Annotated in this window: 105 protein-coding genes and 1 pseudogene (1 of these 106 cut by a window edge); 54 read left to right on the forward strand and 52 right to left on the reverse strand. The window is 67.5% G+C overall.

What is annotated here, in order from left to right; translation table 11 throughout:
* Together HPC46_RS15750 and HPC46_RS15755 are read right to left on the reverse strand one after the other, a co-directional pair.
* On the reverse strand, positions 1-260 hold a 260-nt coding region (locus tag HPC46_RS15750; RefSeq protein ID WP_179471437.1), incomplete at its 3' end, for an MspA family porin.
* Between the two features lie 194 nt (positions 261-454).
* Positions 455-2014: a PucR family transcriptional regulator gene (locus HPC46_RS15755; RefSeq protein WP_179471439.1), complete on the reverse strand. Its 1560-nt coding sequence runs from the start codon at positions 2012-2014 to the stop codon at positions 455-457.
* Between the two features lie 84 nt (positions 2015-2098).
* Here HPC46_RS15755 and pruA point away from each other — a divergent pair, with 84 nt between their 5' ends.
* From pruA to HPC46_RS15770, 3 genes are read left to right on the forward strand one after another with little or no spacing between them, the layout of a single operon-like run.
* A complete protein-coding gene (pruA, locus tag HPC46_RS15760; protein ID WP_179471441.1) occupies positions 2099-3730 on the forward strand; it encodes an L-glutamate gamma-semialdehyde dehydrogenase in 1632 nt (543 codons plus the stop codon).
* Positions 3730-4689: a proline dehydrogenase family protein gene (locus HPC46_RS15765; RefSeq protein WP_179471443.1), complete on the forward strand. Its 960-nt coding sequence runs from the start codon at positions 3730-3732 to the stop codon at positions 4687-4689. Before pruA ends, HPC46_RS15765 begins: the two co-directional genes overlap by 1 nt.
* A gap of 51 nt (positions 4690-4740) precedes the next feature.
* Positions 4741-5451 carry a sulfite exporter TauE/SafE family protein gene (locus tag HPC46_RS15770; protein ID WP_179471445.1) on the forward strand — a complete coding sequence of 237 codons (711 nt, stop codon included), beginning with the start codon at positions 4741-4743 and terminating at the stop codon, positions 5449-5451.
* Here the strand turns inward: HPC46_RS15770 and HPC46_RS15775 are convergent.
* Positions 5423-6727, reverse strand: coding sequence for an acyltransferase family protein (locus HPC46_RS15775; protein ID WP_179471447.1), 1305 nt, complete (start codon positions 6725-6727; stop codon positions 5423-5425). The two genes, HPC46_RS15770 and HPC46_RS15775, sit on opposite strands and share 29 nt — an antisense overlap.
* Positions 6728-6836: 109 nt before the next feature.
* On the opposite strand from HPC46_RS15775, the gene HPC46_RS15780 reads away from it, so the two are divergent.
* Both HPC46_RS15780 and HPC46_RS15785 read left to right on the forward strand, forming a co-directional pair.
* Positions 6837-7946 (forward strand): glycosyltransferase family 4 protein, encoded by a 1110-nt coding sequence (locus HPC46_RS15780; protein WP_179471449.1) that lies wholly within the window; start codon positions 6837-6839, stop codon positions 7944-7946.
* The gene (locus tag HPC46_RS15785; protein ID WP_179471451.1) at positions 7946-9448 is read left to right on the forward strand and encodes a glycosyl hydrolase family 28-related protein; all 1503 of its coding nucleotides are present in this window, start codon (positions 7946-7948) and stop codon (positions 9446-9448) included. Before HPC46_RS15780 ends, HPC46_RS15785 begins: the two co-directional genes overlap by 1 nt.
* Before the next feature lie 5 nt (positions 9449-9453).
* Here the strand turns inward: HPC46_RS15785 and HPC46_RS15790 are convergent, their stop codons facing one another.
* The 4 genes from HPC46_RS15790 to HPC46_RS15805 form a co-directional block, all read right to left on the reverse strand.
* Positions 9454-10794, reverse strand: a complete 1341-nt coding sequence (locus HPC46_RS15790) for a hypothetical protein (protein WP_233716450.1) — start codon at positions 10792-10794, stop codon at positions 9454-9456.
* The gene (locus HPC46_RS15795; protein WP_179471453.1) at positions 10791-11945 is read right to left on the reverse strand and encodes a hypothetical protein; all 1155 of its coding nucleotides are present in this window, start codon (positions 11943-11945) and stop codon (positions 10791-10793) included. The genes HPC46_RS15790 and HPC46_RS15795 overlap by 4 nt, the downstream gene beginning before the upstream one ends.
* Positions 11946-11952: 7 nt before the next feature.
* Positions 11953-13101: a glycosyltransferase gene (locus tag HPC46_RS15800; protein ID WP_179471455.1), complete on the reverse strand. Its 1149-nt coding sequence runs from the start codon at positions 13099-13101 to the stop codon at positions 11953-11955.
* Positions 13102-13436: 335 nt separating this feature from the next.
* Complete coding sequence (locus HPC46_RS15805; RefSeq protein ID WP_179471457.1) at positions 13437-14408, reverse strand: hypothetical protein; 972 nt, start codon at positions 14406-14408, stop codon at positions 13437-13439.
* 327 nt (positions 14409-14735) lie between these two features.
* Between HPC46_RS15805 and HPC46_RS15810 the strand changes: the two genes are divergently transcribed.
* Positions 14736-16688, forward strand: a complete 1953-nt coding sequence (locus tag HPC46_RS15810) for a hypothetical protein (protein ID WP_233716451.1) — start codon at positions 14736-14738, stop codon at positions 16686-16688.
* Here the strand turns inward: HPC46_RS15810 and HPC46_RS15815 are convergent.
* Together HPC46_RS15815 and HPC46_RS15820 are read right to left on the reverse strand one after the other, a co-directional pair.
* The gene (locus HPC46_RS15815) at positions 16660-17163 is read right to left on the reverse strand and encodes an Rv2253 family sensor-like surface protein (protein ID WP_005147013.1); all 504 of its coding nucleotides are present in this window, start codon (positions 17161-17163) and stop codon (positions 16660-16662) included. The two genes, HPC46_RS15810 and HPC46_RS15815, sit on opposite strands and share 29 nt — an antisense overlap.
* 97 nt (positions 17164-17260) lie before the next feature.
* Positions 17261-17806: an NUDIX domain-containing protein gene (locus HPC46_RS15820; protein ID WP_179471459.1), complete on the reverse strand. Its 546-nt coding sequence runs from the start codon at positions 17804-17806 to the stop codon at positions 17261-17263.
* A 31-nt stretch (positions 17807-17837) separates the two neighbouring features.
* On the opposite strand from HPC46_RS15820, the gene HPC46_RS15825 reads away from it, so the two are divergent.
* Positions 17838-19238, forward strand: coding sequence for an acyl-CoA synthetase (locus tag HPC46_RS15825; RefSeq protein ID WP_179471460.1), 1401 nt, complete (start codon positions 17838-17840; stop codon positions 19236-19238).
* Positions 19235-19582, forward strand: coding sequence for a VOC family protein (locus HPC46_RS15830; RefSeq protein ID WP_179471462.1), 348 nt, complete (start codon positions 19235-19237; stop codon positions 19580-19582). Before HPC46_RS15825 ends, HPC46_RS15830 begins: the two co-directional genes overlap by 4 nt.
* 19 nt (positions 19583-19601) lie before the next feature.
* Here the strand turns inward: HPC46_RS15830 and dapD are convergent, their stop codons facing one another.
* The gene (dapD, locus tag HPC46_RS15835) at positions 19602-20546 is read right to left on the reverse strand and encodes a 2,3,4,5-tetrahydropyridine-2,6-dicarboxylate N-succinyltransferase (protein WP_179471464.1); all 945 of its coding nucleotides are present in this window, start codon (positions 20544-20546) and stop codon (positions 19602-19604) included.
* A 47-nt stretch (positions 20547-20593) separates the two neighbouring features.
* On the opposite strand from dapD, the gene dapE reads away from it, so the two are divergent.
* Positions 20594-21670: a succinyl-diaminopimelate desuccinylase gene (gene dapE, locus HPC46_RS15840; protein WP_179471466.1), complete on the forward strand. Its 1077-nt coding sequence runs from the start codon at positions 20594-20596 to the stop codon at positions 21668-21670.
* Here dapE and HPC46_RS15845 read toward each other — a convergent pair.
* Positions 21655-23742: an ATP-binding protein gene (locus HPC46_RS15845; RefSeq protein ID WP_179471468.1), complete on the reverse strand. Its 2088-nt coding sequence runs from the start codon at positions 23740-23742 to the stop codon at positions 21655-21657. The genes dapE and HPC46_RS15845 overlap by 16 nt on opposite strands.
* Before the next feature lie 72 nt (positions 23743-23814).
* On the opposite strand from HPC46_RS15845, the gene HPC46_RS15850 reads away from it, so the two are divergent.
* From HPC46_RS15850 to HPC46_RS15880, 7 genes are all read left to right on the forward strand, one after another.
* On the forward strand, positions 23815-24384 hold the full coding sequence (locus HPC46_RS15850) for a cytokinin riboside 5'-monophosphate phosphoribohydrolase (RefSeq protein WP_179471470.1): 570 nt from the start codon (positions 23815-23817) through the stop codon (positions 24382-24384).
* A gap of 57 nt (positions 24385-24441) precedes the next feature.
* Complete coding sequence (fadD6, locus tag HPC46_RS15855) at positions 24442-26241, forward strand: long-chain-acyl-CoA synthetase FadD6 (RefSeq protein ID WP_179471472.1); 1800 nt, start codon at positions 24442-24444, stop codon at positions 26239-26241.
* Between the two features lie 47 nt (positions 26242-26288).
* On the forward strand, positions 26289-27164 hold the full coding sequence (gene folP, locus HPC46_RS15860; protein WP_179471474.1) for a dihydropteroate synthase: 876 nt from the start codon (positions 26289-26291) through the stop codon (positions 27162-27164).
* Positions 27161-28096, forward strand: a complete 936-nt coding sequence (locus HPC46_RS15865) for a glucosyl-3-phosphoglycerate synthase (protein ID WP_179471476.1) — start codon at positions 27161-27163, stop codon at positions 28094-28096. The genes folP and HPC46_RS15865 overlap by 4 nt, the downstream gene beginning before the upstream one ends.
* 95 nt (positions 28097-28191) lie before the next feature.
* Positions 28192-28542 (forward strand): DivIVA domain-containing protein, encoded by a 351-nt coding sequence (locus tag HPC46_RS15870; RefSeq protein WP_005146983.1) that lies wholly within the window; start codon positions 28192-28194, stop codon positions 28540-28542.
* Positions 28539-29099, forward strand: coding sequence for a DNA-3-methyladenine glycosylase I (locus HPC46_RS15875; protein WP_179471478.1), 561 nt, complete (start codon positions 28539-28541; stop codon positions 29097-29099). Before HPC46_RS15870 ends, HPC46_RS15875 begins: the two co-directional genes overlap by 4 nt.
* 168 nt (positions 29100-29267) lie before the next feature.
* Positions 29268-29435, forward strand: a complete 168-nt coding sequence (locus HPC46_RS15880; protein ID WP_005059648.1) for a DUF3117 domain-containing protein — start codon at positions 29268-29270, stop codon at positions 29433-29435.
* Between the two features lie 56 nt (positions 29436-29491).
* Here the strand turns inward: HPC46_RS15880 and glgA are convergent, their stop codons facing one another.
* Complete coding sequence (glgA, locus tag HPC46_RS15885) at positions 29492-30655, reverse strand: glycogen synthase (protein WP_179471480.1); 1164 nt, start codon at positions 30653-30655, stop codon at positions 29492-29494.
* Positions 30656-30925: 270 nt separating this feature from the next.
* On the opposite strand from glgA, the gene glgC reads away from it, so the two are divergent.
* Positions 30926-32140 (forward strand): glucose-1-phosphate adenylyltransferase, encoded by a 1215-nt coding sequence (glgC, locus tag HPC46_RS15890; RefSeq protein ID WP_005146978.1) that lies wholly within the window; start codon positions 30926-30928, stop codon positions 32138-32140.
* On the opposite strand, the gene HPC46_RS15895 is transcribed toward glgC, so the two are convergent.
* The 7 genes from HPC46_RS15895 to HPC46_RS15925 all read right to left on the reverse strand — a co-directional run bounded on the left by HPC46_RS15895 (position 32137) and on the right by HPC46_RS15925 (position 38187).
* Entirely contained in the window at positions 32137-32733 is a 597-nt protein-coding gene (locus tag HPC46_RS15895) for a DUF4126 domain-containing protein (RefSeq protein WP_179471482.1), read from the reverse strand. The genes glgC and HPC46_RS15895 overlap by 4 nt on opposite strands.
* Positions 32734-32743: 10 nt before the next feature.
* Complete coding sequence (locus HPC46_RS15900) at positions 32744-33418, reverse strand: methyltransferase family protein (RefSeq protein ID WP_179471484.1); 675 nt, start codon at positions 33416-33418, stop codon at positions 32744-32746.
* Positions 33419-33428: 10 nt separating this feature from the next.
* Positions 33429-35024, reverse strand: coding sequence for an ABC transporter permease (locus tag HPC46_RS15905; RefSeq protein ID WP_179471486.1), 1596 nt, complete (start codon positions 35022-35024; stop codon positions 33429-33431).
* Entirely contained in the window at positions 35021-35944 is a 924-nt protein-coding gene (locus tag HPC46_RS15910) for an ABC transporter ATP-binding protein (RefSeq protein ID WP_179471488.1), read from the reverse strand. The genes HPC46_RS15905 and HPC46_RS15910 overlap by 4 nt, the downstream gene beginning before the upstream one ends.
* On the reverse strand, positions 35910-36587 hold the full coding sequence (locus HPC46_RS15915) for a TetR/AcrR family transcriptional regulator (RefSeq protein WP_179471490.1): 678 nt from the start codon (positions 36585-36587) through the stop codon (positions 35910-35912). Before HPC46_RS15915 ends, HPC46_RS15910 begins: the two co-directional genes overlap by 35 nt.
* Positions 36588-36658: 71 nt before the next feature.
* Positions 36659-37090 carry a hypothetical protein gene (locus tag HPC46_RS15920; protein ID WP_179471492.1) on the reverse strand — a complete coding sequence of 144 codons (432 nt, stop codon included), beginning with the start codon at positions 37088-37090 and terminating at the stop codon, positions 36659-36661.
* Positions 37091-37518: 428 nt separating this feature from the next.
* Positions 37519-38187, reverse strand: coding sequence for an O-methyltransferase (locus HPC46_RS15925; protein WP_179471494.1), 669 nt, complete (start codon positions 38185-38187; stop codon positions 37519-37521).
* Between the two features lie 208 nt (positions 38188-38395).
* Between HPC46_RS15925 and sigE the strand changes: the two genes are divergently transcribed.
* From sigE to tatB, 4 genes are all read left to right on the forward strand, one after another.
* On the forward strand, positions 38396-39169 hold the full coding sequence (sigE, locus tag HPC46_RS15930) for an RNA polymerase sigma factor SigE (RefSeq protein WP_407665510.1): 774 nt from the start codon (positions 38396-38398) through the stop codon (positions 39167-39169).
* A 115-nt stretch (positions 39170-39284) separates the two neighbouring features.
* Positions 39285-39689 carry an anti-sigma E factor RseA gene (gene rseA, locus HPC46_RS15935; protein WP_179471498.1) on the forward strand — a complete coding sequence of 135 codons (405 nt, stop codon included), beginning with the start codon at positions 39285-39287 and terminating at the stop codon, positions 39687-39689.
* Between the two features lie 79 nt (positions 39690-39768).
* Entirely contained in the window at positions 39769-41265 is a 1497-nt protein-coding gene (gene htrA / locus HPC46_RS15940; protein WP_179471500.1) for a serine protease HtrA, read from the forward strand.
* Between the two features lie 4 nt (positions 41266-41269).
* On the forward strand, positions 41270-41674 hold the full coding sequence (gene tatB, locus HPC46_RS15945) for a Sec-independent protein translocase protein TatB (protein WP_179471502.1): 405 nt from the start codon (positions 41270-41272) through the stop codon (positions 41672-41674).
* 60 nt (positions 41675-41734) lie between these two features.
* On the opposite strand, the gene HPC46_RS15950 is transcribed toward tatB, so the two are convergent.
* The 4 genes from HPC46_RS15950 to HPC46_RS15965 form a co-directional block, all read right to left on the reverse strand.
* Positions 41735-42907: an Mrp/NBP35 family ATP-binding protein gene (locus HPC46_RS15950; RefSeq protein WP_179471659.1), complete on the reverse strand. Its 1173-nt coding sequence runs from the start codon at positions 42905-42907 to the stop codon at positions 41735-41737.
* 22 nt (positions 42908-42929) lie between these two features.
* A complete protein-coding gene (locus HPC46_RS15955) occupies positions 42930-44159 on the reverse strand; it encodes a lytic transglycosylase domain-containing protein (RefSeq protein ID WP_179471504.1) in 1230 nt (409 codons plus the stop codon).
* Between the two features lie 91 nt (positions 44160-44250).
* Positions 44251-44805 (reverse strand): DUF1003 domain-containing protein, encoded by a 555-nt coding sequence (locus HPC46_RS15960; protein ID WP_179471506.1) that lies wholly within the window; start codon positions 44803-44805, stop codon positions 44251-44253.
* The gene (locus HPC46_RS15965; protein ID WP_179471508.1) at positions 44802-46109 is read right to left on the reverse strand and encodes a magnesium transporter MgtE N-terminal domain-containing protein; all 1308 of its coding nucleotides are present in this window, start codon (positions 46107-46109) and stop codon (positions 44802-44804) included. The genes HPC46_RS15960 and HPC46_RS15965 overlap by 4 nt, the downstream gene beginning before the upstream one ends.
* A gap of 24 nt (positions 46110-46133) precedes the next feature.
* Here HPC46_RS15965 and HPC46_RS15970 point away from each other — a divergent pair, with 24 nt between their 5' ends.
* Positions 46134-47102, forward strand: a complete 969-nt coding sequence (locus HPC46_RS15970; RefSeq protein WP_179471510.1) for an HpcH/HpaI aldolase/citrate lyase family protein — start codon at positions 46134-46136, stop codon at positions 47100-47102.
* Between the two features lie 3 nt (positions 47103-47105).
* Here the strand turns inward: HPC46_RS15970 and HPC46_RS15975 are convergent, their stop codons facing one another.
* Complete coding sequence (locus HPC46_RS15975; protein WP_179471512.1) at positions 47106-47603, reverse strand: DUF4190 domain-containing protein; 498 nt, start codon at positions 47601-47603, stop codon at positions 47106-47108.
* A gap of 4 nt (positions 47604-47607) precedes the next feature.
* Complete coding sequence (locus tag HPC46_RS15980) at positions 47608-48228, reverse strand: DUF4190 domain-containing protein (protein WP_179471514.1); 621 nt, start codon at positions 48226-48228, stop codon at positions 47608-47610.
* Between the two features lie 107 nt (positions 48229-48335).
* On the opposite strand from HPC46_RS15980, the gene HPC46_RS15985 reads away from it, so the two are divergent.
* From HPC46_RS15985 to HPC46_RS16010, 6 genes are all read left to right on the forward strand, one after another.
* Complete coding sequence (locus HPC46_RS15985; protein WP_005146930.1) at positions 48336-48854, forward strand: general stress protein; 519 nt, start codon at positions 48336-48338, stop codon at positions 48852-48854.
* A gap of 175 nt (positions 48855-49029) precedes the next feature.
* Positions 49030-50442 carry an ABC transporter substrate-binding protein gene (locus HPC46_RS15990; RefSeq protein WP_179471516.1) on the forward strand — a complete coding sequence of 471 codons (1413 nt, stop codon included), beginning with the start codon at positions 49030-49032 and terminating at the stop codon, positions 50440-50442.
* Positions 50439-51386, forward strand: a complete 948-nt coding sequence (locus tag HPC46_RS15995) for a carbohydrate ABC transporter permease (RefSeq protein ID WP_179471518.1) — start codon at positions 50439-50441, stop codon at positions 51384-51386. Before HPC46_RS15990 ends, HPC46_RS15995 begins: the two co-directional genes overlap by 4 nt.
* On the forward strand, positions 51386-52222 hold the full coding sequence (locus HPC46_RS16000; protein WP_005146923.1) for a carbohydrate ABC transporter permease: 837 nt from the start codon (positions 51386-51388) through the stop codon (positions 52220-52222). The genes HPC46_RS15995 and HPC46_RS16000 overlap by 1 nt, the downstream gene beginning before the upstream one ends.
* Positions 52223-52232: 10 nt before the next feature.
* The gene (locus HPC46_RS16005; protein WP_179471520.1) at positions 52233-53405 is read left to right on the forward strand and encodes an ABC transporter ATP-binding protein; all 1173 of its coding nucleotides are present in this window, start codon (positions 52233-52235) and stop codon (positions 53403-53405) included.
* On the forward strand, positions 53406-54002 hold the full coding sequence (locus HPC46_RS16010) for a suppressor of fused domain protein (protein ID WP_179471522.1): 597 nt from the start codon (positions 53406-53408) through the stop codon (positions 54000-54002).
* Between the two features lie 6 nt (positions 54003-54008).
* On the opposite strand, the gene HPC46_RS16015 is transcribed toward HPC46_RS16010, so the two are convergent.
* Positions 54009-55118, reverse strand: a complete 1110-nt coding sequence (locus HPC46_RS16015; protein ID WP_179471524.1) for a magnesium and cobalt transport protein CorA — start codon at positions 55116-55118, stop codon at positions 54009-54011.
* A gap of 137 nt (positions 55119-55255) precedes the next feature.
* Here HPC46_RS16015 and HPC46_RS16020 point away from each other — a divergent pair, with 137 nt between their 5' ends.
* Both HPC46_RS16020 and HPC46_RS16025 read left to right on the forward strand, forming a co-directional pair.
* Positions 55256-56425: an NAD(P)-dependent malic enzyme gene (locus HPC46_RS16020; protein WP_179471526.1), complete on the forward strand. Its 1170-nt coding sequence runs from the start codon at positions 55256-55258 to the stop codon at positions 56423-56425.
* 23 nt (positions 56426-56448) lie between these two features.
* Entirely contained in the window at positions 56449-57288 is an 840-nt protein-coding gene (locus tag HPC46_RS16025; RefSeq protein WP_179471661.1) for a glycine betaine ABC transporter substrate-binding protein, read from the forward strand.
* A 5-nt stretch (positions 57289-57293) separates the two neighbouring features.
* Here HPC46_RS16025 and HPC46_RS16030 read toward each other — a convergent pair whose 3' ends face one another.
* Positions 57294-58124: an SDR family NAD(P)-dependent oxidoreductase gene (locus HPC46_RS16030; protein WP_179471529.1), complete on the reverse strand. Its 831-nt coding sequence runs from the start codon at positions 58122-58124 to the stop codon at positions 57294-57296.
* A 101-nt stretch (positions 58125-58225) separates the two neighbouring features.
* Here HPC46_RS16030 and HPC46_RS16035 point away from each other — a divergent pair, with 101 nt between their 5' ends.
* Entirely contained in the window at positions 58226-58600 is a 375-nt protein-coding gene (locus tag HPC46_RS16035; RefSeq protein WP_179471531.1) for a DUF732 domain-containing protein, read from the forward strand.
* 69 nt (positions 58601-58669) lie between these two features.
* Here HPC46_RS16035 and HPC46_RS16040 read toward each other — a convergent pair whose 3' ends face one another.
* Positions 58670-62389: a multifunctional oxoglutarate decarboxylase/oxoglutarate dehydrogenase thiamine pyrophosphate-binding subunit/dihydrolipoyllysine-residue succinyltransferase subunit gene (locus tag HPC46_RS16040; RefSeq protein WP_179471533.1), complete on the reverse strand. Its 3720-nt coding sequence runs from the start codon at positions 62387-62389 to the stop codon at positions 58670-58672.
* A gap of 184 nt (positions 62390-62573) precedes the next feature.
* A complete protein-coding gene (locus HPC46_RS16045) occupies positions 62574-63314 on the reverse strand; it encodes a hypothetical protein (RefSeq protein ID WP_179471535.1) in 741 nt (246 codons plus the stop codon).
* Positions 63315-63453: 139 nt separating this feature from the next.
* Here HPC46_RS16045 and HPC46_RS16050 point away from each other — a divergent pair, with 139 nt between their 5' ends.
* Positions 63454-64710 (forward strand): multidrug effflux MFS transporter, encoded by a 1257-nt coding sequence (locus HPC46_RS16050; protein WP_179471536.1) that lies wholly within the window; start codon positions 63454-63456, stop codon positions 64708-64710.
* Here HPC46_RS16050 and HPC46_RS16055 read toward each other — a convergent pair.
* The gene (locus HPC46_RS16055) at positions 64707-65807 is read right to left on the reverse strand and encodes an Rv2629 family ribosome hibernation factor (RefSeq protein WP_179471538.1); all 1101 of its coding nucleotides are present in this window, start codon (positions 65805-65807) and stop codon (positions 64707-64709) included. The two genes, HPC46_RS16050 and HPC46_RS16055, sit on opposite strands and share 4 nt — an antisense overlap.
* Positions 65808-66074: 267 nt before the next feature.
* Here HPC46_RS16055 and HPC46_RS16060 point away from each other — a divergent pair, with 267 nt between their 5' ends.
* From HPC46_RS16060 to HPC46_RS16080, 5 genes and pseudogenes are all read left to right on the forward strand, one after another.
* Positions 66075-67964 carry an MFS transporter gene (locus tag HPC46_RS16060; protein WP_407665511.1) on the forward strand — a complete coding sequence of 630 codons (1890 nt, stop codon included), beginning with the start codon at positions 66075-66077 and terminating at the stop codon, positions 67962-67964.
* Between the two features lie 88 nt (positions 67965-68052).
* Positions 68053-68517 (forward strand): annotated as a pseudogene (locus tag HPC46_RS35955) (DUF4232 domain-containing protein); the annotation flags it as partial.
* Between the two features lie 425 nt (positions 68518-68942).
* Positions 68943-70250, forward strand: a complete 1308-nt coding sequence (locus tag HPC46_RS16070) for a hypothetical protein (protein WP_233716452.1) — start codon at positions 68943-68945, stop codon at positions 70248-70250.
* A 1-nt stretch (position 70251) separates the two neighbouring features.
* Complete coding sequence (locus tag HPC46_RS16075) at positions 70252-70911, forward strand: esterase (protein ID WP_179471542.1); 660 nt, start codon at positions 70252-70254, stop codon at positions 70909-70911.
* A gap of 78 nt (positions 70912-70989) precedes the next feature.
* Positions 70990-71820, forward strand: coding sequence for an SDR family oxidoreductase (locus HPC46_RS16080; protein ID WP_407665512.1), 831 nt, complete (start codon positions 70990-70992; stop codon positions 71818-71820).
* A gap of 9 nt (positions 71821-71829) precedes the next feature.
* Here HPC46_RS16080 and HPC46_RS16085 read toward each other — a convergent pair whose 3' ends face one another.
* Genes HPC46_RS16085 through HPC46_RS16110 form a run of 6 tightly spaced genes read right to left on the reverse strand, consistent with a single transcriptional unit; the run spans position 71830 to position 77260 of the window.
* Positions 71830-72381 carry a hypothetical protein gene (locus tag HPC46_RS16085; protein WP_179471544.1) on the reverse strand — a complete coding sequence of 184 codons (552 nt, stop codon included), beginning with the start codon at positions 72379-72381 and terminating at the stop codon, positions 71830-71832.
* Between the two features lie 38 nt (positions 72382-72419).
* Positions 72420-73346, reverse strand: a complete 927-nt coding sequence (locus tag HPC46_RS16090; protein WP_179471546.1) for an alpha/beta hydrolase — start codon at positions 73344-73346, stop codon at positions 72420-72422.
* 5 nt (positions 73347-73351) lie between these two features.
* The gene (locus HPC46_RS16095; RefSeq protein WP_179471548.1) at positions 73352-74827 is read right to left on the reverse strand and encodes a flavin-containing monooxygenase; all 1476 of its coding nucleotides are present in this window, start codon (positions 74825-74827) and stop codon (positions 73352-73354) included.
* A complete protein-coding gene (locus HPC46_RS16100) occupies positions 74809-75540 on the reverse strand; it encodes an SDR family NAD(P)-dependent oxidoreductase (RefSeq protein ID WP_179471550.1) in 732 nt (243 codons plus the stop codon). The genes HPC46_RS16095 and HPC46_RS16100 overlap by 19 nt, the downstream gene beginning before the upstream one ends.
* Positions 75537-76292, reverse strand: a complete 756-nt coding sequence (locus HPC46_RS16105) for an HpcH/HpaI aldolase family protein (RefSeq protein ID WP_179471552.1) — start codon at positions 76290-76292, stop codon at positions 75537-75539. The genes HPC46_RS16100 and HPC46_RS16105 overlap by 4 nt, the downstream gene beginning before the upstream one ends.
* Positions 76289-77260, reverse strand: coding sequence for a zinc-binding dehydrogenase (locus tag HPC46_RS16110; protein ID WP_179471554.1), 972 nt, complete (start codon positions 77258-77260; stop codon positions 76289-76291). The genes HPC46_RS16105 and HPC46_RS16110 overlap by 4 nt, the downstream gene beginning before the upstream one ends.
* Before the next feature lie 102 nt (positions 77261-77362).
* On the opposite strand from HPC46_RS16110, the gene HPC46_RS16115 reads away from it, so the two are divergent.
* Together HPC46_RS16115 and HPC46_RS16120 are read left to right on the forward strand one after the other, a co-directional pair.
* Entirely contained in the window at positions 77363-78211 is an 849-nt protein-coding gene (locus HPC46_RS16115) for an SMP-30/gluconolactonase/LRE family protein (RefSeq protein WP_179471556.1), read from the forward strand.
* 2 nt (positions 78212-78213) lie between these two features.
* Entirely contained in the window at positions 78214-79032 is an 819-nt protein-coding gene (locus tag HPC46_RS16120; protein WP_179471558.1) for a thioesterase family protein, read from the forward strand.
* 12 nt (positions 79033-79044) lie between these two features.
* Here the strand turns inward: HPC46_RS16120 and HPC46_RS16125 are convergent, their stop codons facing one another.
* The 3 genes from HPC46_RS16125 to HPC46_RS16135 are packed head-to-tail and all read right to left on the reverse strand — an operon-like array spanning position 79045 to position 84377.
* Entirely contained in the window at positions 79045-80397 is a 1353-nt protein-coding gene (locus HPC46_RS16125) for an FAD-binding oxidoreductase (protein WP_179471560.1), read from the reverse strand.
* Positions 80394-83774 (reverse strand): TM0106 family RecB-like putative nuclease, encoded by a 3381-nt coding sequence (locus HPC46_RS16130; protein ID WP_179471562.1) that lies wholly within the window; start codon positions 83772-83774, stop codon positions 80394-80396. Before HPC46_RS16130 ends, HPC46_RS16125 begins: the two co-directional genes overlap by 4 nt.
* A 30-nt stretch (positions 83775-83804) precedes the next feature.
* Positions 83805-84377 carry an LppP/LprE family lipoprotein gene (locus tag HPC46_RS16135; protein WP_179471564.1) on the reverse strand — a complete coding sequence of 191 codons (573 nt, stop codon included), beginning with the start codon at positions 84375-84377 and terminating at the stop codon, positions 83805-83807.
* Between the two features lie 71 nt (positions 84378-84448).
* Between HPC46_RS16135 and HPC46_RS16140 the strand changes: the two genes are divergently transcribed.
* Positions 84449-86143 carry a DEAD/DEAH box helicase gene (locus HPC46_RS16140; protein ID WP_179471566.1) on the forward strand — a complete coding sequence of 565 codons (1695 nt, stop codon included), beginning with the start codon at positions 84449-84451 and terminating at the stop codon, positions 86141-86143.
* Positions 86140-87279 (forward strand): acyltransferase family protein, encoded by a 1140-nt coding sequence (locus tag HPC46_RS16145; RefSeq protein WP_179471567.1) that lies wholly within the window; start codon positions 86140-86142, stop codon positions 87277-87279. The genes HPC46_RS16140 and HPC46_RS16145 overlap by 4 nt, the downstream gene beginning before the upstream one ends.
* A 35-nt stretch (positions 87280-87314) precedes the next feature.
* Here the strand turns inward: HPC46_RS16145 and HPC46_RS16150 are convergent, their stop codons facing one another.
* Together HPC46_RS16150 and HPC46_RS16155 are read right to left on the reverse strand one after the other, a co-directional pair.
* A complete protein-coding gene (locus HPC46_RS16150) occupies positions 87315-87932 on the reverse strand; it encodes a TetR/AcrR family transcriptional regulator (RefSeq protein ID WP_179471569.1) in 618 nt (205 codons plus the stop codon).
* The gene (locus tag HPC46_RS16155; protein WP_179471571.1) at positions 87932-89161 is read right to left on the reverse strand and encodes a cytochrome P450; all 1230 of its coding nucleotides are present in this window, start codon (positions 89159-89161) and stop codon (positions 87932-87934) included. The genes HPC46_RS16150 and HPC46_RS16155 overlap by 1 nt, the downstream gene beginning before the upstream one ends.
* Positions 89162-89351: 190 nt before the next feature.
* Between HPC46_RS16155 and HPC46_RS16160 the strand changes: the two genes are divergently transcribed.
* From HPC46_RS16160 to HPC46_RS16180, 5 genes are read left to right on the forward strand one after another with little or no spacing between them, the layout of a single operon-like run.
* Positions 89352-91142: an NAD(P)H-dependent oxidoreductase subunit E gene (locus HPC46_RS16160; protein WP_233716453.1), complete on the forward strand. Its 1791-nt coding sequence runs from the start codon at positions 89352-89354 to the stop codon at positions 91140-91142.
* Positions 91139-91852 carry a 2Fe-2S iron-sulfur cluster-binding protein gene (locus HPC46_RS16165; protein WP_179471573.1) on the forward strand — a complete coding sequence of 238 codons (714 nt, stop codon included), beginning with the start codon at positions 91139-91141 and terminating at the stop codon, positions 91850-91852. The genes HPC46_RS16160 and HPC46_RS16165 overlap by 4 nt, the downstream gene beginning before the upstream one ends.
* Positions 91849-92478, forward strand: coding sequence for an NADH-quinone oxidoreductase subunit B family protein (locus HPC46_RS16170; RefSeq protein ID WP_179471575.1), 630 nt, complete (start codon positions 91849-91851; stop codon positions 92476-92478). The genes HPC46_RS16165 and HPC46_RS16170 overlap by 4 nt, the downstream gene beginning before the upstream one ends.
* 14 nt (positions 92479-92492) lie before the next feature.
* Positions 92493-93947 (forward strand): Ni/Fe hydrogenase subunit alpha, encoded by a 1455-nt coding sequence (locus HPC46_RS16175; RefSeq protein ID WP_179471577.1) that lies wholly within the window; start codon positions 92493-92495, stop codon positions 93945-93947.
* Positions 93931-94407 carry a hydrogenase maturation protease gene (locus HPC46_RS16180; protein ID WP_179471579.1) on the forward strand — a complete coding sequence of 159 codons (477 nt, stop codon included), beginning with the start codon at positions 93931-93933 and terminating at the stop codon, positions 94405-94407. The genes HPC46_RS16175 and HPC46_RS16180 overlap by 17 nt, the downstream gene beginning before the upstream one ends.
* Here the strand turns inward: HPC46_RS16180 and HPC46_RS16185 are convergent.
* Positions 94385-95752, reverse strand: coding sequence for an FAD-binding oxidoreductase (locus tag HPC46_RS16185; protein ID WP_179471581.1), 1368 nt, complete (start codon positions 95750-95752; stop codon positions 94385-94387). The genes HPC46_RS16180 and HPC46_RS16185 overlap by 23 nt on opposite strands.
* A 9-nt stretch (positions 95753-95761) precedes the next feature.
* Positions 95762-97003, reverse strand: coding sequence for a multidrug efflux MFS transporter Tap (locus HPC46_RS16190; protein ID WP_179471583.1), 1242 nt, complete (start codon positions 97001-97003; stop codon positions 95762-95764).
* A gap of 22 nt (positions 97004-97025) precedes the next feature.
* Between HPC46_RS16190 and HPC46_RS16195 the strand changes: the two genes are divergently transcribed.
* Both HPC46_RS16195 and HPC46_RS16200 read left to right on the forward strand, forming a co-directional pair.
* A complete protein-coding gene (locus HPC46_RS16195; protein ID WP_179471585.1) occupies positions 97026-97847 on the forward strand; it encodes a uracil-DNA glycosylase in 822 nt (273 codons plus the stop codon).
* A 7-nt stretch (positions 97848-97854) separates the two neighbouring features.
* The gene (locus tag HPC46_RS16200) at positions 97855-98886 is read left to right on the forward strand and encodes an LLM class flavin-dependent oxidoreductase (protein ID WP_179471587.1); all 1032 of its coding nucleotides are present in this window, start codon (positions 97855-97857) and stop codon (positions 98884-98886) included.
* A 15-nt stretch (positions 98887-98901) separates the two neighbouring features.
* On the opposite strand, the gene HPC46_RS16205 is transcribed toward HPC46_RS16200, so the two are convergent.
* Both HPC46_RS16205 and HPC46_RS16210 read right to left on the reverse strand, forming a co-directional pair.
* Positions 98902-99339, reverse strand: coding sequence for a nitroreductase family deazaflavin-dependent oxidoreductase (locus HPC46_RS16205; protein WP_179471589.1), 438 nt, complete (start codon positions 99337-99339; stop codon positions 98902-98904).
* A gap of 9 nt (positions 99340-99348) precedes the next feature.
* Positions 99349-99780 carry an HIT family protein gene (locus HPC46_RS16210; RefSeq protein ID WP_179471591.1) on the reverse strand — a complete coding sequence of 144 codons (432 nt, stop codon included), beginning with the start codon at positions 99778-99780 and terminating at the stop codon, positions 99349-99351.
* Positions 99781-99816: 36 nt separating this feature from the next.
* Here HPC46_RS16210 and HPC46_RS16215 point away from each other — a divergent pair, with 36 nt between their 5' ends.
* Positions 99817-101208, forward strand: a complete 1392-nt coding sequence (locus HPC46_RS16215; RefSeq protein ID WP_179471593.1) for an amidase — start codon at positions 99817-99819, stop codon at positions 101206-101208.
* Here the strand turns inward: HPC46_RS16215 and HPC46_RS16220 are convergent.
* Complete coding sequence (locus HPC46_RS16220; protein WP_179471595.1) at positions 101205-104366, reverse strand: ATP-binding protein; 3162 nt, start codon at positions 104364-104366, stop codon at positions 101205-101207. The genes HPC46_RS16215 and HPC46_RS16220 overlap by 4 nt on opposite strands.
* 37 nt (positions 104367-104403) lie before the next feature.
* Positions 104404-104904: a DNA-deoxyinosine glycosylase gene (locus tag HPC46_RS16225; RefSeq protein ID WP_179471597.1), complete on the reverse strand. Its 501-nt coding sequence runs from the start codon at positions 104902-104904 to the stop codon at positions 104404-104406.
* A 26-nt stretch (positions 104905-104930) separates the two neighbouring features.
* On the opposite strand from HPC46_RS16225, the gene HPC46_RS16230 reads away from it, so the two are divergent.
* Positions 104931-106055 carry an adenylate/guanylate cyclase domain-containing protein gene (locus HPC46_RS16230; RefSeq protein ID WP_179471599.1) on the forward strand — a complete coding sequence of 375 codons (1125 nt, stop codon included), beginning with the start codon at positions 104931-104933 and terminating at the stop codon, positions 106053-106055.
* A 12-nt stretch (positions 106056-106067) separates the two neighbouring features.
* Here HPC46_RS16230 and HPC46_RS16235 read toward each other — a convergent pair whose 3' ends face one another.
* Positions 106068-106280 carry a hypothetical protein gene (locus HPC46_RS16235; RefSeq protein ID WP_179471601.1) on the reverse strand — a complete coding sequence of 71 codons (213 nt, stop codon included), beginning with the start codon at positions 106278-106280 and terminating at the stop codon, positions 106068-106070.
* A 92-nt stretch (positions 106281-106372) separates the two neighbouring features.
* Here HPC46_RS16235 and HPC46_RS16240 point away from each other — a divergent pair, with 92 nt between their 5' ends.
* Entirely contained in the window at positions 106373-106942 is a 570-nt protein-coding gene (locus tag HPC46_RS16240) for an ATP-binding transcription factor AbmR (RefSeq protein WP_179471603.1), read from the forward strand.
* Positions 106943-107080: 138 nt separating this feature from the next.
* On the opposite strand, the gene HPC46_RS16245 is transcribed toward HPC46_RS16240, so the two are convergent.
* From HPC46_RS16245 to HPC46_RS16255, 3 genes are all read right to left on the reverse strand, one after another.
* Complete coding sequence (locus HPC46_RS16245) at positions 107081-108253, reverse strand: hypothetical protein (RefSeq protein ID WP_179471605.1); 1173 nt, start codon at positions 108251-108253, stop codon at positions 107081-107083.
* Positions 108254-108364: 111 nt separating this feature from the next.
* Positions 108365-110257, reverse strand: coding sequence for an ABC transporter ATP-binding protein (locus HPC46_RS16250; RefSeq protein WP_179471671.1), 1893 nt, complete (start codon positions 110255-110257; stop codon positions 108365-108367).
* An 11-nt stretch (positions 110258-110268) separates the two neighbouring features.
* A complete protein-coding gene (locus HPC46_RS16255) occupies positions 110269-112023 on the reverse strand; it encodes an ABC transporter ATP-binding protein (RefSeq protein WP_179471607.1) in 1755 nt (584 codons plus the stop codon).
* Positions 112024-112188: 165 nt separating this feature from the next.
* On the opposite strand from HPC46_RS16255, the gene HPC46_RS16260 reads away from it, so the two are divergent.
* Together HPC46_RS16260 and HPC46_RS16265 are read left to right on the forward strand one after the other, a co-directional pair.
* Entirely contained in the window at positions 112189-112749 is a 561-nt protein-coding gene (locus tag HPC46_RS16260) for a DUF3558 domain-containing protein (RefSeq protein ID WP_179471609.1), read from the forward strand.
* Positions 112746-113294 (forward strand): DUF3558 domain-containing protein, encoded by a 549-nt coding sequence (locus tag HPC46_RS16265; protein WP_179471611.1) that lies wholly within the window; start codon positions 112746-112748, stop codon positions 113292-113294. The genes HPC46_RS16260 and HPC46_RS16265 overlap by 4 nt, the downstream gene beginning before the upstream one ends.
* Before the next feature lie 68 nt (positions 113295-113362).
* Here the strand turns inward: HPC46_RS16265 and HPC46_RS16270 are convergent, their stop codons facing one another.
* Positions 113363-113839 (reverse strand): SixA phosphatase family protein, encoded by a 477-nt coding sequence (locus tag HPC46_RS16270; protein WP_179471673.1) that lies wholly within the window; start codon positions 113837-113839, stop codon positions 113363-113365.
* A 146-nt stretch (positions 113840-113985) separates the two neighbouring features.
* On the opposite strand from HPC46_RS16270, the gene HPC46_RS16275 reads away from it, so the two are divergent.
* Positions 113986-114280, forward strand: the beginning of a protein-coding gene (locus HPC46_RS16275; protein WP_179471613.1) for a metallophosphoesterase family protein. 857 nt of this gene lie beyond the right edge of the window; the window shows 295 of its 1152 coding nt (coding positions 1-295); its start codon is at positions 113986-113988; the stop codon falls past the right edge of the window.

Genomic DNA, 114280 nt, shown 5'->3' on the forward strand with positions numbered 1-114280 from the left:
CCCGCGAACTCGTCAGCACCCGGGCCGACCACGCTGTAGACAGCCTTGCCGGAGTGGAACCACTCCCGGGTCAGCCGGTTGCGGTCCAGGGGGAACACGCCGTTGAGGAAGGTGTCCCACTGCTGAATCGTCATCGTGCGGCCACCGCCGTCAACCAGACTCAGTTCATTGTCCAAACCGGCGTGCGACGTGCCGGTCCCGACGAAGAGTGCGGCAAAGGCGGCGATCATCGCCACCAGCACTCGACCCAGATGTTTCATGCTGACCCCTTGGTGCTTGTGGTGCTTGGTTGGTCTTCGGCGATCGGCGGCCCCGATCACCGAGGGTGCGGTGCGTCGTGACGGACCTCACAGCCAGTCATGACAAAAGCCTCATCGGCAACAGATGCAACATTGTTACCAGGTTGGTCAGAAAATTTCTCGGCGAATGCGGCGCGGCTACTTGACGTCGTTGTTCAGGCGGTCGCGCGCAGGCTCAATGACAGTAATAGCCGGACGTCGGGATCGCTCAGCGAGGTGGAAAGTACCTGCTCAAGGCGCCGAACCCGGTATCGGACGGTATTGGGGTGTACATGTAGCACCGCCGCGGCCGCCGCGACATCACCGAAGCTGTCCAGGTACACCCGCAGGGTTTCGGCAAGAACGGGCTCGGTTTCGCGTAGCCGGCGCACCCGCGGATCGACCAGCCGGGCGTCGGCGGCCACCAGAGTCACGATCTCGTCGAGCAACACCGTCGTGCGGGCCTCGGCCAGCGTCGTCACCTGACCGAACACCGGATGGCGCGCCGCGCTGTCGAAGACCCGGTCGATGTCGCGGCGTGCGCCTGCGGCTTCGGCCAGCCCGGCGATCGGGGCCGCGATCACCGCGTGCAAATCCAGTCCGAGCTCGGTACGCAGCGCGCCGATCGTGCCGCGGATCCACGATACGGCCGCCGCGGTGCGCCCGGAGTCCGGCAACAGCACGTAGACCCGCGACCCGTTGGCCGCCACCTGGGCGTCGGGCCGGAAAGCGCTGGCGCTCAACGCCAGAACGTCAGCCATCCGGGGGTGGGGGTCATCGGCGACGAAACCGATCACGGCGGCGCGCCCGTCGAGGGGGACGTCGAGTTCGCGCGCCAGCGTGGGCAGGTCCGCCCCGTCGGCGTCGGCCAGCCCGAGCAGCTGCTGCACCGCCAGGAGATGTGCCGACGGCCGCGCCGCCAGCCGGGCCATGATCCGGGCGGCCAGCACTGCCGCGCCGCGCAGCACCTCATCGGCGTCGTCGGCCAGGGGCCGAGAACCCTGCTGGACCCAGATGGTGCCGGTGAAGCCGGGCGCGCCCTGTCGATGAATGCCGATGGCCAGCCGCGGGCGCAGTCCCAACTCAGGGCGCTCGTCGACCGCGACGACGTCGGGCCCGGCGCGAAGCCGGTCGAAGATTCCCCATTGGGCGATCCAGCGCAGGTGTTCGGGCGGACCGGCGCGGCCGAGGATCGACAGCCGCCGAAGTTCGTCGGCTTCGTCGTTGGACGCCGAATACGCCAGCACATGCGATTGCGCGTCTTCGATGCTGACCATGCCGCGAACGCGATCGGCGATCGACTGTGCCAAGGCGAACAGATCGGTGCCCGAATCGGTCACCGAGTCGGCGCTCCGGTGTTCGAAGACGTGGTTGACCAGGCGATACAACCGCTCCCACCGGGCATTGGGGTCGACCGCCACGACGGCCGTTCCCGCGGCGACGGCGCGGTCGACGACTGCGTCGGAGGGTTCCTTGGCGAAGATCGCCGCCGGCGGACCGTGCGACGCGATCTGCCGGTCCAGCCAGCGCAGGGTGTCGGCGTCGGAGATCCCCAGCAGGAAGAACACATCCGCCGAGCCGACGCTGACCGACAGGCCCAAGCGGACGTCGTCACCGTCGATCAGCGCGGCCGACCCCACCGGGCGGTCCAGCCCCCGCGGCGCTTCGACGAGGCGGACCAGCGTCGCATCCAGGGCCAACACCAGTTGTCCCAGCCCGACACCGGCCTCACGCATATTGTCGGATTCTACTAGCAATGAAGAAGAGTCTTGTCTGATCAGCCAACAGTTTGTGGCGCGCCGGGCGCGATCCTGGTCTGCATGGACGCCCGCACCGAAGTTCCCGTTCCCGCCAACGAGCCGGTTCACGATTTCGCACCTCACTCCGCCGAGCGGGCCCGCCTCGCCGCGGCCCTGCACGATCTGTCCAGCAACCCCATCGACCTGCCGCATGTCATCGGCGGCCGCCACCGCCTCGGTGACGGCGAGCGCATCGACGTGGTCCAGCCACACCGGCACAGCGCCCGTCTGGGCACCCTGTCCAACGCGACCACCGCCGACGCCATGGCCGCGGTGGACGCGGCGATGGCCGCCAAACGTGAGTGGGCCGCAACCCCGTTCGACGAGCGAGCCGCGGTGTTCCTGCGCGCCGCCGACCTGTTGGCCGGCCCGTGGCGGGAGAAGATCGCCGCCGCCACGATGCTGGGCCAGTCCAAGACCGCCTATCAGGCCGAGATCGACGCGCCCTGCGAACTGGTCGATTTCTGGCGCTTCAATGTGGCCTTTGCCCGCCAGATCCTGGCCCAGCAGCCGCTCAGCAGCCCCGGCGTGTGGAACCGCACCGACTACCGACCGCTGGACGGATTCGTCTATGCCGTCACACCGTTCAACTTCACCGCCATCGCAGGCAACCTGCCGACCGCGCCGGCGCTGATGGGCAACACCGTGGTGTGGAAGCCGTCGATCACCCAGACCTTCGCCGCCTACCTGACGATGCAGCTGCTCGAGGCGGCCGGACTGCCGCCGGGCGTGATCAACCTGGTCGCCGGGGACGGGTATGCGGTGTCCGACGTCGTGCTGGCCGACCGCCGGTTGTCCGGTATCCATTTCACCGGATCCACCGCCACCTTCCAGCACCTGTGGCGCGAAGTCGGCACCCGCATCGCCGACTACGACTCGTATCCGAGGCTGGTCGGCGAGACCGGCGGCAAGGACTTCGTCGTCGCACACACCTCGGCGGACCCCGATGTGTTGCGCACGGCCTTGATTCGCGGTGCATTCGACTATCAGGGCCAGAAATGTTCGGCCGCGTCGCGGGCGTTCATCCCGCGCTCGGTGTGGCAGGCGATGGGCGACGATTTCCTCGGCGCCACCCAAGCGCTGACCTACGGCGACGTCGCCGACCTGTCGAACTACGGCGGGGCCGTCATCGACGCTCGCGCGTTCGCCAAGAACTCCCGTGCATTGGAAAGGGCCAAGAGTGCGCCCGGTGTCACCATCGCCGTCGGCGGCGAATGTGACGACAGTGAAGGCTATTTCGTGCGGCCGACCGTCCTGCTGTCCGACGACCCGGGCGACGAAGCCTTCAGATGTGAGTACTTCGGCCCGATCCTGGCCGTGCACGTCTATCCCGACGACGAGTTCGACGAACTCCTCGACGTCGTGGACCACGGGTCGCCCTACGCGCTGACGGGCGCCGTCATCGCTACGGACCGCGACGCGGTGCGGACCGCTGCCGATCGCCTGCGATTCGCCGCGGGCAACTTCTATGTCAACGACAAGCCGACCGGGGCCGTCGTCGGGCAGCAGCCGTTCGGCGGGTCGCGGGCCTCGGGCACCAACGACAAGGCCGGCTCGCCGCTCAACCTGCTGCGCTGGACGTCGGCGCGATCGGTCAAGGAGACCTTCGTCCCGCCCACCGACCACATCTACCCGCATATGGAGGTGCAGTGATGAGCGTCTTCGCCTACGTGGCGCGACCGGCGATCCTGGCGGCCAGTCGCTCAGATCGCTTGCGCCGCAGTGCCGAACGCATGCCGGTCGCCCGCGACGTCGTCGGCAGGTTCGTGCCCGGTGAGACGAAGGACGACGCGCTGGACGCGGTCACCGCGTTGCGCGACTCGGGCCGCTTGGTCAGTATCGACTACCTCGGGGAGGACGTCACCGACGTCGACGCCGCCGAGGCGACCGGCAAGGCTTATCTGCAACTGCTCGACGCGCTCGGCGCCCGCTGCGAGTACCGCGAGGCGACGGTGCGCGCGCTGGAGGTGTCGCTGAAACTGTCCGCCCTGGGCCAGTCGCTGCCCAGAGACGGCGACAAGATCGCGTTTGAGAACGCCCATACCATCTGCGCGCGGGCACAGGAGGTCGGCGCCTGGGTGACGATCGACGCCGAGGATCACACGACCACCGACTCCACCCTGTCGATCGTGCGCGACCTGCGCATCGAATTTCCTTGGGTGGGAACGGTTCTGCAGGCCTATCTGAAGCGTACCGAGGCTGACTGCGCCGAGTTCGCGGCCTCCGGCGCCCGGATCCGGTTGTGCAAGGGTGCCTACGACGAACCGGCGTCGGTGGCCTACCGGCACGCAGATGAGGTCACCGAATCCTACCTGCGCTGCCTGCGCACACTGATGGCCGGCGACGGCTATCCGATGGTCGCCTCGCACGACCCGGTTGTGATCACCGCGGCGGGCGAGCTGGCTCGCGAATTCGACCGTGGCACCGATGGCTTCGAATACCAGATGCTCTACGGCATCCGGGACGGCGAGCAGCGCCGCCTGGCGGACGAGGGCAATCACATGCGGGTGTACGTCCCGTTCGGCACGCAGTGGTATGGCTACTTCGTCCGTCGACTTGCCGAACGCCCAGCCAACCTGATGTTCTTTCTGCGAGCACTGACCCATCGCTAGACAGGGACCCCGCTGAGCGCACTGCACGCTGTCACTCTGCTGATCGCCGGTGTGCTCGGCGGACTGACCGGCAGCATCGCGGGCCTGGCCTCGGTGGCCACCTATCCGGCACTGCTCGCCGTGGGGCTCCCGCCGGTGACCGCGAACGTCACCAACACGGTGGCGCTGGTGTTCAACGGCATCGGCTCGGCCTGGGGATCGCGACCCGAACTGGCCGGGCAGGGGCGCTTCATCACCCGCGCAGCCCCGGTGACCCTTGCCGGCGGCGCGCTCGGCGCGGTACTGCTGCTGACCACCCCGGCGGACGCCTTCGAGAAGGTGGTCCCGGTTCTGCTGGCGGTGGCGTCGGCGGCGATCGTCACGCCACGAGGCACACCACATCCGGGCCGACGTCGCAGGGCGGTACTGGTGGCCGAGATGGCCGCGATGTTCGGGATCGCGCTGTACGGAGGCTATTTCGGCGCGGCAGCCGGGGTACTGTTCCTGGCGCTGCTGCTCAACGCCGGTGCCGACAGCCTGGCGCACGCCAACGCCGCCAAGAACATCCTGCTCGGGCTGGCGAATACCGTGGCCGCGGTGCTGTTCGGCATTCTCGCGCCCGTGCACTGGCTCGCCGTCATCCCGCTGGGCGCGGGCTGCCTGATCGGATCGCGGCTGGGGCCCATTGTCGTGCGACACGCACCGGCCACCCCGTTGCGGATCCTCATCGGTGTGGCCGGTCTGGTGCTGGCCGTCAAGCTCGGTTTCGACGCCTACCGCTGACTGCGGGCGCCAACGCCACCAGCGCCACACCGACAGCGAAACCGATACTGGCCGCGACGGGGAAACGCCCGTCGGGCGCGAACCCGAGCGCGGCGAAAACCGACATCGTCACCGCGATCGCGAGAGTGCCTGCGAACAACAGCACTTCGCCCAGCCGCGGCGGGATCGGGACGGCGATCGTGGGCAGCGCCGCCGAGAAGAGCCTGCGCCCCCACCACAAGAACACCAGCTCGACGGCGGCCACCCCCGCCAGAATCGCCACCCAGCCGAGCCGGAACCACCACCAGGCCGCCGTGCCGAGCGTCGGTTGCGGCAGCAGCCCGGTCGGATACCCAGCCAGGGCCACGATGACGACCGGCACCATGTGCCAGAGGTAGAGTGCCATCACGTTGTCGTTGGCGATCGCCAGAATGCGTTGGGCACGAGCCGATTTCAGCAGGACATTGACAGCTGGGACGGCAGCCAGCGCGATCCCGGCCTCGGTGCAGCCGAGGGCCAGGAGTGCCAGATTGGGCGGCCCGGTGTTGTCCACGACCGCCCCCGGAACGCCGATCATGCTCACCGGATACGGCCCGACGGTGACCAGCAGCACCAACACGAAGGCCGAACAGGCGGCGAGCACGACCGGCACCCGCCCGCGCAACTTGCCGTCATGCCAAGCGATTCCGAGCTGATAGAGCAGTCCCCACACCAGCAGGTAATTCAGCCATCCCACGTAGTGCAGATGTGCGGCGATCGTGGCCACGTCGATCGCGGCGATCGCCACCGTCATCACCACCGGCACCCACAAACCCCAGCGGCGGTGCAGGGCCACCGCAACCGGCGTCAGCGCCACCACCAGGACGTAGATGCCCAGGAACCACAGGTGCATGGCCACCGCCCAGGCGCCGAAATCCAGCTCTGAGCCGGCGACCCCGACCCCGTGCAGCACCGCCACCACCACCAACGCGAACACGACATAGACCGCCGTCGGCCCGATCGGTCGAACCAGCCTGCGGCGCAGCCACTCCTGGCGGGATTGCGTGCCGCTGCGGTGTGCCCATGACACGGCGCTGGCGTAGCCCGCGACCACGAAGAACACCGGCACCACCTGGAAGATCCAGGTCAACCACTGGGTCCAGGGCAGGTCGACGAGCGGGTTGTCCCGCCAGAACGCACCGTCGGAAAAGGTCAGCGACGCCGCCATCCAGTGCCCGACCACGACGAACAGCAGGGCAACCACCCGATACAGATCCATCGCGTGGTTGCGCACCGTCGTCGTCGCCGTGTCGGTCATCGATCTCCATTGTGGCCGACCGTTGCCGGGTTGGTAGGACGGCACGGGCAATGTTTGCTTGTCGCGGCGGTAGCCTGGGTCGAGACATAGGCGAGGGAGCGGAGGAGATATGGCGGACTTGCTGTTCGACGTCCGCCACATCAATTCCAGCGGCATCGGCACCTATATCCGAATGCAGCTCCCGCATCTGGGCGAAATTCTGCCGCGTAACGGCCTGAAATTGGCGATCCTGGCCGACGTGGATTCCACGCCGCACGTTGCGGCGAACACCGAGGTGGTGGTGGCGCGACCCGCGAATGCACCCATGTATTCGCTGGATGAGCAGCGAGTTTGGGATACGGCACTGAAGCAATGCCGGCCGCGGGCGATCTGGCTGCCGCAATATCCCTACCCGTTTCCGCTGCTGAAGCCCGCGAACCGCGATATCGCCGCATTCGTCACGGTGCACGACACAATTCAGCTGCTGCCACCGGAAATCAGCGATCAGAATTGGGCCAAGCGGGCATATGCGCGCACCATGTTCACGATTGATGCCCACAGATGTCGCGCGATTTTCACGCCGTCCGAGGCGACCGCAGACGCGCTTCGCCAGGTAGCCCGCTGTGCGCCGATCGTTTCACCCATTCCGGTCGGCGATGACTGGTTCGCCGACGTCGATCCGGCCTTGTCGCCGGTTCAGGGGCGATACCTGCTCTATGTCGGCAACGTGAAGCGCCACAAGAACCTGCCGATGCTGTTGCAATCCTTCGCCGACGTCGCTGACTCGATCCCGCACAAGCTGGTGATCGCCGGGGGCGGGGAGTCGTTGCGAACGCTCGACGAGCGGGTCCAGCAGGTGGCCACCGGCCTGGGCGATCGCGTGGTCCTGGCCGGGCGGCTGGAGTTCCAGGCGCTGCGCGCGCTCGTCGCCGGTGCCGAGCTTTTGGTGATGCCGTCGCTGTGTGAGGGAGCGGGGCTGCCGCCGTTGGAGGCGATGGCTTCCCGCACCGCCGTGCTGGCATCCAGCATTCCTGCGGTGAGGGAAACGTGCGGGGACGGGGCCGATTATTTCGACCCCACCGACAGCGCCGGCCTCGCGGCGCTGCTGCGCAAGTATTGTGGCGACGACGCGGCCCGCGCCGATTTGGCAGCCAGGGGTTGGTCGTATGTCACCCGGCGACAGGCCGAAGCGCCGTTCACCGCGGCCGTGGACACGATCGTCGCGGAGTTGCGAACGTGATGGCAGGAGTGCCTCGGCGGCACCTCCTGTTGGGGTTGCCCGCGATGGGAGTGGTCGTGGCGTTCGGACGCCATGAGGTGCATCGCACGGTGGACGTCCGTCACCACGGCGCCACAGGCGACGGTGTCACCGACGATGCGGCCGCGATCCGGCGCGCCGTCGCTGCGCTGAGACCGAACAGCACGCTGTACTTTCCAACCGGCACATATCGATTCGCCGACCGGCGCAAGAATGCCGATGCCGCGATCGTGATCGCCGGGCTCAGGGGGATTACCGTCGAGTTCGCCGCCGGTGCCGAGCTGGTGATGGACAACCTCGACCCGGACTCCGGCACGGGCACCGGCCACGGCATCCTGGTTCACGGGCCGGCCTCGGACGTGAAGCTGCGCAACGTCACCATCCGCTGGTCGCAATCGGCCACCCGGTCGATGGGCGACGGCATCCGCATCGTGGGCGACCCGTTCTCGCTCGGGTGGAATCACGGACCGGTCAACCGGGTCACGTTGTCGGACTGCTTGATTCACGGTAGCCCGCAGGCTGGCGTGATCATGATCGGGGTATCCGATATCCGTATCGCCGGGCTGCAGACGGAAGAAACCCGGGCCGACGGCCTGCATTTCAATGCGTGCAGGCGAGCGCGGATCGACAACTACACCGCCATCGGCGCCGGCGACGACGGACTCGCACTGGTCACCTACTACGCGCCCGAGAAATCCATTGACCCTGCCGCGCAGACCTTTTCGTTCCCCCATCTGACCCGGTGGTCCAACGACGAATTCGTCATCACCAACGTCGCCATCAAGGGCGGCCGGGCCAACGGCGTTCGACTGGCCGGTGCCCGCGGGGTGACGCTCGCGGGCCTTGCGGTCGTCGGAGTCGACGCCGGCGCCGCGGTCATGATCGATTCGGCCGCGCCGGGTAACGACGTCGGATGGCATTACGTGGCGTCGCGCGGGGTCAAGGTGTCGGACCTGGCCATCGATTCCTGCGAAACCGGCATCCACGTGCTCGCCCGCCCGAGCGACACCCCCGATCCGCGGTTCACCGGGTTCGACGTCGCGATAGAGGGGGCGGCGGTCCGCGGCTGTGCCAACTGGTCGGTACGTGCGGAATCGCTGAGCGGCCAGCGTGCCACCGGATTCGACCTGCGGTCCTGCACTGTCGAGGCGTCGTCATCGATCGGCGGCAACGGTGGTGTGGGACTTGCCAATACCCGATACAGCCGGCTGAATGCGGTATCGATCCAGCACACCGATGCGGTGCTGGTGTTCGCGGCCACCGACGTCGGCGATCTCGCCGTCGATCGGCTGGCCGTCACGATCACCGCCGGCGACCCCCCTGACGAGCCGGGGCCGTGCACGGGCTTCGAGAACTGTGACGGGGTGGTCGACGATCTGCGGATCGCCTGGGACAGTGCGCCGGCCGCGTGGTCGCCGCTGCACCTGGCCGACGACGCGTCGGGCGTTGGGCAATCGGCTCGCTTGACGATCCGGACCGGTTAGGGCGCTTACGCTTTCGGCCTGTCGTGCCGCTTGGTCATGGCCACGGTCAGCACCGAGCAACCCACCGTCAGCAGCATCAAGAAGATGACGATCCCGTAGGTCAGGATCTGGATCCGCCAGATCTCGGAGAAGCAATACGAGATCACGCCCCCGGAGCCGGCGATCACCGGGCCGTACCGGATCAGCCGGGCGAATAGGAAGCCGGCGAACCCGTAGATGAGAAATGTGTAGAACCAGCCCCACATCCCGAAATCGGCGTAGGTGTCGGCGAATACCGAGTTGGTGAAGAAGTTCGGTTCGAAGTGCACCGCGTAGTGGTACTCGTTCGCGTCCTTCCAGCTGTTGTCCTTGGTGATCTTCTTGAACTGCAGGAAGGTCGGCTTGATCGCGTCCGACGAGGTGATCGGATCGCCCGGGTTCTGCCAATCGCTGTCCATGATCGCGGTGGACACACCCAGCGAAACCTGAGCGGGCACAGTCAGATAGGCACCCATCTGGTAGAGGTTCATGACCAGCGGATTGGTGACGCCGGCCTCGCGGTAGTAGTTGGCGTTGCGGAAGTAGTTCATGGCGGTCAGGAGTCCGACTCCGATGACAAGGATGCCGACGACGACGCCGATCCGCTTGGCCGCGTTACCTGCACCGCGTACCGGTACCGGACGACTGCGCGCCCAGATCGCCAGGTAGACGAACCCGGCCATCAGTAGTGACAGACGGGAGGAGATCATCGCGCTGGTGAGTAGCAGACCCACCGCGATCAGCATGTACAGGAACGGAATGACTTTCTGGCGCCACAGGTAGATGCCGATCGGCGCGGCCAGGATGGTGGCGAAGCGCAGGGTTTGTCCGCCGGCCGTCTGGGACATCGCATTCGAGACGTCGTTTCCGGATTGGCTGGCCAGCGACGCCACGATCGAAGCAGGCCCGCCCACTTGGTAGATGGTGTACAGGATGCCCAGTGCCGCGACCGCGGTGACCAAGACGAAGTAGCGACGCTCCATCTGCGGCGTTGCGAGGTCGAGCCAGCCGGCGGCTCGTGATCGCCCGCTCGCGGAGCCGAGCCGCCAGCCGAGCATCGAGATCGAAATGACGGCCGCCCACCACAGCAGAAGGAGCGTGACGCCACCCGGGGTGGCGCGGGCCGGGACGGCGAAGCCGAGCAGTTTGTCCCAAGACGCCGGTCCGGAATGGACGTGCCGCCAGCCCAGTGCGATCGTCCAACCCAGCAAGCCCGCGAGGAAGGGGGCAAGCGCGAAAAATGCCGGGTTGAACCACCATCGGCGTACGACGGCGGCATAGGCGTCCAATCCGCCTGCGGACGGAGCTGGCAATGTGGTGTCGATCATCGGGGCTGCGGCCGTCGAAGGCGGACCTGGTATTCGGGTGCACCGCGCACTGCGGCCCAGTGATAGACCACGGCTGTCGCCATCTCGGCGATGGCGAAGCCGAGGAAGATCGCGGTGTTCGACCGCCAGATGAGCACGGCCGCAAGCCCGATGATCAGGTAGATCACGGTGCTGGTCGCCCGGATCCAGAAGACCAGGGCCGTCTCACCCGCCTTGCGCAGCGCGGCGAACGGCACGGTCGACAGGAGCATAAAGCCCTTCCACACGCACGCCAGAAGCAGCGCCACCGCACCCACGTTGGCCCACGCCGACCCGAAAACCAACTGGCCGAGGCCCGAGAACGCGACCGCGAGGACGGCGGCCAGACCGGCTGAGAAGATGACAGCGACGATCGCCACCTCACCCTTGTGCCCGTGCGCCAGCAGGCGGTAGCGACCGTAAGCCAGGATCGGCTCCAGGGCGCCGGACATGGTCGAGATGACCCGAAATGCCACGGAGGCAGCAGGTCCCAGCAGAACCAGCACGATCGAGGTGATGGCCGGCTGAACCGCGCCGACCACAGCGGTTTCGCCGGTGACCCAGCTCGCCCGGCGGACATCGGACGGTAGCATCAGGCCCCGCAGCGCGGTGCGAGGCCAATACCGGATGAGGATGGCGGCCACCGCACCCGATGCCAGCACCCGCACACAATTGTCGTTGTGGATGTGGGCCAGGTAGAGAGCGGCCACGCTGGCCACGCCCAGCAGCCCCGCCGAGAGCGCCTCCGTCTGCCAGCGGCCGGTGACCACGCCGATGGACCGAGACATCAGCAGGCCCGTCATGATTCCGATCGCGCTGAACATCAGCACTGCGGAATTGGCGACGGGTGGTCCGATGATCAGCAAGGCGCCCGACACCAGAGTCAGCACCGCCGTCCAGTTGGGCAGGCACAGGTCGTGGTCTGCGTCGGGGGTGGCGAGCCGGCCTTCCACGATGAACGCGTTGAACAGTTGGGCCACATAGACTCCGACCGCCAGCGCCAGCGCGAGGAAGCCCTGGTTCTCGATCGGTGCCACCCGCGCATAGACCGCGATGAACATCGCGGGAAACACATTGAGGGCCAGACCCGCCATGACCTGGACGACGGCCTGGACGTGTTTGCGACTGACCATAGAGGTGTCAGCTTCCCCGATGGGCAGCCAGGGTCTGCTCGACCACCTCGCGCATCCTGCGCCGGAACTCGGCCCGCGAGAACTCCTCGGCATGCCGCCGGATGTGCGCCGAATCGAAGGAACCGCGATCGAATTCGGCAAGGGCTGTGGCGAACGCGCTGATGATCGACGCGTCGTCGTCACCGTCGACCAACACTCCGGTCTCACCATCGACGACGCTGTCGCAGACACCGCCGACGCCGAGTGCCACAACCGGCGTGCCGCAGGCCATCGCCTCGACGGGAACGATGCCGAAATCCTCTTCACCGGGAAGTAGGCACGCCAGGGCCCGCCTCTGCAGGCTACGCAGATCATCGTCGGATACTCGGCCCAAGAACGTGATCGGCGCGTTGCCCGCAAGTCGTTTGTAGTCGTCGATCTTCCGGCCCCCGCCGGCGACCACCAACTTCACCTTGGCGGCCTTCGCGGCTTCGATGGCGATGTCCGGGCGCTTGTACGGCACGAGCCGGCCGGCCAGCAGGAAGAAGTCGCCGACCGGCTCGCCGGGATCGGGGGTGTAGAACTCGGTGTCGACCGGGGGGTGCACGACCAACGCGTCGCGCGACCAGTGTTCGGCGACCCGTCGGGCGACCGCACTGCTATTGGCTACGATCGTGGTGAGTTTGCCGCACGACTGCAGTTCGTTCTTGATCGCCAGTCGCGACAGCACGTCCAGCGCGGCCTTGCCGGCGAACGAATCAGCTTCGGATTCGCGCATTTTCGCATCCCAGGCCCATCGGGCCGGGGAGTGCACGTAGGCGATCGTCGCTCGGCTGCCCGCAGCTTGGGCGGCCGCGATCGCGAATGCGTGATGGCTGATCACCACCGCGTCCGCCGACCCGAAGTCACGGTGGCGCAGCCATCCCGGCGCCAGCGGGAGCAGTGGTGCGTAGCTGCGGTGCGCCATCATGCCGTAGGCGGTCGTCAGCCAGCCGGTCTCGACCCGGGCGGAGAAGCTGGCGCGGGTACGCCGGTCCACGATCGGGATGTGTACTGGCGCGCTGGGCCATTCGTAGGCCAGCTGTTCGGTGACCAATTCGGATCCCGCGATCTCGGTGAGCCGTTCGTGCACGATCGCGACCTGCCGGGCAGCGGTCCGCTTGTCAGGCTCAGTCATGATGACCCCCGGCGTCGGCCACCTGACGTGGCTCGGCTGGCGAACCACGACGGCCACCATGGCTGGTAGGTCACCGCGGCGACGCGGCGGGCGCTACTGGAATCCGTTGCCGCGCAGACTGTCCGGACCTGCGCCATGGTGTCGGCTTCCAGCCGGGCCACCAGCACGATCGTCGTCGCCCGTTCGACAGCGGCCGGGATCAGCGCAGAACCCCCGACGACGCCGGCGTCGATGATCAGCGTCTGCCGGCCGTCCGTCTGGGCCGGGTCGGGGATGTCGGTCTGCCGGGGATCGAGGGAGACGACCTGTACCGAACCCTCTTCTGCGGCTGCGGTCTAAAGCAGTGACGACACGGCACCGGCACCAGAGGTGGGCGACGCGCCGATGACGAGGATGGTCTGCGTCGGCCCGGCCGAGAAGCACTGCGCGTACAGCGTTCGGGCCAGTCGGGCCTTCCGCTCTCGCACCGAAAGCCGCGGTGGCGGTTCGCGCAGTTCCACCACCGGAATCAGTACGGTGTCAACGATGTCGGTCAAATTCGTGACCGACCACAGCCTCGCGGATCGGCGGCGGCGGGCGATCAGGGCGAGCGGCAACGCAGAACCGCCGAGAAACGCGCCAATCGCCGCGCCCAGCAAGCCCGGATGTGCGCTGTTGGTGTCGGCCGTCGGCGGCTGCACGATCGGAACGATGCTCGATTGACCGGCCAGCAACACGACACTTTCCCGCAGCCGCTGGATCTGTTCGAGCCGCGGCGGGTCGTTGGCGCTGATCTGCTCCCACTGGGACAAGGTCGGAAGCAGAGTGCGCAGCTCTTGGTCGGCCCGCGCCGCCAACTGCTGGCTGTAGAGGTCGATGGCGGTCTGCACGGTACGGATCGCGGCTTCACTGCTCGATGCCGTGGTGCTGATGGTGATCACCGACGATCGCCCGTTCTGATCCACGGTCAGTTCAGCGGGGCGGGTCTTTCCGGTTTTTTCGCCCACCGCCTGGGCGAACGCGTCACCGGACAGGTACGCGACCTCGCCGGCGACATAGCGGTCGAGGTTGTCCTGGGTGTTCGGTGTGGTCTGGGCCGCGCCGCCGGCGATCGCGCTCAGATCGGCGGGTTGAACGATCCGGATGAGCGCTGTGGCAGTGGTCTTGAAGCTCAAGAATGTCAGCGCCAAGCCACCGACGATCGCTCCGATGACGATGCCGATGGCAGCCGCGGTGAGGAGCCGTGCAATCCACGAGCGGCGCTCGAGGGGTGACGGTGCGCTCGGTGCCGATGCCGCCGGGCGAGGGATGCTGGCGGGCACGGTCACGGTGCTTCGTCCTCAATTCGCAATGCGATCCATCCATGTCGTCCCGTAGACGCGCTTATCGAGCGCGATGGGGTTACCCATCGATCTTCTCGACTCGCACATTTGTACTTTTGATGACTCCCACTTTGCACCGCCGACGCCGATTCGCTGCGGAAATGTGCTCGAAAAGTTTGCATCGACGGCGAGTTCGGTCCTCGGATAACGCATCGGCGTGATCTTGCGGCGGTATCGTCCAACCCACGAATCGGTCGAAACGTCACGACGAAAGTGGAGTTGCGTGGAGCTGCGAGCCTGCCTCCGGCGAGGCTGCTGATGCGTCGGTGGTTGATGACACTTCTGGGAACGTGGCTGCTGGTCGCGCCGACGGGATCGGCGCTGCTTATCGAACCACCCTCCGCGCGTGCGGATCCCGACGTCACTGTCGTCGCGGCGGCAACCGATTTGACGCTTAGCTGGGCCCAGCTCGGATTGCCGAGGGGCGTCGATTTCCCGACCACCAACGTCAATCAGGACTTTGCTGTTCCACTTCCGACCGGATTTCGCCCCACCCGGTTACGCGGCCTCGTTCACGCTCCGGTGAACATTGCCGGGGGCTACCTCGAAATCGATGACGACCGAGGCACTTTTCTCGCCGCAGTGAATTTGCCGACCGCCCAAACGGCAGATCAAGTCGTGCTGCCCTTCGACGTCGATATCGCCGCCGCCCATGTCGGGGACGCGACCTTCGGTCTGTCGTTCACGGTGCGGCAGGTCAATCCCGAAACCCAGAACTGCGGCCCGCAGCAGACGCTGAACATCACCGACCTCGCGACCGTCTTCACCGGGGCGGAACCGGCGCCCACCTCGATCGCGACGTTCTTTCCCGCGGTTCTTCAGCGGGTCGTGCTGTACGCGCCGGCCGATGCCGATCGGTCCGAGCAGCAGGCGGTGCTGACCCTGGCGTCGACATTGGCCCGGGCTTACCGGCCTCAGACGATCGCGATCACCGTCGCCGAGCAGCCTCGGGGTGCCACGCCGCCGCCCGCCGGACCGATGGCCCGCGCAGTTCTGGTCGAACGCGGTACTGCCGCACTCGACATCGTCGGTGCTGGGACACCGGAAGCCTTTCTTCGGGTTTCGGGCCGCGACGACCAGTTGACGGCCCAGGTGTCGCTGCTGATCAACCAGGTTCAAGACCTGGCACAGACGCCCCAGGCTCGCGTCGACCAAGCCGGGTCGCGCAAGGCCGGCTCCACCGACAGCGCGACGTTCGGGCAGTTGCAGATGACCGGGAATGTCGACGTCCTGCGGACGGCCACCCTGACCGTCGGCGCCGATCGTGCTGCGCTCAGCGACGGCCGGATCGACAGCGTCCGGGTGCATCTGCTCGCCGACTACACGCCGGTGCCCAAGGAGGACAGCGCGACAGTGATGGTGCGGGCGGGCAATACCGTGGTGTTCAATTCGGCGCTCAATGACAGCGGGCGGTTGGACGCCACCTTCGATCTGCCCGGTCAAGCGCTCACCGAGCGGATCGTTCTGAACTTCGCGCTGACATACACCCCGCGGATGATCTGCTCGCCGATGATCGCGCCGATCACCTTCCAACTCGACCCGCGATCAACGGTGTCGCCGCATCGCGGTGGGCACGCAACGGGCGGATTTCGTTCGCTGCCTTCGGAATTCAGCCCCAACTTCCTGGTGGCGCTCGACGGGAGCGGCCCGGGTCAACTCGGCTATGCCACCCGGCTCGTCGTCGACATGGCCAGGACCACCAGCGCGGATCTGACGCCGCGAGTGGTCGACCTCAAATCGGCGGCCGAGTCGAAGGTCGGCGCACTGATCGTGGCCAACTCGACCACCCTCGAGCAGACGACGCTGAACCCGCCGATCACCGGTGATCAATCCTCGGTCAGTCTCGATCTGCCCACCGTGCTGCGGGCCGATGTCGGTTCGGGCCTCGGTTCTATCCAGGCCTTCGCCGACGCGCCGCGGGACCGGACCGTCGTCCTCGTCACGACCACCGCGAACTGGTCGCTTGTCGATCCGCTGTTCGGCTACATCGAGCAGCTACCCGACGGTTGGTCGCAACTGACCGGGGATGTGCTGGCCGCAGGGGCACAGGGGGTTCCAGCGGGGGTGTCGATACGCGATACCAGAGTCGCCACCGCGCCTGCCCAGAGCTCGTCGGCGCTGCCCGTCGGCACGGTGTTGGGGTTGCTCGGGGCCTTCGCACTCGGTATCGCGGTGGCGTGGTTGTGGCTGCGGCTGATCAGGCGGGGACCGCGGAGACCGGCATGACGACGCTGCCCCGGCAGGGACCGGACGAGATGTCGGTGTGCCAGGTGCCGCGCAGTGATCCGTCGGGCTGCGGCGTGTAGAAGGCCCACGAGGTGGCGGGACTCCACTGCTTCTGATAGCCGTCGCCCAGGAAGCAGTCCCACACCCAGTCGTAGGTGGTGGCCCACTCCGATCCGTTCCAGGTGTAGCGGGTCGGCTGCGGGATGGTCGGGTTACCGGGTGCTGGGCCGTCGACGACGGTGGCCACACACCTGCCGCCCGAGCACGCGGTCGCCAGGGTGAACACGGCGCCGAAGTCGTTTTCCTTCTGATGGGTCGCCGGACTGGTGCCCGCCTTCTGCGAGGCATAGGTCACCATCTGGTAGCGGCCGTTCCAGGCCAGCGGCTGACCGTGCGCCGAGGCGGGGGACAGCAGTCCCGCGGCGCAGATCGTCGCGGTGGCCAACAGCGTGGCACCCCAACTGTGGCGGCTCATGACTCCTCGAACGTCGTTGCGAGTAATCAGCGTAGCCGTCAGAAAACCTCATCTGTCACATCCGCCCCACGGCGTGCCGGTCACGATTCGGCCACCGTCACGACTCGAAACGCTCCCTGAGCAGCAACAGCCCGTACGCGGCGATCGACTGGGCGTCGGTGATCTCGCCGGAGCGGACCATGTCCTCGAACCGGCTGCGCTCGAACCATGCGAAGTGCATGTCCTGTTCCTCGTGCTCACGGTCGTGCTCGCCCTCGGTGATATCGGTGGCCAGGAAGACCGAGCCGCGCTGACTGCTCATCCCCGCAGCGATGTCGAGGCGGCCCAGCACCACGAACGAGCCCGCGGTCAGGCCGGTCTCCTCGCGCAGCTCGCGCACCGCGAGTTCGGCCGGTGCGACCGCGGCACGGTCCGGGGCGGTGCCCTGGGGGAATTCCCAGCGGCGTTCACCCAGCGGGTACCGGTACTGCTCGACCAACGCCAGCCGATCACCGTCGACGGCGATGATCAGCGCGTAGTCGGGTTTGTCGACGACTCCGTAGATGCCGGTGGAACCGTCCGGTCGCCGGACGACGTCCTCACGCACGGTCAGCCAGTTGTTGCGGTACACCTCGCGCGACGAGACCTGGGTGGTGGGCTTCACCAGGCCAGTATCTTCGTCTACCGTCGGCGACGTGCTGCTGGCCTCCCTGAATCCGGCCGCCGTCGCCGCCGGAGCCGATATCGGCGACGCCGTGCGCATCGACGGCGCTGTGCTGTCTCGTAGTGATCTCGTCGGCGCGGCCACCTCGGTGGCCGAGCGGGTGGGCGGCGCCGGCCGGGTGGCCGTCTTGGCGACCCCTACCGCGACGACGGTGCTTGCCGTGACCGGCTGCCTGATCGCCGGGGTGCCGTTCGTGCCGGTGCCCGCGGACGTCGGCGTCGCGGAACGGGCGCACATCCTCTCCGACTCCGGCGCCCAGGCCTGGCTCGGGGAGCTGCCCGCCGACCTCGGCGGCCTTGCGCACATTCCGGTCCGGTTGCACGCGCGGTCGTGGCACCGCTACGCCGAGCCGCCGCCGCAGAGTACGGCCATGGTCATGTACACCTCCGGCACCACCGGGCTGCCCAAGGGTGTGCTGATCAGTCGTGGCGCGATCGCCGCCGATATCGACGCCCTGGCCGAAGCCTGGCAGTGGAGTCCCGACGACACTCTGGTGCACGGCCTGCCGCTGTTCCACGTGCACGGGCTGATCCTCGGGCTGCTCGGCTCGCTGCGGGTGGGAAATCGCTTCGTGCACACCGGAAAACCGACTCCGGCAGGCTATGCCGCCGCCGGTGGCAGTTTGTATTTCGCGGTTCCGACGGTGTGGTCGCGGGTGGTGGCCGATACCGCCGCCGCGAGCGCGCTGTCCTCGGCGCGGCTGCTGGTGTCGGGCAGTGCGCCGCTGCCGGTTCCGGTTTTCGACCGGCTCGCCGAACTCACCGGTCACGCGCCCGTCGAGCGGTACGGCAGCACTGAGTCCCTGATCACCGTGAGCACCCGAGCCGACGGCGAACGCAGGCCGGGGTGGGTGGGCCTGCCGCTGACCGGGGTGCAGACCCGGCTGGTGCGCGAGGACGGTTCGGTCGCCGAGCATGACGGGGAAACCATTGGCAGCCTTCACGTCAAGGCGCCCACCCTGTTCGACGGCTACCTCAATCGGCCCGATGCCACGGCCGAGTCGTTCGATCCCGACGGCTGGTATCGCACCGGGGACGCCGCTGTAATCGACGGCGGCGGTATGCACCGCATCGTCGGGCGCGAGTCGGTGGACCTGATCAAATCCGGCGGCTTCCGGGTCGGGGCGGGTGAAGTGGAGACGGTGCTACTGGGCCATTCCGGGGTCGACGAGGTGGCCGTGGTCGGCCTGCCCGACCCCGACCTCGGGCAGCGCATCGTCGCGTTCGTGGTCGGTGACGCCAAACCCGACGAGCTGATCAACTATGTGGCCGAGCAACTTTCGATCCACAAACGGCCGCGGGAGGTGCGGATCGTCGACTCGCTGCCGCGTAACGCGATGGGCAAAGTCGTCAAAAAGGAGCTGATGAAATGACGCTGCGGTTCAGCGAGGTCTGCATCGACGCCCACGACATCCATGCGCTGTCCGCGTGGTGGTCGACGGTGCTGGGCTGGCCGGCCGAGCCGACCGACGACGGTGACGTCGCACTGCGCGCACCCGCCGGCGCCGGGCCGGACTGGCTGTTCCTGGAAGTGCCCGATGCCAAAACGGTGAAGAACCGCATTCACTTCGACTTCACTCCCGACGATCAGCAGGCCGAAATCGAGCGCGTGCTGGAGCTTGGGGCCCGCCACGTCGACATCGGTCAGGGGGAGCAGAGCTGGGTGGTGCTGGCCGACCCGGAAGGCAACGAGTTCTGCATCCTGGCCGGGGAATAGCGCGCTCGTCAAGGGCCGCCTAGTTGGCGTGCAGCGCCTCGTTGAGCGCGATGCCCTTACCGTCGCGGCCGACGACCTCCACCGCTCCGGTCACCGAATTGCGCCGGAACAGAAGGTTGTTCGCGCCAGAAAGGTCACGCGCCTTCACGGTCGTGCCGTCCGGGGTGGTGACCTTGGTACCTGCTGTCACGTACAGGCCGGCCTCGACGATGCAGTCGTCGCCCAGCGAAATGCCCAGTCCCGCATTCGCACCCAGCAGGCAGCGCTTGCCGACCGAGATCACCTGAGTGCCCCCACCGGAGAGCGTGCCCATGATCGAGGCGCCGCCGCCGACATCGGAGCCGTCGTCGACGACCACGCCCGCCGAAATCCGGCCCTCCACCATCGAGGCGCCCAGCGTTCCGGCGTTGAAGTTCACGAAGCCCTCGTGCATGACGGTGGTGCCCGGGGCCAGGTGCGCGCCGAGGCGGACCCGGTCGGCGTCGGCGATCCGCACCCCGGTCGGCATCACGTAGTCGACCATCCGCGGGAATTTGTCCACGCCGTACACCGTCACGTGGCCGCGGCGGCGCAGCCGAAGCCGGACTGCTTCGAAGCCCTCGATCTGGCACGGCCCGAAGTTGGTCCACACCACGTTGGTCAGCACCCCGAAGATGCCGTCGAGGTTGCACCCGTGCGGTTCGACCAGGCGGTGCGACAGCAGGTGCAGCCGCAGGTAGGCGTCGTAGGTGTCGGCCGGCTTGTCGTCCAGGTCGGCGATCACCGTGCGCACGACGATGGTCTCGACGCCCCGCGCCGCATCGGTGCCGGCCAAGGCGGCCAGATCCTCGGGTGCGTCGTCGGCCGAAAGCCGGGTGCTGCCCGACGGGCTGTAGGCACCCAGTTCGGGGTTGGGGAACCAGGTGTCCAGGACGGTGCCGTCCTCGGTGATGGTGGCCAGTCCGACGCCCGCAGCAGAAGTCACGGTGCTCCACGGTAATACATTGGTGCCGCCCGCTAGCCTGGGAAGTTGTGCCGGACACTTCACTAGACCTGAGCGCAGACCCGATCGCGCTGACTGCCGCGCTCGTCGACATTCCGAGTGTGTCGCGCGACGAGGCCAGGATCGCCGACGAGGTGGAAGCCGCGCTGCGGGCGCAGGCGAAAGGCTACGAGATCGTCCGCAACGGTCACGCGGTGCTGGCCCGCACGAACTTCGGCCTGCCGTCGCGCGTGGTGCTGGCCGGCCATCTGGACACCGTCCCGATCGCCGACAACGTACCGTCCCGGTTCGAGGGCGACCACCTGTTCGGCTGCGGCACATCGGACATGAAATCCGGTGACGCGGTGTTCCTGCACCTGGCCGCCACGATCGCCGAGCCGGCCCACGACATCACCCTGATCATGTACGACTGCGAGGAGATCGAAGCCTCGGCCAATGGCCTGAACCGCATCGAACGGGAGCTGCCGGACTGGTTGGCCGCTGACGTCGCGATCCTGGGTGAACCGTCCGGCGGCTACATCGAGGCGGGCTGCCAGGGCACCCTGCGGGTGGTCATCTCCGCCGCCGGCACTCGCGCGCACTCGGCGCGATCATGGTTGGGCGACAACGCTATTCACAAACTCGGTGCCGTGCTGGACCGGCTCGAAGCGTATGACGCCCGCATGGTCGACATCGACGGCTGCACGTACCGCGAAGGGCTGTCGGCGGTGAAGATCTCCGGCGGGGTGGCCGGCAACGTCATCCCCGACGCGGCCGAACTGACCGTCAACTTCCGGTTTGCCCCGGACCGCTCACCGGAGACCGCGCTGGCCCACGTGCGCGAGGTGTTCGACGGGCTCGACGTGCATCTGGAGCAGACCGACGCGGCCGCGGGCGCGCTGCCGGGGCTGCATCACCCCGCGGCGGCGGCGCTGGTGGCCGCTGCCGACGGGATGGTGCGTGCCAAATTCGGCTGGACCGACGTCGCCCGGTTCGCCGCGCTGGGCATCCCCGCCGTGAACTACGGGCCCGGCGACCCGAACCTGGCGCACACACGCGACGAACGGGTGGCACTCGCGCAGATCACCGCCGTCGCCGATACGCTGCGCCGCTACCTGACGGCCTGACGGGCCCTCTCCACTTCAGCGGCGGCGCGGGTATCGCCCAGCCGGACCGCCTCGTTCCATGCCCACAGCGCCACTCCCAGCTGGCCGCTGCGCTCGGCACCGCGAGCGGCCTCCCGCACGGCGTCGATCGACGCATCGGTGTCCTCCATCGCCGCCAGCTGCCAGGCCCGCGCCACCCCCAGCTCGGGGGCGAACAAGGCCGACTTGGTGCCGTGTTTGGACTCGGCGCGGCTGAGCGCCTTCGCCGACTCGGCGATCTCGCCCTGCTGGGCCAGCGCGCTCGCCAGGTACATCAGCGACAGCGGTCCCCACGAATAACCGGTTCGCTCCAGCGTCGCCGCCGCCGGGCCCAGCAGCCGCGCCGCACCCGCCGGATCGCCCTGTGCGATCAGCACCTGGGCCATCAACACCTCACCGATCGACCGGCCGGGCTGGGCCAGTTCGGCGAAATCGGTGAATTGCCTGGCGGTTTCGTGCGCCCTCTCCGGCTGCCCAGTCATCAGCAGCGTCGTCGTCTGCGCCAGGCCGACAGTGAACCGCAGCAGCCCGGGATGCTCGGCGCCCAGCGCTCGATCCACCAGCGCGCCGACCTGATCGAAGCGGCCCATCCGCGCCGAACACAGTGCCGCCGCGCTCGCCGCCCACGCCACCGCCATGTCCTCTGCCTCCGGGGCGGCCAGCACCTCGGCGGCGATCTGAACCGACCGCGCCAGGTTGCCGGCGTTCATGGCGAATGTCGCCGACAGTGCATCCAGCGTCAGGCGGTCGGCCGCCGTGCTGATCCGTTTGCGGGTGTTCTGCAGGAATGCCGTGGCGCGTTCGGGTTCCGAGAGCATCCAGAACTGGTTGGCCGCCCGTGGCAACGCCCACGCCATCAGCTGCGCCTCGGTCAGCGCCTCGGCATCCACGGCGCCCAACACCGAATCGGCTTCGCGGCCCCGGCCCTGCCAGGCCAGCGCGTAACTCAGCGCCAGCCGCGCATCGAACCGCTCGCAGCGCTGCAGTGCCGAATCGGCGAGCCGTTCGGCGACCCTCAGATCGCCCAGCCGCAGCGCCTGCTGGGCCGCGGCCACCACATCGTCGACGGGCTCGGGGGCGTCGCTGTCGGTGGCCAGCACCGCCCGGCCCAGCAGGTCGGCCAGGTCGCGGCACGGCCGGGTGTCCAGCTGTGTGACGACCTCGGTGCGTAGCCGGCGCACGTCGGCCGGATCGGCGGCCCTGGCCAGCCGCTCGATGAACAACGGATGACCCGCATAGACCATCGACCCGAAAAGAACTGCCGCCCCGGTGATTTGGGCCTGATCGACGGCGTCGCCACCGGCCAGTGCGGACAGGTCGACCTGTGACAGCGGCTCGTGCACCGCCAGATAGGTCAGCGCCGTACGCGCCGGGGACGGCAGCCCGGCGACGTACGCGTCGACGAGTGCCTCCAGGGAGGTTGCCGCCGAGCGGGTCTGCATCAGCATCCGCAGCTCAAGCGGGTTGCCGCCGCTGCGCTGGTAGGCGTCCTCGCGCGGCTCGTCCAGTGCGCTCAGCACGGCCCGGGTCTCGGCCTCGTCCAGCGGGCCGATCTCCAGGCGGGCCAGCAGCCCGTCGTCCCACAGTGCCGATACTGCCGAGGGCAGCGCGGCCACTGCCGACGGCAGGGCTCCCGACGACAGCGGTCCACCCGTCCGGACCGTCACGACCAGCCGGCCCGGCGCCTCGCGGGCCAACTGGTACACCAGTGTGGCCGAGAGCGGGTCGAGCAGATGGGCGTCGTCGACGACGATCAGGGTGCTGTCTGCTTGGGCCAGTAGGGAATCCAGCGCCGAGCGGATCAGTGCGGCCGGCTTGCCGACCTCGGTGACCTCCACCAGCGAGCCGAACGCCCCGAACGGCACGGCGGCCTGCGTCGCGGTGGCGATCACCCGCACCGGATTCTTCTCACCGAGCCGGTCGGCGATCTGCTCGGCCAGCGTCGTCTTACCGGTCCCGTCGGCACCCAGGATGGCCACGCCGCTGTGGGCCGCCAGCAGTTCGATCGCGCTGTCGAGGGACTGGCGAGGCGCGAGCGGCCACCGAATCGGCATAGCCGGACTTTATTTGCCGGCCGCGCACCGGCAGGGCAATAGCGCAGAATTCGGCTGCGTTAGGTTTGCCCAGTGCATCCGGGATCCGAGAACCGCGACGAGGAGTGGGCCGTCTGCGTGTATTGCGCGTCCGGCCCGCGCCACCCTGAGCTGCTCGACCTCGCGCGCCAGGTGGGCGAAGCGATCGCCGATCGCGGCTGGACGCTGGTGTCCGGCGGCGGCAACGTCTCGGCGATGGGTGCGGTGGCCGAAGGGGCTCGGTCCCACGGCGGGCGAACCGTCGGCGTCATCCCCAAAGCGCTGGTGCATCGCGAGCTGGCCGATGTCGAAGCCGACGAGCTGATCGTCACCGACACCATGCGGCAGCGCAAACAAGTCATGGAGGACCGCAGCGACGCCTTCATCGCACTGCCCGGCGGGATCGGCACGCTGGAGGAACTTTTCGAAACCTGGACCGCGGGGTACCTGGGTATGCATGCGAAGCCGGTGGTGCTGCTCGATCCCGCCGGCCACTATGACGGACTGCGCACCTGGCTGGACTCGCTGGTCGAGACTGGATATGTCGCGCGGGCCGCGCTGGATCGGTTGGTGGTCGTGGGCGATGTCGAATCGGCCATCGAGGTCTGTGCGGCCGGGCGGTAGCGGTTCGGGGCTAGGCTGACCGCGGGATGGGCGAGATAGGTGGAGGTAGGGCGCCGAATGACCAGTAGCGATTCCGACGAGTCAGGGGCACGGAAGTCGGTGGGGCTGCTCGACGTTGCGACGCGGCTGCCATCGGTGATCGCGGACGCTCCGGTGATCCTGCGCGGCGTGGTGACCGGATTCCTGGCGCTGCCGACGTCGAAGACCTCGATCGGCAAGGTGTTCGCCGACCGCGCCGCGCGCTACGGCGACCGCGTGTTCATCCGCTTCGGCGACGAGAAGCTCACCTACTCCGAAGCCAACGAGACGGCGAACAGGTTCGCGGCGGTGTTGGCCGACAAGGGAGTTCGCCGCGGTGACGTCGTCGGCATCATGATGCGGAACTCGCCCAACGCGGTCCTGATGATGCTGGCCGCCGTCAAGTGCGGCGCCGTCGCCGGCATGCTGAACTACCACCAGCGTTCAGATGTGTTGTCGCACAGCATCGGTCTGCTCAAAGCGACGGTGGTGATCGCCGAATCCGACCTGATCGACCCGATCAAGGAAAGCGGCGCCGAGATCGCGCAGTTGATGACGGTCGAAGAACTCGTCGAGCAGGCCGAGGGCAAGCCCACGGGCAATCCCGCGTCGGCCTCGGAAGTACGCGCCAAGGACACCGCCTTCTACATCTTCACCTCGGGCACCACGGGACATCCCAAGGCCAGCGTGATGACGCACCATCGGTGGCTGCGTGCGCTGGGAGCCTTTGGCGGCCTGGGTCTTCGACTCAAGGGCGATGACACGCTGTACTGCCCGCTGCCGCTCTACCACAACAACGCGCTGACGGTCGCGCTCTCGTCGGTGATCAATGCGGGCGGCACACTGGCACTGGGCAAGTCGTTCTCGGCGTCGCGGTTCTGGGACGAGGTCATCGATATGGAGGCCACCGCCTTCATCTACATCGGCGAGGTGTGCCGCTATCTGCTGAACCAGCCGGCCAAGGCCACCGACCGCGCCCACAAGATCCGCGTCATCGCCGGCAACGGCCTGCGCCCGGAAATCTGGGACGAGTTCACCAAGCGGTTCAATATCGGCCGGGTCGCCGAGTTCTACGCAGCCAGCGAGGGCAACGCCGCTTTCATCAACATCTTCAACATCCCCAAGAGCACCGGCATCAGCCCGACGCCGCTGGCCTACGTCGAGTACGACGCCGAGACCGGCGAGCCGGCCCGCGACGAGAACGGTCGGGTCCGCAAGGTGGCGCCGGGCGAGCCCGGCCTGCTGATCAGCCCGGTGAACAAGCTGTCGCCCTTCGACGGCTACACCGACTCCGAAGCCAGCGAAAAAAAGTTGGTCCGCAACGCCTTCAAGGACGGCGATGTCTGGTTCAACACCGGTGACGTGATGAACCCGCAGGGGATGGGTCATGCGGCCTTCGCCGACCGGCTCGGCGACACCTTCCGGTGGAAGGGCGAGAACGTCGCCACCACTCAGGTCGAGGGGGCGCTCGGTCAGGACAAGAGCGTCGAGGAGTCGACGGTGTTCGGCGTGGAGGTGCCCGACACCGGTGGGCGGGCCGGCATGGCGGCGATCAAGCTGCGCGACGGTGTCGAGTTCGACGGCAAGGCGCTGGCGCAGACCGTCTACGGCAACCTGCCCAGCTACGCCGTGCCGCTGTTCATCCGGATCGTCGAGTCGCTGGAGACCACGTCGACGTTCAAGAGCCGCAAGGTCGACCTGCGCAAGCAGGCCTACGGCGGAGACGGCGCGGAGATCGAGGACCCGCTGTACGTGCTGGCCGGCAAGGAAGAGGGCTACGTGCCGTTCTATCCGGAGTACCCGAAGGAAGTCGCCGCCGGCTCGCGCCCCAAGGGCTGAGCCCCCTACATTTCGTCGATCTCGGCGCCACCAGGCACCATGGAGGGGTGGAGTCGACGTTCTGCGGACGGCCGGTGGCCGGTGATCGCGCGCTGATCATGGCGATCGTCAACCGCACGCCCGACTCGTTCTACGACCGCGGCGCGACCTTCACCGACGAAGCAGCAAAGGACGCCGCGCACCGCGTCGTCGCCGAGGGCGCCGATGTCGTCGACGTCGGGGGAGTCAAGGCCGGCCCGGGGACCCTGGTCGACGCCGACGAAGAGATCGCCCGCGTGGTGCCTTTCATCGAATGGCTGCGTGCCGAATACCCCGACCAGCTGATCAGCGTCGACACCTGGCGGTCGGCGGTGGCCAAACAGGCCTGTGCGGTCGGAGCTGACCTGATCAACGACACCTGGGCCGGCGCCGACCCGGCATTACCCGAGGTCGCGGCCGAATTCGGGGCCGGGCTGGTGTGTTCGCACACCGGCGGCGCCCAGCCGCGGACCCGGCCCTTTCGCGTCAACTATGGGACCACTGTGACCGGTGTGGTCGACGACGTTATCGCCGAGGTGACTGCCGCCGCCGAACGAGCGGTCTCGCTCGGGGTCGCGAGAGACGCGATTCTGATCGATCCCACTCACGATTTCGGCAAAAACACTTATCACGGCCTTACTTTGTTGCGCCACGTAAAAGATCTTGTTAAGACCGGGTGGCCGGTCCTGATGGCACTCAGCAACAAAGATTTCGTCGGGGAGACTTTGGGTGTGGAGCTCACACAACGACTCGAGGGCACGCTGGCAGCGACCGCACTGGCCGCCGCCGACGGAGCCCGGATGTTCCGGGTGCACGAGGTGGGACCCACTCGGCGCGTACTGGAAATGGTCGCGTCGATCCGTGGGGAGCGTCCGCCGGCGCGGACGGTGAGGGGCCTGGCATGACCGAACTGGCCAATGACACACTTCCCGGCGATACCTGGCTGTCCGACCACAGCTGGAGCCGGCCGACCTGGACCGTCGCAGAACTCGTGGCCGCCAAGCGCGGCCGCACCATCTCCGTCGTCCTGCCTGCGCTCAACGAGGAGGAGACGGTCGGTTCGGTGGTGGACAGTGTCCGACCACTGTTGGGCAGCCTGGTCGACGAGCTGATCGTGCTGGACTCCGGCTCCACCGACGACACCGAGATCGAAGCCATCGCCGCCGGCGCCCGGGTGGTCACCCGCGAGCAGGCGGTGCCCGAGGTCGAGCCGCAGCCCGGTAAGGGTGAGGTGCTGTGGCGCTCACTGGCCGCCACCAGCGGTGACATCATCGTGTTCGTCGACTCCGACCTGATCGACCCCGATCCGATGTTCGTGCCGCGGCTGGTCGGCCCGTTGCTCACCGGCGAGGGGATCCACCTGGTCAAGGGCTTCTACCGGCGCCCGCTGAAGGTGGGCAAGGGCGAAGACGCCAATGGCGGTGGCCGGGTCACCGAGCTGGTCGCGCGCCCCCTGCTGGCCGCGCTGCGACCCGAACTCGGCTGTGTGCTGCAGCCGCTGGGCGGCGAATATGCCGGCACTCGCGAGCTGCTGACGTCGGTGCCGTTCGCGCCGGGCTACGGCGTGGAGATCGGTCTGTTGGTCGACACCTATGACCGGCTGGGGCTGGGGGCGATCGCCCAGGTCAACCTGGGTGTGCGCAGCCACCGCAATCGGCCGCTGATCGAGCTGGGGGCGATGAGCCGCCAGGTCATCGCCACGCTGCTGTCGCGCTGCGGCATCACCGACTCCGGTATCGGCCTGACCCAATTCCTGCCCGACGGCCTCGACGGGTATCTGCCGAAGACCACGTCGGTCTCGCTGGCCGACCGCCCGCCGATGAACACCCTGCGCTGATTGCGCCGGTTCCCCCGGGCAAACCGACATTTGGCAGCGCAAATTCGAGTGCAGACGTGCAAAACGTCGATCTCGGCGCGAAGTAGTCTCGTGGCGTGACCTTGATCCTGCTGTACCTGGCGGTACTGATCCTGATCGGCGTCGTCCTGTTCGGGGTGGCCAGCCTGATCTTCGGGCGCGGCGAGAACCTTCCCCCGCTGCCCCGTGCGACGACGGCGACGGTGCTGCCGGCCTCCGGGGTCACCGGCGCGGATGTCGAGGCCGTGAAGTTCACCCAGGTGCTGCGCGGCTACAAGACCAGCGAGGTGGATTGGGTGCTCGACCGCCTCGGCGCCGAGCTGGACCAGCTGCGCGGTGAGCTCGCCACGGTGCGCGCCGCCGCCGGGCTCGACGAGCCGGTGGCCACCCACCACGCTGCTCCCGGTTTCGACGAGGAGCCGGCGTGACCGACGACGACGGCCGGATCCGGTGCGGGTGGGCGCAGGGGCAGTCGGTGCTCTACCGCGACTACCACGACCAGGAATGGGGCCGGGTATTGCGCGGCCAGGTGCCGCTGTTCGAGCGGATGAGCCTCGAAGCGTTCCAGAGCGGCCTGTCCTGGCTGATCATCCTGCGCAAACGGGACAACTTCCGGAAGGCATTCGGTGGGTTCGACATCGAGAAGATCGCCCGGTACACCGAGCGCGATGTCGCCCGGCTGATGGCCGACGAGGGGATCGTGCGCAACCGCGCCAAGATCGAAGCCACCATCGCCAACGCCAGGGCGGTCGCGGACTTGGACGTCGACCTGTCCGATCTGCTGTGGTCCTACGCCCCGCCGCCGCGCCCGAGGCCCACAACGCTGGCTGACGTACCCGCGATCACCCCGGAGTCCCAGGCCATGGCCAAGGACCTCAAAAAGCGCGGCTTCAGGTTCGTCGGCCCCACCACGGCTTACGCGCTGATGCAGGCCACCGGGATGGTCGACGACCACCTCGCATCGTGCTGGGTTCCGGCCGCGTGAGCACAAATCGAGCGCCCTGATTTGGGTCTTTCACACCCATGCCCGCCAATAAGGAACAATAGAATCGAAAACAAGCAGTTCAGTTAAGTGCCGGACGCACCAGCCATGTAACCGGCATCCGATCGTGTCCGCGAATGCGGGCCGGCTCGAATCTGGAGGGAGCACTCGATGGCGGCGATGAAGCCCCGGACTGGTGACGGTCCGCTGGAAGCAACCAAGGAGGGGCGCGGCATCGTGATGCGGGTACCGCTGGAGGGCGGTGGACGGCTCGTCGTCGAGTTGACACCCGATGAGGCCGCCGCCCTGGGGGACGAACTCAAGAATGTCACCAGCTAACTGATCCACCCTGGAAACCCCGCGTGGGCGCGCGGGGTTTCGGTTTGCCTGTCGGTCTACGCCGACACTTTGCGGTAAATCTCCAGCGTCTGCTCGGCGATGTGTGCCCAGGAGAACTCGTCGATACAGCGTTGCCGTCCGGCGGCCCCGAAACGACGGGCCTTCTCCGGATCGCCCACCAGCGCGTTGACGGCTTCGGCCAGACCGGCCTCGAAGCCGGCCGGGTCGCTCGCCTCGTAGTGCACCAAAGTCCCCGTCGCGCCGTCGGCGACCACCTCGGGTATGCCCCCGACATCGGAGGCGACCACGGCCGTACCGCACGCCATCGCCTCCAGGTTCACGATCCCCAGCGGCTCGTACACCGATGGACAGATGAAAGCGGTTGCCGCTGAGAGGATTTCCCGGATCTTGCCGATCGGCAGGAATTCCTGAACCCAGAACACGCCGCTGCGCGCGCTCGCCAGCTCCTGTACGGCCGCGCTGACCTCGGCGGCGATCTCCGGGGTGTCCGGCGCGCCGGCGCACAGCACCAGCTGGATTTCCGGGTCGAAGCGATGCGCGGCCGCGATCAGGTGCGGCACACCTTTTTGCCGGGTGATCCGCCCGACGAACGCCACCATCGGCCGAGAGGGGTCGACTCCGAGCTCGGCGAGCACCGATTCGCCGCGCTCCGGGGGAGCCGGATACCAGACGCTGGTGTCGATTCCGTTCTTCACCACGTGAACGCGGTTGGGATCCAGCGCCGGATAAACCGACAGCACGTCCTCGCGCATACCCGAACTGACCGCGATCACCGCGTCGGCGGCTTCGATCGCGGTGCGCTCCACCCACAGCGACACCCGGTAGCCGCCGCCGAGCTGCTCGGCCTTCCACGGCCGCAGCGGTTCCAGGGAGTGCGCGGTCAGTATGTGTGGCACACCGTACAGCAGTGCGGCGAGGTGGCCGGCCATGCCGGTGTACCAGGTGTGGGAGTGCACCACCGTCGCCTCGGCGGCGGCGTTGGTCATCACCAGATCGGCCGACAGCGTCGACAGCGCCGGGTTGGCGCCCTTGAGCGCGGGGTCAGGTTGGTGGACGAACGCCCCCGCGCGCGGCGCCCCCATGCAGTGCACGTCGACGTCGCAGAGGCGGCGCAACTGTGCGACGAGTTCCGTCACGTGTACGCCTGCCCCGCCGTAAACCTCGGGTGGATATTCCCGAGTCATCATCGCCACCCGCATAGGCCCGACGGTAGTAGCACCGGCCCGGCGGCGCATCCTCTTCTCCCGTCGCTTCGCTCGCCCCGACTTCCTTCCCGTCGCTTCGCTCGCCCCGACTTCCTTCCCGTCGCTTCGCTCGCCCCGACCTCTTTCCCGTCGCTTCGCTCGCCCTGACCTTGTGGGTCAACGTCGCCCGCGCGCAACCGCCAAAGTCGTTGCTGCGGCGACACAGCGACCTGCAATAGTCGTGATGGCCTAGCCGTCTGTAGCCCGTGCCATTAGGTTTGCAGCATGAGGGAATTGCCACACGTGCTGGGAATTGTCCTGGCCGGCGGAGAGGGCAAGCGACTGTATCCGCTGACCGCGGACCGCGCGAAGCCCGCGGTTCCCTTCGGCGGTGCGTACCGGCTGATCGATTTCGTGCTGTCGAATCTGGTCAACGCGCGCTACTTGCGGATCTGTGTGCTCACGCAGTACAAGTCGCATTCCCTGGACCGGCACATCTCGCAGAACTGGCGATTGAGCGGTCTGGCCGGCGAATACATCACCCCCGTTCCCGCCCAGCAGCGCCTCGGGCCGCGCTGGTACACGGGTTCGGCCGACGCGATCTACCAGTCGCTGAACCTCATCTACGACGAGGATCCGGACTACATCGTGGTTTTCGGCGCCGACCACGTGTACCGGATGGACCCCGAGCAGATGGTCAAGTTCCACATCGAGAGCGGCGCCGGCGCGACGGTGGCCGGTATCCGGGTGCCCCGCGCCGAGGCGCACGCGTTCGGCTGTATCGACGCCGACGAGTCCGGCCGCATCCGCGAGTTCATCGAGAAGCCGGCCGATCCGCCGGGCACGCCGGACGACCCGGAGCAGACCTTCGTGTCGATGGGCAATTACATCTTCACCACCAAGGTGCTCATCGACGCCATCCGCGCCGACGCCGACGACGACAACTCCGATCACGACATGGGCGGCGACATCATCCCGCGTCTGGTTGGCGACGGCATGGCCGCGGTCTACGACTTCAGCAACAACGAGGTGCCCGGCGCCACCGAACGCGACCACGGCTACTGGCGCGACGTCGGAACGCTGGACGCGTTCTACGACGCACACATGGATCTGGTGTCCGTTCATCCGGTGTTCAACCTCTACAACAAGCGCTGGCCGATCCGCGGCGAGTCGGAGAACCTGGCGCCGGCCAAGTTCGTCAACGGCGGCTCCGCGCAAGAGTCGGTGGTTGGTGCCGGGAGCATCATCTCGGCGGCGTCGGTACGCAATTCGGTGTTGTCGAGCAATGTCGTGATCGAGGACGGCGCGATCGTCGAAGGCAGCGTGCTGATGCCCGGGGTGCGGGTAGGCCGCGGCGCGGTGGTCCGCCACGCGATCCTGGACAAGAACGTCGTCGTCGGCCCCGGCGAAATGGTCGGTGTCGATCTGGAGAAGGACCGCGAACGGTTTGCGCTGAGCTCCGGCGGCGTGGTGGCCGTCGGCAAGGGCGTCTGGATCTAACCGAGCCCCGAGGTCTGTGCCTTGCGGCGCCGTCGCCGTCGCCACAGCGCGACGGCCGCCCACACCAGCGCGATCAGGGCCAGCAGAACCAGCGCGGGAATCAGGATCGCGATGAACACCAGAGCGACACTGGCGATGTCCTCGAGCGTGCTCAGCACCGGTGCCGCGACGCCGGCGGTGGCCACATTGGCCGCGGGGCGCACCGTCGTCTTCGTCAGGTGGACGATCAACGCCGTGACGACACCGATCGCGATCGGCACCCACTGTCCGGTCCGGGCGAAATCACCGGGATCGGTGACGGCGGTGGTCTGGGCGGCAGTGCCCGAACCGAACACGATCCCACCGGCGGTCGGGCGGACGAAGGTCTGCACCACGTCGTTGACGGAATCGAGCGCCGGGACCTTGTCGGCGACGATCTCGACCGCCAGCAGTACCGCGACAATCGTGATCACCCAGCCGTTCTCCAGCCACGACCATCCGTGCGGCAGCGTGATCAGGTCGGTGAACCGGCTCAGCAGACCCATCGCCAGCAGCGGGATGTAGGCGTTGAGCCCGGCGGCGGTGGCCAAGCCGAAACCCGTCATCAGCTCCACGCGGGCCTCCTCACCAGATCAGCGGCACCAGGCGGTAGCGCACTTTCTGAGTGTATTGCTCGTAGCCGTCCAGTTCGGCGCGCAACAGCTTCTCTTCGTCGATGATCCGCACGACCATGAGCGCCAGACCGATGGGGACGAGCAGCAGTGACCAGTACGAGCCGAGTGCGAGTACGATCCCGATCATCAGGATCGTGTTTCCGAAGTACATCGGGTGGCGCACGATGCCGTACAGTCCGGTGCTGACCAGAGGTTGGCCATCCTCGACGGTGATATTGGCTGAGGCATAACGGTTTTGGAAGACTACCAGCATCGCCAGGCCCAACCCGGCGGCCACCATCACGTCGCCGACCACCGACAGCCAACCCGGAACATGCGACCAGCCGAATCGGTAGTCCAGCGCCGGCACCACGAGCATCGCCCCGAATACGACGAATGTTCCTGCGATCACGACTTTTTGGGTGGGGCGAGTCTCGGCCTTCACGCCGGCATGGGTGCGGCGCTCGATGGCTGCGGGGTCGACGCGGTTCAAGAACATGGTCGGCGCCAAGCTCATTGCGGTGAACACTGCCAGCAACGTCCAGCCCTGCCAGTAGTCGAGGGTGCCGGCGGGGACGAACAGAAGAAAGGCGAAGGCGACGATGCCGAGCACCGACGAGATCACGATTCGAAGCAGGAGGCTCATTCAGCACTCCTCACACGACATCGCGGCGCCGGTAGACAAACCCGGCAGTCAGCGTGACGGCGACGGCGATGACCACCATGACGGCAAGCGACACAACGGAAATCGACGATGGGGCGTGGATGCGTCCCACCGGCGAGGCATCGATGAGCCAGCGCGGCAACCGGAGCAGCGCGCCAAGGTACAGCGCGGCGACGACGAAGGTGACTGCCAGCCAGCCGATTCCGGGATGGCGCAGCGCGACACCAAGCGCGGCGATGCCGGCTACCACGGCCATCGCGGGCAGGAACGCCAGCGCGGCCAGGATCAGCCGCACGATCGCCTGCGGTTCTCCCAGCGTCAGACCCGCGCCGAGGCCGTTGCCCAGACTCGCGCACGCCAGCAGAATCGCCGCACCGGTCAGCGCTGCGCCGACCGCTGACAACAGCCACGTCCAGCGCGACACCGATCCCGCCAGCACGGCCTCAGCGATGCCGGACTCCTCGTCGCGGTACAGCCGCACCACCACGCTGACCACGTACGCCGTCGTCGCCGCCGCCAGGAACTGCGTCATCGTGGTGTAGACACCGTCGGTACCCTGCGCCGAAAGGACCCGCGCCAGCAGGGGGTTGTCGTCCGCCGCGTCAAGCAATGACTTCGTCATCGAGCCGAAGGCCGCGCCCGCGATCAGCAAGGAGACAGCCCAGCCCACCGTCATGCCTCGCTGGAGCACCAGCTGCAATCCGAACACCCCACCCACGGGCCGGGCTCGGCTGCGCTCGCCCGATGACGCCAGCACACCTTCGTCATACTGCCTGCGGCGCTCAAGCGCGAGCGTGGCAGTGACGAGCACGGCGGTCAGTGCGGCCAGCAGCCCGAGCGGCCACCAGCGCAGGTCCACGAACGGGCGCATCTGTTGTGCCCAGGCGATGGGGGAGAGCCAGCTCAGCGCGCTGCCGGAGTTGTCGATCACATCACCGGCCCCGCGCACCAGCGCGGCGGTGGCCAGAGCCGCCAGGGTCGCGCCGGTAGCGGTTCTGGACTGGCGCCACAGTTGTGCAGACAGTCCCGCGAGCACACCGAACACGGTGGCCACCGCGGTGATTCCCAGAACCATCGCCGCGGTGTCGGCTACGGCAAAGCCACTGGCTGCCATGGCGACGGTCATCGTCACCGTCAGCACGGAGTTCACCAGGGCGACAACGATCAGCGCGGCGACGGTATGGGCATGCCGGCCCACGATCGAGGACAGCATCAATTCGGCTGCGCCGCTTTCCTCTTCGGCACGGGTATGGCGGATGACGGTCAGGACCGCCAGGATCGAGGCCGCGACGATCAGCGTCAGGGTCAACTCGTTGGCCATCATGACCCCGAGGTCGGTCTCGTTGCCGCCGAACATCGGGCCGCCCAACATGATTCCAGCCGGTGTCTTGAGCAGATTGACCCGCGACTGACGCTGCGCTTCGTCGGGATAGGCGAGTTTGATCGCGTTGGGGGCGTACACCATCATCAGGGTCAGTGACGAGATCCAGACCGCCAGGCGAATCCGGTCGCGGCGCAACGCGAATCGGACGAGTGGGACGGTCCCGGTCAGCGTGGATGACGCGGGCGCGGCCGTGGTGGCGATCATGGTTGCGGCGTCCGGTATTCGCGCAGGAACAGGTCTTCGAGCGACGCCGGCGTGACCGTCAGGTCGATGATGCCCAGCTGGGTCAGGTGCACCATGGTGGGGTCCAGCGCATCGCGGCCGACGGTGAACCGGACCCACCCGTCGCGGATGCTCACATCGTGCAGGTGCGGCCATCGGCTCACCACCGTGGGGTCGCGATGGGTGCGCGCGGTCACGGTGGTCCGCATCAGGTGCTGCAACTGGGCCAGCGATCCGGACTGCACCGTGCGCCCAGCACGGATGATTGTGACTGTGTCGCAGACCTTTTCGACCTCGGCCAGGACGTGACTGGACAGCAGCACCGCGGCGCCGCGACGGGCTACCTCTTGCACGCATTGGACAAAGACGTTCTCCATCAGCGGATCGAGACCTGAGGTGGGCTCATCGAGGATGTAGATGTCGGCATCGGTGGCGAATGCGGCGACGAGCGCAACCTTCTGGCGGTTGCCCTTGGAGTAGGTGCGGGCCTTCTTGTGCGGATCCAGTTCGAACCGCTCGATCAGCCAGTCGCGGCGCCGCGGGTCGGCCCCGCCGCGCAGACCGCACAGAAAGTCGATGACCTGCCCGCCGGTGAGGTTGGGCCACAGCGTCACGTCACCCGGCACGTAGGCGATCCGCCGGTGCAACGTCACCGCGTCGTGCCACGGATCGCCGCCGAGCAGTCGCGCGTGCCCGCCATCGGCACGGAGCAGGCCCAGCAGGATGCGAATGGTGGTGGACTTGCCCGCGCCGTTGGGCCCGAGGAAGCCGGCGACCGAGCCGGGTCTGACGGTCAGGTCCATGCCGTCCAAGGCTCGGGTTCGGCCGAAAGTCTTTACCAGTCCCTGGATTTCGACGGCGGCGGTGTCAGTGCGCGCCGTCGGTGTCGGTGCCATCGCCATCTGGTCCTCCCTCGAGGTTGGTCACGATCTCGCCGTGGGCGGCGAAGCTGTCGAACATCGTCGAGTCGGTGAGCAGGCCCTCGGTGTACAGCTCGAGCGCCGGCAGCATCATCTCGTTGGCGTAGTCGTGCAGCACGGCCCGCAAGTCGGTCGGGTTGTCGTGCAGCTGCAGGTAGAGCAGGAATGCCCCGCCGCCGGCCATCCCGAGGTATCGGGCCCTGGCGGCCGGGTCGCGGCTCGGTCGCACCGTGCCGGCCCGCACGCCCTCGTCGAGGTAGCTCTCGACGTTCGCGAACATCGTGCGCCACAGGTTCTTGGCCAGCTCGCCACCGGACTGCATGCTGCGTACCAGGTAGGCCATCATCGGCGCGAACGACTCGATCTCGGCGGCGGCAGCCAGCCAGGTGGCCGGGTCGGTGGAGCGGATGGTCTCGGACTTTTCGCTGCGGACCTCTTCGGCGATGAAGTCGTCGCACGCCTTGCGCAGGCCGTCCTTAGAGCCGAAATGGTGAATGACCAGCCCGGGGCTGACCCCTGCGGCTTCGGCGATCACGCGCACCCCGACGGTGAAGCCGTGGGCGCCGAACTGCTCGATGGCCGCGTCGCGGATCCTCGCGGCTGTCGTCAGATCGGTTGAACGCATGTTTAGGATGCTAAACACTCGTTCAATCACACGTCAAGCATCGACCCCGGGTGAGCTCAACGGGAGTTCGGTCAGGCGGCCCAACGCAGGGCGGATGCCTCGACGGCGGGCGCGACAGCGGCGGTGTTCGTCCGGTTGAACATGATCTCGAACATCCGGGCCGCGGTCAGCGCGCCGTCGGAGTAACGCTGAGTGCGCTGGACGGACTCACCGTCGTCGCCGGTGACGGTCAGGTGGACCAGATGCGCGTCCGGCCCGGCGGACGGCGAGCCGGTTTCCGCGATGCGGACACTCAGGCCCGCCAGCGGAATTCTCGGAGCGTTCCGGTCGTAGCCGACGATCAGAAAACTCTCGGTGATGCGCAGCTCGCCCCAGCGTGCGACGACCCGCTCCCGACGGTCGCGTCGACTTTGCGAGAGGTCGAGACCCAGTGCGGCAATTCCGCAGAGGATGAAGGGCACGACCAATACCGTCACCATCACGAGGCTGAGTCGCGGATCCATGAGTCCCCCCTTCGATCTCGCTATGTAGCCGCCGCCGGCCAGTTTGAAACATCCACGCAATGTCATTGCCACACATCACCTTTGGGGTGGCGCCGACTGCGTATGCAGCGAGGTTATTGCATGTCAGCCGATATTGTTCGATAACTGCGATTCTTGATCCCGACGCCATCTCGGATTTAGATCTTGTTTATCCAGTGACGCGATAAACTTTCCCACGAGAAATTTGCTGGAATTCCATTAGTGGTGCACATGGCAAATTATTCGCTGCTGAGAAAATCATCTGACGGGCACCGGTGGAAGCCGAATTGGCGTGCGCGGTGCAGCGGATGAGTGTTCTCGAGTGCGCACCGACGGCGAGTATCAGCAAACTTGAACCCGAACTCGTCGGAAATCAGCCTTCCCGGGCGATGCCGACGTGGGGGCGTGACCTAGTAGTCGCGCGCCGCGACCAGAATCCCGTCACCGAGCGGAATCAGGACCGGGGTGAGCCGCTCGTCCTCGGCGATCAGCCGGGCCGCTTCTCGGACCGCCATCACCTCGGCGTCGTTGGCCGCCGGGTCCCCGGCGCGGCCACCCAGAGCCGACCGGTGCACGACGATCACGCCACCGGGGCGGAGCAGTCGCACCCCCTCGACCACGAATTCGGCCTGATCCGCGGGCGCGGCATCGAGGAACACCAGGTCATAGGATTCGTCGGCGAGCCGGGTCAGGACGTCCTGGGCCCGTCCGGCGATCAGGCGGGTCCGTGACGGCCCGATCCCGGCTTCGGTGAACGCCTGTTTGGCGGTGCGCTGATGCTCGGGCTCGATGTCGATGGTGGTCAGCACGCCGTCCTCGCGCATGCCCGACAACAGCCACAGCCCGCTCACGCCGGCGCCGGTGCCCACCTCGACGACCGCTTTGCCGCCCGACAAGCGCGCCAACACGCTGAGCAGCGCTCCGACCGCGGGCGTCACCGCTCCGGCGCCTGCGTCGACGGCCCGCTCCCGGGCGGCTGCGACGATGGCGTCTTCGGAGATCGAACCCTCGGCGTGGGCGAGGATCCGGTCGGCGCGACTGGGCTCCAGTTGGCCTGATTCGTCCTCGGTGGTGGCCATTCTCAGCAGCGTAGAGCCAACCGGATCGCCGTTTGGGAGGCGCGCCCGTCCGGCCGGCGGGTCCGGGGCGCGGATCGTCGCCCGTCAAGTTCGACGCGCCGGGCGAAAGGCGTCAGATCAGGGCACGAAATGATAACGAAAGCATTTCTTACTCAAACCTTAGTTAGCTCAAATCAGCTCCACACAGGTTTGGGGAACGGTAGCGGGCATGGAACAAGGGCCACGCTGGTCGCGGAATATGCCTGAACGCGCTCGTGTTGTGTCCCTTGATGCGATCGACGGCAGTCAGCGGTCTTCGCAGATCGACCAGGAGGATCCGACGACCACCACATTGATGGCTCCGACCCACATGTCGCACGCCGAGCAGTACGGCGAGATGGAATGGGTTGAACCGTCCGAGGAACTGCAGGGCACCGCGGTGTTCGACGCCACCGGCGACCGGACGGCCATGCCGTCCTGGGATGAGTTGGTGCGGCAGCATGCCGACCGGGTGTACCGGCTGGCCTATCGCCTGTCGGGCAACCAGCAGGACGCCGAGGACCTCACCCAGGAGACCTTCATCAGGGTGTTCCGCTCCGTGCAGAACTACCAGCCCGGCACGTTCGAGGGTTGGCTGCACCGCATCACCACGAACCTGTTCCTCGACATGGTCCGCCGCCGCGGTCGCATCCGCATGGAGGCCCTGCCCGAGGATTACGACCGGGTGCCTGCCGACGAGCCCAACCCCGAGCAGATCTACCACGACTCCCGACTTGGCGCCGACTTGCAGGCCGCGCTGGATTCGCTGGCTCCGGAATTCCGTGCGGCAGTGGTCCTGTGCGATATCGAAGGTCTGTCCTACGAGGAGATCGGCGCGACGCTCGGCGTCAAGCTGGGGACCGTGCGAAGCCGCATCCACCGTGGTCGGCAGGCTCTGCGTGATTACCTCGCGACACACTCCGGCCAGCGGGGCATGGCGGACTTCACCGCCGAATCGGCATAGCCCGTCCGTTCCGGGTTGCGGACAAAGTGGCTGTCTTGTCGTGTCGTCTGGCGCTGCGCGCGCTACATTCGACCTAGCGGCGCGAAAAATTGACGCGACCGAGAGGAGCGCAGTGATGGTCGACCGTGGACACATGTTCCGTCGAGCATTCTCTTGGCTTCCCTCCCAGTTCGCCTCCCAGAGCGACGCCCCCGTCGGCGCACCGCGCCAATTCGGCTCGACCGAGCACCTGTCCACCGAGGCCATCGCCGCCTATGTCGACGGCGAGCTGCGGATGAATGCCCACCTGCGCGCCGCGCATCACTTGTCGCTGTGCGCGGAGTGCGCCGCCGAGGTCGAGGGTCAGACCCAGGCCCGTACCGCGCTGCGTGATTCGCTGCCGATCAGCATGCCGAGCAGCCTGTTGGGGCTGTTGTCGCAGATCCCACAGTCGACGCCGGATGAACCGGTGGGGCCCGCCCCCGGACTCGCCGATCAGTTAGCTGACGGCTCAGACCGCGATCGGCGTAAGCGCCGGTAGGGTGGATGTGAAGTCGAGCAGCCTCGTGCTCGGTCCCATCGCGCGCGCTCGCGGCTGAGCGCTTGGATAGAGGTTGAACTTGAGCTCCAATCAGGACAACTCCGGCAGCAGCCCCCGCCTGGCTCCGCGGCCCGTTTCGCGGCCCGCGGTCGACCCGGCAGCCACCCGCACTTTCGGGCGCCCCAAGGGGGTCGATGGCTCGTTCGTCGCCGAGGAGCTGCGCCCGGCGAAGTTCCGCGGCGAAGTCGAATTCCAGCCCAAGGACCGTCCGCCGGACCCGGTGCTCGGTGAAGCGTTCGGCCGCCCGCCCGGCGCCGGTGAGTCGCTGCAGCGCCACCCCGCCGACGCCGGGGCGCTGGACGCCGGCAACGACGATTCGGACGAGCCCGACGATCCCTGGCGCGACCCGGCGGCCGCCGCAGGGCTGGGCACACCGGCGCTGCCGCAGGCCGCACCCGTCGTGGCAGCGGGCCCCACCGGAAAGCTCGGCGTCCGCGAGGTGCTCTTCGGCGGTCGGGTGTCCTACGTCTCGCTGGCGGTGCTGGGCATCGTCGCGCTGCTGATCGGTTTCGCCGGCGGCTGGGTGGGCCGCAAGACCGCCGAGGTCGTCGAAGCTTTCACCACATCCAAGGTGTCGCTGGCCACCAACAGCAGCGGCGAGGTGCCCCCCGGCCGGTTCGCCAAGGTCGCCGCGTCGGTGGCGGACTCGGTCGTCACGATCGAGGCGGTCAGTGACGACGAGGGTGCCCAGGGCTCCGGTGTCGTCGTCGACGGCCGCGGCTACATCGTCACCAACAACCACGTCATCTCCGACGCCGCGACCAACCCGAGCAAGTTCAAGATCTCGGTCGTGTTCAACGACGGCAAGGCGGTACCGGCCAACCTGGTCGGCCGCGACCCGAAGACCGACCTTGCCGTGCTCAAGGTGGACAACGTCGACAATCTGACGGTGGCCCGGTTCGGTGACTCCGACAAGGTCCACGTCGGCGACGAGGTGATCGCCGCCGGCGCCCCGCTGGGTCTGCGCAGCACCGTCACCCACGGCATCATCAGCGCGCTGCACCGGCCCGTCCCGCTGTCCGGCGAGGGTTCGGACACCGACACCGTCATCGACGCCATCCAGACCGACGCCTCGATCAACCACGGCAACTCCGGTGGCCCGCTGATCAACATGAACTCCGAAGTGATCGGCATCAACACCGCCGGAAAGTCGTTGTCCGACAGCGCAAGTGGTCTTGGCTTCGCAATCCCGGTGAACGAGGTCAAGCGGACCGTCGAGGCGCTGATCAAGGACGGTAAGGTCTCGCACCCCACGCTCGGCCTGTCGGCGCGCTCGGTCAGCAACGACCTCGCGCAGGGCGCCCAGGTGGCCAACGTGAAGGCAGGCAGTCCCGCCGAGAAGGCCGGCATCCTCGAGAACGACATCGTCGTCAAGGTCGGCAACCGCACGGTGGCCGACGCCGACGAGTTCGCGGTCGCGATACGCCAGCTCAAGATCGGCCAGGACGCCCCGATCGAGGTCATCCGTGACGGCCGCAAGGTCACGCTGACGGTGAACCCCGCGCCGGACAACTGACGCGATGTTCGCCAACGTCGGGTGGGGCGAAATGCTCCTGCTGGTCGTCGTCGGGCTGGTGATCCTCGGCCCGGAACGACTGCCGGGCGCGATCCGCTGGACATCCAACTCGCTGCGGCAGGCCCGGGACTACATCAGCGGCGCGACCAGCCAGCTCCGCGAGGATCTCGGGCCTGAGTTCGAGGACTTCCGCCAGCCGCTGTCCGAGCTGCAGAAGCTGCGGGGTATGACGCCGCGCGCGGCGTTGACCAAGCACCTGCTCGACGGTGACGACTCGTGGATCAAAGAAGCCTTCGAGACGCCCGACAAGCCGCATAGCGCCGGTGGTCCGCAGCCGGCACCGCCGAAGCCCGCACCCGAACCGCTGCCGCCCGGAACCCCGGCCCCGTTCGACGCCGACGCGACATAGTCTCAGCGATTTCGGCGCGTTTACGTTCGCTCAGCGGCGGTTTTCGCGCCGAAATCGCAATTACAGGTGCCTGGTCGTATCCAGGCCCAGCGACATCCCGGCCAGCCCGCGTCGCCGCGCGGCGAGCTTGTCGGCGATACCGCGTAATTCCTTGCCGGCTGCCGAGTCCGGCGCCGACAGCACCAGCGGCACTCCGGAATCACCGGCCGACACCAGGGCCGGATCCAGCGGAACCTGGCCCAGCAGCGGCACATCGGCGCCGACCGACCGGGTGAGACTGTCGGCGACCTGCCGGCCGCCACCTTCGCCGAAGATCTGCATCGTGGTGCCGTCCGGCATCAGCAGCCCGGACATGTTCTCCACCACGCCGACGATGCGCTGGCGGGTCTGCAGCGCGATCGCGCCCGCGCGTTCGGCCACCTCGGCCGCCGCCAGCTGCGGGGTCGTCACCACCAGGATCTCCGCGCCGGGGATCAGCTGAGCCACCGAGATCGCCACGTCGCCGGTGCCCGGCGGCAAATCCAGCAGCAGCACGTCCAGATCGCCCCAGTACACGTCGGCCAGGAACTGTTGCAGCGCGCGGTGCAGCATCGGACCGCGCCACACCACCGGGGCGTTGCCCTGGGTGAACTGGGCGATCGAGATGACCTTCACCTCATGGGCGACCGGCGGCAGGATCATCGACTCGACCTGGGTGGGGCGGTCGGTGGTGCCCATCATCCGCGGCACCGAGTGGCCGTAGATGTCGGCGTCGAGCAGGCCGACCGACAATCCGCGGGCGGCCAGCGCGGCGGCGAGGTTGACCGTCATGCTGGATTTGCCGACCCCGCCCTTACCGGAGGCGACCGCGTACACCCTGGTCAGCGAGCCGGGCTGGGCGAACGGGATCACCGGTTCGGCGGCGTCGCCGCGCAGCTGCTTGCGCAGTTCGGTGCGCTGCTCGTCGTTCATCACGTCCAGCGCGACCGTCACCGCGGCGGTGCCGGGGACATCGGCGACGGCCTGGGTGACCCGCTCACTGATCTCGGTCTTCTTCGGACACGCCGACGTCGTCAGGTAGATCTCGACGTGCACGGCGCCGTCGTCGCCGACAGCGATGCTCTTGACCATGTTGAGCTCGGTGATGGGCTTGCGCAGCTCAGGATCGATCACCTTGGCCAGCGCCGCGCGCACCTTGGACTGCAGCTCGGAGTTCTGTTCGGACATCAGCGCCGAGTCTAGGCGGACGCGCAGCGCGCTCCGACCACGAGGAGCTCTAGCCGACCGGTCCCGGCAGTGCGCCGTGCACAGCCGGCAGCGGGGCAGGGGCCGCCGCGGGGGCAATCAATTCCGGAGCAGGCTCGGGCGCCGGGGGTGGCGGCGGCATCGCCCACGGCGGCTGCCACGGGGGCGGCCAGGGTGCCGGAGCCTCGGGCGCGGCGTCGACCGCGACCGGCGGCGGCGCCTGAGTTCCGAGGCAGATCACCTGGCAGGGCAGCGCGGGCAGGGCGCTTGCCGGTCCGGGCAGCGGGCCCAGCGCCAGCGATCCGGCGGTCTCGGAGTTGCCGAGGTTGATCAGCGGAATCTGCGTGAGCGGATCGGTGGACGGCAGGCCGATCGCATTGAGCGGCAGGCCCGGGCCCAGGCCCTCCGGGTTCTCCAGGTGCGCATCGCCCATCGCCGGTACCGGTCCGACGATCGGCGGCAGATTCACCGGTTCGACGCCGGTGGCGTAGGCGGCGGCCCAGCCCAGCACGTTCTGGGCGTAAGCCATCGAGTTGTTGTAACGCAGGATCGAGGTCAACACCTGCGACTGGTTGCGCAGATTCAGACCACCGCTGCACAGATAGCGCGCTGCGGCCAGCGCCGCGTCGTACACGTTCTGCGGGTCGGCTTTGCCGTCACCATCGCCGTCGGCCGCGTAGCGCGACCAGGTGCCGGGCAGGAACTGCATCGGCCCCATCGCGCGGGCATAGACCGGCCGCCCGGCCTGGACGGTCTGCACGATGATCTCGTTGCCCGACAGGCTGCCGTCCAGCGTCGGGCCGTAGATCGGATTGATCGCGGTGCCGCGCGCGTCGGTGGCGCCACCGTTGGCGTGCCCGGACTCGATGCGCCCGATGCCGGCCAGCAGGTTCCAGCTCAGCCCGCAGCCTGGTGCGGTGGAAGCCATGGCCTGCTCGGCATTGCGGTAGGCGGCCAGCGCCACCGCGGGGATCCGCATGGATCCCGGGGAGCTCACCACGATGGCCGGCGGCGGGACCGATGGCGTCGCCGCGGCGAAGTGAAAGTTGCTCGGCTGCTTGGCAAGTGCGACGACGGTGACACCAGAGGTGTCGGTCTGCGGCGAGACGGCGGCCAGCGGCGTGACTTCGGTGCCGACGACCGGGGGATGGGGAAGGTCGGGGGCCGCGCCAACGGCGCCGGCGAGCACGACAGGCGTGAGTACAGCAATCCCGAACGCAGGTTTCCGCACCAACCCGGCGACGCGGTGTCCTATGCCCACTCGTCCGTCCTCAACAAGAAAAGCCTGCCCTTGTGAACCAAGTCACCATACATACCTTTGTGACCTCAGTGGTATCCAATGGTCACCTTTGTCACGGGCTCGCTTCCTCGACGATCGGGTCGGCGACCGCCCTGGCTTTCTTGGTCTTGTCCTTCTTGACCTTGGCTCCGGCGTCGGATTGCAGCGTCTCCAGCAACTCGCGGATCTCTTCGAGCTCGCGACGCAGGTAATCGCGGGTGGCCACCTCGCCCACCGCCAGCCGCAGTGACGCGAGCTCACGGGCCAGGAATTCGGTGTCGGCCTTCGTCTGCTCGGAGCGCCGGCGGTCTTCCTCGAGCGCGACCCGGTCCCGGTTCTCCTGGCGGTTCTGGGCCAGCAGGATCAGGGGCGCCGCGTAGGCGGCCTGGGTGGAGAACGCCAGGTTCAGCAGGATGAATGGGTAGGGGTCCCACTGCAAGCTCACCGCGAACAGGTTCAGCGCGATCCAGACGATGACGAGGATCGTCTGCCAGAGCAGATAGCGCCCGGTGCCCAGGAAGCGGGCGATCGACTCACTGAACCGGCCGACCGCCTCCGGGTCGAGGTTGAATACCGGCCCCCGCGACGTGCGCGGGGTGTCGAGCCGCTGGCGCGCAGAGTCGCTCATGTCGTCCCCTCTGCGCTGGTCACCTGGTGGGACAGGTGCGGATCCTCGAAGCTTTCCCGCCAGTCGTCGGGCAGCAGATGGTCGAGCACGTCATCGACGGACACCGCGCCCAGCAGGTGGCTCTGCTCGTCGACCACCGGACCGCAGACCAGGTTGTAGGCGGCGAAGTATCGCGTCACCCCGGCCAGCGAGGTCTCCGGCACCAGGCTGGGCAGGTCGGTGTCGACGATGCCGCTGACCAGGTTGGCGGGCGGTTCGCGCAGCAGCGCCTGCAGGTGCACGCAGCCCAGGTAGCGGCCGGTGGGGGTGGCGGTTGGCGGGCGCACCACGAACACCAGCGACGCCAACGCCGGCGTCAGATCGGGATCACGCACCCGGGCGAGCGCCTCGGCGACGGTGGTGTCGGGGGCGAGCACCACCGGATCGGAGGTCATCAGACCACCGGCGGTATCGGGCGAGTGGCTCAGCAGTCGCCGCACCGGCTCGGAGTCCTCGGGATCCATTCGGCGCAGCAGCACTTCAGCCTCGGTCGGATTCATTACTCCGAGCAGGTCGGCGGCGTCGTCGGGATCCATCGCCTCCAGCACGTCGGCGGCGCGTTCGGTGTCCAGCTGCAACAGCAGCACGGTCTGGTCGTCTTCGGGCAGCTCCTGCAGGATGTCGGCCAGCCGTTCGTCGTCGAGCGCCTGGATCACCTCGGTGCGGCGCTTGGCCGGCAGGTCGCGGATCGCGTCGGCCACCTCGATCGGGCGCTTGTCCTCGAACTGGTGCAGCAGCTGGGCCACCCCCTGGCCCGGCATCGCCAGCGCGGACGGGGTGAGCCCCTGCACATTGTCCCAATCCACCACCTGCACCGTCGATCGCCGGCCCAGCCGTCGGTGGCTGCGCACGGCGACGCGGGTGACCACCCAGTCGCGGGTGCGGATCTGCTCCATGCCCAGATCGACCACCACCACGTCGACGCCGGCCATCTGGGGAATCTCGGGATCGTCCACGCGGACCCGGCTGTCCAGTACCTGGCCGAGCACCAGGACCTCGCCGGGACGCTGCGCGAAGCGACGCAGCGACACGTTGCCGGTAGTGAGCGTCACCGCGTTGGGTTCGATGGCGGTGACCCGCAGGATGGGAACGAAAATCCTTCGGCGAGTGAGCAATTCGACCACCAGGCCGAGAACGCGCGGCTGCTGGCGCACGATACTCATACTGATCACGACGTCTCGCACCCGGCCGAGGGATTCACCGTCCGGTCCGAGCACGGCCAGCCCCGCCAGCCGCGCCGCGTACACCCTGTTCACCGACGCCATGACTCAAAGGGTAGGAGTGTAAGCGTGGAGAACGCTTATCGACCCCGTCGAACGTGCCTGTCGGTTCCCGGCAGCAATCCCAAGATGATCGAGAAGGCCAAGGCGCTGCCTGCCGACGAGGTGTTCCTCGACCTGGAGGACGCGGTCGCGCCAGATGCCAAGGCGCAGGCCCGCAAACAGGTCGGCGCGGCGCTGGCAAGCCCGGGCTGGGCCGGTCAGCTGCGCGGTGTGCGGGTCAACGACTGGACCACGCCGTGGACGCACGGCGATGTGATCGACGTGGTGTCGGAGGTCGCATCCGCGCGCGACGGCCATCTCGATGTCATCGTGTTGCCGAAGGTGACCGACGCCAGCCATGTCCACGCACTGGACCTGTTGCTCACCCAGCTCGAGCTGACGCACGGCCTGCCGGTCGGCCGGATCGGGATCGATGCCCAGATCGAGGATGCCAAGGGGCTCACCAACATCGACGCGATCGCGGCGGCTCCGCGGGTGCAGGCGCTGGTGCTCGGCCCGGCTGATCTGATGGCCAGCCTCAACATGCGCACCTTGGTGGTGGGCGAGCAGCCCGAGGGCTATGACGTCGGCGACGCGTATCACCACGTGCTGATGACGATCCTGGTCGCGGCGCGGGCCCACGGGATCGCGGCGATCGACGGACCGTATCTGAAGGTGCGCGATGTCGATGCGTTCCGGCGGGTGGCCGGTCGCGCCGCGGCACTGGGATACGACGGCAAGTGGGTGCTGCATCCCGATCAGATCGCCGCGGGCAATGAGATCTTCAGTCCTCGGCAGGCTGAATACGACCGTGCCGAGCTGATTCTCGAAGCGTACGAATGGCACACGTCCAAGGCAGGCGGTTCCCGCGGGGCGGTGATGCTCGACGACGAGATGCTCGATGAGGCGAGCCGCAAGATGGCGCTGGTGATCGCGGGCAAGGGCCGGGCGGCGGGGATGACGCGCGGAGGCGAGCGGTTCGTGCCGCCGGCCTAGTAGTCAGGGGTAGTAGTCGGGCGATGACGCGGTGCCGGCCGCGACGATGACGATGAACACGAAGTAGAGCAGGTAGAGGGCGACGACGACGCCGCCGATCGCGACACCGGCGACGCCGAGTCCGAAGCCGTCCTGGCCGGTGCGCTTGGTCTCCCGCATCGCGATGATCCCGAGGATGATCCCCGCGATCGACGGCAGCCCGCACAGCAGCAGGCCGGCCAGCGAGGTCACCAGCGCTGCGATGGCCTTGCCGTTGGTGCCCGGGGGTTTGGCCGGCCGGTACGGATCGTAAGGATCGGCGGGGTAGCCCGGGTAGCCGCCGTAGCCGGGCTGCGGGTATGGGTAGCCCGTCGGTGGCGGGTAAGCCGATGGCGCCGGATACGGCGGGTACGGCGTCGGGTATCCCGGCGGCGGTTGCTGCGGGTAGTTGGCCGGATAGTCGACCGGGGTGAACGGGTCGACGGGCGGCGGTGTGCCATCGGGCAGCGGGGGCTTGGTCATCGCGTCAGTTCCAGGCCATCGATCCGAACCAGATGAAGAAGCTGAGGACCAGTGATACGGCGCCCACCGCGATCCCGGCGATGGCCAGGCCGCGACCGCTTTGCGGGGATTGCTTGATCTGGTTGAGCGCAATGATGCCGAGCACGATCCCGATGATCGCGCCGATGCCGCACAACAGGCCGATGACCGAGGACACGAGCGACGCGATCGCGAACGTGTTCGTGCCCGTGGCCGGCGGGGGATAGCCGTACCCGACACCCGGGTAGGGCGCGGCGCCGTATTGCGGCGGCGGAGGTGGCGGGGGATATCCGCCGCCTTGCGGGGGCGGGTAATACGGCGGCGGCTCCGAATAGCCGGGCGCTCCGTAGCCACCGGGGGCCGGCGGCGGGTAACCCGGTTGCGGGGCGTAGCCCGGCGGCGGATAGCTGGGCTCGGGATAGGGCGGCGGGAAAACGCTGGGGGCCTCGTAGGCCGGCGGGGACGGCTCGTAACCGGACGGGGCGGCCTCGTAGCCGGACGGTGTCGGGTTTTTCTCGAGCGACGGGGCTTCGTAGGTCCCTTCGGAGGGCCCCTGATCGCCTGCGTTCTGCGGCTTTTCGCCGGAGTCGCCGCCGGAAGCTGTCATGCTGATCAACCTAGCGTATGTGCAGGTGGCGCGGGACTGGCTTGCCGTCGGGCAGGCTGGTGGCAGCCACGCGACAAATGGCGCGCACGACAGGAGAATGTGTAGTTATGACCAGTCCCTTCCAGAGCCAGAACCCGGGCGGCGCGTCCGCGTCAGCGTCGCGTCGCGGGCCCGTGGGCCTACCGACCCCTCCCAAGGGCTGGCCGATCGGTTCCTATCCCACCTACGCCGAGGCGCAAAAGGCCGTCGACTATCTGTCCGACGAGCAGTTTCCGGTGCAGCAGGTGACCATCGTCGGCGTCGATCTGATGCAGGTCGAGCGGGTCACCGGCCGGCTGTCCTGGCCCAAAGTGCTCGGGGGCGGCGTGATCACCGGCGCCTGGCTCGGCATCTTCATCGGCCTGGTGCTGGGCTTCTTCAGCCCCAACCCGTGGGCGTCGCTGATCACCGGCGTGATCGCAGGCGTGATCTTCGGACTGATCACGTCGGCCGTGCCGTACGCGATGGCCCGTGGGACAAGGGATTTCAGCTCGACCATGCAGTTGGTGGCGGGCCGGTACGACGTCTTGTGTGATCCGCAGAGCGCAGAAAAGGCGCGGGACATGCTGGCGCGCTTGACGATTTAGGCCCTCGTCGCGGCATTCAGCGGTCACGATTGGGCTGCATACGGCGTGGAAGTGTTGCACATCACGCCGCCGGAGTTCTACGGTTTGCCCGCGGGGTAATCCCCTGCCGTGATGCAGCGTGCCCCGAAACCCGGACCGTTGCGGCACGTGTCGAGAAGACGGGAGGCGGTTGCCGATGGCTGGCCCAGGCGCACGCACTCGACGGGTGGGCGCGGCCGCGGTAGCCGCTCTGACATGCGCATCTCTGGTCTCGTCCTGCGGCTCCGGTGAGAATGGCGTCGTCGTCAGTTTCTACACACCGGCCAGCGAGACTGCGACGTTCACCGCCGTCGCCAAACGATGCAACGACGAACTCGGCGGCCGATTTCGGATCGAACAGCGCAGCCTGCCCAAGGCCGCCGACGATCAACGGCTGCAGTTGGCGCGCAGGCTGACCGGAAACGACCGCACGCTCGACGTGATGGCACTGGACGTGGTGTGGACCGCCGAGTTCGCCGAAGCGGGCTGGGCGTTGCCGTTGTCCGACGATCCCGCCGGACGGGCCGAGGCGGACGCCAACGACAACACGCTGCCCGGACCGCTCGAGACCGCCAGGTGGCAGGACAAGCTTTACGCCGCACCGGTTACAACGAACACCCAATTACTCTGGTACCGAGCTGATTTGGTGGCGCCCCCGCCCGACACCTGGGACGGCATGGTGGCCGAGGCGACTCGGTTGCATGCCGAGGGCAAGCCCAGCTGGATCGCGGTGCAGGCGAAGCAGTACGAGGGCTTGGTGGTGTGGTTCAATACTTTGCTGGAAAGTGCTGGGGGACAGGTGCTTTCCGATGACGGCAAACGGGTCACGCTGACCGACACCGCAGAGCACCGGGCCGCAACCATCAAGGCGCTGCAGATCATCAAGGCGGTCGCCACCGCCCCGGGCGCCGATCCGTCGGTCACCCAGACCGACGAGGGCACCGCGCGGCTGGCGCTCGAACAGGGCAAGGCGGCGCTGGAGGTCAACTGGCCGTTCGTGTTCGCCTCGATGCTGGAGAACGCCGTCAAGGGCGGTGTGCCGTTCCTGCCGCTGGGCGAGAAGCCGGAACTGGCCGGAAGCATCAACGACGCCGGCACCTTCTCGCCGACCGATGACCAGTTCACCGTCGCCTTCGACGCCGCCAAGGAGGTGTTCGGGTTCGCTCCGTACCCGGGTGTGATCCCGGGTCAGCCCACCCGGGTGACGCTGGGCGGGCTGAATCTCGCGGTGGCCAAGACCACTCGTCATTCCGCCGAGGCGTTCGAGGCGGTGCGGTGCATCCGGAATCTGGAGAACCAGAAGTACACCTCGATCGAGGGCGGTCTGCCCGCGGTGCGCACGTCGCTGTATTCCGACCCGCTGTTCCAGAAGAAATACCCGCAGTACGCGATCATCCGCGATCAGCTGACCACCGCCGCGGTGCGCCCGGCGACACCGAACTATCAGGCGGTGTCGACACGAATCTCGGCCACGCTGGCCCCGATCACCCAGATCGATCCGGAGAAGACGGCCGATGAACTCACCGATCAGGTGCAGAAGGCGATCGACGGCAAGGGACTGATCCCATGACCGCCGCGACGCCCCGCACTCCGGCCAATGCTGCGGCCCCCAGCGCGGCCAATGCTGCGGCCCGCAGCGACGACCGCCGGTCGCAGCGCAAGCTGGCCTATCTGCTGATCACACCTGCGGTCGTGCTGATGCTCGCGGTGACCGCGTACCCGATCGTGTACGCGGTGTGGCTGAGCCTGCAGCGCTACAACCTCGCCAGCCCGGCCGACACCAAGTTCATCTGGTTCGAGAACTACCAGACGATCCTGACCGACAAGTACTGGTGGACGGCGTTCGTCGTCACCGCCGTCATCACGGTGATCTCGGTCGCGATCGAGTTCGTGCTGGGCATGGCACTCGCACTTGTCATGCACCGCACCATCTTCGGCAAGGGGTTGGTGCGCACGGCGATCCTGATCCCCTACGGCGTCGTCACGGTTGCGGCCTCCTACAGCTGGTACTACGCCTGGACGCCGGGCACCGGGTATCTCGCCAATCTGCTTCCCGACGGCAGTGCGCCACTGACGCAACAGATTCCGTCGCTGGCCATCATCATTCTGGCCGAGGTGTGGAAGACCACCCCATTCATGGCGTTGCTGCTACTGGCCGGGCTGGCGCTGGTGCCCGAGGATCTGCTCAAGGCCGCACAGGTGGACGGGGCCGGCCCGTGGACCCGGCTGATCAAGGTGACGCTGCCGTTGATCAAGCCGGCGATCCTGGTTGCGCTGGTGTTCCGCACGCTCGATGCGTTCCGCATCTTCGACAACATCTATGTGCTGACCGGCGGCGCCAACGACACCGCCTCGGTATCGATCCTGGGCTACGACAACCTGTTCAAGGCGTTCAACATCGGCCTCGGATCGGCGATCAGCGTGCTGGTGTTCTTGTCGGTGGCCGTCATCGCGTTCATCTACATCAAGCTGTTCGGTGCATCGGCGCCGGGCACTGACAACGAGGTGCGCTGATGTCTGAGCGGGTTGGCGCCCGGCGCGCGGCGAGCTGGATCGTCATCGACGCCGTCGTGGTGATCTATGCACTGTTCCCGGTGTTGTGGATCCTGAGTCTGTCCCTGAAGCCGACGTCAACCGTGAAGGACGGCAAGCTGATTCCGTCGCAGATCACCTTCGACAACTACAAGGGCATCTTCAGCGGCGACGCGTTCAGCTCCGCGCTGATCAACTCGATCGGCATCGGGCTGATCACCACCGTTATCGCGGTGGTCATCGGCGGGATGGCGGCCTATGCCGTGGCCCGGCTGGAGTTCAGGGGCAAGAAGGCGCTCATCGGTGCGGCGCTGCTGATCGCGATGTTCCCCCAGATATCGCTGGTGACACCGCTGTTCAACATCGAACGCCGGCTCGGATTGTTCGATACCTGGCCCGGATTGATCATTCCGTACATCACGTTCGCACTGCCGCTGGCGATCTACACGCTGTCGGCGTTCTTCCGGGAAATCCCCTGGGATTTGGAGAAGGCCGCCAAGATGGACGGCGCCACGCCGGCTCAGGCGTTTCGCCGGGTGATCGCGCCGCTGGCCGCGCCGGGCATCGTGACGGCTGCCATCCTGGTGTTCATCTTCGCCTGGAACGACCTGCTGCTGGCGCTGTCGCTGACCGCCACCGATGCCGCGATCACCGCGCCGGTGGCCATCGCGAACTTCACCGGCAGTTCACAATTCGAGGAGCCGACCGGCTCTATCGCCGCGGGCGCGATGGTCATCACGGTGCCGATCATCGTGTTCGTTCTCATCTTCCAACGACGGATCGTCGCCGGGCTGACCTCCGGCGCGGTGAAGGGGTAGTGAGGTTTCGATGGCCGAGATAGTCCTGGACCGAGTCACCAAGAGTTATCCGGACGGCGCAGTCGCCGTGAAGGACCTCAGCCTGACGATCGCCGACGGCGAGTTCGTCATCCTGGTCGGCCCGTCCGGCTGCGGCAAGTCGACCACGCTCAACATGATCGCCGGGCTGGAGGACATCAGCTCCGGGGAGTTGCGCATCGGCGGCAGCCGGGTCAACGAGAAGGCGCCCCGTGATCGCGACATCGCGATGGTCTTCCAGTCCTACGCGCTCTACCCGCACATGACTGTTCGGCAGAACATCGCGTTCCCGCTGACGCTGGCCAAGATGAACAAGGCGGAGATCGCCCAGAAGGTCGAGGAAACGGCGAAAGTCCTTGATCTGTCCGAACTCTTGGACCGCAAGCCCTCACAGTTGTCCGGCGGGCAGCGGCAGCGGGTGGCGATGGGCCGTGCGATCGTACGCCAGCCCAAGGCGTTCCTGATGGACGAGCCGTTGTCGAACTTGGATGCCAAGCTACGCGTTCAGATGCGCGGCGAGATCGCCCGATTGCAGAACCGGCTGGGCACCACCACCGTGTACGTCACGCACGATCAGACCGAGGCGATGACGCTCGGCGACCGGGTCGTGGTGTTACGTGCCGGCGAGGCACAGCAGATCGGCACTCCCGCAGAGCTTTACGAGCGGCCGGCGAACCTGTTCGTGGCCGGCTTCATCGGGTCACCGGCGATGAACTTCTTCCCGGCGACCCTGTCTGAGATGGGTTTGCGTCTGCCGTTCGGCGAGGTGACGCTGAGCCAGGAGGTCGCCGATGTGGTGGGCCGGCATCCCAAGCCCGCCAACGTCATCGTCGGCGTCCGGCCCGAACACTTCGAGGACGCCGCGCTGCTCGATGCCTATGAGCGCATCCGCGCGCTGACCTTCGAGGTCAAGGTCGATCTGGTCGAATCGCTGGGCGCCGACAAGTACGTGTACTTCGCGACCTCGGGCGACGGTGCGAAGTCGGCTCAGCTGGCCGAGCTGGCCGCGGACTCCGGCGCTGGTGAGAACGAGTTCGTGGCACGGCTTTCCGCGGAGTCCACGGCGACGCTCGGCCAGACCATCGAGCTGGCGTTCGACACCACCAAGGTGCAGATCTTCGACGCCGACACCGGCGTGAATCTCACGATCCCGCCGCCGGCCTAAGTGACCCAACCCACCGATCAGGTCCGCGCACACGTGCGCGGCCACTTCACCCGGTCAGGCATCGACGCCGAGCCGGACTCGGCCAGCGTCACGTTCCTGGGACTCGAACGCCTCGAGGTGTTGCGGTTCGGGCCGGACCGCAGCGGCGTGGCTCACTATGTGACGCTTGGGTGTTCACGGCATCCGATGACCGAGGCGGCGTCCGGTGTCGCCGACCCGCTGCGTGGCCCGAGGGCCGAGGTGGTGCTCACGCTGCGCGCCACCGTCCCCACTGCTGGGCTGGCCCGCAGTCTTGCCGTGGTGGCGGCGACACCGGCCGTCGAAGGCGTCGTGCTGGTCGCCGATGCGCTGATCGATCTGTCTGCGCCGTTGTGGGAGGGTGCCGCGTTCACCGCTGTGCTGCTCGGCGATTCGGCGATCGCCGACCTGCCTCTGGAACCGCCGCGGGACCCGGTGCACTTTTTGGCGGCGACACCCGTGACGCAGACCGAGGCGGCGTGGGTACGGCTCAAAGGTGCCCAGGCCATGCGGCAGGCCTGGCTCGACGACGGTGTCGACGTGCTGGACCCGAATCGCCGTGCGGCCCAGCCGGGTTGAGGCCGCTCAGAGCCAGTGGTTGCGGCGGAAGTTGAAATACAGGAACCCGCAAACCGACGCCATCAGTCCCAGCACGGCCGGGTAGCCGTACGTCCAGGACAGCTCCGGCATGTGCTCGAAGTTCATGCCGTAGATGCCCGCGATCATCGTCGGCACGGCCGCGATCGCCACCCACGCGGAGATCTTGCGCATGTCGAGGTTCTGCTGCAAGCCGACTTTCGCGAGCTCGGCCTGCACCAGGGAGCTGAGCAACTCGTCGTAGCTGTTGATCTGGTCACCGGCCTGGCTCTGCAAGCTGAGTACGTCGCGCATGTAGCGCAGCACTTCTTTCGTCATCAGGTCTTTGTGGTCGCTGGTGATCTTCTGCAGCGCGGCCGTCAAAGGGCCTACGGCGCGGCGCATTTCGACGACCTCGCGCTTGAGCATGTAGATCTGCGCAATGTCGGTCTTGAGGTCGGGGGAGAAGGCCTCTTCCTCAATGGTGTCGATATCGCATTCCATCAGGCGCGCGACATCAAGATAGCTATCCACGACGTGCTCGGCGATGGCGTGCATCACAGCGTACGGGCCCAGCGCGAGTTGGACGCGTTCCGCCTCCAGGTGATGACGTAGCCCCGCCAGGCCGGTGTGGTCCCCGTGCCGGACGGTGACCACGTAGTCGGCTCCGACGAACACCATGATCTCGCCGGTCTCGACGATCTGGCGGGCCTGCGCCACCGATTCGTGGGGTACGTACTTCACCGTCTTGACGATCAGGAACAGCGCGTCGTCGTAACGCTCCACCTTGGGCCGTTGATGGGCGTGCACGGCGTCCTCAACCGCGATCGGATGCAGATTGAAGGTGTGGGCCACCGATTCCATCTGATGCTCGTCGGGCTCGTGCAACCCCAGCCAGACGAAGGCCTTCTGCCCCTCGGCCTCGAGTTCGTGGACTTTGGCCAGCGCGGCGGCATGGGTGTACTTGCCCGGCAGTCGTTCCCCGTCGAGGTAGATCGCACAGTCGACCATCGCCCGGGCGACGGGCACATGAATACGTCTGGCGTCGACCTCAGTGGGGGAAGTAGCGGATCGGCCGGGACCGAGTAGCGACGGTGGCAAAGGACGGAACGACGGCATGGTGCGACCTCCCCTCACGCGGCGGGTGTGGCCCGGTGGGCCCGGGTGGAAATGCTACGCGCCGGTAGCTTTCCTGGCGTACTTCACTGCGGGGGAACCCCGCTCGGTGAGGTTTCGGGGGCGAGTACCCTGACGCCGTGTCCGAAACAGTGAGTACCCCCCGTGTCGTAATCGACGACGAAGAAATCTTCGCCGCTCACGTCGGCGGGAAGCTGTCCGTCGAGCTGAAGGCGCCGCTGGACACCCAGCGTGCCCTGTCGATCGCCTACACGCCGGGCGTAGCCCAGGTCAGCCGTGCGATCGCCGCTGATCACACCCTGGCCGCGCGCTACACCTGGGCCAATCGACTGGTCGCGGTGATCAGCGACGGCACCGCTGTTCTCGGGCTCGGCGATATCGGTCCCGCGGCGTCGCTGCCGGTGATGGAGGGCAAGTCCGCGCTGTTCAAGACGTTCGGTGGGCTGGACTCGATCCCGATCGTGCTGGACACCAAGGACCCCGACGAGATCGTCGAGACGATCATCCGACTGCGCCCGACGTTCGGCGCGGTCAACCTCGAGGACATCTCCGCGCCTCGTTGCTTCGAGATCGAGCGGCGCCTGATCGAGGCACTGGACTGCCCGGTGATGCACGACGACCAGCACGGCACCGCGATCGTCGTGCTCGCCGCGTTGTTGGGCGCCACCAAGGTCCTCGATCGTGACATGCACTCGCTGAAGGTGGTCATGTCCGGTGCCGGAGCCGCCGGGGTCGCGTGCACGAACATCCTGCTGGCGGCCGGTATCACCGACATCGTGGTGCTGGACAGCCAGGGCATCTTGCACACCGGCCGCGACGACATGAACTCGGTCAAGGCCGAGCTGGCCACCCGGACCAACCCCCGGGGGCTCACCGGTGGGATCGCCGAAGCGCTCAACGGCGCGGATGTGTTCATGGGGGTCTCGGCAGGGCTGGTGCCCGAGGAGTTGATCGCCACGATGACGCCGGGCGGCATCGTGTTCGCGATGTCCAACCCCGATCCCGAGATCCACCCGGATGCGGCACGCAAGCATGCCGCGATCGTGGCGACCGGCCGCAGCGACTTCCCCAACCAGATCAACAATGTTCTGGCGTTCCCGGGGGTGTTCCGCGGTGCACTCGACGCCGGCGCGCGGCGAATCACCGAGAAGATGAAAGTCGCAGCGGCAGAGGCGATTTTCTCCGTCGTGGGGGACGATCTGGCGGCCGATCACATCGTGCCGAGTCCGCTGGATCCCCGGGTCGGGCCTGCGGTGGCCGCGGCGGTGGCCGCGGCAGTCGAATCCTAGGGCGAAAGCTCGTGAGGCCGACGATGTTTCGCCGGCTGGTGCTGGGACTACTGGCTCTGGTGGTCGTGGCGTGCGGATCGCCCTCACCGGGTCCGTCGCTGGCGGTCGGTTCGACGGCCGACCCCGAGATGAAGCTGCTGGCCAACTTGTACGCTGCGGCGTTGCGCTCGTACGGCAGCGCCGCACATGTGGAGGTCGTCGACCACCCGCTGGTGGAGCTGGATTCCGGAACCGTCAGTGTGGTACCGGGATTCACTGGCAGTCTGCTGCAGACGTTCGCCCCCGGTACGGCGGTGCGGTCGGATTCGCAGGTGTACCGTGCGATGGTCGGCGTCCTGCCGGAAGGGGTTGCCGCCGGTGACTACACCACCTCGGCCGAGGACAAGCCGGCTCTTGTCGTCACGGATGCGACCGCTACGGCGTGGGGCAGCCGGGATCTGACCGCGCTGGTCAGTCACTGCGCCGGGCTCCGCGTCGGCGCCGTTGCACACGCCCGAGGGCTACCGACCACGGTGGGTAGTTGTATGTTGCCGCCAGTGCGCGAATTCCCGGACCAGAAAACGATGTTCGAGGCGTTGCGGGCCGGGGACATCACCGCCGGGTGGACAGGCACCGCAGACATCGGCATACCCGGCGAGCTCGTCGTACTCGCCGATCGCAAGCCCCCGCTGGTGATGGCGGAGAACATCGTGCCGCTCTATCGACGCAACGAACTAGACCAACAGCAAGCCCGCGCGATCAACGAACTCGCCGGCGTGCTGGACACGGGCTCCCTGGTTGACATGCGCCAACACGTCGCCGAGGGCCGGGATCCGCGATCGGTGGCCGAGGAGTGGCTGTCGGCACACCCGTTGGGCCGCTAGCGAATTCAGCGCATCGGTGGGGCGAGCTTGGGCAGCACAGTGGAGAACAGCTGCTGGTAGCCCGATCCGGTGATGCGCACGATCACGTCGAGAATCTTTGCGTCGGCGCCGACCAGCACCCGCGCCTTGTTCTTGCGGACGGCGTCGAGAATGATCTGGGCGGCGCGCTCCGGTGTGGTGCGGGCCAGCTTCTTGTCGAATGCCTTCGCCATCTCGGCCTGGTCGAGTCCTTCGGCCACGGTGGAATTGCGCGCGATGGCGGTCTTGATGCCGCCGGGGTGCACGGTGGTCACCTTGACCGGGTGCTTGGCCAGGATCATTTCCTGGCGCAGCGCCTCGGTGAACCCGCGCACGGCGAACTTGGCCGCGTTGTAGGCGGCCTGGCCGGGCACCGAGAAGATTCCGAACAAGCTGGAGACGTTGACGACATGGCCGTCGCCGGACTCGATGAGGTACGGCAGGAACACCTTGGTGCCGTTGACGACGCCCCAGAAGTCGACGTCCATGATCCGCTCGATGTCCTTGAACTGGGTGATCTCGACATCGCCGGAGTAGGCGATCCCGGCGTTGTTGTAGATCTGGTTGACCTTGCCGAAGTGCGCCTTGACTCCGTCGGCGTAGGCCTGGAATGCCTCCCGCTCGGTGACGTTGAGCCGGTCGGCCTTCACCTCGACGCCGATCGCCTTGAGGCGCTCCTCGGTCACCGCCAATCCCTCGGTGTCGATATCGCTGATGGCGAGCTTGGCGCCCGAGCGCCCCAGCTCGATCGCCAATGCCTGGCCGATGCCCGACCCGGCTCCGGTGACCACCGCTACCTTCCCGGCAAACCCCTGCATGAACGCTCCTCCGAGTTGTTCGACGCGTGTTTAATGGGACCTAGGGTATCGGGTTACCACCCGCGGGTAACAGGGGGATACCCGTCGGCGATGCTTACAGCATGACGTTTCGCCGGATTTCGGCCGCCGTAGCCGTTACCGGGATGTTCGCCGGCGCCATGGCGCTCGCGGCACCCGCCCAGGCCGACACCACCTCCGCCGATTTCCTGAATGCGCTGACCAGCGCCGGCATCACCGGGATCGACCCGGGACAGGCCGTGGAGCTGGGGCAGTCGATCTGCCCGCTGCTCGCCGATCGCAGCCAGAACACCGCCGACATCGCGTCCACCGTGGCCGACCGGCTGGGCCGTCCGTTGGGGCCGGCCACGATGTTCACCGGGCTGGCGGTCTCGTTCTTCTGCCCGCGCGCCGTGGCTGACCTGGCCAACGGACAGACGCCGATCCCGCTGCCCTTCCTGGACAACCTCGGCTTCTAGGCCCGAGCGTGGGCCCTATGCACGCGAAACCGCAACCTGGCGTGCAATAGGCCCCACAGTCGAGTAGTCCTACCCGAATGCCTCGTCGATGATCTCCTGCTGCTCGACGGCGTGCACCTTCGAGCTGCCCGACGACGGGGCCGACATCGCGCGGCGCGAGATCCGCTTGATCCCGGTCAGCTTCTCCGGCAACAACTCCGGCAAGGTCAGCCCGAACGTCGGCCAGGCGCCCTGGTTGGCCGGCTCCTCCTGCACCCAGAAGAACTCCTTGGCGTTCGGGTAGGTGTCGAGGGTGTTGCTCAGGCGGCGCTTGGGCAACGGGGCCAGCTGCTCGATCCGCACGATCGCCACGTCGTCGCGCTTGTCCTTCTCTTTGCGCGCAACCAGTTCGTAGTAGATCTTGCCGCTGGTCAACAGGATTCGCGTCACCGTGTTGCGATCGCCGTCGCCGTCGGTATAGGTCGGCTCCTCCATGATCGACCGGAACTTCTGCTCGGTGAAGTCCCGAACGTCGCTGACGGCAGCCTTGTTACGCAGCATCGACTTCGGCGTGAACACGATCAGCGGGCGGTGCACCCCGTCCAGTCCGTGCCGGCGCAGCAGGTGGAAATAGTTCGCCGGGGTCGACGGCAACGCGATCGTCATCGAGCCCTCGGCCCACAGCTGCAGGAACCGCTCGATGCGGCCCGAGGTGTGGTCGGGCCCTTGGCCTTCGTGGCCGTGGGGGAGCAGCAGCACCACATCGGAGAGCTGGCCCCACTTGGCCTCACCGGAGCTGATGAACTCGTCGATGATCGACTGCGCTCCGTTGACGAAGTCGCCGAACTGCGCCTCCCACAACACAAGGGCGTCCTGGTTGCCCACCGAATAGCCGTATTCGAAGCCCACCGCCGCGTACTCCGACAGCGCCGAGTCGTACACCATCAGCTTGCCGCCGGTCGGCGTGCCGTCGGGGTTGACGGTCAACAGGTCCAGCGGGGTGAACTCCGCGCCCGTCTTGCGGTCGATGATCACCGCGTGGCGCTGGGTGAACGTGCCGCGACGGGTGTCCTGCCCGGAGAACCGGATCAGCTTGCCCTCGGCCAAAAACGTTCCGAGCGCCAGCAATTCGGCGAACGCCCAGTCGACCTTGCCCTCGTAGGCCATCTCGCGGCGCTTCTCCAGCACCGGCTTGACGCGCGGATGCACGTTGAAGCCGTCCGGGAACGCCAGGTGCGCATCACCGATGCGGGCCAGCAGCGACTTGTCCACCGCGGTGGTCATCCCGCGCGGGATCATCTGGTCTTCCTCGACCGACTCGCTGGGCTCGATATCGTGCTTCTCCAGCTCGCGAACCTCGTTGAACACCCGCTCCAGCTGGCCCTGGTAGTCGCGCAGCGCGTCCTCGGCCTCCTTCATCGAGATGTCGCCGCGGCCGATCAGGCTCTCGGTGTAGGTCTTGCGCACACCGCGCTTGGTGTCGATGACGTCGTACATGTACGGCTGGGTCATCGACGGGTCGTCGCCCTCGTTGTGCCCGCGACGGCGGTAGCACAACATGTCGATGATGACGTCCTTCTTGAACTTCTGCCGGAAGTCCACCGCCAGCCGGGCCACCCAGACGCAGGCCTCCGGGTCGTCACCGTTGACGTGGAAGATGGGTGCCCCCACCATCTTTGCGACGTCGGTGCAGTACTCCGAGCTGCGCGAGTCCTGCGGCGAGGTGGTGAAGCCGATCTGATTGTTGACGATGATGTGGATCGTGCCGCCCGTGCGGTAGCCACGCAGCAGCGCCAGGTTCAGCGTCTCGGCCACGACGCCCTGGCCGGCGAAGGCCGCATCGCCGTGCAGCATCAGCGGCATGACCGTGAAACCGTCGTCACCGGTGCCCTTGTCGAGCAGGTCCTGCTTGGCCCGAACGATGCCTTCCATCACCGGGTCGACGGCCTCGAGGTGTGACGGGTTGGCCGTCAGTGAGACCTCGATGTCGTTGTCGCCGAACATCTGGATGTAGTTGCCGGATGCGCCCAGGTGGTACTTCACGTCACCGGAGCCGTGCGCCTGCGACGGGTTCAGGTTGCCCTCGAACTCGCTGAAGATCTGCGAGTAGGGCTTGCCGACGATGTTGGCCAGCACATTGAGCCGACCGCGGTGCGGCATGCCGATCACGACCTCGTCGAGCGCATGCTCGGCGGCCTGGTCGATCGCGGCGTCCATCATCGGGATGACCGTCTCGGCACCTTCCAGTGAAAAGCGCTTCTGGCCAACGTATTTGGTTTGCAGGAAGGTCTCGAAGGCCTCGGCGGCGTTCAGCTTGGACAGCGCGTACTTCTGCTGTGCGACGGTCGGCCCTTCGTGCTTGACCTCGATGCGCTCTTGGAGCCACTTCTGCTGCTCGGGCTCGAGGATGTGGGTGTACTCCACACCGATGTGACGGCAGTAGGCATCCCGCAGCAGGCCGAGCACATCGCGCAGCTTCTTGTACTCCTTGCCCGCGAACCCGTCGACCTTGAAAACCCGGTCGAGGTCCCACAGGGTCAGGCCGTGGGTGTTCACGTCGAGGTCGGGGTGGCTGCGGAAACGGGTCTTGTCCAGCCGCAGCGGGTCGATGTCGGCCATCAGATGCCCGCGATTGCGGTAGGCCGCGATCAGCTCCATGACCCGGGCGTTCTTGTCGACGATCGAGTCCGGATTGTCGGTGCGCCAGCGGACCGGCTCGTAGGGGATGCCCAGTTCGAAGAAGATCTCGTCGAAGAAGTCGTCGGACAGCAGCAGTTCGTGGATGGTCCGCAGGAAATCGCCGGACTCCGCGCCCTGGATGATGCGGTGGTCATAGGTCGACGTCAGCGTGATCAGCTTGCCGATGCCGAGTTCGGCGATGCGCTCCTCGCTGGCGCCCTGGAACTCCGCGGGGTACTCCATCGCGCCGGCGCCGACGATCGCGCCCTGGCCGGCCATCAACCGGGGCACCGAGTGCACGGTGCCGATGGTGCCCGGGTTGGTCAGCGAGATCGTCACGCCGGCGAAGTCCTCGGCGGTCAGCTTGCCGTCGCGGGCACGCCGCACGATGTCTTCGTAGGCGGCGATGAACTGGCCGAACCGCATGGTCTCGCAGTTCTTGATCGCCGCGACCACCAGTGCGCGCTTGCCATCTTTGCCCTGCAGGTCGATGGCGAGGCCAAGGTTCGTGTGTGCCGGGGTGACGGCGTTGGGCTTGCCGTCGATCTCAGCGAAGTGACGGTTCATGTTGGGGAACGACTTGACCGCCTGGACGATCGCGTAGCCCAGCAGATGGGTGAACGACACCTTGCCGCCGCGCGTGCGCTTGAGGTGGTTGTTGATGACGATGCGGTTGTCGATCATCAGCTTCGCCGGGATGGCCCGCACGCTCGTCGCGGTCGGGATCTCCAGCGAGGCGTTCATGTTCTTGACGACGGCGGCTGCCGCGCCCCGCAACACCTGCGTCTCTTCGCCGCTGTCGGCCGAAGCCGGTGCCGCTTTGGGAGCGGGAGCCGGTGCCTTCGCCGGGGCTGCCGGGGCTGCCGGTGTGGCGGCGCCATTGCCGGCGGGCGCAGTCTTGGCGGGGGCGGGGCTGGGCGGTGGCGCCGGTGCGGGTTCCGGCGGTGTCACGGGAGCCGCGGCCGGCTGGCCGTTGCCGGTGGCGATCGACTCGGTCGTCGGCTCAGGGTTGTAGTCGACCAAGAATTCGTGCCAACTCTCGTCGACCGAGGAGGGGTCGTCGCGGAACTTGCGGTACATCTCCTCGACAAGCCATTCGTTCTGGCCGAATGGTGAACTGGTACTGCTCACGGCAGTTGCTCGCCTCGATTCCTTCGTCCGGGCACGCCCGCTTGGACGGTTTGCCCCACTTATCAGCCCCGGCACGTAGCCGCGCCTAAAAGGCTATCCCTTCTCACGCGTTCCCGAAGCACGTCAGCCCCATGCCCCGAGTGGGTGCGACAACCGGTCGACAGGCGTCGGCGAACGGCTGCTGTCAGGGCTCGATCGCCGGCAGCAGGTGCAGGCTCACCGGCCACCGGCTCGGCGCGGGCCCAAACGCCGTGCGGGCATTGTTCACGATCTTTTTGCCCATCATTCGGTTGCCGCCGCCGCCGACCACGGCCCCGATGCCGACGGGCAGCATTTTGCCCAGCGCCATTGCCGAGCGTTTGAGTGCGTACCGCTTGACGAAGTACCGCATCAGGCGGGTGTTGAGCTGTGACAACGCGGGCAGCGGCAGCAGCTCGGCGCCTTCGGCAAGCCATGCACCGCTGGTACGGCCCGGGCCCAGCAGGTCGGTGATCGCACCCTTGCTCTCGTCGCCGACCAGCACCGCGAGCACCAGCGCGCGGCGGCGCTCCCGGTGTTCGAGGGGGATGCCGTGCACCTCGGCGATCGCGAGCACGAACACGGCGGTCGCCTCCAGGAACACCAGCGTCTCGCCGGCCACCGCCGACAACGCCGTCAGTGTGCCGATGCCCGGAACGGCCGCGGCCGAACCGACGGCGGCGCCGCTGGCCATCACCGCGGCCAGGTAGCGCTTCTCGAGCTTGACCACGATGTCGGCCGGGCCGGCCTCCGGGTTGGAACGGCGCAGCCGGGCGACGTAGGCCTTGACGGCAGGTGCCTGCACGCGGGTGCTGCGCTCGATGACCTGGGACAGCATCCGCGCGGACATGGTCGCGTCGTCCTCTACGCGGGCCGGCAGGTTCTCGGCGCCTCGGCGGACCTTCATGGCTGTGCCTTCCTGGTTCAGCGTGCTTTCAGGCTAACGAACGACGGCCGCAGAATGGTGCCCCGCGGTGATCCCAGTCACCACGGGTCGGATACCCGCAGCAGGAACAAATATCGAGTGGCGCGCGCTGAGGGTGTGCATGGCAACATCCCGGACTGTGTCTGCCACGCGAAACACGACGGCCGAGACCGCGGCGGTGGCACCTGCCAGCCAGCTGCGCACGATCGTCGTGCTGGGCGCGATGGTGGCACTCGGGCCGCTGACCATCGATATGTATCTGCCAGCACTGCCGCGGATCGCCGACGAGCTCGGGGTGTCCTCGTCGGTGGCGCAGCTGACGCTGACCGGCACGCTGGCGGGTCTGGCGGTGGGGCAGCTCATCGTCGGCCCGCTGTCGGACTCGCTGGGCCGCCGCCGCCCGTTGATGGCCGGCATCGTCCTGCACATGCTCGCGTCGGTGCTGTGCCTGTTCGCTCCCAATATCGAAGTGCTCAGCGTGGCGCGCGGGCTGCAGGGGATGGGCGCGGCGGCCGCGATGGTGGTCGCCGTCGCCGTCGTCGGTGACCTGTTCGACGATTCGGAGGCGGCCACCGTGATGTCGCGGCTCATGCTCGTGCTCGGGGTGGCGCCGATCGTCGCGCCGTCGCTCGGGGCGGCGGTGCTGCTGAAGGCGTCCTGGCACTGGGTGTTCGCCGGGCTGATCGTATTGGCCGGCGCGCTGCTGTTGGTCGCTGCACTGGCGCTGCCGGAAACCCTTCCTCGGGTCAACCGGCGCCCGCTGCGGGTGCGGTCGATCGCGTCGACGTACCTCGCCCTGCTGAAAGACCTGCGTTTCGTCATCCTCGTGGTGGTGGGCGCGCTCGGAATGGCCGGGCTGTTCGCCTACATCGCCGGTGCGGCGTTCGTCCTGCAGGGCCGCCACGGCCTGGATCAGCAGACCTTCGCGCTGGTGTTCGGCGCGGGTGCGATCGCCTTCGTCGCCGCCACTCAGTTCAACGTCGTGCTGCTGCGCCGGTTCTCGCCGCTGCGAATCCTGGTGGGTGCGCTGGCCACGGCGACCGTCATCGGCGCGGTCTTCATCGCCCTGTCGGTGACCCACACCGGCGGCATCTACGGCTTCCTGGTCCCGGTCTGGGCCGTCCTGGCGATGATGGGCTTCGTCATCCCCAACGCTCCCGCCGTCGCGCTCTCGCGCCACCACGAAGCCTCCGGAACCGCCGCCGCGCTGCTGGGTGCCGCGCAGTTCAGCGTCGGTGCGGTGATCGCTCCGGTGGTCGGCTTGATGGGCAACGACGAGATCGCGTTGTCGATCGTGATGACCGCCGGTGTGGCGGTCGCTCTGTTGGCGCTGCTGGCCGTCGGCGGCGCCGAGGACGCCGCAGCCGAGCCGGCCTAGGCCGAACTGTTCTCCGCGTACCGCAACACCGCGCCGATGCCGTCGGCCGGAGTCAACCGCTCGTCGGTGCGCACCAGCGCGGCGTCGGTGGCCACCGCCAGGAGCGGAAGCGCCTCGTCGGCGCGCAGCGTGCGTTCCGGTGCCCCGCCGAGGTCGGACAAGGCGTCGGCGTCGGCGGCGATCATCGCCAGGTCGGCGTCGGCGACGACGGTGACGTCTCCGAGGTCGCCGATGATCAGGGTGTCCACCGCGCCGTCGCGCAGTGCGGCCGTCACGTCGGCCAGGCCCTCGACAGCCAGTCCGGTGCCTCGGCCGGCGGCGTACCGCTGGGCGGCGTCGTCGATGGCGGCCAACCGGCGTTTGAGGAATGCCTGACCGATCTCGTGGTGCACCTCGGAACTGTCCGTGCCCGCCGCTCGTCCGCCGCCCTGCAGTTGTACCGCCTTGTCGGCGACCCGCTCCGGCAGTTCGGAAACGAGTCCCGTGCGGGCGTCGACCTCGCCCTCGATGAACACCAGCCCCGCGCCGGTCTCATCGACCAACTGGGTGACCCGGTCGGCGACCTCACGGACGTTCTTGCGAATGTTGGCTTCGATCACGTGCTGCTTGCCGTATTCGTGGCCCTCGGCGGATTTGGCCTTGTGCACCGGATAGCCGTCGCCGTCGACGTTCTCGGTGCGGACCCTGCCGGCGCGATGCACGCTGATGTCGGCGCCGGTGTGGTCGACGGCCACCCGCAGGTAGGTCGTATGCAACATGCCGTGCTCGACGATGGGCACCAGGTACGGCAGTTCGGAGACCCGCAGAATGGTGGCCATCGGTGGCCGGATGAGGTGCTCGTCGAGCACGACGGTGTCGCCGGCGGTGATCACCGCCCGTCCGCTGCGGCCCACCGGCGGGTGAGCTGCGCGCACCGCGCCGTCGATCGCCTCGATCACCGCGCCGTCGATGGCTTGCTCCTCGAGCTGTTTGCGGATGTCGCGCAGCCGGGCGTCGAGCTGGGCTGCCGCGTCCGCGGTGTCGTGCGAGTCGTCGAAGTAGATCGAGACGAATGGACCCTTCGCGTCCACCAATGGCCGAAAGCGATCCGAGTGCATAGCTCCTCCTGCGTTGGGAATCGATTGGATGGCGCACCCGTACGCCAAAGCTACGCGCGCTGGGGGGCTTCCGTTCGAGCCCTCGACGGGATGCCCGCTCGGTCGGCCGATAGTCTCGACCTTGCAGCGTGACGCGGCCGGAAGTTCGAGCACGTGCGCCGGCGTTACGCACATGGTGTTGCTGCTAATCGATGAGGCGCGGGGGCCGACAACGGTTTCGTCAGCGCGCGCCGACACCTTCGCAGGACGCCGATACGAGGGATGGACATGACCAGGAACCTGGCTGGCTACGTGCCGGACGCGGACTTGGACCTCGAGGCCGATGCGGGCGATGCGCCCGCGAATCCGTGGCACGCGCTGTGGGCCATGCTCGTCGGCTTCTTCATGATCCTCGTCGATTCGACGATCGTCGCGGTCGCCAACCCGAGCATCATGGATGCGCTGGAGATCACCGACTACGACACGGTCATCTGGGTCACCAGTGCCTACCTGCTGGCGTACGCGGTGCCGCTGCTGCTGGCGGGACGCCTCGGTGACCGGTTCGGTCCGAAGAATCTCTACATCGCCGGGCTGGCCATCTTCACCGCGTCCTCGCTGTGGTGCGGGCTGGCCGGCACGATCGACATGTTGATCGCCGCCCGGGTCGCGCAGGGTCTGGGCGCGGCCCTGCTGACTCCGCAGACCTTGTCGACGATCACCCGCATCTTCCCGCCGGCACGGCGCGGTGTGGCGATGAGCCTGTGGGGTGCGACAGCCGGGGTGGCGACCCTGGTGGGCCCGCTGGCCGGCGGTGTGCTCGTCGGTCGGTTGGGCTGGGAGTGGATCTTCTTCGTCAACGTGCCGATCGGCGTGATCGGCCTGGGGCTGGCGGTCTGGCTCATCCCGACGCTGCCCACCACCAACCACCGGTTCGACGTGGTGGGGGTGGTGCTGTCCGGCATCGGCATGTTCCTAGTCGTGTTCGGGCTGCAAGAGGGCCAGGGGCATCACTGGCAGGCGTGGATCTGGGCGGTCATCGTCGCCGGGATCGGCTTCTTCACCGCGTTCGTGTACTGGCAGTCGATCAACCGCGGCGAGCCGCTCATCCCGTTGGAGATCTTCTCCGATCGGGACTTCAGCCTGTCCAACCTCGGCGTCGCCGTGATCGGCTTCGTGGTCACGGCGATGATGCTGCCGCTGATGTTCTACGCCCAGGTGGTGTGTGGACTGTCGCCGACGCGCTCGGCGCTGTTGATCGCGCCGATGGCGATCGCCAGCGGTGTGCTGGCCCCGTTCGTCGGGCGGCTGGTCGACAAGGCGCATCCTCGCCCGATCCTCGGGTTCGGCTTCTCGGCGGTGGCGATCGCCCTGACCTGGCTGTCGATCGACATGACGCCGACGACCCCGATCTGGCGGCTGGTGCTCCCGCTGACCGTGATGGGTGTCGGCATGGCGTTCATCTGGGCGCCGTTGGCCGCCACCGCGACCCGCAACCTCCCGCCGCACCTGGCCGGTGCCGGCGCGGGGGTCTACAACGCGACCCGACAGGTTGGTTCGGTGCTCGGCAGCGCGGGAATCGCCGCGTTCATGGCGTCGCGGATCAGCGCCGAGATGCCGGCTGCTCCGTCCGATGCATCGCCCGGTGACCTCGCAGTGCTGAAGCTGCCGTCGTTCTTGCACGAGCCGTTCGCCGCCGCACTGTCGCAATCCATGCTGTTGCCGGCGTTCGCCGCGCTGTTCGGCATCGTCGCGGCATTGTTCGTGCTGGGCGGTTTGGGAACCCGGTTCGCGGGCGCGGGTAGCGACGACGACGAGATCACCGACGAGATCCCGGTCTATGAGGCCGGCTATGACGACGACGACTACGTGGAGTACCTCGTGGAGCAACCTCACCAGGTCCATGAGATCGACGATGAGACCGACGTGATCGTTTGGCAGCCTCCAGTCGAGGAACCCGAACCCGAACCGCGCAAATTCGACCCCTTGGTGGATCCGATTAGGTTCACGCACAACGGGTTTCACGTCGATGGCGAGTCGAGCTACCAGGCCCTGGACGGCGTTACACTGGGTTCGCGGCATCGCCTCACCGACGAGAGCGAACCTCGGCCCGCCCGGCACTATCGCGAGGAGCACGACGAGGTCGAGACCTACGGTCGCCATTCACGGCCTGGCGACTGAGCAGACTTTTCGCGTCATTTTGGGATCGGTAGCGCCGTAGTCGGTTTTCACTAGCGGCATGACGATCAAGCCGGCCCTGACCGCCGCGATGGTGGGTTTGGCCGCCTTCGCGTGGTCGCCGACCACGTATGCCGACGACACGGCGGCGTTGTGCGCACCGGAGCAGCTCGTGGTGACCGCATTGCCGATGCAGGCGGGGGTTTCCCATCGGGGTGTGCCACTGGTTTTCGCCCTGGCACCCGGCGCGAGCCCCTGCACCTTGACCGGCTACCCGGGGGTCGATTCCGGTACCGGCGGTCCGTTGCTGCACGCCCGCCGCACGCTGCGCGGATATCTCGGCGGCCTGCCGAGCGGTGTGGACATCCCGCCCACGGTCACCGTGGCTCCGGGGCATCCTGCGCAGGCCATGGTGGAGGGCGTCGCCGTCGACGCCGACACCAACCAGTGCCCGACCTACACCGACCTGCTCGTCACCGCGCCCGACACGGCCGGCACGGTGACCGTCCCGGCCACCATCGACACCTGCGACCTGCAGGTACATCCGGTCACCGCCACAGCCGAGCCGGCCACGCTCCATCCCTGCGACTGGGTGTCGGCAGAGGAGGCGAGTGCGGTGCTCGGCGCCGCCCCGGTCCAGACCACGTCGTGGGGCGACGAGGCCGGTTCGACCGACATGTTCTGCGCCTACACGACCAGCACCAGCGACACCGGCCTGCAGTCCGATCTTCGCCTGCCTCAGGCATTTCCGGTGTCCGCGGCGGCGCAGTTCGCGAAGGCGACCAGCGCCGAGAACAGCACGCCGGTCGAGGGTCTCGGCGTGGCCGCGCAATGCGTGTACGAGCCGACGACGACACCGCCGTCCACCACGGTGGTGGTTCTCCTCAGCGGGGACCGGCTCTACCGGGCCACCAGCTGGTACGGCACCTCGTGTGACCAACTCAGACAATTCGCGCAGTTCGCGATCGGGCGGATCGGCGCATGAGCGACCTCGGAAAGGGACTCAGCATGAACAACTTTCGGTGTGCCGTCGCCATGATGGCGGCGGCCGGCGTGATGGCGGCCTGCTCATCGCCGGCCAATACTCCCTCGGCCCGGACGTCGTCCGCACCGGCCACGGCGAGCGCCACGTCTGCGCCGTCGGCCGCGCCGGCGACGCCGGTCGCCGCCGTCGAGGCCGCGGTCAAGGACGTCCCGTGGGGCAAAGTCGGGCCGGGCTGGACGCTCGCCGAGTGGAGCCCGGTCGTTCCGCATCGGCCTGGCGAGCAGCGCGATCCCGACGAACCGACACATGAGACCGTTGGCACGACACTGTATTTGGTGGACCCGGCGGGCACCCGCTACGCGATCACCACCTTTGCGCCGGGCGCTGAAATGCGGCTTGCCGACTGGTCGGGAGACGGCGGCCATGCGTTGTTCACCGCGTCGTACGCCAGCCCTACATCGGCGATCTCGGTAGACCTCCATACCGGGGAACAGACCACCATCCCGGTCGACGGCTATCCGGCCTACACCCGGCCCAACGGCACTGCGCTGCTGGTCTCGAACTCGTTCAACGGCAACCAGCCTGGAACCCTGAAAAGGGTTGACCTCAAAGGCAATCTGCAGTTCACCTACCCGACCGAAGATCTGGGTGGAGCGGGTCAGTTCGGCGGCGACTATGTGGAGTCGCCCGACGGCACCCAATTGGTGCTTGCCACAGCGAATCTCGGCAATGAGGTCGTGCCGCGCAGCGACAACAGCCTCGTCGTGATGAGCAACGACGGCAAGGTGACCAAAACGCTGCCGGCGCCGATGCCGAAAGCCCTGTGCGGACCGGTCAAGTGGTGGACGCCGGGCTCGATCCTGGTGCACTGCACGGTAGAGCGAAGCTCGGCGAACCAGCTCTGGGAGGTGCCCCTGGACGGCGGAACCCCCACGCCCATCACCGCCCTGAACTCCGGCCAGGAAGACAACGGATTCGGTGGCGACATCGGCGACGGTGACGCCTGGAAGCTGCCCAGCGGAGTCTTCCTGCAGTCGGTCGGCGCGTGCGGCACCGTATTCCTGTCGAAGCTGACCGCCGACGGGCACACCACCCGGGTGAAGATCCCCGGCGTGGCCGACAACGTGTTCGTGACCGGCGCGGCCGATGACCGGTTGGTGGTGCGGGGCCAGGTGGGCTGCAGCGGAAGCACGTCACTGGTGAGCTATGACCCGGCGGCGAACACTGCGACCGTCCTGCTCGGGCCGCCGGTCAACGGCGGGGCGGTGAGCCACGCAATGCTGTATCCGAGCGCGGACTCCTGACGTGTGGCGACCCGCCGTCCTCGCCGTGGTGCTGGCCGGGGTCATCGGGTGCGGCCCCGCGGCAGCAGATCCGCAGTCCTGCACCGACTTCGGTGGAACGGTCGATGCCGACCAGATCTGCCACAGCCACACCACAACAGCGAGCTATGCGATCACCCTGAGCTTCCCGGTCGACTACCCGGACGGGCAGGCGCTGATGGCCTACCTGACCCAACGGCGCGACCAACTCGTCGACTACGCCGACAAATTCCCACTCGGCGACCGGCCGGTGCCCTATCAGCTGGCGGTGTCGGCCAAGGAGTATCGCTCCACGGGAACCCAGAGCGTGGTGCTGCGCGTCGGAGAAGACGTCGGCGTCCATCCGGTGAGCTCGATGAAAGCCTTCAACTACGACGTGCGCAGACAGGCTCCGATCACCTTCGACACGTTCTTCAAGCCGGGTGCGTTCGACGTCATCGCTGCAGCGGTCCGCCGCGACCTGGCGTCGAGCACACAGATGTTGCCGCCACGCGGTGGCCTCGACCCGGCGGCCTATCGAAATTTCGCGATCACCGACGATGCCGTCATCTTCTTTTTCGACCAGGACCAGTTGTTCGGCCAGAACGAGGGCCCACTCGAGGCCGCGGTGACCCGTACTGAGCTCGCACCGTTCCTGAACTGACCGACCCCCACGATCGTTCTTCCTAGCGGAGGACTATGCTCCCCGAAAAAGAGAATGCAATTTGCAGCGAGGAGAATGATGGCCGAGAAGCACTCGCTCACCGATCGCACGCTCGTCGTGTCGGGGGGCAGCCGGGGTATCGGTCTGGCCATCGCGCTCGGCGCGGCCCGTCATGGCGCCAACGTCGTGCTGCTGGCCAAGACGGCCGAGCCGCACCCGAAGCTTCCCGGCACGGTGTACACCGCCGCGGCCGAGATCGAAGCGGCCGGCGGCAAGGCCGTCGCCGTTGTGGGTGATGTGCGCAGCGAGGAAGACGTGGCCCGCGCGGTCGACGCTGCGGTGCAGAACTTCGGCGGCGTGGACATCTGCGTCAACAATGCCAGCGCCATTGCCACCGACTCCACCGAGACGCTGTCGGCCAAGAAGTTCGATCTGATGCAGCAGATCAACATTCGCGGCACGTTCCTGTTGACCAAGGCCTGCCTGCCGTACCTGCGCACGTCGCCCAACGGGCATGTCGTGACGATCGCGCCGCCGCTGAACCTGAATCCGCACTGGCTTGGCGCCCATCCGTCCTACACCTTGTCGAAGTACGGCATGACGCTGCTCTCGATGGGATGGGCGGCTGAATACGCCGACACCGGAATCGGTTTCACCTGCCTGTGGCCGGAGACGTACATCGCGACCTCGGCGGTGGCCAACTCGGCGGACTTCGAGGATGCGCTTGCTGCGTCCCGCAGCCCGGAGATCATGGCCGACGCGGCCGTCGAGATCATCACCTCGCCGGGATCGCAGGTCAACGGCAACTGCTCGATCGACTCCGATGTACTGCGCGCCGCCGGTGTCGAGGACCTCTCGCACTACGGCGGCGGCGACAACCCGATCATCGACATCTTCGTCGACCGCTGACGCGGGGCGTCAGCCGACCGGCTGCAAGTCGGGGTATTCGGTGGTGATGGATAGGCCGTAGCTGCGGAATGCCTCGTAGGCGGCGACGTCCGGGTCCAGCCCCGCGGCTAACGCCGCCTGAGCCTTGAACACGCGTGCGGCCGAGCTCAATTCGTGGCGCACCTCGTCGCCGGGGCGGCCCGCGCTGGGCACCCAGACGTCACCCCAGACGGTGACTTCGGTTCGTGCCGAGCGCACCGACGCGGCCAGCGCGTCGCTGATCCGGTCGTCCGCGCTGCACACTGCGCCGGCCACTGCCAAAGCCGCCGGCGTCGCGCCGAACACGGCCGCCATGCTGACCGCCTGCACCCCGAGGATCTTGAGGGCGGCGACGTCGCCGGCGTCGGCGAGCGCGACCCGCACGTTCCAGCCCGCCATCACCCGGTCGAACAGCCAGCCACCGGCCGAGTGCACGACGTCGGCGACGTGGACGCCGATCACATCGAGCTGGTACGGCGCCAGCCTGGACGCCCGCTGACGCGACCGGGGGGTTTCACATGGGCGTTCGTCGATCTCATGCACGCCCCCCAGCGTGACAGTTTCAGGGCAATCTGTAAAGGTCATGATCGCTCGAAGAAGCGCCGGACGGCCTCGGCCTGCATGGCCAGCAGCTCCCGGCTGACCGTCCAGTCGGGGCACAGCGAGTCGAATCCGTGACATGTCCCGCCGAACACGTGGACGTCGGTGCGTACCCCGGCCCGCATCAGTTGCCGGGCATACTCCAGCGCCTCGTCACGCAGCGGGTCCAGCTCCGAGCAGGTGATGAACGTGCTTGCAGCGCCGATCATTTGGCGGCTGCGGCCTGGTACCGACGCGGCGCTCGGTGCGGTCTGGCCGAGATAGTGCCGCCACATCAGTTCGGTCGCGACACCGTCGAAACCCGGCGTGGACAGAAACTCGGTCTTGGAGGCGGTGGGACGGTCGTCGAGCACGGGCTGGTGCAGCAGCAGGCCGACGACCGGCGGGAGCGTCTCGGCCGCGGACTGCTGGGCCAGTCCGGCCGCCAGCGCCGCCCCGGCGCTGTTTCCCGCGAGCGCCAGCCGGTTGCGGTCGACGCCCAGCTCGTCGGCCGCCCCCCAGGCCCACCTCAGCACCGCACTGGCGTCCTCGAGCGCCGCCGGGTAGGGGTGTTCGGGCGCCAGCCGATAGTCGACGGAGATCACCGTGCAGGCGCCCTGACGGGCCAGTTCGACGCACTGACGATGGTCGGTGTCGAGGTTGCCCAACACGAATGCGCCGGCATGGCAATAGATCACCGACGGCGACGGCGACGGCGCACCACGGTAGATGCGGATCGGCACGGCACCGGCCGCGGCTTCGGCGATTTCCACGCCCGTTGCGTCGATCTGGCCGACGGTGTCGCGTCGGCGTTGGTTCAGCGAATCCCGAACGGCGCCAAGACTGCCCAGCGACAGATCGCTGCGCGCCGCCGCGAACGCGTGCAATGCCGGGTCGAGCCGCCGGACGATCTCGGGATCGGGCTCCATCGGCGCTACCCGCCGGGTGTGAAGGTGTAGTCGCGCGGGCGGAATCGGCGCGTCATCGCCCAGAACGCGCGCGCGCTGCGCGGCCATTGCGTGACCACCCGCCCGTTGGGTGCACGGAAGTAGTTGCTGCACCGCGTGGTCCACACGGTGCCCGCCATCCACCGGTCGACGTCGGCCAAAAAGTCCGCCATCGTCTGTGGGCGCACGGCAACATAGCGCCTGCGTGTCCGGCGCAGATACTTCAACGCCCGCACGATGTAGTGCGCCTGGGCTTCGAGCACGAAGATCACGCTATTGGAGCCGACGTTGGTGTTGGGCCCATACAGCATGAAGAAGTTCGGGAACCCCGGGACCGTCATCCCCAGATAGGCGAACGCGCCATCGTGCCAGGTGTCGTGCAGCGAGCGGTCGCCCTCGCCGATGACGTCGATCTGGCCGAGGTAGTCGGTGGCGGCATAGCCGGTGGCGCACAACACCACATCCACGTCCAGTTCGGTGCCGTCCTCGGTGATCAGCGAGCGCGCCCGCAGCGAGCGGGCCGGGCTGGACACCACCTCGACATGCGGCTGGGTCAGCGTCGACAAATAGTCGGCGGCGAACACCAGGCGCTTGCAGCCCAGCGGATGATCCGGCGTGAGCTTGGCGCGCAGCTCAGGGTCGGCCACGCATGCTTCCAGGTAGCGCAGCGAGATGTCTTTGAACTCTTGGGTTTTGTCGCTGCCGTTCTCGATCACCGAGATATTGCGTTCACTGCGCAGCCACAGCCGGGTCCGGTAGAACTTCTTGGCGAAGGGTATGCGCCTGAAGATCACGCGTTCCCGTTCGGTGTAGGGACGGTCCGGTTTGGGCAGGATCCAGGTGGGGGAGCGCTGCACCGAGTACACCTTGTCGGCCACCTTGGCGACCTCGGGGATCAGCTGCGATGCGGTGGAGCCGGTGCCCAGTACCGCGACCCGGGTTCCGGTGAGGTCCACGGAGTGATCCCAGCGTGCGGTGTGCATCAGTGTCCCGGTGAACGGTTCCTGCTCATGAAGATCCGGCAGTAGCGGCCTGGTGAACATGCCGACGGCGGACACCACGATGTCGAAGGTGTGCTGCTGTCCGGTCGAGTCGGTCAGTGTCCACGTGTTCGCACCGGGATTCCACTGTGCGGTGGTGATTTCGGTGTTCAGCCGCAGGTGGGGGCGCAAGCCGTGCCGGTCGGTGGACCGCTCGAAGTATTCCAGCAGTTCCGGCTGGCCCGGCCACATCCGGCTCCACTCCGAGTTCAGGTCGAACGAGTAGGAGTACAGATGCGACTTCACATCGCAGGCCAGCCCGGGATAGGTGTTGATGCGCCAGGTGCCGCCGACCCCGTCCTCCCGGTCGAAGATCGTGAAGTCGCGAAAGCCGGCCTTGGCCAAGAAGATTCCCAGGGCCAGGCCACCCGGTCCGGCACCGATGATGCCGACCGACAGCGGGCTCAGCCGATCCGCAGGCATTGCCCACCATCGACGACGAGCTCACTTCCGGTGATGAACGACGCGTGCTCGGACACCAGGAAGGCCACCGCGTCGGCGACCTCCATCGGCTGGCCGAGCCGTCCGCTGTAGGACCGCTCGATCAGCCGCTGCCGCGCGGTGTCGTCGAGCATGGGGGTGTCGATCGGTCCGGGGAACACCGCATTGACCCGGATACCGTCACTCGCCAACTCGGCCGCGGCGATCTGGGTCAGGCCGCGCAGTGCCCACTTCGACGAGCCGTACGCCGCGTGGAATGGGAATGGCCGAATGGCCCCGGTGCTGCACGTGTTGACGATCGCGGCACCCTCGGCGCGGCGCAGGTGCTCCAGCGACGCCCGGATGCCCAGAAACGGCCCTAAAGTGTTGAACCGCCAACTGCTTTCGAATCCTTGTGCGGTCTCCTCGGACAGCGGGGCGCGGTGCAGCACGCCCGCGTTGTTCACCAGCGTGCTCAACCCGCCGAAGTGCTCGACGACCTCGCTCACCGCGGCCGACCACAGCTCCTCGGAGGTGACGTCGAGTTCGACGGCGATCACGCCGTCGTCGTCCAGCGCACTGACTGCCGTACGTAGCTCCTCGATGCGCAGGTCGGCGGCGGCGACCGTGAATCCGTCGGCGCGCAACCGCTTCACCAGCGCCGCGCCCTGACCACGTGCCGCGCCGGTGACCAACGCGACCTTGAGTTCACTCATGCCCGGCCCTCGGCCTCTGCCAGATGCGCCGTCGCACCGCGTCGCAGTGCGCCCGACTCCGGGGCGAGAGTGATCAGCTGAAAGCCCAACGCGGCCAAATCCTTTCCTGTCACGCCGTCACCGGCGTGGATACCTGCGACAATGCCGGCCGCGGCGGCGGCCTGCTGGACGCGAACGATCGCGTCGCGGACTGCTGGGTTGGCGGTCGCCTTGACGATGCCGACGCCGAGCGAGATCGCCAGATCCGCCGGGCCGACGTAGACGCCGGCCAGGCCTGGCACCGAACAGATCTCGTCGACCGCGCCCAGCCCAGCCGCCGTCTCGATCATCGCGAACACGCTGACCCGGTCTGCCAGCGCGGCGGGGTCGGCGCCCAGGCTGGCGCGCAGCGGACCGAAGCTGCGGATCCCTTCGGGTGTGAACCGGGTGGCGGCCACCGCTTCGGCGGCCTGCTCGGGGCGGTCGATCATCGCGACGATGATCGCGTCGGCGCCCGCGTCGAGTACCCGGCCGATCGGTGCGGACGCGGCCGTCGGAACCCGGACCGCGGTGGCGATCGGCACGTGCTCTATGCGGCGCAGGATCTGCGCCACGTCGGCGTCGTCGAGATAGCCGTGCTGGATGTCGAAGCCGACGTAGTCGTAACCGGCGCGCGCGAATTCGTCGGGTCCGGCGAAGGTCGGGCCGGTGATCCAGCCGCCCCATACCTGAGCCTTGTCGGCCAGTGCCTGCTGGAGCCTGCTCGCGGTCATGACGCCACGATGGAGATCTTGACCCGGCCGGGGGTTGGGCGGCAGGCGAACTCGAAGGCCTCTTGGACGTCGTTGATGCCGAAGGTATGCGTGACGTACATGCCGAGCAGATCGGGATGCTTACGGGCGAACGCGTCGGCGGCGTCGAGCACTCGCCGGCGATCCAGTGTCACACCGGATTTCAGCGTGAGGTTGTTGCGCAACATGGTGCGCATGCTGATCGGGTAGCTGTCGTCATCGGGCACGCCGAAGTAGAACACCGTGCCGCCGAAGCCGGTTGCCTCGACCGCGTTGTTGAGCGTGGCAACCTGATGACCGACCGCTTCGATGACGACATCGGGCTTGTCGTGCGGCGCCAGGTGAGCCACCCAGCGATCGCTGGTGGCCCGCACGACGGTGTCGACGCCGAACTTCGCGCCGATGTCGTCACGGTAGATGGGATCGACGCCGGTCACCTGTTGGGCCCCTGCGGCTTTGGCCACGTAGGAGAACAGCAGCCCGATCGAGCCTTGACCGATCACCGCCACCCGCTTGCCGGCGAGCGGCGGAAGCTGTTCGACCGCATAGAGGATGCAGGCCAGCGGCTGCAGACCGACTGCCTCGGCGGGGCTCAGCGCGGGGTCGTAGGGAGCCAGCCCGTTGCCGTCGGAGACCACGTATTCCATCAGTCCGTCGAAGCCGGAGGCCCAGCCGACGACGCGATCGCCCGGGCGGTGGTCGGGGTGGGCGCTGGCCAACACTTCTCCGACGATCTCGTGGACCGGGAAGCCCGCCATCTCGGCGGCCAGTGCTCCGGTGTCACCGGGCAGTCGCCCTTGTACGCCCTTGAATCCGGGGATGTCGCTGCCGCAGATGCCCGCGGCGAGGAACTTCAGCAGCACCTGCCCGTCACGGAGTCGGTCGGACGTCGGTTCGGGCACTGTGACCCGCTCGAACGTGTACGGCGCGACGAGCCGATAACACCACACGGGCTAGGCCTCCGATAACGCGTGGGTCGTTGACAGTGGCACCTACGGAGCGTGACACTTGGGAGCACTTTTGTAAAGTAGGGCGATGGGTAAAGGCACGGTATGAGCACAGTCGGCGCTCCGGCGCGTACACCGCTGGCCGACGGCTTCTGCTTCGGCGAGGGGCCGCGCTGGTTCGAGGGCCTGTTGTGGGTGTCGGACATGCTCGGCGAGGCGGTGCACACGATCACCTACGACGGGTCGGTCACGACGTTGGACCTGCCCGGGCACGCACCGGCGGGCCTTGGTTTCCGTCCCGACGGCACGCTGCTGATCGCCTCGACCGAACGCCGGGTCGTGCTGCGCTACGACGGTGACGCGGTCACCGAGATCGCCGACCTCTCCGGGACCGCACCGGCCGGCCTCGGTGACATGGTGGTCGACGCGGCGGGCCGCGCCTACATCGGTTCGCAGGCCCGCGCGGGCGGCATCATCTTTCGGCTCGATCTCGACGGCGCGGTCACCGTGGTGGCGCGGGATCTGGACTTTCCCAACGGCATGGCGATAACGCCGGACGGCGCAACGCTGATCGTCGCCGAGTCGATCGGGCGGCGGCTGACCGCCTACGACATCGACGCCGCCGGCGGGTTGTCCGGGCGGCGCGTATTCGCCGACGGACTCGACGGCCCACCGGACGGGATCGCGCTGGACGACGCGGGTGGGGTGTGGACGGCGATGACGCTGGCCCATCAGTTCGAACGCGTCGTGGCCGGTGGCGAGGTCACCGACCGGATCGACATCGGCGACCGGGCGGCCATCGCGTGCATGCTCGGCGGGCCGGACCGTCGCACCTTGTTCCTGGTCTCCACGTCCGACGCGTACCCACAGCGGTTGATCGGCACCCGCACCTCGTGGGTCGAGACCGTCAGGGTCGAAAGCCCGGGCGCCGGTTTTCCGTCCATCGAAAGGTGAGCATGACCGACAGCTACTACGAACTCGTCGACCCGGACGATCCGCGCGGAGAGAAGTTCCGGGCCACCGACCTGGTTCGCAGCACGTGGACGTCGCACATCCAGCATGCGGGTCCGGTGTCGGCGCTGTTGGTCCGCGCGCTCGAGCGCTGCGAGCAGCGTGCCGACACCCGGCTGAGCCGGGTGGTGGTCGATCTGCTCGGGCCGGTGCCGGCCGAAGGGGACCTGTGGGTCACCGCGACGCTGGAGCGGGGCGGCAAGCAAATCGAATTGGTGTCCGCGCAGATGCTGGGCACGGGTCCGGACGGGCAGCCGCGTCCGGTTGCGCGGGCGAGTGGCTGGCGGATGCTGACGCTGGACACCGAGGCGTTGCTGTCGGCGCCGGTGGAGCCGTTGCGCCCGCGTGCGGACGGCGTGAACCGCAATCTCGCCGACAACTTCGACCGGAATTACGTGCACAGCCTGGAGTGGCTGTGGCTCACCAAGCCGCTCGCACCGGGTCCGGGGGAGTCGTGGCTGCGGCCGATGGTCGATCTGGTGCAGGGTGAGGAGATGACGCCGCTGGAGCGGCTGTTCGCCGTCGCCGACGACGCCAACGGGATCGGCAGCAAGATCGACATCACCAAGTACACGTTCCTCAACACCGATCTGGCGGTGCACGTGCACCGAGTTCCCAAGGGGGAGTGGATCGGTGTACGTGCCGAGACGATGTACGGTCCCGACGGGGTGGGGACGACGGTCGGCACGCTGTTCGACGACGACGGCGCGATCGGCGTCATCCAGCAGTCGGTGCTGGTGCGCCCCAGGCCGCCAAAGGCCTAGTCGCGGTGAGGCCTAGTCGAACAGCACGGCGGGATTGAGATAGCCCGTCGGGTCGAAGGCGGCTTTGATGGTGCGCATCGCGGCGATGTCCTCGTCGGTGCGGGCCATGCCGAGGTAGGCGCGCTTGCGACTGCCGACGCCGTGCTCCGAGCTGACGTTCCCGCCATGGGCGGCAATCAGTTTCATCATTGCCGCATACAGATTCGCCTCCTGCTCGGCGCCGCAGCGCAGCACGTTGAGGTGCAGATTGCCCTCGCCGATGTGCCCGAACAGCACTGGGATGGCATCGGGAGCATGCTCGGCAACCAGTGCGGCGGAGTCCGCCGCGAACGATGGAATCGCCGACAATGGCAGGGACACATCGAATTTCAGCGGCGGACCGAACAACCCGACCACCTCGGCGGTCGACTCGCGCACTTGCCAGAGGCGCTGCTGGGCTGCCGTATCCATGCCGACCGCCGGCTCGGCGCACAACTCAGCGTCCTCCAGCGCGTCGGCCAGCCGCTCGGTCAGATCGGTCTCGCCCGCCAGCTCGATCAACAGCAGCCAGGCGCCGGCCGTCGGCACCGGCACGTCGAAGTGCTCCGCGGCCAGCGCCGCCGATCGCCCGTCGATGAGCTCAAGGGCGGCAATGGATTCGGTGTCGCGCAACGCCCTTCCCGTCGCGATCAGCGCATCCAGGTCGGCGAACCCGCACACCGCCGTCACCCGATGCGCGGGCACCGGATGCAGCCGCAGATCCAAGCCGGTGATCACCCCCAACGTGCCTTCGGCACCGACGAACAGCGATGCCAAGTCGTATCCGGTGTTGTCGGCGCGGACCTGACTGTGCCGGTGCACCACCGAGCCGTCCGGCAGCGCCACGTCCAGGCCGATCACCTGCTCGCCCATGTTGCCGTAGCGCACGGTGCGCAGACCGCCCGCGTTGGTCGACGCCATCCCCCCGACAGTGGCCGAGTCGCGGGCGGCGAGGTCGACTCCGAACAGCAGCCCGGACGCGGACGCGGCCCGCTGTACGGCCGCCGCGGTGACGCCGGCCCCCACCCTGATCCGGCGTTCGACGACGTCGACATCACCGATCTCGGTCAGGCGCTCGGTGGACAGCAGGACATCGTCGTGCTCGGGGACGGTGCCGGCCACCAGCGAGGTGCGCCCGCCCTGCACCGTCACCGACACGGCTGCCTCCCGGCATTCCCGAAGCACGGCGGCGACTTCGCCGGCCGTGCCGGGACGCACCAGCGCGCTGGCCTTCCCGCGGTAGCGCCCGGTGTGGTCCACGCTGCGGCCGGCCAGGACGTCGGCGTCGGTGACGACGTGCGCGGCCCCCACGATGGCCTGGAGTCGTTCGGGCAGCGATGAACTCATGGCGCACACATTGCCAGAAAGGCGCCCAACTCCACCAACCCCGCCGGCGTCGACGGCAGGTAGTCGGTCAGCATCGACGAACGCACGATCACCGCCGAGTACTTGGCCCGGCTCACTGCCACGTTGAGTCGATTCCGGTTGAGCAGGAACGAGATTCCGCGCGGCACCTCGGCGATCGACGACGCCACCAGCGAGATGAACACCACCGGCGCCTGACGGCCCTGGAACTTGTCCACCGTGCCGGCCTGCACCTCGGACAGGCCCGCGGCATCCAGCAGCCGGCGCAACAGCACCACCTGGGCGTTGTACGGCGTCACGATCAACACGTCGGCGGCCGTCAACGGACGGGTGCCGTCCTCGTCGGTCCACGCCGAGCCGAGCATCGCGGTGATCGCGGCGACGATCGTCGCCGCTTCCTCGCGGCTGTCGGTCGAGTTGCCGTCGTGCTCGACGGTCAGCACCTGCACACCCGGCCGGAATCCGGCCAGGTGCCGGGCGGCCGTGCGCTCCTCGACCGAATGCAGCCGATTGTCGTAGGACAGCCGGGACACCGCGGCGCACACGGAAGGATGCATGCGATAGGAGCGGTCCAAGAAGTAGCCGAGTTCTTCGGGCAGCGTGTGCTGCCCGTCGACCAGCCAGCCCAGCGCCGAGGCGTCGACCGGTTCGGGGTGGGTGCCCTGGCTGACCTGGGGCAGCTGCTGCGGGTCGCCGAGCAGTAGCAGGTTGGCGGCCGCCTGTGCGACGGCGATGGTGTTGGCCAGACAGAACTGGCCTGCCTCCTCGATCACCAACAGATCCAGGCAACCCGGCGGTACTCGAGTCTGGTTGGCGAAATCCCATGCCGTGCCGCCGATCACGCAGCCGTCGTGGTCTGCGATGAACGTGGGATAGGTCTTTTCGTCGATGGCGGTCCACGGTCCGGTTCCGCTGGGCTTCTTGGCGACCAGGGACGGGTCCACCCCCGCGCCGATGATGTCGTGAAACAGGTTTTCCACCACGGCATGTGACTGTGCGACGACGCCGACCCGCCAGCGGTGCTGGTTCACCAGGGCGGCGATGACACGGGCGGCGGTGTGCGTCTTGCCGGTGCCGGGCGGGCCGTGCACCGCCACATACGACGAATCGAGCGCGAGCAATGCGGCGGTGATGTCCGCGACGCAGTCGTCGGTCCGCGGCAGCGGCCCGCCGGTGCGCGGCGGGCGGCGCAGCAGGATGTCGACGACAGCGGACGACGGCAGGGTGGGCAGCCCGGCCGCGATCTGCGTCGCCGCGGCCTCGATCGACTCGCGAAGGGCCTTGGTCGGAAACGGCGGGCCCGGGGTGAGCGCGAATGGCATGGCATCGAACGGCCCGCCCGTCTTGGGTTCTCGTTCCATGACGAGCACCTCGGTGGGAGCGGCCGGGTCGTCACAACCGAGGACTTGCACCGATGAGCAGGCGCGGCGTTCGGGGTCGTCGGATAGGCCGGCCGGTGTCGGCGGGTGGTACAACGCATACATCTCGCTGTCCAGCTCACCGGCCGCGATCGATCCGGTCAGCAGCAACCGGCGCTGCTGTTTGCGGGCCCGCGGCGGCACACACCATTCGGTGTCGACGGTCGCGCGATCGGCGAGGAAAACGCCTGGTGTGTCGGACCATTCGTCGACCGGACTGTTGAGCCGGTCGAAGTGGCCCCACCAGAACGGCTTGTCCTCGCGGCGGTGATACCCACGGGCTGCCGCGATCATCGCGACCGCGCGCTGCTCGGGACTGCGCGCTGTGACGTCATCCCCGGCGAAGCCGCCCAAGGTGCGCGCCAGCTCGTCGTCGACGTCGAGTTGTCCGCTGTCCTGAACCGGCTGCATGCCCAGTGGTGGAACGCCGGCCTCAAAGGCCCGCTGCAGCAACCAATCCCGAAGTCTACGGGTGGACCGGCAATCGTAGTGGTTGTAGTCCTCGATCTCCTTGAGTACGGTCGCGGCTTCGTCGTCGCGGCCCTCGGTCAGCAGCTCGCAATACCTGGCGTACATCGTGATCGAGTCGGTGGCGGTGGTGACATCGCCGGTGCGCAGCTCGGCGTCCATGTAGAGCGGCTCGAGCGATTTGAGGCTGTAGTTCTCGGTGCCGACCCGAATGCTTTTACGCACAAAGGGATACAGGTCGACCAGCACACCGTTACGCAGCAGGTCGTCGACCTCGTTCTCGCCCTCGCCGTAGCGGCCGGCCAGCCGCAGCAGGGCTGTCTTCTCATAGGCCGCGTAATGGTAGATGTGCATCTTCGGATACCGCTTGCGCCGCTTGCGGACCATGTCCAGAAAACCCTTGAGCGCCTTGCGTTCCTGGCGGCGGTCGTGTGCCCACAGCGGCCGGAAGTCACCGCCCGCGCCGAGCACGCCGAACATGTACTCCAGGCCCCAGTCGGTACCGTCGGCCGTCCACAGCGGGTCACCTTCGAAATCGAAAAACAGATCGCCCTTGTCGTGGTCGGGCAACAGCATCAGCGGCTGCGGGTCGACGACCTCGAAGGGCGGCTTGCCGTTCACTCGCGGCGCGATCTGCAACCGGGCCTGCCCGCTCAGCGCCGTGACCGCGCGGGCCGGCATATCGGCGACGGGACCATCATGCTCGGCGAGCTCGGCCACCGTGGTGATGCCCGCCTCGATCAGGCGGGCCCGCTGGCTGACGCGCATGCCCGCCACCAACAGCAGGTCGTCGGTCTGGCGGACCTGCGCCGCGCACTCCGGGCAGCGCATACAGGCGCGCACACTCTCATCGGCCCAACTGACCGCGGCGTCGCCGGCGAGGTGCCGATCCAGCAGATCCTGCAGTTCGCTGCGGCGGGACCGGTAGACCGGCAGCAGCTCGTCAACCCGGTAGGCCCGGGTCGTCCCGTTGCCCAGCACCAGTTCCACGTCGTCGTGCACGGCGATACCCGCGTGCGTCAGTGTCTCGGCGTAGGCGGCCAGCTGCAGCAGCGCCTCCACTTTCACCGATCGGGCGAGCTTGGTGTCGCGGAGCCGATAACGGCCCCCGTCGAGAAGGAGAAAGTCCGCGAACCCGGCGAAGCGGCCGTCGAACATCGCGGCCTGGTAGATGACGTGCGCGCCGTGCGCGACGGCGCGCAGGGTGGCGTCCGCGGCGGCGGTCAGCCCGGCGACTGTGTAGGCGGGCCTGCCGATGACGGTGACGTCGGCCGTCGTCCGCAGCTCGTCGAGGTGGCGTTCCTCGTGGGCGTCGCCGAGATCGGCGGTGCGGGCCAACAGCTCGTCGTCGGCCGACACCGACGGGCCGCGGCCCAGCTTGGCGTCGAACGCGCGCAGCAACGCATATTCGCAGCGTGCGGCCGCGGCGAGGTCGGATGCGCTGTAGATGACGCGGTCGTCGGCGACGAACACAGACCCACTGTAGGCGTGCGCCCCGACTTCTCAGGTGTTGCCGATCAGCTCCACGCCGTTGCCGTTCCAGCGGAACTTCACCACGCTCTGCATGCCCAGGCCATTGGTGTACGCCAGGGCGACGGTGTCACCGGTGCTCTGGGTGGTGTCGACGCCGTTGAAGCCGTAGGTGTCGGGCACTCCGGTCGGGATGTACTTGCCGAGGTGGAACATCACGGCGCGAGTGTTCGGCTTGTCGGCATTGGTGTTGGCCTTGATGATCACCGCCGACAGCTGCGCGCACTCGTTGTAGTTGCCTGCGATCGGCACCGGGTACCAGCCCTGATTGCTCTGGGGGTCGCGCGGAAGTTCGGAGACGGTCTGCGCGATCGTCGGCGCTGCCAGGTTCACCGCGCACGGATCCGGCGGAGGAGTGCTGGTCGGGGGAGGCGGTGGCGGTGGGGGCGCCTCGGTGGTCGTTACTGCGGTCGTCGTCGGCTGCGGAGTCTTCGCCACCGTGGAGTCGCCCGAGCTGCACCCCGCGAGCGTTGCCGCCAGGATCGCCGCCGCCGCAAGTCCTAATCCCCGGGTCGCTTCGCTCCTGCCCGCCGCCCGATGCCACACACCGGCGACGGTACCGGCCTTCTCGAGTGGAAGCGGGTTACGGCACGCTCCGGCAGTAGACTGCAGATCCGATGACAACGCTCGAAGACGCCCCCCAGACCTTCGCCGACCTGCAGATCCACCCCGCGGTGCTGCAGGCCGTGGCCGACGTCGGCTACGAGACTCCGTCGGCGATCCAGGCGGCCACCATTCCGGCGTTGCTGGCCGGCTCCGACGTCGTCGGCCTGGCCCAGACCGGCACCGGCAAAACCGCGGCCTTCGCGATCCCGATCCTGTCCAAGATCGACGCCGAAAGCCGCAACACCCAGGCACTGGTACTCGCCCCGACGCGCGAGTTGGCCCTGCAGGTCGCCGAGGCGTTCAGCCGCTACGGCACGCACCTGAAGATCAACGTGCTGCCGATCTATGGCGGCTCCTCCTACGTCCCGCAGCTGGCCGGCCTCAAGCGCGGCGCACAGATCGTCGTCGGCACACCCGGGCGCGTCATCGACCACCTGGAGAAGGGCAGCCTGGACCTGTCGCACCTGGACTACCTGGTGCTCGACGAGGCCGACGAGATGCTGCAGATGGGGTTCGCCGAGGATGTCGAGCGCATCCTGGCCGACACCCCGGAGTACAAGCAGGTCGCCTTGTTCTCGGCGACCATGCCGCCGGGCATCAAGAAGATCACCACCAAATACCTGCACGACCCGGTCGAGGTCACGGTCAAGTCGAAGACCCAGACCGCCGAGAACATCACCCAGCGTTATTTCCAGGTGTCGTATCCCCGCAAGATCGATGCGCTGACCCGCCTGCTGGAGGTGGAGGAGGGCGACGCGATGATCGTGTTCGTCCGCACCAAGCAGGCCACCGAGGAGGTCGCCGAGAAGCTGCGGGCCCGCGGGTTTGCTGCGGCGGCCATCAACGGCGATATCCCGCAGGCGGTTCGGGAGCGGACGATCGCCTCGCTCAAGGACGGGACGATCGATGTCCTGGTCGCCACCGACGTCGCCGCCCGCGGCCTGGACGTCGAGCGCATCTCGCATGTGGTGAATTTCGACATCCCGCACGACCCCGAGTCGTATGTGCACCGCATCGGGCGCACCGGCCGCGCCGGCCGCTCGGGAACGGCATTCCTGTTCGTCACCCCGCGCGAACGTCACCTGCTGAACTCGATCGAGCGGGTCACCCGGCAAAAGCTGGTCGAGGGCCAGCTGCCGTCGGTCGAAGACGTCAACGCCCAGCGGGTGGAGAAGTTCCGCGACTCGATCACCGATGCGCTCAATGCCCCCGGGTTCGAGATGTTCCGCCGGTTGATCGAGGACTACGAGCGCGACAACGACGTGCCCTTGGCCGATATCGCCGCGGCACTGGCGCTGCAAAGCCGCAACGGCGAGGAATTCCTGATGACCGAGCCGCCGCCGGAAAAGCGGCGAGAAAAGCCCGACCGGCCCGAACGCGGGGAACGTGATCGCCCGCCACGCAAGACGCGCGACGACCTGTCGACCTACCGCATCGCGGTCGGCAAAAGGCACAAGGTCGGGCCGGGCTCGATCGTCGGCGCGTTGGCCAACGAAGGTGGGCTGCACCGCAGCGATTTCGGGCACATCACGATCAAGGAGAACTTCTCCCTGGTCGAACTGCCTACGAAGCTGTCCAAAGAAACGCTGAAAGCCCTTGAGAAGACCCGGATTTCCGGGATTCTGATCGATCTCAAGCCCGACCACGGCAACCCGAAGTACGACTCGCGTCCCTCCGGCGGGAAGCCCCGGCGTACGAGCCGATGATCGCGTCCAGCCACGTCGACCAAGGCGGACTGGAAGCAGTCTCCGGAGCCGACCGGGTTGCCTCGCTGACCGGTATCCGCGCGGTCGCCGCCCTGCTGGTGCTGGGTACCCACGCGGCCTACACCACCGGCAAGTACACGCACGGCTTTGCGGGCCTGGTGTATTCGCGCCTGGAGATCGGCGTGCCGATCTTCTTCGTGTTGTCGGGTTACCTGTTGTTCGGGCCGTGGGTGCGCGCCACTGTCGGTGGGCAGAGCGCCCCGTCGGTGCGCCGCTACGCCTGGCATCGGGTGCGCCGCATCATGCCTGCCTACGTCGTCACGGTGCTGGCCGCCTACCTGATCTACCACTTCCGTTCGGCCGGGCCCAATCCCGGTCACACCTGGATCGGCCTGCTGCGCAACCTGACCCTGACCCAGATCTACACCGACAAGTATGCGTTCGATGGCTATCTGCACCAAGGGCTTACGCAGATGTGGAGCCTGGCCGTCGAGGTGGCGTTCTATGTGGCGCTGCCGGTGCTGGCGTGGCTGCTGCTGGGCGTGCTGTGCCGACGGCGGTGGCGGCCGGGGCTGTTGCTGACCGGGTTGGGGGTGCTCGCGCTGGTGAGTCCCGCCTGGATGGTGCTGGTACATACCACCGACTTTCTGCCGGAGGGAGCCCGGCTGTGGCTGCCCGGCTATCTGGCCTGGTTCGTCGGCGGCATGCTGCTGACGGTGTTGGGCGCCATGGGAGTCCGGGTGTACGGCTTCATCGCGATCTCGCTGGCGCTGGTCAGCTTCCTGATCGTGTCGACGCCGATCGCGGGTGAGCCCACCACATCACCGACGGGCATCACCGAGGCATTGGTCAAGACCGGGGCCTATGCCGCGATCGCGACGCTGATCGTCGCCCCGCTGGCCTTAGGCAACCGAGGTTTGTATGCGCGGCTGCTGGCCACCCGCCCGATGGTGTGGCTCGGTGAGATCTCCTACGAGATCTTCCTGGTTCACCTCGTGGTGATGGAGATCGCCATGGTCGAGGTGTTGGGATGGCCGGTGTACACCGGCTCGGCGCCTGCGCTGTTCATCGTCACGCTGGTGATGACAATCCCGGTGGCCTGGCTGCTGCACCGGTTCACCCGGGTGCGCAGCTGAAGCTCGCGCATCGAGACAGAACTGAGGGCGAAGATCTACCCGAAACTTCGCTCTGAGTTCTGTTTCGATCCGTCCACTGCAGAGTCATTGGGGCACACCATCGGAACGACGAACTCCTCGAGCATCGCACGCTCGTCGTCGGCGTCGCGGCCGGGAAAGATCAGCAGCGAGGTCAGCACCCGAACCAGCCAGCGGGCGCGGCGGTGCACGACGTCGGGGTCGTCGGGCCGCAGCGACAGCAGGAACCCCGACGTCAGCGCCTGGATGACCTCGGACTGCTCGGCCATCTCCGCCCCGATGGGGGAGTCGGTGGTGGCGAACCATGACGACAACGCCGGGCTCTCGCGCACCAATTTCATGGACGCGCTCAGCCCGGCCAGCAGCCGCTCACGCGGGTCGGGTATCCCGTTGACCAGCTCGGTCATCTGCTCGTGCAGCCGGTAGGCCTCGCGGTGTACATACGCCGTGTGCAGCACTTCGCGGTTCTCGAAATAGCGGTACAGCGTGGCCCTCGAACACCCTGCGGCACGGGCGATGTCGTTCATCCCGACGGTCGAGACGTGTTGACCCGCGAACAGCTCACCGGCGGCGTCGAGGATGCGGTCGGCGGCCACCTCGGCCCGCCGCGAGCCCAGCCAGTCCTTGCCCGCCACTAGCCACGCACCCGGAACGGCACCGACAGCGGCCGGCGCACGTAGCCGCCCCCTGCCCAGACAATGCCCGCCTCGTCGACCTCGAAATCGGGGCAGCGCGCGAGCAATTCGGTCAGCGTCACCCGGGCCTGCATACGCGCGGCGGCCGCACCGAGGCAGTGGTGGGCACCGTGGCTGAACGTGAGGATGTTGCGCGGACGGCGGGTGACGTCGAGATCGTTTGCATCCGGCCCGTATTGGCGCTCGTCACGGTTGGCCGAGCCGTACAGGAGCAGCACCTTACGCCCGGCCGGGATGGTCTTGCCGTGCAACTCGACGTCGCGAGTGGTGGTGCGGGCCAAGCCTTGCACCGGGGAGGTCAGCCGCAGCAGTTCGTCGACGGCCTCGGTGATCAGCTCGGGTGAGTCGATGAGCAGCCGGCTTTGGTCGGGGCGCTGGGCGAGCAGCGGCATCGATCCGCCGAGCATGCCGGTGGTGGTGTCGTTGCCTCCGGTGACCATCGTGAACGTGAACGCCAGCACCGAGAGCGTGCCGGCGATATCGCCGTCCGCGCCGACCCCGGCGGCCACCAGGTGGGAGACCGTGTCGTCCTCGGGTTCACGCCGCCGCCGCTCGATCAGTTCGGTGAAGTAGCCCATCATCGACCCGACGGCGTCGCCGACCGAGCCCAGGGCATCCAGCCCGCTGGCGTTGGCCGCCACGATGGCTTCGGTCCAGCCGTCGAATTGGTCGCGGTCCTGCTCGGGCACTCCGAGGTAGTGTGCGACGACCATCGACGGCAGCGGCTTGAACAGCTCGGTGACGATGTCGCCGCCGCCGTCGGCGCGTAGCTTCTCGATGCGCTCGACGACGAACTCGCGCACCTTGGGCTCGACGGCTTCGACCTGCCGCGGGGTGAACCCGCGTGACACCAGCTTGCGAAACTCGGTGTGCACCGGCGGATCCTGCATCACCATCGGCGGGTTATCCTGCAGCCCAATGAGTTCCAGCTCATTGTAGGTGACGGTCAGGCCCTGGGCCGAAGAGAACGTCTCGTGGTCGCGGGCGGCGGCGAAGATGTCGGCGTGCCGGGACAGCACCCAGTAATCGTGGTCGGGGTTCTCCGGCACGACGTGGTGCACCGGATCGAGGTCGCGCAGGGCCCGGTACATCGGCCAGCGGTTGCCCCAGGTCTCGGCGGTGGCGAGCTCGAAGCGGGCCTCCGCCTCGTGAGACACAACAGCAGTCATGTCTTATGAATATGACAAAAGCCCCGCCATGTCAATGCCTGTTCTACCGGCCGTGCCCGTCCGGCAACCCTCGCGGCGCATGACGTGACGCCCTGTGGTCGCGTCGGTGAACTCGCTTTTCCGACGGCGCAAGCATTCGTTCTGCGTGGTAGCGTCGCCGCACACAGGCCCGGGCTGAGTGGGTGAAGCAATGACGACGTCTCTCGACATGATGGGGATCCTCGCCGGGCGCACGCGTGACCGGGCCGGCCTGCTCGACATCCTGTGGGACATCCAGCGCCAGGCGGGGCACATCTCCACCGATGCGGCCGCCGAGGTGGCCGACTGGCTCGGGCTGTCGGTCGAGGACGTCCTGGAAACCGCGACGTTTTATCATTTCTTCCACACCGAGCCATCCGGCCGTTACCGAATCTATCTGAGCGACAACGTCATTGCGAAGACGCGTGGCCACCGCGAGGTGCGTGAGGCCTTGGAGCGCGAGACCGGGACCAGATTCGGCGGACCCGGCTCGGCCGAGTTCGGACTGTTCGACACCGCCTGCATCGGCATGAGCGACCATGAGCCCGCCATGCTGATCGACGGCATCGTGTTCGCCGACCTCACGCCGGGCTCGGTCGCCGAGATCATCGCCGGCCTCACAAGCGGCCGGTCACCGGCGCAGATCGCCAACCCGACCGGCATCCCCGACGACGACGTGGCCTACGTCGAACGACTCACCAGCACGGCGGTGCACACCGGCGGGCCGGTGTTCTTCGGCGGTGACGGCGATTACCCCGCCTTGCTCGAGCGCTGCCGGGCGATGGCGCCCGACGACGTGATCGCGACCATCACGCGCTCTGGCCTGCGCGGTCGCGGCGGTGCCGGGTTCCCCACCGGGAACAAGTGGAAGTTCTGCCGCGCGGCGGCCGGCGACGAGAAATACATCATCTGCAACGCCGACGAAGGCGAGCCGGGAACCTTCAAGGACCGGGTGCTGCTCACCCACTCGCCCGGCGAGGTGTTCGCCGGCATGGCGATCGCCGCCCACGCCGTCGGCGCGCGCGGGGGCATTCTCTACCTGCGCGCGGAGTACGCGTACCTGCAGAACTATCTCGAATGCCAGCTGGCTCGGTTGCGTGGCGACGGTGTCCTCGGTGACGGGTTCGACATCCGGATCCAGCTGGGTGCCGGCGCCTATATCTGCGGCGACGAATCGGCCCTCCTCGAATCCTGCGAGGGCAAGCGGGGGACCCCGCGCCTCAAGCCGCCGTTCCCCGTCGAACACGGTTTCCTCGGCAAGCCCACGGTGGTCAACAACGTCGAAACCTTCGCCGCGGCAAGCCGGATCATGGCCGAGGGTGCCGACTGGTTCGCGGCCATGGGCGTGACAGGGTCCACCGGCACCCGGCTGCTCAGCGTCGCCGGTGACTGCGCGGCACCAGGTATCTACGAGGTCGAGTGGGGTACCAGGCTGGCCGACGTGCTGGACATGATCGGCGCCGAGCACCCGCGCGCCGTCCAGATCAGTGGTCCCTCAGGGGAAATGCTGTCGGTCGCCGCCGATGCCCACCGCCTGCTGGCCTACGACGATCTGTCCTGCAACGGCTCGTTCATGGTGTTCGACCACGACCGCGATCTCCTCGAGATCGTCGGGGACTTCATGCAATTCTTCGTCGACGAGTCCTGCGGCATCTGCGTGCCGTGCCGGGCGGGCAACGTGGTGTTGCGTCAGAAGGTCGACCTGGTGGCGGCCGGGCGGGCCACCCGATCCGACGTCGACGACATGGTCACCTGGGGCGGGATCGTCGCGCACACCAGTAGATGCGGGCTCGGCGCCACCTCCCCGAATCCGATCCTGACAACATGGGCGAAGTTCCCTGAGATCTACGAGCGCCGGCTCGCCGAGTCCGGCGGCGCGCTGCTGCCGTCGTTCGACGTCGCGGCCGAACTGACCGACCACGCCCGAGTCGTCGCCGAACTCGCACTCCGGGAGGCGTTGTGACAATCGAGATCGAAATCGACGGCACCACCATCAGCACCGAGGACGGTGTGACGCTCGTCGACGCGGCGGCACAGGCCGGCGTCTACATCCCGACTCTGTGTTACCTGCCCGAGCATCCGGCGCTGGGAACCTGCCGAGCCTGCTCGGTGAAGGTGAACGGCACGATGGTGGCCGCCTGCACGGTCAGGGTCAGCGCCGGAATGCGGGTCGAGGTCGACGTCCCCGACGCCGCCGACGCCCGCAAGGCGCTGGTCGAAATCCTGTTCTCCGAGGGCAACCACAACTGCCCGAGCTGTGAGAAGTCCGGCCGCTGCACGTTGCAGGCCGTCGCCTACGAGGTGGACATGACGGTGTCCCGCTTCCCGTACCAGTTCCCGGAGCGGGTGACCGACCATGCGTCGGAAGCGATTTGGCTCGAGCGCGACAGATGCATCTTCTGTCAACGTTGTGTCGAGTTCATCCGGGACCGCGAGACCGGTAAGAAGATCTTCAGCATCAGCGGGCGCGGAACGCATGCCCGCATCGAGATCGACGTCGAACTGGCCGACAGGATGCCGCCGGAACAGGTCGACGAGGCCGTCGACATCTGCCCGGTCGGAACGATTCTGAAGAAACGGGTGGGTTACGACGAGCCCATCGGCGAACGCCGGTTCGAGATCGAATCGGTCCGCGACCGGGCTCTCGAACCATCGCGGGGGAACGTCACGTGACGACGCAGGACGCCAACGAGATTGCCTCGCATCAACTTCCGGCCACCCCGCTCGATCCGGAGCTGGCCGCCGCCCGCGCCGAGAAGATCAAGGTATCGATGATCAGCCTCTGTGGCTGCTGGGGCTGCAGCCTGTCGCTGCTCGACATCGACGAGCGGATGATCGGGCTGCTGGACAGGATCACCATCCTGCGGTCATCGTTCACCGACATCAAACGGATTCCCGAGCGGTGCGCGATCGGGTTCATCGAGGGCGGCGTCGCCAACGACGAGAACATCGAGACACTGCGCCATTTCCGGGACAACTGCGAGGTTCTCATCTCGGTCGGTGCCTGCGCCATCTGGGGCGGTGTCCCGTCATTGCGAAACCTGGTCGGGCTCGAGGACTGTCTCGCCGAAGCGTACCTGGATTCGCCGACCGCGGAGCTGGGCGCGAAGCCGGTCGTACCCTACGACCGCCACCTGCCGATCCTGACCAACAACGTGTACCCCTGCCACGAGGTCGTCCACATGGACTACTTCATCCCCGGCTGCCCGCCCACGCCCGAGGCGATTCTCGACGTCCTCGAGGATCTGATCGAGGGCCGTCCGGTGAACCTGCCGACGTCACTCCATCACTTCGACTAGGGGAATTACGTTCCATGGCAACGACACTCGTCATCGATCCGGTCACCCGCATCGAGGGTCACGGCAAGGTCGTCATCGAACTCGACGACGACCACAACGTGACCGATGCCAGGTTGCAGGTGGTGGAATTCCGGGGTTACGAGAAGTTCATCTGTGGCCACCCGTACTGGGAGGCGCCGGTTCTGATGCAGCGAATCTGCGGGATCTGCTTCGTCAGCCACCATCTGGCCGGGGCGAAGGCCCTCGACGACATGATCGGGGCGGGGGCTTCGCTCACCCCGACCGCGATCAAGATGCGCCGGCTCGGCCACTACGCGCAGATGCTGCAGTCCCACGTCACGGCCTACTTCTACCTCGTGGTGCCCGAGATGCTGTTCGGGATCGACGCCGCACCGGAGAAGCGGAACTTCATCGGGCTGATCGAAGCCAACCCCGAGCTCGTCAAACGCGTTGTCCGGCTGCGTAAGTGGGGCCAAGAGGTCATCGAGGCGGTATTCGGGAAACGCATGCACGGCATCTCGGCGGTGCCCGGCGGCGTGAACAAGAGCCTGACCCCCGCCGACGTGGACCGGTTCCTGCGCGGCGGGGACGGATTACCCTCGGTCGACCAGGTCATCGAGGACGCCCAGCTTGGGTTGCAGATGTTCTACGACTTCCACGAACAACATCGCGACGAGGTCGACACCTTCGCCACGGTGCCTTCGCTGAACATGTGCCTGGTCGACGACGACGGCAACGTCGACTACTACGACGGCCGGCTCCGGGTGACCGACGACGACAAGAACGTCGTGCGGGAGTTCGACTACCGCGACTATCTCGACCACTTCTCCGAAGCGGTCGAGAAGTGGAGCTACATGAAGTTTCCCTACCTCACCGACCTCGGCCGCGAGGCGGGATCGGTCCGGGTGGGACCGCTGGCGCGGCTCAACGTCACCAAGACGCTATCGACCCCGCTGGCCGCCGAAGCCTTGGACAGGTTCCACGCTTACACCGGTGGGCGCGCCAATACCATGACGCTGCACACCAATTGGGCGCGGACAATCGAGATCATCCACGCCGCCGAGGTGGTCAGGGATCTGCTCGCCGACCCCGACATCTGCAACGACGACCTCCTGGTGACACCCGCCCCGGAGGCCTGGGTCGGCGAGGGCATCGGCGTGGTGGAGGCACCGCGCGGCAGCCTGCTGCATCACTACCGCGCCGATCGGGAGGCGAACATCACCTTCGCGAACCTGATCGTCGCCACCACACAGAACAATCAGGTGCTCAACCGCACGGTGCGCAGCGTTGCCGAGCATTACCTCGGCGGCAAGACCGAAATCACCGAGGGCATGATGAACGCGATCGAGGTGGGCATCCGGGCCTACGATCCCTGCCTGAGCTGTGCCACCCACGCGCTGGGGCAGATGCCGCTGACCGTCACCGTGGTCGATGCGCAGGGGCGGGTGATCAATGAACAGTCTCGATGAATTTTTCGACAGCCCCGACAGTTTGATCTACGGCGTCGGCAACAGCGGCCGCGAAGACGACGGACTGGGCTGGGCATTCATCGACCGGCTCGAGGAGCACCCACCGCGGGCAGCTCTGCGGCGCACCTACCAGCTCAACCTCGAAGACGCCGATCTGATCAGCCGGTACGCCCGGGTGTTGTTCGTCGACGCGACCAAGGACCCGGCGGTGGAATCGTTCGCGGTCAGCCGCCCCGCGCCGGTGTTGGACTTCAGCTTCACCTCGCATGCGATGTCGGTACCGACGATCCTGGCGACCGCCGTGCAGTGCTTCGAGCGCATCCCGGATGCCTGCCTGCTGGCCATCCGCGGTTATCGGTGGGAGCTGCGGCAGGGGATGACCCCGGCCGCCGAACGCAATCTCGAGCGCGCATTGAGCCTGCTGACATCGCGAGCCGCTAGATCACCGCACCGGGGTTGAGGATCCCGTCGGGGTCCAGCGCGGTCTTGATCCTGCGGTTGAGCTCCATGGCCTCCGGGCCGAGCTGACCCGCCAGCCAGGGCTTCTTCAGCCGGCCGACGCCGTGCTCGCCGGTGATCGTCCCGCCCAGCGACACCGCCAGATCCATGATCTCGCCGAACGCCTGCTCGGCGCGCTGCGTCATCGCGGCGTCGGCGGGGTCGTACACGATCAGAGGGTGGGTGTTGCCGTCCCCGGCGTGCGCGATCACCGAGATCGTCAGGTCCCGGTCGGCCGCGATCTTGGCCACCCCGCCGACCAACTCGGCCAGCGCGGGCAGCGGCACCCCGACGTCCTCGAGCAGCAGCGAACCCTTGGCCTCCACCGCGGGGATCGCGAACCGCCGGGCCGCCACGAACGCCTCGCCCTCGTCCGGGTCGGCCGTCGAAAAGCATTCGGTCGCACCGGCTTCGGTGAACACCCGGGCCATGTATTCGGCGTCTTGCGCGCCGGTCGCCCCGCGGTCGTCGGAGGCGGCCACCATCATCGCCGCCGCGGAACGGTCCAGCCCCATCCGCAGCTTGTCCTCGACGGCGTTGATCGCCACCGCGTCCATGAACTCCAACATCGAGGGCCGGATGCGGTTGGTGATCGTGAGCACGGCCCCGGCCGCCGCCTCCACCGAGTCGAACGTCGCCACCACCGTGCACGCCGAGGGCTGCGGTGGCAGCAGGCGCAGCGTCACCTCGGTGATCACCCCCAGGGTGCCCTCGCTGCCGACGAACAGCTTGGTCAGCGAGAGCCCGGCCACGTCTTTCAGCCGTGGTCCACCGAGACGCACCGCTGTCCCGTCGGCCAGCACGACCTGCAGTCCGAGCACGTAATCGGTTGTCACGCCGTACTTTACGCAGCACAGTCCGCCGGCGTTGGTGGCGATGTTGCCGCCGATGCTGCAGATCTCGTAGGACGACGGGTCCGGCGGGTACCACAGGCCGTATTCGGCGACCGCCTTCTTCACCTCGGCGTTGAGCAGCCCCGGCTGGGCGACGGCCGTGCGGGTCACCGGGTCGACGGTGATGTCGCGCATCTTCTCCGTGGACAGCACGATCCCGCCGTTGACGGCCGTCGCGCCGCCGGATAAACCGGTGCCCGCGCCGCGCGGCACCACCGCGATCCGATTCTGCGAAGCCCAGCGCAACACCGTCTGCACCTCTTCGGTGCGGGTCGGGCGGATCACCGCCAACGGCGTGCCCGCCGCGGGATCGGCGGCCCGGTCCTGCCGGTAGGAGGCCACGATGTCGGGGTCGGTGACGACGACCCCGTCGGGCAATTCGGCGGCCAGGCCGGCCAGGGTGCTCACGGCCATTGGGCCATCTTAGGCGGGGGTCTTGTGGGGCTCTGGTTCGTCGTCGAGTTCGCGCAGCGCGGGCAGCCACGGACACAGCAGTCCGATCACCAGGATCGGCACCGCCAGCACCAGGAACGTCACCTTCAAGCCGAAGGTGTCGACCAGTGGCCCGGCCAGCATGAACCCGATCGGCCCCGCGGCATACGTCATCGATGTCATCACCCCGACCACCCGGCCGCGCAGTTCCTCAGGCGTGCGAGTCTGCATGATCGTGTTGTAGATCGGGCCGATCGGTCCGTAGACCAGGCCGACCACCGCGGCGAACGACAGGATCACCGGCAGCGGCGGCAGGAACGCGATCACGGCCACGGCGATGCCGAACGTCAGCACCGCCGTCAGTACCGTCCTGCGCTTGCTGGAGTACTTCGACAGCACCGTCCAGCTCAGCGCTCCGATCAGCCCGCCGACCGAGAGTGCCATCAACACCCAGCCGAGCTGGGCCGGCTCGTTGCGGTCGGTGAAGTACTTGGGGAACAGCACGCTTTCCATCGGCAGGTAGAGACCCGTGACGGCGAGGTCGATGAGTCCCAGTGTGCGAAGTACCCGGTTGTGCCAGACGAACTTCAGCCCCTCGACGACACCGGAAACCACACTCTCCGGGAGCTTTTCACGGGCGGGCCGGCCGGTGCCCTCGAGTCGCAGGACCCCCATCGCCAGGATCGCGAGCCCGAACAGGGCCGCGGTGACCCACATGGTGTTGACCCCGCCGAGCGTCGCGATCAGCAGACCTCCGATGCCGGGCCCGGTGATGTAGGCCAGGTTGAACACCGCCTCGTAGACGCTGTTGGTGTGATCACGGGTCCAGCCCGCCTTGCCGGCCGCCTCGGGCAGCATCGACTGCCGCGCGGTCATGCCGGCCGGATCGAAGAACGCACCCAGGGCCGCCAGGCCCGCCAGCACCAGCGTGTTCAGCACGTCGGTGCCGAACGCGATGGCCAGTAGCGGGATCGCCGCGACCGCGATGGCCGACAGGGCATCGGAGAGCATGGCCACCCGGCGCCGGCCGATGAAGTCGACGGCGGCACCGGCGATGAGCGTGGCGAACAGCAGTGGCAGGGTCGCCGCACCCGCGACGATCGCGGCATCCACCGCGTTGCCGGTGCGCTGCAGGACCAGCCACGGGAACGCGACCATCGAGATCCCGTTGGCGCCTGCGGCCAGGAATGTCGAGGACAAGATCAGCAGCGCGGGTACGCGCGTGGTGGTCACCGGCAGAGCTTAATTTGGACTGGTGACCGTCCTTCCGCATCCGCGCACCGGCGTCGTCTTCGAATCGCCGGTTCCGCCGGGGGCAGGCTGGCCGGGTGATCCCGCGGTGCCCGAGACCCCGATGGCCGCCGACGCCGCAGCGGTGGCCACGTTGGCCGCGACAGCTGGGGATCTGACTGCCCTCGATGCGCTGGTCAGCGTGTGCCGGGCCTGTCCACGGCTGGTCGCCTGGCGTGAGGACGTGGCGATCGCCAAGCGGCGATCATTCGCAGGCGAGCCGTACTGGGGCCGCCCGATCGCCGGGTGGGGCTCACAGCGGCCGAAGATTCTGGTCCTGGGGCTGGCGCCCGCCGCGCACGGTGGCAACCGGACGGGCCGGGTGTTCACCGGCGACCGCTCGGGTGATCAGCTGTTCGCCGCATTGCACCGCGCCGGGCTGGTGAACCAGCCGACCAGTGTCGACGCCGCGGATGGCTTGACTACCAACGACATTCGAGTGGTTGCGGCGGTGCGGTGCGCCCCGCCCGCCAACAAGCCGGCCCCCGACGAGCGGGCGACGTGCGAGCCGTGGCTGACCGCCGAGTGGCAGATGATCGCCCCGTCGGTGCGGGTGATCGTCACCTTGGGCGGATTCGGCTGGCAGGCCGCGCTGAGGCTGCTCGCCGACGACCTGCCCGGGGTGGCCAAGCCGAAGTTCGGCCACGGGGCGCTCGTCGAACTGCCGTCGGGCCGGGTGCTGCTCGGCTGCTATCACCCCAGCCAGCAGAACATGTTCACCGGCCGGCTCACCCCGGCCATGCTCGACGACGTCTTCAGGGAAGCACACGCGCGGGCATATCGTTGAGACTGCCATGCGTCTTTCTGTTCTCGACCTTGTCCCGGTGCGCACTGACCAGACCACCGGCGACGCGCTGGCGGCCACCGTGCTGCTGGCGCAGACCGCCGACCGGCTGGGATTCACCCGGTATTGGCTGGCCGAGCATCACAACATGCCTGCGGTCGCGGCCACCAGCCCACCGGTTCTGATCGCGTACCTGGCCGCCCAGACCACGCAGCTGCGGCTGGGGTCGGGCGGGGTGATGCTGCCCAACCACGCGCCGCTGGCCGTCGCCGAGCAGTTCGCCCTGCTGGAGGCCGCCGCCCCGGGCCGCATCGACCTGGGCATCGGCCGGGCGCCCGGCTCGGATCCGGTGACGTCGATCATGCTGCGTGGCACCCGGGACGACTCCGATGTCGAGAATTTCCCGCAGTACCTCGACGACGTCGCGGCGTTGATGAGCGCGCACGGGGTGCGCATCCCGATCCGCAACCAGGACTACATCCTCAAGGCCACTCCCGCGGCCGTCGACGAGCCGCGGCTGTGGCTGCTGGGTTCGTCGATGTATTCGGCGCACCTGGCCGCCGCCAAGGGGCTGCCGTACGTGTTCGCCCATCACTTCGCCGGGCAGGGCACCGTCGAGGCACTTGCGACCTACCGGTCGGAGTTCCGGCCCAGTGACGTGGCTGCCGAGCCGGTGACGTTCATGACGGTCAACGCGGTGGTCGCACCCACGCGGGCCGAAGCCGAGGCGCTGTTGCTACCGAACCTGCAGATGATGGCCAGGCTGCGCACCGGCCAACCCCTGGGCCCGCTCGACCTCGTCGAGGATGCCGCCGCGCTGACGATGCACCCGCAGGCCGAGGCCGTCATCGCGGCGGGCCGCGCCAAGGCGGTGGTGGGTTCGCCGTCCGAGGCGGCCGAGCAGGTTCGGGCGGTGGCCGACGAATTCGACGTCGATGAGGTGATGGTCAATCCCGTCGCCTCGGCGTATCGCGGCACCGACCCTGCAACGGCGCCGGCGCGTGAGGTCACGTTGGAGCTGCTGGCCAAAGAGCTGTTCTAGGGAAGGGTTTTCGGCTCAGGGTGTCAGGCGCACGACCGGAATCGGCCGCGTGGTCCCTTGCTGGTAGTCGCTGTACCGGCCGCCGTTCGCCGAATCGCAGAGTTGCCACAACCGCGCGTAGTCGGGGTCGTCGGGCAACAGGACATGCGCGGTGACCGCCAAACGCCTTCTGCCCAAGTTGATCTCGACACGGGGCTGCGCCCGGATATTGTGATACCAGGCCGGGTTGCGGTCGGCGCCGCCATTGGACGCAACCACCAGGTAGTCGCTTCCGTCGCGGTAGTACGCAAGCAGAATCGACCGTGGCTGACCGGTTTTCGCGCCGACGGTGTGCAGCATCAGCGACGGCGGCACGCCGGGCATCCGGTGCCCGATCCATCCGTTGGTGCGCCGGTAAATCCAGTCATGCACTTTGACGAACGCCAACAGTCCTTTATTGCCCAATGACGTCATGGCCCACTCTCATCCGGTTTTATCCAGTGCTGCCAGGGCGTCGCGCAGAATTCGCCCGGTGTTCTCGCGGTCGGGATCGCGGCGCAGCAGCATCCCCTTGGCCAACGAGATCTTGTCGCCGTCGCGGCGCGGCATCACGTGCAGGTGGATGTGGAACACCGTCTGGAAGGCCGACTTGCCGTCGTTGATGGCGATGTTGTTTCCGGTCGCGCCGAGCGCAGAGGCGCGGGTGGCTTGGGCGATTCGCTGCCCGACGGCCAGCATCCCGGCCAGCGTCTGCGCGGGGGTATCGGTGAGGTCGACGCTGTGCCGCTTGGGAATGACCAGCGTGTGCCCGATCGTGAACGGTCGGATATCGAGGATGCCCAGGTAGTCGTCGTCCTCGTAGACGCGGATGGCCGGCGCCGTACCGGCGACGATCTCGCAGAACACGCATGCCATCTCGCCACCGTAGCGGTCGGCGCTACGCTGCCGCAGATGGACTCCACCGACATTGCGTTTGCCGGCGCCGCCGAGCAGGCCCGCATGCTCGTCAACGGCACGATCACCGCCCCGGGGCTCTTGGAGCTCTATCTCGACCGGATCGCCCGGGTCGACCGAGAGCTGCGCTCCTATCGTGTGGTCTTCACCGACAGCGCGCGCCGCGAAGCCGTGGCAGCACAGGAGCTGCTCGACGCCGGCGAACGCAAGCCCCTGCTGGGGGTGCCGATCGCGATCAAAGACGACGTCGACGTCGCCGACGAGTTCACCTGCTACGGCAGCAGCGCCTACGGTTTGCCGCCGACGGCCGACGCCGAGGTGGTGCGCCGCTTGCGTGCGGCCGGCGCGGTGATCCTGGGCAAGACCGCGGTTCCGGAGATGATGCTGTGGCCCTTCACCGAGACCGTCGCATTCGGCGCCACGCACAACCCATGGGACCTCGCCCGGGCACCCGGCGGCAGCAGCGGCGGCAGTGGGGCGGCGGTGGCCGCGGGTCTGGCGCCGATGGCCCTGGGTTCCGATGGCGCCGGATCGATTCGGATCCCGTCGACCTGGTGCGGGCTCTTCGGCCTGAAGCCACAGCGCGACCGGGTGCCGATGGCCCCGCACGACGATGCCTGGTGCGGGCTGTCCGCCAACGGCCCGATGGCCCGCACCGTCGAGGACGCCGCGTTGTTCCTCGACGCGACGACGACGCAACCCGGCCCGTCGGGCGGATTCGTGGCGGCAGCCGCCCGCGAGCCCGGGAGGCTACGAATTGCGTTGAGCACCAAGATCCCGCCAACGGTCACCGCCCGCGTCGGAACGGCGCAGCAGAGGGCACTCGACGAAGCGGAGACGCTGTTGCGCGACCTCGGCCACGACGTGGTCTGGCGCGATCCCGACTACCCGGTCTGGGCGGTCTACGGCCATCTGCTGCCGCGGATGTGGCGGGGCTGCTACGAGGATGTCGCAGCGCTGCCACACCGTGAACGCCTCGAGCCCAGGACTAAAGGCATTGCCCGCCTTGGCCGGCTGATCTCTGAGCGCCAGATCGCTCGGGTGCGGGCCGCCGAACCTGCGCTGGCCGCGCGGGTGCAATCGATCTTCGACGATGTCGACGTGGTGATCACGCCCGGAACTGCGCTGGGCCCCTCCAGGATTGGCCAATACCAGCACCGCGGTGGGGTGTCGACGCTGGCGCGGGTGGCGTCTCGGGTGCCGTTCCAAGGTATCTTCAACGCCACCGGTCAACCCGCCGCCGTCGTGCCATGGGGCCTCGACCACGATGGCGTGCCGTTGTCGGTGCAGCTGGTCGGCCGGCCCTCCGATGAGGCGACGCTGTTGTCCTTGAGTCACCAGATCGAAACCGCCCGCCCATGGGCGCACCGGCGGCCGCCGGTGTCCTAGTCCATGGTCGCGGCAACGGCGATATGTCCTTGGAAATCAAGAGTATTCGCCATCGTGCGATATCGGTCGCGGTAGTTGCGATAGCCGGTGTAGTCGCCGTCGGCCCGTGCGAGCAGTGCGCGCAGCCGTAGCAGCGGCGGATCGAACAGGACGAAACCGGGATCCGTGGGCACCGCCGCCAGCCGCTCGATTGCCGTACGGGCCTCGCACACGTCGTCGGCGGTTCCACGTCGCAGGAGTGCTTCAACCAGAGCGGCGGTGGCCGGGCCACGCAGGATCATCTCGCCACCGCTGAAGGTGTCGTCGGCGACAGTTCTGGCCATCCTGATCGCGCCGTCGACATTTCCGAACCGCGCGCGGTGCGTTGCCAGCGCGATCGCGGGCGGAATCTGCCCAAGCGCGTTTTCCTGTTGGACGCCTGTTTCGAAAACCCCCTCAAGGACTTCGGCACCGGCCGCGGCGTCTGTATCGCCACGAGCCATCGCCGCCACGCCGTAGGCGAACCCGGCCATGCCGAGGGTGAAGTCGTCGCCTGATCGTTCCGCGGTGGTGTACGCATCCCGCACGGCTGCGAAGAATTCATCGTCGGCGACGAAGACGCCGTTGAGGAACAGCATTCCGGAGGCATACGAGACGACGATCACCCGCGTGACGGGGTCTGAATCAGTCGCCAGTGTGACCGCGTCTTTGAAGTCGTCGCGCCATCCTGGGCGGCCCAGCATGCAGCGGGCGAACCCGCGAAGCATTGTCGCCTGTGCCAGCGGGGACCCGATGAGCAGTTCGCCCATGGTGGAATCGCCTGCAGCTTGGTCGATCACGCGCTGTGCCGTCCGCGCTGCCGCCACCGCTTGGCCGGCATGCACCCGGGTCGAGATCACGCCGTGCAACAGGCCCACCGTGAGCCGGGGGTCGCCGATCGACTCGACGAGCTTCTCCTGTTCGGTGGCCAGCGCCGAGGCCTCATGGACGCGATTCAGCATGGTCATCGTGACCGGCAGGCCCGCCATCGCGATCGCCAGCGATCTGCGGTCACCGGCACGTTCGCACAGCTCGCGCAGCTCGTCGAAGCCGGTGTCGTCGATCCTGCCGCCGCCCCGATATGCACTGGCGCACAACAGGGTTCGCGGTGCAATCCGCAGCGCGAGGCTATCGGAGGAGTCCGCGGGCAGCAGATCAGCGACCTGTTTGGCGCGTTGCCAGCTGGCCCGGGCGGCAGCGATGTCGCGGTTGGTCAGCCACTGGCCGGCCCGCATGTGCCAGTCGAATGCCGTGCGCAGGTCGCCTGCCGCTTCGAGGTGCTCGGCGATCTCGGCGGCCTTGTTGTCGCCGCAGCTCCGTTCCTCGATTGCTGCGGCCAGCCGCCGATGCAGCTCGATGCGGTCGGACTTGAGCTGCGACTCGTAGGCGACGGTGCGAATGAGCGGGTGTTTGAACGCGAAGTCGTGGTGCGCCGTGAACTGCACGCGCGTCACGAGTTCCGCGTCGATGAGCTCACTGATCGATGGAGTGACGCCCAAGCCGTCGAGCAGTTCCGCATTGAAGCGCATGCCGATCACCGACGCGGCCGACAGCGTTCGTTTGGCCGCCGTTTCGAGGCGGTCGATACGCGCGGCGATCGCGGCCTGCAACGTGGCAGGCACCCGGATGTCGGCGATGTCAGCGCTGCAGCTGTATCCGGCCCGAACCCCCTCCAGCACACCGCGTTCAGCAAGATCGCGGACGATCTCCTCGGCAAAGAACGGATTACCTGCGGCCCGTGCGGCGATGTGCTCGACCAGGTTCGCCACGGAATTGTGCTGACCGAGTAGTTCGCTGGTCAGGGCCGCGGTCTGCGTGCTGCTCAGCGGTCGCAGCGTGATTGTCTGAGCGCCTTGCACATTCGCCAGTGCACCGCGGTACTCGGGTCGATAGGTGATGAGAACGACCGACGGTGTCTGCGGCGCCAGTTCGACAAAGCTGGTCAGCAGAGCCTCGCTCGGTTCGTCGATCCAGTGTGCGTCCTCGATGACGAACACCGTCGGCTCCTGCCGAGACATGAGCGCGGCATCGAGGAGGCCGGTCAGTCTGCGTCGCCGCGCGTCGGCCTCGATGGCCGGCGCCTCGATGCCGGGTTCGGCGATCCTCAACAGATCGTCCAGAAGCAGCAAGTCATCGGGATTGGCGTCAGGGGTGCGGCTGCGGATCTTCGCCCTGGCGGTTGCGTTGTCCAGGGCCGAGATGTCCAGAACGGCGGTCAGTAGCGCTGCGACAGCGTGAAACGGAAGGTCGCTGGTGTGCGACTCGCAGATGGCGCTGAACACGTCGAGGTTGCGCTCGGTGGCGCGGCTGGTGATCTCTCGGACCATGCGGCTCTTGCCGATCCCGGCCGGACCGACCAGTCCCACAACGCAGCTTGTCCCGTCGATGGCGTCGTCGAGCATGCCTGCGATGCTGGCCAATTCCCAGGTACGGCCGACCAGCGCGGTCTCCGCCGTCCGCCTCCGGCGCAGCGGGCCCGACGCTCCCAGCAGGCGCCGAGCCGGCACCGGCGCTTGTGCGCCCTTGACGTGAACCCGCTCCGGATCACCCAGTTCGACAGTCTCCTCGACCAGGTTGGCGGTGGACTCGCTGAGCATCACCCCGCCGGGCGGGGCGACCGACTCCATCCGCTGAGCCAGTCCCACCTGTTCGCCGACCGCGGTGTAACTCGTTGGGCTGGAGGTGATGTCGCCGGTGATCACCTGACCGGAGTTCAGGCCGACTCGCAGCCGGAACGGCAGTCCGTCGTGGTGCTCGATCTCGACGGCCAGCTGCTCGGCTTCCTTCTGGAGGTCCAGCGCCGCCAGGCAGGCGCGAAACGCGTGGTCTTCGAGGGCGACCGGTGCGCCGAAGATCGCCATGATGCCGTCCCCGGTGAACTTGTCGACTGTGCCGCCGTAGCGGGTGACCACTGCGGTGGCCCGGTTGACCAGCCCGGTCATGATTTCGCGCAATCGTTCCGTCCCCAGCGCGGCGGCGATGTCCATCGAGCGGACCACGTCGGCGAACAGCACGGTGACCTGTTTGTACTCCGCCGGTGTCTCGATGTCGGTGAGCGGTGCCCCGCAGGAGTCGCAGAACCGCGCGCCCTGACGCGGTTGGGCGCCGCACACTCGGCACGGCGTGCTTTCGACCGCCACCCGACGAGAATATGCGGCGCTGGCCTGCGCCGAAGGCTTATCGCGAGCCGGATAGTGCGGCGCGCCAGGCCGAAAGTTTGTCGGGGTAACTCATGGTCTGTGCGGGGCTGGTCGACGGCAAGCGCACGGCGTCGCACACCGTGATGGTGACCAGCCTGGTGAAGTTGCGTTCGGCGGCGGCGCCGTTGAAATACACCCGCCCGGCGTTCGGGTGCGCGGCGAAGAAGCTGACGAAGTCGTTGGCCACCATGCTGTCCGGCGCGATCGCGGAATCCAGGCTGCCGACCCGCCGGCATTGCTTGAGCACATCCCAGACGGCGATGCCATGACGGTCGAGCATCGCGATCCGCTGCTCATATGGGGCATCAGGTGCGCAATCGAACAGCTCACCCATGATGCGCCAGAACGCGTTTCGTGGGTTGCCGTAGTACTGTCCGGACGCCAGCGACAGCACGCTGGGCATATTGCCGAGGATCACCAGCTTCGCATCAGGGGAGCCGATCGGCGGCAGCCCCTCCAGGAGCGGGGATCGTGACATCACAGAAGACGGTATACGTTGGGTCGGTGACCGACACCGTCGACCCGGACGCCGCCGGACTGCTCGACGGGTTAACCGGTGATGCCCGCGCCCAGCGGGCCGAATTGATTCCCTGGCTGCTGGAGCAGGGCATCTCGGTCGAAGAGATTCGGGGATCGTTCGCACCGATGCTACTTCCGGGCCGCCATACCCTCGGTGACGACGGCACCCGGCTGTCGGTACGGCAGATCAGCGAGCGGACCGGCCTGGAGATCGACCAGCTCACGCGATTACTGAGGGCCAGCGGGCTCGCGTCGGTCGAGGACCCCGACGCGCAGGTGTACCTGCGACCAGACGCCGAGGTTGTCGACCACTTCAAGCGATTTCTGGAACTGGGCCTGGATCCCGATCAGGTACTGACGGTGGTTCGAGTACTGGCAGAAGGGCTTTCGCACGCCGCCGAGGCGATCCGGTACACCGGGGTTGCAGCGACGATGCAGGACACCGGCACCACAGAGCTCGAGATGGCCAAGGGCGTGCAGGCGTTGGTGAGTACAGCGGCCCCGCTGCTGGGGCCGATGATCCAGGACATGCTGATGCTCCAGCTGCGGCACGCGATGGAAACCGAGGCGGTCAACGCAAACGAACGGGCCGCAGGCGCCCCGCTGCCCGGGGCTCGCCTGGTGGCGGTCGCCTTCGCCGACCTGGTCGGGTTCACCCGGCTGGGCGAGACGGTGCCGCCCGAGGAACTCGAACAACTCGCCAACCGCCTCGCCGACGCGGCCCGTGATGTGGCCGTGCCCCCGGTTCGCTTCGTCAAGACCATCGGCGACGCGGTGATGCTGGTGTCCACGAACGCGGCGGCGCTGCTCGATGCGATGTTGACGCTGGTGGAGGCGACCGAGGCCGATCAGGCGCTGCCACAGTTGCGGGTGGGCGTGGCTTTCGGGCCTGCGGTGAGCCGGGTGGGCGACTGGTTCGGCAGCTCGGTCAACCTGGCCAGCCGAGTCACATCGGCCGCCCGGCCGGGAGCAGTGCTGGTTGCGCAGGCGGCCCGCGAGGAGATCGGCGACGACCCCGCTTTCGATTGGTCGTTCGCCAAGGCGCGCCGTCTCAAAGGAATCCAGGACGAAGTCAAGCTCTTCCGCGCTCGTCGCGCCGAAAAGCGCTGAGCGGAAGCAGTTTCAGTGCTTGCGCTTGCGCAGCATCGTCCAGCCACCGAACAGCACTGCCGCCAGCACCATCAGCACCGCCGTTCCCGGCCCGACTAGCCACCACACCAGGGCGGCAGCTGCGGCCGTCGGAACCCCCAGCACCAGCGCGACCATGGTGGGGTGCATACGCGCCACGTCACGCGCGGCCCTGGCGCGATCAGGGTCGAGCTCTTTGCCTGTCATGCCGCCATTATCCGTGTCCGCAACGGTTCCGTGCCCGTTCGCTCTGAGAGAATGCCTGGTGATCGTGATGTAACGGTGTAATCATGTAATCCATGAAACATCAGCACATGCATCGTCGGCCCGGCCGCCCCGGCGGCTGGCAGCAGGCCGACCAGCCCGACGCCACCGATGCCGGCGAGTGGTTCGCCGGACGACTTCCGGACGGATGGTTCGTGGGAGACCCCACGGTGATCGTCGACCGCGAGGAGATCACCGTCATCGGCCGACTCCCCGAGCCGGCCGACACGCCGGACAGCGAAGCGCGGGCTTCCGGTCGGGCGTCACGGTTCCGCGAGGAGACTCGTAGCGAGCGCATCCGGATCGCGGAGGAGGCTCAGGACAAGTACGGCCGCAAGGTGTCCTGGGGGGTTGAGCTGGGGACGGCAGAAGCGCCCGAGCGAATTCTGTTCACCCACATTGCCGTTCCGGTGATGACCCGGCTCAAGCAACCCGAGCGCCAAGTGCTCGACACTCTGGTCGATGCAGGGGTAGCCCGGTCCCGGTCTGACGCGTTGGCCTGGAGCGTGCGCCTCGTCGGTGAACATGCCGAGGAGTGGCTGGCCAAACTGCGCTCGGCGATGGCCGAGGTGGACGATCTGCGTGCCGAGGGGCCCGGGCTCTGAAGCCCGAATTGCTGTGGCAGCTGCGCCGCCGGCTTGTTCCCGGACCGGCAACGGGTGCAGCTCAATTCAGGTGAGTGGACGAGTCGCGGTCTGCAGAAGTCGGCGCGGGACTAGGGGTGGCCCCGCGCCGACTTCCGTTCAGTCCCGGGCCGGGCGGTTGGACTTCGCGCCGCGCTCGGGAGTGGGACTGGCGCCGGTGGCCGACTCGGTTCGGGTGCTGCTAGCCGACTTTCGCGACGCCGCTTTCGGCGGGGCGGTTGCCGGCGTCACCGAGTCGTGGGCTGCCGCGGTTTGCGGCTTCCGCAGTGAACTGACCGAAGGGACCGACGGTGCCGGCGGGATCGGGATTGTGACGTTGACCGGAATGACCTTGCCCACCGTGACTTGATCGACCTTCACGGTGCCGCCGATATTGCCGGTCAGCGCAAGGGAGTCGGCCTTGAGTTCGACCTTGAGTGAATCGGGGAAGTCGTAGCTGACGACATCGGTCCCGTTGACGGCGAGCAGCGTGCCGCCGAGCATGGCCGACACCGAGGCCTCGGCGATCACTCCGCCACACGACGCTGCGGCCGAACCCAGGCACAGCTTGCCGTCGACCTTGAACTGCCCGCTGGGCAGCGTCGTTCCAATCTTGGTCGCCCCCAACTTGATCGAGGCACCACCACCGCCCGCGTAGGGGGAGAAGCTGAGGGTGGCCTTCAGGCCACCGGAGGGAAGCACCGACAACTGGGCCTCGTAGGCGCCGAGGATCGCGCTGCCGCCGATCATGGTCTCGGGCACCGTGGCGCCACCCTGCAGGCCAGGCTCCAGGATCGTGCCTTTGACGCCGAAGCCGTATCCGTCCACGCCACCCCGATATTGGATGAGGTGCATCGTCGACTTGAGTTCGGGTGCCAGATCGATGGTCGGACCGGTCGCCCCGATCGGCGATAACACGACCGAGCTCTTCCAATCGGGCTCGAATCCCAGGTCCACCTTCGGAGCGGTGGTCGCCAGGGTGATGGGCAGAATGACGGTGTTCTTCACTTCGCCGGTGGGGCCGACAGCAGCGTCCCACGATGTCAGCGCCTCGCCGTCGAGACCTGCCAGCAGGTTGGGCGGAATGTCGAATCCGGCAGTGAGCTTGCGCGAGATGGTCAGGGGGCCGAGTTTCCCGGTGAAATCGATGATGGGGATGGTGGTCGCGGTCAGATCGACCCTCGCCTGAGTGGGTGTGCTGGATTCGAGTGCCGCGTCGGTATTTGCGGTGACCATGCCTGCCGCCAGCACACTTGTGGCCAGCCCAGCAAGGAAGGCATGCGTAATTGCCATACGGAACGCCTTTCGCGTCATTGGCGCTGTTCGCGAGATTGCGATAGCGGAACGACAGCGTATAACAAGTTTGCTGAAATTGCCGGTTTACGAAAAATCCCGTTACGACGGCTAAGCCTTGGTCATCGAGTAATAGGAGCCGCGGCGGGCCAGCAGTTCGGCATGGGTGCCCGCCTCGACGATCCGTCCGGCATCCATGACGAGGATCTTGTCGGCGTCGCGGATGGTCGACAGCCGGTGCGCGATGATGAAACTGGTCCGCTCCCGGCGCAATTCGGTCATCGCGTGCTGGATCAGCAGTTCGGTGCGGGTGTCCACCGAGCTGGTGGCCTCGTCGAGGATGAGCAGTTGCGGACGCGCCAAGAACGCCCGGGCGATGGTGATCAACTGCTTTTCGCCGGCGCTGATGTTCCCGCCGTCATCGCTGACCCGGGTCTCGTAGCCGCCCGGCAGCGTGTGCACGAACCGATCGACGTAGGCCGCCCGCGCGGCTTCGATCACCTCGTCCGGGGTCGCGCCGGGCTTGCCGTAGGCGATGTTCTCCGCGATGGTGCCGCCGAAGAGCCAGGTGTCCTGCAAGACCATGCCGATCCGCGAGCGCAACGATTCCCGGCTGATGCCGGCGATGTCGGTACCGTCGAGCAGAATCCGCCCGGCATCGACGTCGTAGAACCGCATCAGCAGGTTGACCAGGGTGGTCTTGCCCGCGCCGGTCGGCCCGACGATGGCCACCGTGCTGCCCGGTTCGGCGACCAGTGACAGATCCTCGATCACCGGGGTCCCGGGCAGGTAGCAAAACGACACATTCTGGAACTCGACGCGTCCACGGGCGTTGCCCGGCAACGCGATTGGCGTATCGGGTGATTCCTCGGGTTCGTCGAGAAAGTCGAACACCCGCTCGGCGCTGGCGACGCCCGACTGCAGTGTGTTGTACATGCCCGCAACCTGGGTCAGCGGCTGGTTGAACTGGCGGACGTATTGGATGAAGGCCTGGATGCTGCCCAGCGTGATCTGTCCGGTCGCGACCTGATAACCGCCGACCACGGCGACCGCGACATAGCTGAGGTTCCCGATGAACGTCGTCGCCGGTGACACCAGGCCGGAGAAGAACTGCGCGCCGAAACTCGCGTGGTAGACGTCGGAGTTGAAGTCGCGGAACTTCTCCTGGGCGACGGCCCGGTGCCCGTACGTCCTGACGACGGTGAAGCCGCTGTAGGTCTCCTCGATGTGCGCGTTGAGCCGGCCGGTGTTGGTCCACTGGGCGATGAACATCCGCTGCGAACGGCGCGCGATCGCCCGGGTCACCCACAGCGACAACGGAACTGTGACGACGGTGATCAACGCCAGCAGGGGTGAGATGCTCAGCATCATCGCCAGGACCGCGACCACGGTCAGCACCGAGGTCAGGAGCTGGCTGATCGTCATCGACACCGACGACTGGATGTTGTCCACGTCGTTGGTGACCCGGCTCAGCAACTCGCCGCGTTGCCGCGAGTCGAAGTAGGACAACGGCAGCCGGTGGATCTTGTTCTCGACGTCGGCGCGCAGTGCGGTGATCGTGCGCTGCACGATCACGTTGAGCAGCCGGGCCTGCGCCCAGACCAACAGTGCAGCAACGATATACAGCCCCAGGGCAAGCAACAGGGTGTGGGCCACCGCGGTGAAGTCGACACCGCGACCGGGAACCACGTCGGTGCCGGACAGCAGGTCGGCGAACGTGTTGTCGCCGCGCGCCCGGGCCGCGGCGACGGCCTGCTCCTTGGTGATGCCGGCCGGCAGTTGCCTGCCGATGACACCGTTGAACAACAGATCGGTGGCGTGTCCGAGGATGCGGGGGCCGATGACGCCGAGTGCGATGCCGCCGATCGACAACGCGATCACCGCGGCGGTCGGCCACCGCTGCGGGGTCAGCCGGCGAACCAGCCGCAGCGCCGACCCGGTGAAGTCCCGCGAGCGGGCTTGGCGCGGATCCTGCGTCATCGTGCGCAGCCCGCCGCCTCGCATCCCCGGCCCGGTCACTGTGCGCCTCCGACGGATGAGCCGACGGACTGCGAATCGGCGAACTCCGCATATGTCTCGCACTCGGCCAGCAGTACATCGTGGGTGCCTGCGCCGACCACCCGGCCGCCGTCGATCACGATGATGTTGTCCGCGTGGGCGACGGTCGAAATGCGCTGGGAGACAATGATCACCGTGGCGCCGGCGGACGCCTCGCGAAGGGTCGTGCGGACCCGGGCGTCGGTGTGCACGTCAAGGGCCGAGAATGCATCGTCGAACAGATAGATTGCCGGGCGGCGGATGACTGCCCGCGCGATCGCCAGCCGCTGACGCTGACCGCCGGAGAAGTTGATGCCGCCCTGGGCAACTCGCATGTCGAGGCCGTCGGGATGGGCGCGTACAAAATCGTCGGCCGCCGCTACTCGCAACGCCGACCACATGTCGTCCTCGGTGACTGGCTGCCCTGGCCGTGCACCGAGCGCTAGGTTCTCGGCGACCGTGCCGGAGAACAGATAACCCCGTTGCGGCACCAGACCCAGCGTCGACCAGAGGGTCTCGGTGTCGTAGTCGCGGACATCGACGCCGTCGACGCGGACCGCTCCGCCGGTGACGTCGTAGAGCCGGCAGATCAGAGATATCAGCGTCGACTTCCCGGAGCCGGTGCTGCCGACGATCGCCGTCGTCGTCCCCGGCCGTGCGGTCAGCGAAACGCCCTCCAGGACAGGGCGTTCCGCGCCCGGGTAGCAGAACGTCGCGTTCTCGAGGGCGACCGCGCCCCGGATACCGCCGTGCGGGCGCCGTGGGGCGGCTGGGTTGCTGATTGCGGGCTGGGTGCCGAGCACCTCGGTGATGCGTTCGGCGCACACCGAGGCACGCGGCAACATCACCACGATCAGCGTGGCCATCATCACGGCCATCAGGATCTGCATGAAATAGGACAGGAACGCGATCAGCGAGCCGACCTGCATGTGTCCGCTGTCGATGCGCAGCCCGCCGAACCAGATCAGGGCGACGCTGGAGATGTTGATGGTCAAGGTGGTGACCGGCAGCATCAGCGCCTGCCAGCGGCCGGCGGCCAATGCGGTGTTCGACACCGCCACGTTGGCGACGGCGAACCGGTCTCGTTCGAACGATTCGCGGGCGAACGCCCGGATCACCCGGATGCCGGAGAGCTGTTCGCGCATCACGCGATTGATGCCGTCGATGAGACGTTGCATGCTGCGGAAGATCGGCAGCATCCGGGTGACGATCCAATAGTTCGACAGCGCCAGCACCGGAACACTCACGAGCAACAGCCAGGACAGCCCGGCGTCCTGGTGAATCGCCATGAAGATGCCGCCGATGCACATGATCGGCGCGGTCACCAGGACCGTCGTCGTCATCTGAGTCAGCACCTGGATCTGCTGGACGTCGTTGGTGGTGCGGGTCAGCAGCGACGGCGCCCCGAACCGCGCGGTCTCCTGCTCAGAGAAGGTGGTGACGTGGTGGAACATCGCCGATCGTAGGTCGCGACCGAAACCCATACCGGTGCGCGAGCCGAAGTAGACCGCGCCGATCGCGCACACCACCTGTAGTCCGGTCACCGCCAGCATCACCAGGCCGAGTTCGGCGATCAGTCCGGTGTCCCCCTTGGCTACGCCGTCATCGATGATCGCGGCGTTGACTGTCGGTAGATACAGGGAGGCCAGCGTGCTGACGGTCTGCAGCGCCATGACCGCGGCGACCAGCCACCGGTACGGCCGGACATACTGTCTCAGCAGCGCCAGGAGCATTTCGCTACTGTCGCATACGCCGCATCAACTTCTGGCGTGTAGTTGTTGCACCGCGTCACCTCCCGCCGCCGGAAATCTCAGCAAATCGGCAGGTCAAGCGGCATGTCGGTGGTTGAGGTAAGGGGTGGCCGCTACAGTGCATGCTGTGACTCGCAGCAGGTGCGCATGACAGCGACGCGCAAACTCGCGGTGGCTGCTGGGGCCGTAGCCATGATCGCCGCTCTCGGCGCGTGCTCGGACTCGGGCAGTGGCCCCGGCCAGACCACCGGCACCCAGGGCCCTAGCCAGCCGCAGGCCGGCAATGCCAAACACGGCCCGATGTTCCCCGAGTGCGGCGGCATCAGCGACCAGACGATGGCCGAGCAGACCCGCGTCACCGGTTTGGTGACCACGGCGAAGAACTCCATCGGCTGCCAGTGGCTGGCCGGCGGCGGCATCCTCGGGCCGCACTTCTCCTTCACCTGGTACCGGGGTAGCCCAATCGGACGTGAACGCAAGACCGAGGAACTGTCGCGCACCAGCGTCGAGGACATCAACATCGAGGGCCACAGCGGGTTCATCGCGATCGGCACTGATCCGACCCTGGGAGACAACCTGTGCGAGGTCGGGATCCAGTTCAACGACGACTTCATCGAATGGTCGGTCAGCTTCGCCGAGAAGCCGTTCCCGCCGGCCTGCGACGTGGCCAAAGAGCTGACCCGCCAATCGATCGTGAACGCCAAATGAGCCCGCGTCGCGTCCTGGCCGTCGCCGTCGCCGTGCTTTCCGCCCTGGTGCTGGTCAGTGGCTGTGCGAAGACGGTCGCCGGCACTGCGGCCAAGTCCGGCTCGGGCGTCACCCCGCGCAACGACAACTCCGCTCAGCAGTACCCGAACCTGCTCAAGGAGTGCGACGTCCTCACGACCGACATCCTGGCCAAGACGGTCGGGGCCGATCCGCTGGACATCCAGAGCACGTTTGTGGGCGCGGTCTGCCGCTGGCAGGCGGCCAACCCCGCGGGGCTGGTTGACATCACCCGGTTCTGGTACGAGCAGGGCAGCCTCGACAACGAGCGGTCGGTCGCCCAGTTCCTCAACTACCAAATCGAGAACCGCTCGATCGCCGGTGTGCCGTCGATCGTGATGCGGACCAGCGATCCGAACGGTGCATGCGGAGTGGCCAGTGACGCCGGCGGCGTCGTCGGGTGGTGGGTCAACCCGCAGGCGCCGGGTATCGACGCGTGCGGTCAGGCCATCAAGCTGATGGAGCTGACGCTGGCCACCAACTCCTGAGTCCGTCGATCCAGAACTGGGAGCGACAATTCTCCCCGGAGTTTGGCACTGCGTTCTGGATCGATGAATTAGCGCGGTATGTGAAATGCCCTCAGCGCGGCGCTGCTGAGTTGCAGGCCGGGCCAGCCGCTCGGCACCGACAACACCGCGATGGCCGACGTCGGGTACTTCATCGAGATCCGTTCGGCGGCCGCGCCGTCTGAGCGGTCCGGGTCGGCCAACCCGAGCGCCACCTGGCTCATCGTGGGTTCGTGGCCGACCACCATCAGGGTGGCGACGTCGTCGGAGACCTGGTTGATCTCGTCGATCATCGACCCGGGGGTGGCGCCGTAGAGCCGCTCGGAGTAGGTCACCGGCGCACTGATCTCGGTGCGATCCAGGGTTTGGCGGGTTCTGGTCGCCGAGGAGCACAGCACCAGGTCGATCGCCGGCATGTTGGCCCGCAGCCAGTCGCCTGCCAGGCCGGCTTCCCGGATGCCGCGAGCCGCCAGTGGCCGGTCGTGGTCGGCCACTCCGTTGGGGTAATCCGACTTGGCGTGGCGCATCAGGATCAGGGTGCGTGGGGGCGTGGTCACGGTGACAGGCTAAACGTGCCGCGGTACATGCCGGTCGAGGTCCGCGGACTTGTCGGCGCAGAGCCATACACTCCGCACAACACTCGCCGACGAGACAGGGAAGGGCCGAAGAAGACATGCGCTTCGTGCACACCGCCGACTGGCAGCTCGGCATGACGCGGCACTTCCTCGAAGGTGAAGCGCAGCCGCGCTACTCGGCCGCCCGGCGTGACGCGGTGGCCGGCCTCGGTGCGCTTGCCGAGGAGGCCGCGGCGGAGTTCCTCGTAGTGGCCGGCGATGTCTTCGAGCACAACCAGCTTGCCCCGAAAGTCATCAGCCAGTCACTGGAAGCCATGCGCGCCATCGGTGTTCCGGTGTATCTGCTGCCCGGCAACCATGACCCCCTGGACGCGTCGTCGGTGTACACCAGCG

This window comes from Mycolicibacterium vinylchloridicum, from assembly GCF_013404075.1.
GTDB lineage: Bacteria > Actinomycetota > Actinomycetes > Mycobacteriales > Mycobacteriaceae > Mycobacterium > Mycobacterium vinylchloridicum.

Excerpts from the sequence above, each read along its gene's own strand:
- HPC46_RS15925 (WP_179471494.1), bottom strand. The coding sequence starts at position 38,187 with ATGGCCACCACCGAGGACGAATCAGGCCAACTGGAGCCCAGTCGCGCC.
- pruA (WP_179471441.1), top strand. The coding sequence starts at position 2,099 with ATGGACGCCCGCACCGAAGTTCCCGTTCCCGCCAACGAGCCGGTTCAC.
- HPC46_RS16240 (WP_179471603.1), top strand. The coding sequence starts at position 106,373 with ATGAAACATCAGCACATGCATCGTCGGCCCGGCCGCCCCGGCGGCTGG.
- HPC46_RS16210 (WP_179471591.1), bottom strand. The coding sequence starts at position 99,780 with ATGGCATGCGTGTTCTGCGAGATCGTCGCCGGTACGGCGCCGGCCATC.
- HPC46_RS15765 (WP_179471443.1), top strand. The coding sequence starts at position 3,730 with ATGAGCGTCTTCGCCTACGTGGCGCGACCGGCGATCCTGGCGGCCAGT.
- HPC46_RS16080 (WP_407665512.1), top strand. The coding sequence starts at position 70,990 with ATGGCCGAGAAGCACTCGCTCACCGATCGCACGCTCGTCGTGTCGGGG.
- HPC46_RS15830 (WP_179471462.1), top strand. The coding sequence starts at position 19,235 with ATGACGCTGCGGTTCAGCGAGGTCTGCATCGACGCCCACGACATCCAT.
- HPC46_RS16090 (WP_179471546.1), bottom strand. The coding sequence starts at position 73,346 with ATGGAGCCCGATCCCGAGATCGTCCGGCGGCTCGACCCGGCATTGCAC.
- HPC46_RS16215 (WP_179471593.1), top strand. The coding sequence starts at position 99,817 with ATGGACTCCACCGACATTGCGTTTGCCGGCGCCGCCGAGCAGGCCCGC.
- HPC46_RS16185 (WP_179471581.1), bottom strand. The coding sequence starts at position 95,752 with ATGGCCGTGAGCACCCTGGCCGGCCTGGCCGCCGAATTGCCCGACGGG.
- HPC46_RS16155 (WP_179471571.1), bottom strand. The coding sequence starts at position 89,161 with ATGACTGCTGTTGTGTCTCACGAGGCGGAGGCCCGCTTCGAGCTCGCC.
- HPC46_RS15900 (WP_179471484.1), bottom strand. The coding sequence starts at position 33,418 with ATGAGCCTCCTGCTTCGAATCGTGATCTCGTCGGTGCTCGGCATCGTC.
- HPC46_RS16160 (WP_233716453.1), top strand. The coding sequence starts at position 89,352 with ATGACGACGTCTCTCGACATGATGGGGATCCTCGCCGGGCGCACGCGT.
- glgC (WP_005146978.1), top strand. The coding sequence starts at position 30,926 with ATGAGGGAATTGCCACACGTGCTGGGAATTGTCCTGGCCGGCGGAGAG.
- HPC46_RS15790 (WP_233716450.1), bottom strand. The coding sequence starts at position 10,794 with ATGATCGACACCACATTGCCAGCTCCGTCCGCAGGCGGATTGGACGCC.
- HPC46_RS15795 (WP_179471453.1), bottom strand. The coding sequence starts at position 11,945 with ATGGTCAGTCGCAAACACGTCCAGGCCGTCGTCCAGGTCATGGCGGGT.
- HPC46_RS16070 (WP_233716452.1), top strand. The coding sequence starts at position 68,943 with ATGAGCGACCTCGGAAAGGGACTCAGCATGAACAACTTTCGGTGTGCC.
- HPC46_RS15995 (WP_179471518.1), top strand. The coding sequence starts at position 50,439 with ATGACCGCCGCGACGCCCCGCACTCCGGCCAATGCTGCGGCCCCCAGC.
- HPC46_RS16175 (WP_179471577.1), top strand. The coding sequence starts at position 92,493 with ATGGCAACGACACTCGTCATCGATCCGGTCACCCGCATCGAGGGTCAC.
- HPC46_RS16245 (WP_179471605.1), bottom strand. The coding sequence starts at position 108,253 with ATGGCAATTACGCATGCCTTCCTTGCTGGGCTGGCCACAAGTGTGCTG.
- HPC46_RS16255 (WP_179471607.1), bottom strand. The coding sequence starts at position 112,023 with ATGCTCCTGGCGCTGCTGAGACAGTATGTCCGGCCGTACCGGTGGCTG.
- HPC46_RS16060 (WP_407665511.1), top strand. The coding sequence starts at position 66,075 with ATGACCAGGAACCTGGCTGGCTACGTGCCGGACGCGGACTTGGACCTC.
- HPC46_RS16005 (WP_179471520.1), top strand. The coding sequence starts at position 52,233 with ATGGCCGAGATAGTCCTGGACCGAGTCACCAAGAGTTATCCGGACGGC.
- HPC46_RS16045 (WP_179471535.1), bottom strand. The coding sequence starts at position 63,314 with ATGAAGGTCCGCCGAGGCGCCGAGAACCTGCCGGCCCGCGTAGAGGAC.
- HPC46_RS15985 (WP_005146930.1), top strand. The coding sequence starts at position 48,336 with ATGACCAGTCCCTTCCAGAGCCAGAACCCGGGCGGCGCGTCCGCGTCA.
- HPC46_RS15815 (WP_005147013.1), bottom strand. The coding sequence starts at position 17,163 with ATGAGCCGCCACAGTTGGGGTGCCACGCTGTTGGCCACCGCGACGATC.
- HPC46_RS15965 (WP_179471508.1), bottom strand. The coding sequence starts at position 46,109 with ATGGCGTCGGTGAACAGGGTGTACGCGGCGCGGCTGGCGGGGCTGGCC.
- HPC46_RS16265 (WP_179471611.1), top strand. The coding sequence starts at position 112,746 with ATGAGCCCGCGTCGCGTCCTGGCCGTCGCCGTCGCCGTGCTTTCCGCC.
- HPC46_RS16260 (WP_179471609.1), top strand. The coding sequence starts at position 112,189 with ATGACAGCGACGCGCAAACTCGCGGTGGCTGCTGGGGCCGTAGCCATG.
- HPC46_RS16120 (WP_179471558.1), top strand. The coding sequence starts at position 78,214 with ATGACCGACAGCTACTACGAACTCGTCGACCCGGACGATCCGCGCGGA.
- HPC46_RS15990 (WP_179471516.1), top strand. The coding sequence starts at position 49,030 with ATGGCTGGCCCAGGCGCACGCACTCGACGGGTGGGCGCGGCCGCGGTA.
- HPC46_RS16000 (WP_005146923.1), top strand. The coding sequence starts at position 51,386 with ATGTCTGAGCGGGTTGGCGCCCGGCGCGCGGCGAGCTGGATCGTCATC.
- HPC46_RS16140 (WP_179471566.1), top strand. The coding sequence starts at position 84,449 with ATGACAACGCTCGAAGACGCCCCCCAGACCTTCGCCGACCTGCAGATC.
- HPC46_RS16095 (WP_179471548.1), bottom strand. The coding sequence starts at position 74,827 with ATGCCTGCGGATCGGCTGAGCCCGCTGTCGGTCGGCATCATCGGTGCC.
- HPC46_RS16030 (WP_179471529.1), bottom strand. The coding sequence starts at position 58,124 with ATGCAGGGGTTTGCCGGGAAGGTAGCGGTGGTCACCGGAGCCGGGTCG.
- HPC46_RS15785 (WP_179471451.1), top strand. The coding sequence starts at position 7,946 with ATGGCAGGAGTGCCTCGGCGGCACCTCCTGTTGGGGTTGCCCGCGATG.
- HPC46_RS15980 (WP_179471514.1), bottom strand. The coding sequence starts at position 48,228 with ATGACAGCTTCCGGCGGCGACTCCGGCGAAAAGCCGCAGAACGCAGGC.
- HPC46_RS15915 (WP_179471490.1), bottom strand. The coding sequence starts at position 36,587 with ATGCGTTCAACCGATCTGACGACAGCCGCGAGGATCCGCGACGCGGCC.
- HPC46_RS16205 (WP_179471589.1), bottom strand. The coding sequence starts at position 99,339 with ATGACGTCATTGGGCAATAAAGGACTGTTGGCGTTCGTCAAAGTGCAT.
- HPC46_RS16115 (WP_179471556.1), top strand. The coding sequence starts at position 77,363 with ATGAGCACAGTCGGCGCTCCGGCGCGTACACCGCTGGCCGACGGCTTC.
- fadD6 (WP_179471472.1), top strand. The coding sequence starts at position 24,442 with ATGACCAGTAGCGATTCCGACGAGTCAGGGGCACGGAAGTCGGTGGGG.
- HPC46_RS15880 (WP_005059648.1), top strand. The coding sequence starts at position 29,268 with ATGGCGGCGATGAAGCCCCGGACTGGTGACGGTCCGCTGGAAGCAACC.
- HPC46_RS16180 (WP_179471579.1), top strand. The coding sequence starts at position 93,931 with ATGAACAGTCTCGATGAATTTTTCGACAGCCCCGACAGTTTGATCTAC.
- HPC46_RS16250 (WP_179471671.1), bottom strand. The coding sequence starts at position 110,257 with ATGCGAGGCGGCGGGCTGCGCACGATGACGCAGGATCCGCGCCAAGCC.
- HPC46_RS16100 (WP_179471550.1), bottom strand. The coding sequence starts at position 75,540 with ATGAGTGAACTCAAGGTCGCGTTGGTCACCGGCGCGGCACGTGGTCAG.
- tatB (WP_179471502.1), top strand. The coding sequence starts at position 41,270 with ATGTTCGCCAACGTCGGGTGGGGCGAAATGCTCCTGCTGGTCGTCGTC.
- HPC46_RS16125 (WP_179471560.1), bottom strand. The coding sequence starts at position 80,397 with ATGAGTTCATCGCTGCCCGAACGACTCCAGGCCATCGTGGGGGCCGCG.
- HPC46_RS15960 (WP_179471506.1), bottom strand. The coding sequence starts at position 44,805 with ATGAGCGACTCTGCGCGCCAGCGGCTCGACACCCCGCGCACGTCGCGG.
- HPC46_RS16055 (WP_179471538.1), bottom strand. The coding sequence starts at position 65,807 with ATGCACTCGGATCGCTTTCGGCCATTGGTGGACGCGAAGGGTCCATTC.
- HPC46_RS15780 (WP_179471449.1), top strand. The coding sequence starts at position 6,837 with ATGGCGGACTTGCTGTTCGACGTCCGCCACATCAATTCCAGCGGCATC.
- HPC46_RS16025 (WP_179471661.1), top strand. The coding sequence starts at position 56,449 with ATGTTTCGCCGGCTGGTGCTGGGACTACTGGCTCTGGTGGTCGTGGCG.
- HPC46_RS16015 (WP_179471524.1), bottom strand. The coding sequence starts at position 55,118 with ATGCCGTCGTTCCGTCCTTTGCCACCGTCGCTACTCGGTCCCGGCCGA.
- HPC46_RS15755 (WP_179471439.1), bottom strand. The coding sequence starts at position 2,014 with ATGCGTGAGGCCGGTGTCGGGCTGGGACAACTGGTGTTGGCCCTGGAT.
- HPC46_RS15810 (WP_233716451.1), top strand. The coding sequence starts at position 14,736 with ATGACACTTCTGGGAACGTGGCTGCTGGTCGCGCCGACGGGATCGGCG.
- glgA (WP_179471480.1), bottom strand. The coding sequence starts at position 30,655 with ATGCGGGTGGCGATGATGACTCGGGAATATCCACCCGAGGTTTACGGC.
- HPC46_RS15905 (WP_179471486.1), bottom strand. The coding sequence starts at position 35,024 with ATGATCGCCACCACGGCCGCGCCCGCGTCATCCACGCTGACCGGGACC.
- HPC46_RS16225 (WP_179471597.1), bottom strand. The coding sequence starts at position 104,904 with ATGTCACGATCCCCGCTCCTGGAGGGGCTGCCGCCGATCGGCTCCCCT.
- HPC46_RS15910 (WP_179471488.1), bottom strand. The coding sequence starts at position 35,944 with ATGGCGATGGCACCGACACCGACGGCGCGCACTGACACCGCCGCCGTC.
- HPC46_RS16235 (WP_179471601.1), bottom strand. The coding sequence starts at position 106,280 with ATGACAGGCAAAGAGCTCGACCCTGATCGCGCCAGGGCCGCGCGTGAC.
- rseA (WP_179471498.1), top strand. The coding sequence starts at position 39,285 with ATGGTCGACCGTGGACACATGTTCCGTCGAGCATTCTCTTGGCTTCCC.
- sigE (WP_407665510.1), top strand. The coding sequence starts at position 38,396 with ATGGAACAAGGGCCACGCTGGTCGCGGAATATGCCTGAACGCGCTCGT.
- HPC46_RS15865 (WP_179471476.1), top strand. The coding sequence starts at position 27,161 with ATGACCGAACTGGCCAATGACACACTTCCCGGCGATACCTGGCTGTCC.
- HPC46_RS16105 (WP_179471552.1), bottom strand. The coding sequence starts at position 76,292 with ATGACCGCGAGCAGGCTCCAGCAGGCACTGGCCGACAAGGCTCAGGTA.
- HPC46_RS15975 (WP_179471512.1), bottom strand. The coding sequence starts at position 47,603 with ATGACCAAGCCCCCGCTGCCCGATGGCACACCGCCGCCCGTCGACCCG.
- HPC46_RS15920 (WP_179471492.1), bottom strand. The coding sequence starts at position 37,090 with ATGGATCCGCGACTCAGCCTCGTGATGGTGACGGTATTGGTCGTGCCC.
- HPC46_RS16050 (WP_179471536.1), top strand. The coding sequence starts at position 63,454 with ATGGCAACATCCCGGACTGTGTCTGCCACGCGAAACACGACGGCCGAG.
- HPC46_RS15775 (WP_179471447.1), bottom strand. The coding sequence starts at position 6,727 with ATGACCGACACGGCGACGACGACGGTGCGCAACCACGCGATGGATCTG.
- HPC46_RS16145 (WP_179471567.1), top strand. The coding sequence starts at position 86,140 with ATGATCGCGTCCAGCCACGTCGACCAAGGCGGACTGGAAGCAGTCTCC.
- HPC46_RS15845 (WP_179471468.1), bottom strand. The coding sequence starts at position 23,742 with ATGCCGATTCGGTGGCCGCTCGCGCCTCGCCAGTCCCTCGACAGCGCG.
- HPC46_RS16200 (WP_179471587.1), top strand. The coding sequence starts at position 97,855 with ATGCGTCTTTCTGTTCTCGACCTTGTCCCGGTGCGCACTGACCAGACC.
- HPC46_RS15800 (WP_179471455.1), bottom strand. The coding sequence starts at position 13,101 with ATGACTGAGCCTGACAAGCGGACCGCTGCCCGGCAGGTCGCGATCGTG.
- HPC46_RS16035 (WP_179471531.1), top strand. The coding sequence starts at position 58,226 with ATGACGTTTCGCCGGATTTCGGCCGCCGTAGCCGTTACCGGGATGTTC.
- HPC46_RS16270 (WP_179471673.1), bottom strand. The coding sequence starts at position 113,839 with ATGCGCCACGCCAAGTCGGATTACCCCAACGGAGTGGCCGACCACGAC.